Source organism: Streptomyces roseochromogenus subsp. oscitans DS 12.976 (assembly GCF_000497445.1).
GTDB classification, from domain to species: Bacteria; Actinomycetota; Actinomycetes; order Streptomycetales; family Streptomycetaceae; genus Streptomyces; species Streptomyces oscitans.
This window is the reverse complement of the sequence record NZ_CM002285.1, coordinates 6,628,719-6,744,061: the sequence shown is the minus strand read 5'-3', so window position 1 is coordinate 6,744,061 and position 115,343 is coordinate 6,628,719. Positions and strand designations below refer to the sequence as shown.

Annotated in this window: 86 protein-coding genes, 4 tRNA genes and 2 pseudogenes (1 of these 92 only partly in view); 51 read left to right on the top strand and 41 right to left on the bottom strand. The window is 69.8% G+C overall.

Features of this window, described 5'->3' with window-relative positions:
• Positions 1-38 carry the 3' end of a molybdopterin-dependent oxidoreductase gene (locus M878_RS78855; RefSeq protein WP_031226184.1) on the top strand. Its footprint begins 1,732 nt before the window's first position, so only the last 38 of its 1,770 coding nucleotides appear in the window; its start codon lies off the left edge, out of view; it ends in the stop codon at positions 36-38.
• Positions 39-118: 80 nt separating this feature from the next.
• Positions 119-541 (top strand): helix-turn-helix domain-containing protein, encoded by a 423-nt coding sequence (locus M878_RS000000100315; RefSeq protein WP_245238242.1) that lies wholly within the window; start codon positions 119-121, stop codon positions 539-541.
• A gap of 428 nt (positions 542-969) precedes the next feature.
• Here the strand turns inward: M878_RS000000100315 and M878_RS000000101130 are convergent, their stop codons facing one another.
• Positions 970-1,284, bottom strand: coding sequence for a hypothetical protein (locus tag M878_RS000000101130; protein WP_280923669.1), 315 nt, complete (start codon positions 1,282-1,284; stop codon positions 970-972).
• A 1,070-nt stretch (positions 1,285-2,354) separates the two neighbouring features.
• Between M878_RS000000101130 and M878_RS000000101125 the strand changes: the two genes are divergently transcribed.
• Positions 2,355-4,085 carry an IPT/TIG domain-containing protein gene (locus M878_RS000000101125; protein ID WP_023551009.1) on the top strand — a complete coding sequence of 577 codons (1,731 nt, stop codon included), beginning with the start codon at positions 2,355-2,357 and terminating at the stop codon, positions 4,083-4,085.
• Between the two features lie 335 nt (positions 4,086-4,420).
• Here M878_RS000000101125 and M878_RS97810 read toward each other — a convergent pair whose 3' ends face one another.
• Positions 4,421-4,573, bottom strand: coding sequence for a hypothetical protein (locus tag M878_RS97810; protein ID WP_158692805.1), 153 nt, complete (start codon positions 4,571-4,573; stop codon positions 4,421-4,423).
• 25 nt (positions 4,574-4,598) lie between these two features.
• On the opposite strand from M878_RS97810, the pseudogene M878_RS78840 reads away from it, so the two are divergent.
• Positions 4,599-4,985, top strand: a pseudogene (locus M878_RS78840) (PfkB family carbohydrate kinase); the annotation flags it as partial.
• Between the two features lie 549 nt (positions 4,986-5,534).
• Here the strand turns inward: M878_RS78840 and M878_RS97805 are convergent.
• From M878_RS97805 to M878_RS000000101120, 5 genes are all read right to left on the bottom strand, one after another.
• Positions 5,535-5,663, bottom strand: a tRNA-Met gene (locus M878_RS97805).
• A 393-nt stretch (positions 5,664-6,056) separates the two neighbouring features.
• Complete coding sequence (locus M878_RS78835; RefSeq protein WP_158692804.1) at positions 6,057-6,350, bottom strand: hypothetical protein; 294 nt, start codon at positions 6,348-6,350, stop codon at positions 6,057-6,059.
• A gap of 530 nt (positions 6,351-6,880) precedes the next feature.
• Positions 6,881-7,459 (bottom strand): SMI1/KNR4 family protein, encoded by a 579-nt coding sequence (locus M878_RS78830; RefSeq protein WP_023551005.1) that lies wholly within the window; start codon positions 7,457-7,459, stop codon positions 6,881-6,883.
• A gap of 240 nt (positions 7,460-7,699) precedes the next feature.
• Positions 7,700-8,263 (bottom strand): SMI1/KNR4 family protein, encoded by a 564-nt coding sequence (locus tag M878_RS78825; RefSeq protein ID WP_023551004.1) that lies wholly within the window; start codon positions 8,261-8,263, stop codon positions 7,700-7,702.
• A gap of 33 nt (positions 8,264-8,296) precedes the next feature.
• Positions 8,297-18,325 (bottom strand): LamG-like jellyroll fold domain-containing protein, encoded by a 10,029-nt coding sequence (locus M878_RS000000101120; RefSeq protein ID WP_023551003.1) that lies wholly within the window; start codon positions 18,323-18,325, stop codon positions 8,297-8,299.
• 327 nt (positions 18,326-18,652) lie between these two features.
• Between M878_RS000000101120 and mycP the strand changes: the two genes are divergently transcribed.
• From mycP to M878_RS78810, 3 genes are all read left to right on the top strand, one after another.
• The gene (mycP, locus tag M878_RS78815; protein WP_023551002.1) at positions 18,653-19,912 is read left to right on the top strand and encodes a type VII secretion-associated serine protease mycosin; all 1,260 of its coding nucleotides are present in this window, start codon (positions 18,653-18,655) and stop codon (positions 19,910-19,912) included.
• A 66-nt stretch (positions 19,913-19,978) separates the two neighbouring features.
• Positions 19,979-20,509 (top strand): type 1 periplasmic-binding domain-containing protein, encoded by a 531-nt coding sequence (locus M878_RS97800; protein WP_158692803.1) that lies wholly within the window; start codon positions 19,979-19,981, stop codon positions 20,507-20,509.
• 202 nt (positions 20,510-20,711) lie between these two features.
• Positions 20,712-23,486 (top strand): N-acetylmuramoyl-L-alanine amidase, encoded by a 2,775-nt coding sequence (locus tag M878_RS78810; RefSeq protein WP_023551001.1) that lies wholly within the window; start codon positions 20,712-20,714, stop codon positions 23,484-23,486.
• A 100-nt stretch (positions 23,487-23,586) separates the two neighbouring features.
• Here the strand turns inward: M878_RS78810 and M878_RS78805 are convergent, their stop codons facing one another.
• The 3 genes from M878_RS78805 to M878_RS000000101115 form a co-directional block, all read right to left on the bottom strand.
• A complete protein-coding gene (locus M878_RS78805; RefSeq protein ID WP_023551000.1) occupies positions 23,587-23,934 on the bottom strand; it encodes a hypothetical protein in 348 nt (115 codons plus the stop codon).
• A 567-nt stretch (positions 23,935-24,501) separates the two neighbouring features.
• Positions 24,502-24,882, bottom strand: a complete 381-nt coding sequence (locus M878_RS78800; RefSeq protein ID WP_158692802.1) for a hypothetical protein — start codon at positions 24,880-24,882, stop codon at positions 24,502-24,504.
• Entirely contained in the window at positions 24,879-29,807 is a 4,929-nt protein-coding gene (locus M878_RS000000101115; protein ID WP_158692801.1) for an RICIN domain-containing protein, read from the bottom strand. The genes M878_RS78800 and M878_RS000000101115 overlap by 4 nt, the downstream gene beginning before the upstream one ends.
• A 333-nt stretch (positions 29,808-30,140) precedes the next feature.
• Here M878_RS000000101115 and M878_RS49245 point away from each other — a divergent pair, with 333 nt between their 5' ends.
• Positions 30,141-31,790 carry a tyrosine-type recombinase/integrase gene (locus tag M878_RS49245; RefSeq protein WP_023550996.1) on the top strand — a complete coding sequence of 550 codons (1,650 nt, stop codon included), beginning with the start codon at positions 30,141-30,143 and terminating at the stop codon, positions 31,788-31,790.
• Between the two features lie 129 nt (positions 31,791-31,919).
• Here M878_RS49245 and M878_RS78790 read toward each other — a convergent pair.
• The 3 genes from M878_RS78790 to M878_RS78780 form a co-directional block, all read right to left on the bottom strand.
• Positions 31,920-31,996, bottom strand: a tRNA-Ile gene (locus M878_RS78790).
• A 176-nt stretch (positions 31,997-32,172) separates the two neighbouring features.
• Positions 32,173-32,245: transfer RNA gene (locus M878_RS78785), tRNA-Asn, on the bottom strand.
• Positions 32,246-32,251: 6 nt separating this feature from the next.
• Positions 32,252-32,324: transfer RNA gene (locus tag M878_RS78780), tRNA-Asn, on the bottom strand.
• A 158-nt stretch (positions 32,325-32,482) separates the two neighbouring features.
• On the opposite strand from M878_RS78780, the gene M878_RS78775 reads away from it, so the two are divergent.
• The 4 genes from M878_RS78775 (at position 32,483) to M878_RS78760 (ending at position 38,193) form a co-directional block, all read left to right on the top strand.
• Positions 32,483-32,788, top strand: a complete 306-nt coding sequence (locus M878_RS78775; protein WP_023550995.1) for a hypothetical protein — start codon at positions 32,483-32,485, stop codon at positions 32,786-32,788.
• A 143-nt stretch (positions 32,789-32,931) separates the two neighbouring features.
• Complete coding sequence (locus tag M878_RS78770) at positions 32,932-34,383, top strand: xylulokinase (RefSeq protein WP_023550994.1); 1,452 nt, start codon at positions 32,932-32,934, stop codon at positions 34,381-34,383.
• A gap of 148 nt (positions 34,384-34,531) precedes the next feature.
• Complete coding sequence (locus M878_RS78765) at positions 34,532-36,265, top strand: ABC transporter ATP-binding protein (RefSeq protein WP_031226164.1); 1,734 nt, start codon at positions 34,532-34,534, stop codon at positions 36,263-36,265.
• Entirely contained in the window at positions 36,265-38,193 is a 1,929-nt protein-coding gene (locus M878_RS78760) for an ABC transporter ATP-binding protein (RefSeq protein ID WP_023550992.1), read from the top strand. The genes M878_RS78765 and M878_RS78760 overlap by 1 nt, the downstream gene beginning before the upstream one ends.
• A gap of 51 nt (positions 38,194-38,244) precedes the next feature.
• Here the strand turns inward: M878_RS78760 and M878_RS78755 are convergent, their stop codons facing one another.
• Positions 38,245-39,498, bottom strand: coding sequence for an RNA polymerase sigma factor (locus M878_RS78755; protein ID WP_425347916.1), 1,254 nt, complete (start codon positions 39,496-39,498; stop codon positions 38,245-38,247).
• 191 nt (positions 39,499-39,689) lie between these two features.
• Between M878_RS78755 and M878_RS49240 the strand changes: the two genes are divergently transcribed.
• A complete protein-coding gene (locus M878_RS49240) occupies positions 39,690-40,049 on the top strand; it encodes a hypothetical protein (protein WP_023550990.1) in 360 nt (119 codons plus the stop codon).
• A 16-nt stretch (positions 40,050-40,065) separates the two neighbouring features.
• Here the strand turns inward: M878_RS49240 and dnaG are convergent, their stop codons facing one another.
• From dnaG to M878_RS78735, 4 genes are all read right to left on the bottom strand, one after another.
• Positions 40,066-41,973 carry a DNA primase gene (gene dnaG / locus M878_RS78750; protein ID WP_023550989.1) on the bottom strand — a complete coding sequence of 636 codons (1,908 nt, stop codon included), beginning with the start codon at positions 41,971-41,973 and terminating at the stop codon, positions 40,066-40,068.
• A gap of 38 nt (positions 41,974-42,011) precedes the next feature.
• Positions 42,012-43,274 carry an NAD(P)/FAD-dependent oxidoreductase gene (locus M878_RS78745; RefSeq protein ID WP_023550988.1) on the bottom strand — a complete coding sequence of 421 codons (1,263 nt, stop codon included), beginning with the start codon at positions 43,272-43,274 and terminating at the stop codon, positions 42,012-42,014.
• 114 nt (positions 43,275-43,388) lie between these two features.
• Entirely contained in the window at positions 43,389-44,657 is a 1,269-nt protein-coding gene (locus tag M878_RS78740) for a deoxyguanosinetriphosphate triphosphohydrolase (protein WP_023550987.1), read from the bottom strand.
• Positions 44,658-44,809: 152 nt separating this feature from the next.
• The gene (locus M878_RS78735) at positions 44,810-45,664 is read right to left on the bottom strand and encodes a sirohydrochlorin chelatase (protein WP_023550986.1); all 855 of its coding nucleotides are present in this window, start codon (positions 45,662-45,664) and stop codon (positions 44,810-44,812) included.
• A gap of 168 nt (positions 45,665-45,832) precedes the next feature.
• Between M878_RS78735 and M878_RS78730 the strand changes: the two genes are divergently transcribed.
• The 3 genes from M878_RS78730 to M878_RS78720 all read left to right on the top strand — a co-directional run bounded on the left by M878_RS78730 (position 45,833) and on the right by M878_RS78720 (position 49,617).
• Positions 45,833-46,510, top strand: a complete 678-nt coding sequence (locus M878_RS78730; RefSeq protein ID WP_023550985.1) for a SanA/YdcF family protein — start codon at positions 45,833-45,835, stop codon at positions 46,508-46,510.
• A gap of 117 nt (positions 46,511-46,627) precedes the next feature.
• Entirely contained in the window at positions 46,628-48,721 is a 2,094-nt protein-coding gene (locus M878_RS78725; RefSeq protein WP_023550984.1) for a molybdopterin oxidoreductase family protein, read from the top strand.
• A gap of 56 nt (positions 48,722-48,777) precedes the next feature.
• Positions 48,778-49,617, top strand: coding sequence for an arylamine N-acetyltransferase family protein (locus tag M878_RS78720; protein WP_023550983.1), 840 nt, complete (start codon positions 48,778-48,780; stop codon positions 49,615-49,617).
• 1 nt (position 49,618) lies between these two features.
• On the opposite strand, the gene M878_RS78715 is transcribed toward M878_RS78720, so the two are convergent.
• The 5 genes from M878_RS78715 to M878_RS92495 form a co-directional block, all read right to left on the bottom strand.
• A complete protein-coding gene (locus M878_RS78715; protein ID WP_023550982.1) occupies positions 49,619-50,065 on the bottom strand; it encodes a gamma-glutamylcyclotransferase family protein in 447 nt (148 codons plus the stop codon).
• Between the two features lie 36 nt (positions 50,066-50,101).
• The gene (locus tag M878_RS99020) at positions 50,102-51,379 is read right to left on the bottom strand and encodes a hemopexin repeat-containing protein (protein ID WP_023550981.1); all 1,278 of its coding nucleotides are present in this window, start codon (positions 51,377-51,379) and stop codon (positions 50,102-50,104) included.
• Between the two features lie 27 nt (positions 51,380-51,406).
• On the bottom strand, positions 51,407-51,736 hold the full coding sequence (locus M878_RS78705; protein WP_023550980.1) for a hypothetical protein: 330 nt from the start codon (positions 51,734-51,736) through the stop codon (positions 51,407-51,409).
• A gap of 83 nt (positions 51,737-51,819) precedes the next feature.
• Positions 51,820-52,023, bottom strand: a complete 204-nt coding sequence (locus M878_RS78700) for a hypothetical protein (protein WP_023550979.1) — start codon at positions 52,021-52,023, stop codon at positions 51,820-51,822.
• 270 nt (positions 52,024-52,293) lie between these two features.
• A complete protein-coding gene (locus M878_RS92495; RefSeq protein WP_023550978.1) occupies positions 52,294-54,897 on the bottom strand; it encodes a cyanobactin maturation protease PatG family protein in 2,604 nt (867 codons plus the stop codon).
• 582 nt (positions 54,898-55,479) lie between these two features.
• Here M878_RS92495 and M878_RS97795 point away from each other — a divergent pair.
• From M878_RS97795 to M878_RS78665, 6 genes are all read left to right on the top strand, one after another.
• Positions 55,480-55,908 carry an AfsR/SARP family transcriptional regulator gene (locus tag M878_RS97795; RefSeq protein WP_158692800.1) on the top strand — a complete coding sequence of 143 codons (429 nt, stop codon included), beginning with the start codon at positions 55,480-55,482 and terminating at the stop codon, positions 55,906-55,908.
• 268 nt (positions 55,909-56,176) lie between these two features.
• Entirely contained in the window at positions 56,177-57,829 is a 1,653-nt protein-coding gene (locus M878_RS78685; RefSeq protein WP_023550976.1) for a M4 family metallopeptidase, read from the top strand.
• A 164-nt stretch (positions 57,830-57,993) separates the two neighbouring features.
• Complete coding sequence (locus tag M878_RS96750; RefSeq protein WP_023550975.1) at positions 57,994-58,686, top strand: hypothetical protein; 693 nt, start codon at positions 57,994-57,996, stop codon at positions 58,684-58,686.
• A complete protein-coding gene (locus tag M878_RS78675) occupies positions 58,683-60,080 on the top strand; it encodes a sensor histidine kinase (protein ID WP_023550974.1) in 1,398 nt (465 codons plus the stop codon). The genes M878_RS96750 and M878_RS78675 overlap by 4 nt, the downstream gene beginning before the upstream one ends.
• Before the next feature lie 243 nt (positions 60,081-60,323).
• Complete coding sequence (locus tag M878_RS78670) at positions 60,324-60,833, top strand: hypothetical protein (RefSeq protein WP_023550973.1); 510 nt, start codon at positions 60,324-60,326, stop codon at positions 60,831-60,833.
• Between the two features lie 253 nt (positions 60,834-61,086).
• Positions 61,087-61,734 carry a class F sortase gene (locus M878_RS78665; protein WP_023550972.1) on the top strand — a complete coding sequence of 216 codons (648 nt, stop codon included), beginning with the start codon at positions 61,087-61,089 and terminating at the stop codon, positions 61,732-61,734.
• 6 nt (positions 61,735-61,740) lie between these two features.
• Here M878_RS78665 and M878_RS78660 read toward each other — a convergent pair whose 3' ends face one another.
• On the bottom strand, positions 61,741-62,523 hold the full coding sequence (locus tag M878_RS78660) for a sulfite exporter TauE/SafE family protein (RefSeq protein ID WP_023550971.1): 783 nt from the start codon (positions 62,521-62,523) through the stop codon (positions 61,741-61,743).
• A gap of 142 nt (positions 62,524-62,665) precedes the next feature.
• Here M878_RS78660 and M878_RS78655 point away from each other — a divergent pair, with 142 nt between their 5' ends.
• The 4 genes and pseudogenes from M878_RS78655 to M878_RS000000100275 all read left to right on the top strand — a co-directional run.
• Positions 62,666-63,883, top strand: coding sequence for an NAD(P)/FAD-dependent oxidoreductase (locus tag M878_RS78655; RefSeq protein ID WP_031226149.1), 1,218 nt, complete (start codon positions 62,666-62,668; stop codon positions 63,881-63,883).
• A complete protein-coding gene (nirB, locus tag M878_RS78650; protein WP_023550969.1) occupies positions 63,883-66,501 on the top strand; it encodes a nitrite reductase large subunit NirB in 2,619 nt (872 codons plus the stop codon). The genes M878_RS78655 and nirB overlap by 1 nt, the downstream gene beginning before the upstream one ends.
• A complete protein-coding gene (gene nirD, locus M878_RS78645) occupies positions 66,498-66,848 on the top strand; it encodes a nitrite reductase small subunit NirD (RefSeq protein WP_023550968.1) in 351 nt (116 codons plus the stop codon). Before nirB ends, nirD begins: the two co-directional genes overlap by 4 nt.
• A gap of 145 nt (positions 66,849-66,993) precedes the next feature.
• Positions 66,994-67,208 (top strand): annotated as a pseudogene (locus tag M878_RS000000100275) (SDR family oxidoreductase); the annotation flags it as partial.
• 22 nt (positions 67,209-67,230) lie between these two features.
• Here the strand turns inward: M878_RS000000100275 and M878_RS78640 are convergent.
• Genes M878_RS78640 through M878_RS78630 form a run of 3 tightly spaced genes read right to left on the bottom strand, consistent with a single transcriptional unit; the run spans position 67,231 to position 70,218 of the window.
• A complete protein-coding gene (locus M878_RS78640; protein ID WP_023550967.1) occupies positions 67,231-68,064 on the bottom strand; it encodes a carbohydrate ABC transporter permease in 834 nt (277 codons plus the stop codon).
• On the bottom strand, positions 68,057-68,959 hold the full coding sequence (locus M878_RS78635; protein WP_023550966.1) for a carbohydrate ABC transporter permease: 903 nt from the start codon (positions 68,957-68,959) through the stop codon (positions 68,057-68,059). The genes M878_RS78640 and M878_RS78635 overlap by 8 nt, the downstream gene beginning before the upstream one ends.
• Positions 68,956-70,218, bottom strand: a complete 1,263-nt coding sequence (locus M878_RS78630; protein WP_031226147.1) for an ABC transporter substrate-binding protein — start codon at positions 70,216-70,218, stop codon at positions 68,956-68,958. The genes M878_RS78635 and M878_RS78630 overlap by 4 nt, the downstream gene beginning before the upstream one ends.
• A 253-nt stretch (positions 70,219-70,471) precedes the next feature.
• On the opposite strand from M878_RS78630, the gene M878_RS95005 reads away from it, so the two are divergent.
• Positions 70,472-71,044 carry a DUF4232 domain-containing protein gene (locus M878_RS95005; RefSeq protein WP_158692799.1) on the top strand — a complete coding sequence of 191 codons (573 nt, stop codon included), beginning with the start codon at positions 70,472-70,474 and terminating at the stop codon, positions 71,042-71,044.
• Between the two features lie 151 nt (positions 71,045-71,195).
• Here the strand turns inward: M878_RS95005 and M878_RS49225 are convergent, their stop codons facing one another.
• Positions 71,196-71,468, bottom strand: coding sequence for a hypothetical protein (locus tag M878_RS49225; RefSeq protein WP_023550963.1), 273 nt, complete (start codon positions 71,466-71,468; stop codon positions 71,196-71,198).
• Entirely contained in the window at positions 71,465-72,952 is a 1,488-nt protein-coding gene (locus M878_RS78620) for an MFS transporter (protein WP_051430123.1), read from the bottom strand. The genes M878_RS49225 and M878_RS78620 overlap by 4 nt, the downstream gene beginning before the upstream one ends.
• A 66-nt stretch (positions 72,953-73,018) precedes the next feature.
• On the opposite strand from M878_RS78620, the gene M878_RS78615 reads away from it, so the two are divergent.
• The 4 genes from M878_RS78615 to M878_RS99015 all read left to right on the top strand — a co-directional run bounded on the left by M878_RS78615 (position 73,019) and on the right by M878_RS99015 (position 76,038).
• Positions 73,019-73,534, top strand: coding sequence for a TetR/AcrR family transcriptional regulator (locus M878_RS78615; RefSeq protein ID WP_245238240.1), 516 nt, complete (start codon positions 73,019-73,021; stop codon positions 73,532-73,534).
• Between the two features lie 313 nt (positions 73,535-73,847).
• Entirely contained in the window at positions 73,848-74,264 is a 417-nt protein-coding gene (locus M878_RS78610) for a TIGR03668 family PPOX class F420-dependent oxidoreductase (protein ID WP_023550960.1), read from the top strand.
• Positions 74,265-74,298: 34 nt separating this feature from the next.
• Positions 74,299-75,069 carry a GntR family transcriptional regulator gene (locus tag M878_RS78605; RefSeq protein WP_031226141.1) on the top strand — a complete coding sequence of 257 codons (771 nt, stop codon included), beginning with the start codon at positions 74,299-74,301 and terminating at the stop codon, positions 75,067-75,069.
• A gap of 471 nt (positions 75,070-75,540) precedes the next feature.
• Positions 75,541-76,038, top strand: a complete 498-nt coding sequence (locus M878_RS99015) for a hypothetical protein (RefSeq protein WP_209445567.1) — start codon at positions 75,541-75,543, stop codon at positions 76,036-76,038.
• Between the two features lie 125 nt (positions 76,039-76,163).
• Here the strand turns inward: M878_RS99015 and ppdK are convergent, their stop codons facing one another.
• Together ppdK and M878_RS78595 are read right to left on the bottom strand one after the other, a co-directional pair.
• Positions 76,164-78,884 carry a pyruvate, phosphate dikinase gene (ppdK, locus tag M878_RS78600; protein WP_023550958.1) on the bottom strand — a complete coding sequence of 907 codons (2,721 nt, stop codon included), beginning with the start codon at positions 78,882-78,884 and terminating at the stop codon, positions 76,164-76,166.
• 450 nt (positions 78,885-79,334) lie between these two features.
• A complete protein-coding gene (locus M878_RS78595; RefSeq protein WP_023550957.1) occupies positions 79,335-80,555 on the bottom strand; it encodes an ROK family protein in 1,221 nt (406 codons plus the stop codon).
• Between the two features lie 133 nt (positions 80,556-80,688).
• Between M878_RS78595 and M878_RS78590 the strand changes: the two genes are divergently transcribed.
• From M878_RS78590 to M878_RS78580, 3 genes are all read left to right on the top strand, one after another.
• On the top strand, positions 80,689-82,341 hold the full coding sequence (locus M878_RS78590) for an MGH1-like glycoside hydrolase domain-containing protein (RefSeq protein ID WP_023550956.1): 1,653 nt from the start codon (positions 80,689-80,691) through the stop codon (positions 82,339-82,341).
• The gene (locus M878_RS78585) at positions 82,338-84,275 is read left to right on the top strand and encodes an amylo-alpha-1,6-glucosidase (protein ID WP_023550955.1); all 1,938 of its coding nucleotides are present in this window, start codon (positions 82,338-82,340) and stop codon (positions 84,273-84,275) included. Before M878_RS78590 ends, M878_RS78585 begins: the two co-directional genes overlap by 4 nt.
• Before the next feature lie 362 nt (positions 84,276-84,637).
• On the top strand, positions 84,638-86,206 hold the full coding sequence (locus M878_RS78580; protein WP_051430311.1) for an alkaline phosphatase family protein: 1,569 nt from the start codon (positions 84,638-84,640) through the stop codon (positions 86,204-86,206).
• On the opposite strand, the gene dusB is transcribed toward M878_RS78580, so the two are convergent.
• Positions 86,207-87,340, bottom strand: coding sequence for a tRNA dihydrouridine synthase DusB (gene dusB / locus M878_RS78575; protein WP_023550953.1), 1,134 nt, complete (start codon positions 87,338-87,340; stop codon positions 86,207-86,209). It lies immediately after the preceding gene.
• A 50-nt stretch (positions 87,341-87,390) separates the two neighbouring features.
• On the bottom strand, positions 87,391-88,296 hold the full coding sequence (locus M878_RS78570) for a helix-turn-helix transcriptional regulator (protein WP_023550952.1): 906 nt from the start codon (positions 88,294-88,296) through the stop codon (positions 87,391-87,393).
• 54 nt (positions 88,297-88,350) lie between these two features.
• Between M878_RS78570 and M878_RS78565 the strand changes: the two genes are divergently transcribed.
• Together M878_RS78565 and M878_RS78560 are read left to right on the top strand one after the other, a co-directional pair.
• Positions 88,351-89,820, top strand: coding sequence for an MFS transporter (locus M878_RS78565; RefSeq protein ID WP_023550951.1), 1,470 nt, complete (start codon positions 88,351-88,353; stop codon positions 89,818-89,820).
• A 47-nt stretch (positions 89,821-89,867) separates the two neighbouring features.
• Positions 89,868-91,319 (top strand): MFS transporter, encoded by a 1,452-nt coding sequence (locus M878_RS78560; RefSeq protein WP_031226132.1) that lies wholly within the window; start codon positions 89,868-89,870, stop codon positions 91,317-91,319.
• A 44-nt stretch (positions 91,320-91,363) separates the two neighbouring features.
• On the opposite strand, the gene M878_RS78555 is transcribed toward M878_RS78560, so the two are convergent.
• Positions 91,364-92,242, bottom strand: a complete 879-nt coding sequence (locus tag M878_RS78555) for a helix-turn-helix transcriptional regulator (RefSeq protein ID WP_023550949.1) — start codon at positions 92,240-92,242, stop codon at positions 91,364-91,366.
• A gap of 101 nt (positions 92,243-92,343) precedes the next feature.
• Here M878_RS78555 and M878_RS78550 point away from each other — a divergent pair, with 101 nt between their 5' ends.
• From M878_RS78550 to M878_RS78540, 3 genes are all read left to right on the top strand, one after another.
• Positions 92,344-93,774, top strand: a complete 1,431-nt coding sequence (locus M878_RS78550) for an MFS transporter (protein WP_023550948.1) — start codon at positions 92,344-92,346, stop codon at positions 93,772-93,774.
• A gap of 112 nt (positions 93,775-93,886) precedes the next feature.
• The gene (locus M878_RS78545; RefSeq protein WP_023550947.1) at positions 93,887-94,111 is read left to right on the top strand and encodes a hypothetical protein; all 225 of its coding nucleotides are present in this window, start codon (positions 93,887-93,889) and stop codon (positions 94,109-94,111) included.
• Positions 94,112-94,244: 133 nt separating this feature from the next.
• Positions 94,245-94,673 (top strand): hypothetical protein, encoded by a 429-nt coding sequence (locus M878_RS78540; protein WP_023550946.1) that lies wholly within the window; start codon positions 94,245-94,247, stop codon positions 94,671-94,673.
• Here M878_RS78540 and M878_RS78535 read toward each other — a convergent pair.
• Both M878_RS78535 and M878_RS78530 read right to left on the bottom strand, forming a co-directional pair.
• Entirely contained in the window at positions 94,654-95,250 is a 597-nt protein-coding gene (locus M878_RS78535; protein ID WP_023550945.1) for a TetR family transcriptional regulator, read from the bottom strand. The two genes, M878_RS78540 and M878_RS78535, sit on opposite strands and share 20 nt — an antisense overlap.
• A 26-nt stretch (positions 95,251-95,276) precedes the next feature.
• The gene (locus M878_RS78530; protein ID WP_023550944.1) at positions 95,277-96,287 is read right to left on the bottom strand and encodes an aldo/keto reductase; all 1,011 of its coding nucleotides are present in this window, start codon (positions 96,285-96,287) and stop codon (positions 95,277-95,279) included.
• A gap of 188 nt (positions 96,288-96,475) precedes the next feature.
• Between M878_RS78530 and M878_RS78525 the strand changes: the two genes are divergently transcribed.
• Both M878_RS78525 and M878_RS78520 read left to right on the top strand, forming a co-directional pair.
• On the top strand, positions 96,476-97,519 hold the full coding sequence (locus M878_RS78525; RefSeq protein ID WP_023550943.1) for a chitinase: 1,044 nt from the start codon (positions 96,476-96,478) through the stop codon (positions 97,517-97,519).
• Between the two features lie 60 nt (positions 97,520-97,579).
• A complete protein-coding gene (locus M878_RS78520; RefSeq protein WP_023550942.1) occupies positions 97,580-98,713 on the top strand; it encodes a hypothetical protein in 1,134 nt (377 codons plus the stop codon).
• Positions 98,714-98,790: 77 nt separating this feature from the next.
• Here the strand turns inward: M878_RS78520 and M878_RS78515 are convergent, their stop codons facing one another.
• Positions 98,791-100,173, bottom strand: a complete 1,383-nt coding sequence (locus M878_RS78515) for a glycine--tRNA ligase (RefSeq protein WP_023550941.1) — start codon at positions 100,171-100,173, stop codon at positions 98,791-98,793.
• 162 nt (positions 100,174-100,335) lie between these two features.
• Between M878_RS78515 and M878_RS78510 the strand changes: the two genes are divergently transcribed.
• From M878_RS78510 to M878_RS78495, 4 genes are all read left to right on the top strand, one after another.
• Entirely contained in the window at positions 100,336-101,295 is a 960-nt protein-coding gene (locus tag M878_RS78510; protein WP_023550940.1) for a metal ABC transporter substrate-binding protein, read from the top strand.
• Between the two features lie 20 nt (positions 101,296-101,315).
• Positions 101,316-102,083 (top strand): metal ABC transporter ATP-binding protein, encoded by a 768-nt coding sequence (locus M878_RS78505; protein WP_023550939.1) that lies wholly within the window; start codon positions 101,316-101,318, stop codon positions 102,081-102,083.
• A complete protein-coding gene (locus M878_RS78500) occupies positions 102,083-102,985 on the top strand; it encodes a metal ABC transporter permease (protein WP_023550938.1) in 903 nt (300 codons plus the stop codon). Before M878_RS78505 ends, M878_RS78500 begins: the two co-directional genes overlap by 1 nt.
• A gap of 189 nt (positions 102,986-103,174) precedes the next feature.
• Entirely contained in the window at positions 103,175-103,591 is a 417-nt protein-coding gene (locus M878_RS78495; RefSeq protein WP_031226129.1) for a Fur family transcriptional regulator, read from the top strand.
• Positions 103,592-103,824: 233 nt separating this feature from the next.
• On the opposite strand, the gene M878_RS78490 is transcribed toward M878_RS78495, so the two are convergent.
• The 3 genes from M878_RS78490 to M878_RS78480 form a co-directional block, all read right to left on the bottom strand.
• The gene (locus tag M878_RS78490; RefSeq protein ID WP_023550936.1) at positions 103,825-104,673 is read right to left on the bottom strand and encodes an isoprenyl transferase; all 849 of its coding nucleotides are present in this window, start codon (positions 104,671-104,673) and stop codon (positions 103,825-103,827) included.
• Positions 104,674-104,690: 17 nt separating this feature from the next.
• Complete coding sequence (gene recO, locus M878_RS78485; protein ID WP_023550935.1) at positions 104,691-105,440, bottom strand: DNA repair protein RecO; 750 nt, start codon at positions 105,438-105,440, stop codon at positions 104,691-104,693.
• Positions 105,441-105,599: 159 nt separating this feature from the next.
• Entirely contained in the window at positions 105,600-105,827 is a 228-nt protein-coding gene (locus M878_RS78480; protein WP_106962764.1) for a hypothetical protein, read from the bottom strand.
• A gap of 200 nt (positions 105,828-106,027) precedes the next feature.
• Here M878_RS78480 and M878_RS78475 point away from each other — a divergent pair, with 200 nt between their 5' ends.
• The 6 genes from M878_RS78475 (at position 106,028) to M878_RS78450 (ending at position 114,185) form a co-directional block, all read left to right on the top strand.
• Positions 106,028-107,479, top strand: a complete 1,452-nt coding sequence (locus M878_RS78475) for a (2,3-dihydroxybenzoyl)adenylate synthase (protein ID WP_023550932.1) — start codon at positions 106,028-106,030, stop codon at positions 107,477-107,479.
• A gap of 225 nt (positions 107,480-107,704) precedes the next feature.
• Entirely contained in the window at positions 107,705-109,333 is a 1,629-nt protein-coding gene (locus tag M878_RS78470; protein WP_023550931.1) for an ABC transporter substrate-binding protein, read from the top strand.
• Between the two features lie 4 nt (positions 109,334-109,337).
• Entirely contained in the window at positions 109,338-110,294 is a 957-nt protein-coding gene (locus tag M878_RS78465) for an ABC transporter permease (RefSeq protein WP_023550930.1), read from the top strand.
• Positions 110,294-112,258 (top strand): dipeptide/oligopeptide/nickel ABC transporter permease/ATP-binding protein, encoded by a 1,965-nt coding sequence (locus tag M878_RS78460; protein WP_023550929.1) that lies wholly within the window; start codon positions 110,294-110,296, stop codon positions 112,256-112,258. The genes M878_RS78465 and M878_RS78460 overlap by 1 nt, the downstream gene beginning before the upstream one ends.
• A complete protein-coding gene (locus tag M878_RS78455; protein WP_023550928.1) occupies positions 112,255-113,259 on the top strand; it encodes an oligopeptide/dipeptide ABC transporter ATP-binding protein in 1,005 nt (334 codons plus the stop codon). Before M878_RS78460 ends, M878_RS78455 begins: the two co-directional genes overlap by 4 nt.
• The gene (locus M878_RS78450) at positions 113,259-114,185 is read left to right on the top strand and encodes a dihydrodipicolinate synthase family protein (RefSeq protein ID WP_023550927.1); all 927 of its coding nucleotides are present in this window, start codon (positions 113,259-113,261) and stop codon (positions 114,183-114,185) included. The genes M878_RS78455 and M878_RS78450 overlap by 1 nt, the downstream gene beginning before the upstream one ends.
• 45 nt (positions 114,186-114,230) lie before the next feature.
• Here M878_RS78450 and M878_RS78445 read toward each other — a convergent pair.
• A partial coding sequence (locus M878_RS78445; RefSeq protein ID WP_023550926.1) for a sialidase family protein occupies positions 114,231-115,343 on the bottom strand: 1,113 nt, incomplete at its 5' end.

Here is a 115,343-nt window from a genome sequence, read left to right as displayed (position 1 = left end):
AGGACCACGAGTTCTTTGGTTACCGGCAGTCCCTCTGACGCTGATTTCCGACAGTCTGCCGGGTGCCGTGACAGACTGCGATCGGTAAGATCCACTCCTGCTGATCGGCCTGCCTGCCTTGTCCATTGCCGTTGCCTGCCCGATATCGCCGACGGCCTCGCAGGGGCACCGGCTGAAGAAGATGGCCTATGGCCACAAGACTCCCTCCCCAGCCCGGATGCGCGTGCACGTCGTGCTCCACGCCGCCAGAGACCGCTCCAACGCAGGCGTCGCACGCGAGACGGGACTGCACCTGGACACCGTGGGGACGTGGCGGCGCCGGTTTGCCGAGCAGGGCATGCCCGGGCCGGCCGACCGCAAGCGCTCCGGGCGCCCGCCCTCGTTCACCGCGCTGCAGACCGCCCAGGTCAAAGCGCTGGCCTGCCAACTGCCCGCCGAGACCGGCACTCCGCTATCCCGCTGGTCGTGTCCAGAACCGGCCCGTGAGGCCATGGAACGGGGCATCGCCCCGGCCGTGTCCGCGTCCCCCGTGCGCCGCTGACTGGCCCAGGACGCGCTCAAGCCCTGGCAGCACCGCTCCTGCATCTTCATCCGCAACCCCGATAGCGCCGACGAGAAGACCTTCATCCAGGCCCGATGCCGATGCCGCCCCACCCTGCCACCGGGCCGGGCCCGGGCGATGCGGGTGTTCTGGATCGTGGACAACGGCTCCTCCCACCGCGGGCAGAAGGCCGCCGACCGGCTGACCAGCGTTTTCCCGAACGCGGTCATGCTCCATACCCCGGTGCACGCCTCCTGGTTGAACCAGATGCAGATCTACTTCTCCGTCGTCCGGCAGAAAGTCGTGTCACCCAACGACTTCACCGACCTTGCCCAGGTCAGGGACCTGGACCTTGCTGCGGCATCGCTGCACTCCTCGTCTCGTCCGGCCCACTCGCGTGCCTCTGACGTAGCGGAGTTGAACAGCCCTCAGCGGGCAAGCCTGTTGCGCCCGAGGCGTTCATGGGCGCTGGCGAAATATCCGGAAACGGCTGCGGAGACCGTCGAGAAGTCGAGGGCGAGTGCAAAACCGGCGATTATTTCGGCCAGGCGGGCCGCGCTTCCCTTTCCTGTGCAGCCCATCATCTCCAGAAGTTCGCGCTGCGCGGCAAGGTGGGTGCCGCCGCCGACGGGGCCCGCTGTCCCACCGTCGGCCTCCAGATAGCTACCAGAACCCGGCCCATGGCCTCGGATAACCCTGGCGGGTCGCCCTAGCTTTAACCGACCGGGAACCGGCCAGGGCACCGAAGCAGTTGGTTACCCTGTTGCGCACAGCCCCCTATCGGGGGCTGATTAACTGAGCTAGGGGAACTGCTCGATCCCCCACATCGGGATCGAATTGACCACCCGCGGAATCCTGTTGAGGATTCGCTGTGCGGGTGTATTGCGGGCACTATCCTGCGTCCCCGCAACCAACACCAGGGGGTGAGGAACCAGAGCAAAGGGCACGCCACCCGGGCGCGGGGCACGCCACCCGCGCGCCGCATGGGACGCGCGCCCCGACCTTTCCGCCGTGAGGCCAGTGCCGAGCCGCTGAGACTGAACTGGAGACAGCGGCTGGATCGATCACGGATCGAGGGTCAGCCCGGTCTCGGCGAGGCAGCCGTTGAGCAGGTACGGGCGGTGCTGCCCCGACAGGCGTCCCGTTGCGCCTCGCTCAACCCCCTTGACCAGCACGCTTACGCCATAACACAGCGGCGCTGATGGAGGCATACGTGCACGACTTTCGCGCAGTGCCGGAGCGACCGAACCAGGAGATCAAACGCAGGGCCGACGTCGTGCACCGCGAGCGCGCAAGAAGTGACCGGCCGCAATGGGACTTTGGGGCGTCGTGGGTTGTGAAGTGCAGCCCGCTCTTCGCCGCCACCATCATCCGGATCCGCGCGCGATCGCATGCCCGGGGGCGCGATATGTCCCCCACGCGCCCGCACTGTACCTCCGAATGACCGTTTTCAGTCACCTGCGCCCTGTAACAGCCCCTTAACAGGAAAGGCAGAAAAGCGCACGATATCCCCGGCGAGCAAGACCGGCCCACCGGAATCTTCTTGGCGGACGTTCGTGCCCTCGCCGGCCCTCAACCATGGCCACAACTCACAACGGGATGCATTCGATGCATCCCGCACACTCTATTGCCGGCAGGCCGGGAGGCAAGGCTGCCAGAGGCCGGCTTGCCGGCCAACCAGGTCTTTCACGGGGCGACTTCGTGTGCGGACCGGTAGGCGACGGCACGCCGCAGGCAAGGGCGTCACCGTCTCGATCGGGATGCCGACCCAAGCCGGGGCGTCGGGTCGCCGTGTCACAGAGAGGTGGAATCGATGTCCCTGGTCTATGTTGCTGATTTACGGGGGAATACGGTCTCGGTCATTGACCCGTCGACCGACACGGTCGTCGCGACCATCCCGGTCGGCCGGTTTCCCGAGGGGGTCGCGGTCTCCCCGGACGGCGCCCACGCCTACGTCACCAACGATGCGGACAGCACCGTGTCGGTGATCGACACCGCCACGAACACCGTCACCGCCCTCATCCCGGTCGGCCGGTTCCCGAACCCGGTGGCGTTCGCCCCCGACGGCGCCCACGCCTACGTCGGCCGCTTCTTCAGCCCGGGTATCGGCGGCGTCGACGTCATCGACACGAGCACGAACACGGTGACCGCCACCGTCCAGGTCGGTAACCAGCCGTTCGGTATCGCGGTGACCCCTAACGGCGCCCGCGTCTACGTGGCGTGCTTCGTCGGCAGCGTGGTGTCGGTGATCGACACCGCCACGAACACCGTCATCGCCACCATCAGCAGTCCCAGCGCGAGGACCCCGGCCGGCGTCGCGATCACCCCGGACGGGGCGCACGCCTACGCGGCCAACTTCAACAGCAACAACGTGTCCGTCATCGACACCGCGACGAACACGATCACCACGCTCGTCCCCGTGGGAAACGGCCCGGAGGGCATCGCGATCAGCCCGGACGGCACCCGCGCCTATGTGGCGGACGCCAACGCGAACAGTGTCGCGGTGATCGACACCGCGACCAACACCGTCATCGCCACCATCGCGGTCGGCGCCTCACCAGTCGCCGTCCTGGTCGCCCCAGACGGCGCAACCGTCTACGTCAGCAACGCCGGCGCCAACACCGTCTCCGTGATCGACACGGCAACGAACACCGTCACCGCCACCGTCGCCGTCGGAAACACCCCGTTCGGCCTCGCCGAGGCCACCGCCCTGCCGACCGTCACCGCACTCAACCCCACCCACGGCCCGGAAGCAGGCGGCGCAACGATCACGATCACCGGCACCCACCTGTCCGGCGCCCGAGCCGTCACGTTCGGCACGACCCCCGCGACCGACGTCACCGTCGTCAACGACTTCACGGTCACGGCGACGATCCCGGCGCACGCCGACGGCACTGTCGACGTCACGGTGACCACGCCCGCCGGGACCAGCGCCACCGGGCCTGCCGACCAGTACACCTACGACGAGCCCGCCCCGACCGTCACCGCCCTGAACCCGACCCACGGATTCGCCTCCGGCGGCACCAGCGTCACCATCACCGGCACCGACTTCCTCGGCGCCACTGCCGTCGCCTTCGGCACCGCCCCGGCCACCTCATTCGCCGTCACCGACGACACCTCGATCACCGCGACAGCCCCGGCCGGCACCGGCACCGTGGACGTCACCGTCACCACCCCCGCCGGCACCAGCCCCACCAACCCCGCCGACCTCTACACCTACGACCCCGACACCACCAACCTCACCGCCCACCCGATCGTGGCCTCCGTCACCCCGCCCGGCCCGCCGGACATCTTCCTCGACCTCTCCGCCACACTCACCGACACCGTCACCGGACAACCCGCCCCGGGCCAGACGATCACCTTCACCGTCGGCACCCACACCGTGTGCACCGCGGTCACCGACAGCACCGGCACCGCAACCTGCCACGGCCGGGTCGCCTTCGTGGAAGCAGTACGCCACAGGCAGTACACCGCCACCTTCGCCGGCACCCCCGCCCTCGCCCCCGCCACCGACACCGCACCCCTCGTCGTGATCCACCACTGAGACCGAACCAACCGAACCTCACCGTCCCCGCCTGCCCCACCGCGCCGGGACGACACAACACGCCAACGAGACCTCCTGGTGGCTCCGCCGATTCGCATCGCCCAGCTACCAGGAGGTCCTGCTTTCATGCACCGGCTCCGGCACGATCACCGATCCAGTACCCTGTTCGACCAGCAACTCCATTGCCGGGTGAGCGGATGGCTTCTCAGGGCCGCAACGGGCCGATCGGAAGCGCCGGTCCTGCCTCCGGACTACCAGCGGATCATGTCGGTGCTGGAGTCGGGTGCGGGCCGGGAGGGCATGCGGTGCCAGCAACTGGCTGAGGCCCTGGGCTTTCAGGCGGTCCCGGCGAAGGTCGAGGGGCTGCGGTCGAAGGCGAGACGCCTGGTGGAGCGGGGGGTGCTCCAGGTGCGGCCGGGGGTGTTCACCCCGCTCGGGACGTCGACCGGCTGAAGGCGCCGGGGGCGTCCGGTCAGGCTGCTGCTCATGAGCATGATCATCGGCCACAGCGTCGAGGACGACCTGGGACTGCTCTAGCCGGGCATCCCACCCGAGCAGGCGTGCGGCACCTGGCACGCTGCCGGGGTACAGCTCGTGGTGATCACCCTCGGCGCCGAGGCTGCCCTGGCCTCACTCGACGCAGAACGGGTGCGCGTGCCCGCGGTGACCACACTGGTCGTCGACAACGTCGGCGCGGGAGACTCCTTCACTGCCCGACTGCTCCAACGCCTCAGCGCACGCGGGCTCCTCGGCGGACACCTGGTCGGTCTCGGAGTCGATGACGTCGCGGAAGCCTGCCGATTCGCCACCCGAGTCGCAGCCCTTACCTGCTCGATCGCCGGCCCCACTTCTCCGTGGCAGAGACAGCCAGCACACCTCGCGACCACCGACGACGCCTGACGGGGCGGCCGAGCCACAACCGGACCAACCCGGCCGAAGGCTCTCCGGCTACACCAAATCGCTTACGACGTCGGCATCGACGACGATGGCTCGACCCGTCCGGTTTGTACTCCGCGACGATGCCGCCGGGCAGGGAAACCGACCTTGATCGCAGACCCGGTGGGCCGTATCAGTACGGGCCCCTAACCCGCACAACAGCCAGTCACGGCGAACAACCCTGCGCTCCAGAGGTACGCAGCACCCGGTCTGCCGCCATCAACGCCTTCCGCTGTCTCCCACTGGCCAGCGTCGACAGGATGGGCCCGAGGCAGCCACTTCCGATTCCCTGCGTCCCATCAAGCGTCCCGAATACCGCCCTCGCCCGCCGATCAGACCGTCCACTCCAGCCCGCGAGAGCAACCGCACGAGGCATAACCGCAGGTCAACGAAGCGCCCAACTGCGGATCGCCGCATCGCGGTTGAACTCACGAGCAGCGGATTCAGTCCGTTGAGCCAAAGTCCTGAATCCGCACGCCCGCAGAGACGTTTTTGCAGATCAGAGACCTGCACTGGTGGGGCGGGTGGGACTCGAACCCACGGCCGACGGATTATGAGTCCTTTTCGGATCTTCCGATCATCGCATGATCTTGCCTTGATCTTCCTGTTTTCGCAGGTCAGAGAGCTACCCGCTATCGCCCCTTGTTGAAGGCTTCCCGATCATTCCTGATCCTTCCGTCCACTGCGTGTCCACTACGGGTCCACGCGTGCGCTTCATTAAGGCTCCAGGGGATCTCGTCAAGGACGTCGGTCCAGGCCGCGGCGCCGAGTGCAGAAGGATTTGAACCCGCGAGCAGCGGAGTGCCTTACCGGCGCAGCGGGCGCTCAGTCACCGTTACCAAGGGCGACGGTTTGATGTCACCTCGTGACTGGCGGGCCAACCGCAGAGAGACCCGTCATCTCAAGGCCGCACCAGTATTCGTGTGACCCCGGCGACCAGCGTCGTGGCTCGCGTCCAACCACTGCTGATCAGCGCATAGGCCAGCACCTGACTGGACCCGCTCGGATTCCACGCGCCCGATTGACCAAGGCTCACTACCGGCACCAAAGGTCGAGCGTGTAGGCGACCGCGTTGAAATGCGGGTTGCCCGTGCCCAGCGGTGCAGGGTGGTGGGACGCGAAGTAGACCGATCCGGCGGCAAGCAGGCCCAACAACCACAGCCCGGCCAGCCACGGCCGATACCCGTACCCGACCGTTGCGTCCTGGAGAAGGCCCCATGCTTTCGCCGAGACGCCCGCCGCCTCACGGCGCCGACGCTGCTGAGCCAGCAGCGCCCTCCGCGACTCGCCGTCACGCCCCACTGCGCGGTAGCGCGGCCAACTGCTCATAAGGGTGAGGCTGAACCGCGTCACGGACCAGCCACGGCAAAGAGGTTCAGTGACCACGCCGAAAGAGCTCAGTCAACGAGTTCTAGGGGGTATGGCCGCGAAGGCCACTCCGGCATCCAGTCGGTCTCGATCGCTCCCGAGACTGCTCCATTCGACGCCCCATTCGCTCAGCATAGGAGCGGATCTTCCGGGCACCGCAAAGAAAGATGTAGTCGCAGATGACTGTGTCCCCGTACGCCCCGGCAGCTTCAACGAAGGCCGGTGGAAACTGCACACCCCACTCTGCTGCCACCTCTCTCAGCTGTTTCTCTTCGCCGTGGCGAACAGGACCGCCAAGAAGAGGCAGGAGAGCGTCGACAATTTTTGTAGAAATCATCACCAAATCCCGTGACTGCAGTAGCTACCTGATGCCGTTGCGTTGTTCTGGACAACGCATTCCTCTTGGGTGGCACCGAGAACAGCCGCAGTCGCAGACGCCTGCCGTGCGCCCGCTTCTTGGGCAAGAGGCTGCGCCTGGTTGCGGGTGAGGTTCAAGCGTCCGGCCAAGGGTTGATGCCGAGCCCACGCAGACGGGCCTCTTCCCTGCGATGCACGAATCTGGGACGGGTGACACCGCCCAGGAATCCCTCGTTGAAGGGATACGGCTGTTCTTCACTGAAGATCCGAAGCAGCAACTCCGCCATGCCGCAGTCGAACTCGATGAATGCCTCGCCGTCGAGACCGCCGGAGTCCCAGACAACGACCGGCCACTTGTCCGGATCACTGCCGCGGGTGGACCAGCACAGGACGTTCTGGTTCGAATCCTCCCCCCAGCAGATCAGACTTCCCGCTGCCGGCCATGCCGGATACGGCGCCGAAACGTCCTCCAGCCAGTCCGGGGACGGGACGAACCAGGCGCCATAGGGCCCGTCACCCGGGGCGCCCTCGTTCTGGCGAGAGATGGCGAGGCGGTCCTCGATCACGCCTGATCCGTAGACGGACATGAAGTCCCGGAAATCGGAAGGGAAATCGCAGCCCCACACTTCGCGCGCCTGGCGCCAGTCGATGACGTCACCCGCACCAACGTGCGGAGGCATCAAGGTCATGAGCTTGCGCATGTTCTGGTTCACTTCTCCTCCTCGGTGCCGCGCAGGCTCGCCCTGCACGGCACCCGGCCGGGCGGGTCGGGCACGTCCTACGACTAGGGTGCGTCCCCGGCTCACCGGCCGCGCAAGCATCGCTGAGGGCCTCCGGCACCACGCCGGCAACCCCGCCAGGCCCCTGGCCCCCTTGGACATCAGGTGATTAAGCACCCCGCGAGAACGACGCAGCCCCGGGCTGCCGAGAAGGATGCCAGCAGCAACTGGCTTTCAGAAACCTCTCATGGCTCGCCAACCGAGAAATTCGTGCGGCCCTTGGGCAAGACTGCGGTCACTGAAAGGCTGGAGGTTCCCGCCAAGGACAGCCAGCAGGAACTCCACCATCCCGCCACTGAAAACCGTCCAGGGAACGGTTCCGTAGGGTGACTGGCGTCTAAAGGCGGCGACACTCCATTTGTCGGGATCAGTGTCAGTGCACAGCCAGAAGACTGCGTCACCGCTCGCAGTGCCACCGAAGGCCAAAACCTCCGGCGTTGCACTGCCAGCAAAGTGACCTGCCAAGAACTCCAGATCTGCTGGACGGAGCGATGGGTTCAACCCATCCAGCAGATCGCCATAGGCTGACTCCGTAACCGGCGGGGTGCTCACCGAAAGGTACTCATCGATTTCCCCCCCGCCATAGACCTCGACAAAGGCACGGTAGTCCTCGGGCAACCGCAGACCCGACTCCTCGAACAGCACATCCCAGTCGACGCGGTCACCACCGGTCGGAGGCGCTTCGAGTACCTGACCAAGGCGCAGGATCGCGGGGTGACTCATAGCCGGGTGGCCCATGTACGAGTCCTCTCTCGTGGAACATCCACGGCGCTACTGACCGGCGACGGGGGCATCGGCGCCGGTTCGGCTGTCGACCGCTGTGCCAAGGTTCTTCCATCCGCTACCCGCAGTGTATATGAGGTTGGAAACGGTGTCTGATGCGGCCCCGTTGAGTCTTCCGGAGCGGTCCCAGGAAACGTAGGACATTTGCATCTCGTACGGCACGGTTCGACTACCGGAATATACCGGCGTCACCCGATAGAGAACGATATTGCCGTCATCCACTGCCTGCCGCACCTTGTCTTCGAAATGCAGCATGCTATCCATCGGCTTGATCGGCTTATTGGGCTTCCCGACGTACGAGTTTCCATCCGTTCCGCAGGTTGCAAGATTTTCGAGATTGGTGCCGGAGCCGCTCAATTGTGCCCCCAGGAGGTGGCAGGCGTTCACGCCACTCGGCTTGCCGCCCAAATAACCGACGTACTTTCGCGCCCAGTCATAGCCTGGCGGAACGATCCCCTCGCCCTTGTTGGTCTCGGTCGAGGTGCCCGGATGTGACTCCAAGTAGCTGCTGTCCAGGCACGCCGTCACTCCAGTCGCGCGTCCGCCATGGCCGATGTCGACTGGTCCATAGTCGGTCCATCCAGCACCGTCGACTTGGCACCCCGGGTCCGACTGATCGTCTTGGGGCGTGCACGCCCCAGTCAGGGTGCAGAACGCCGCGGTAGCCCCCGCCGCGGTGAGCGAGGCCAGTGCGTTGCCGGCAGCCGAGGAAGTTCCGCCGTTGGCGAGCGGCTGGTGGCCTGCCTGGGCTGCGGCAGCGGCGGCCACAGTGGCGACCACCTTGAACTTGGACGGGTCGATCTTGGGGCTGGCACCGTCAGCTTGGCCGCTGGGGCGGGCGCCGGGGTTTTCACGCAGGCCCATCTGCGCGGTCGGCGGCGGGGGCGGCGGCGGTGCCGGGTGGCTGATTGCGACGTCGCAGCTCGAGTACCCGAAGTCGAAGGCGGCTGCGAGGCCTGCGCCTATCGCTGCCAGTCCGCCGACGACTGCGTCTACCGGGGCGGTGACCACCGCGGCTACAACAGCTACGCCGATCAGGATGCCCAGACCCACCACCTCGAGGGTGTTCCAGATGTCGTCGCCCTGAGTCGCGTCGTACGTGCTGGTGACATCGTGCGGCGCGGTGTAACCGCCGCCGCCTCCGCCACCGCCGCCTGTGTCTCCTCCACCACCGTCGCCTGCCGGCTGCCAGTTGGTGCTCGGTTCCGGAGCAGGGGTATAGGGCGTGCTGTAGCAGGAGCTGTTGCCGGAGGGATCGGCGTTGGTGAGGGGGTTGTCGTTGCCGTAGGCGTAGGCGTTTGCGTTGACGGAAGGGGCAGGGGGCTGGGCGGTGGCGTCGTGGCTGGTGAAGTTGCCGGTTGCCGGGTCGTACCAGCGGCTGGCGGTGGCGGTCCGGCTGGTGGTGGGGTCGGTCCAGCCGCCTTGGTAGCCGAGGTCGTGCCTGGTGCCGCTGTTGGCGATGACCTGCCCGTAGGGGTCATAGGCCGTGGACCCAGCTAGGGCTGTGCCAGTTGCGGTGAAGGTGGCGCTGAGGTCGCCGTGCTGGTCGGTGTAGGCGAGGGATGCGCCCGCACTGTTGCTGATGCCGATCAGCTGGTTCCCGAGGCCACGGCTGTAGGTGTCGGTGCCGTCGGAGACGATGGTGTTGTCGGTGCCGTTGTAGGTGAAGGTTGCCGATCCCGCGGTGGCAAGGCGACCGAGGGCGTCGTGGGTGTAATTGGTGGCGCCATCGGTGACGAGTTGGTCGAAGGCGTCGTAGGTGAGGTTCTCGGTGCTGGTGCCAGTGACCGTCGCCAGGGTGCCTCGGGCGGTGTAGCTGTAGTTGGTGGTCGCTGAGCCTGCGGTGGTGGACGTCAGCTGGTTGCGGGCGTTGTAGGTGGCAGTGGAGGTGGTTGAGCCGGTGGCGGTGCTGGTGCGGTTGCTGGCGTTGTCGTAGCCGTAGGAGGTGCTGGTGGTTCCGTTGTTCCAGCTGCTCAGTCGGTTTGCCTGGTCGTAGGTGTAGGTGTTGCTGGCGGCTGCGGCAGTGCCGGTGGTGGCCTGCGAGGTGATGTTTCCTGCGGTGTCGTAGCCGTAGCTGGTGGCTGCTTCGGTGGCACCACCGGGGGTGGTGAGGGTTTGGCTGGTCAGCCGGTGCTGGGCGTCGTAGTGGAGGGTTTGGCTGGCGGCACCGCTGCCGTAGGAGATGCCGGTGACCTGGCCGAGGGTGTTTCGGGTGTAGGTCAGCGTGGTGCCGTTCAGCGGGTCGGCGGCGGTCGCAAGGTTTCCGGCGTTGTCGTAGGTGAAGGCGGTCGTGCCGGCCTTGTCGGTCCGGGAGGTCAGTTGACCGTTGGAGTTGTAGGCGTAGCTGGCGGTGCCGGACGGTCCACTGGCTGCGGTGATCTCGCCGCGGTCGTTGTAGGTGTAGGTGTTGGTGCCGTTGGGGGCGCTGACGGAGGTGACGCGGCTGGCAGCGTCGTAGCCGAAGGTGCGGGTGGTGGTGGTTGCCTCGGCTCCGCTGCCTGACTGGCTGGTCAGCTGTCCGTCGGCGTTGTAGGCGCTGGTCTCGATGACGCCCCCGGGTCGGGTGACGGTGACGGGGTGGCCGTCGGCGTCGTAGGCGGTGGTGGTGGTGCGGTCGGAGACGTTCGGGAAGGAGGGGGTGCTCGGCTCGATGGTTGATTCGGCCAGGCCGAGGGTGTTGTAGGTGGTGATGGTGGCGTTGCCGTTGCCGTCGGTGTAGCGGGTGTGCTTGCCGGCGGAGTCGTAGCCGAAGCTGGTGGTGATGGACGAGGTGGAGGTGACCGGTTCGGTCTGCTGTGTGAGGACGTTGGTGGCGTCGTAGGTGTAGCGGGTGGTGTGGCCGTTGGCGTCGGTGACCGCTGTGGGGTTGCCGGCCGGATCGTAGCTGGTAGAGGTGGAGGCCAGGGTGGTGCCGGACGCGTCCAGCTTTGCCGATCCGGTCTGACGTCCGGCCAGGTCGTAGGTGTGGGTGATGGCCGTGCCGTCAGGCAGTGTGGTCTGGGTCAGCCGGTTGTCGAGGTCATACGTGGAGTGGGTGCTGTTGCCCAGCGGGTCGGTGGCGGTGATTCGGTTACCGGCCGTGTCGTAGGTAGCCGTGGAGGTCTGGCCGCCCGGCAGGGTCGTGGAGTTGGGGTTGCCTGCCGCGTCGTAGCCGTAGGTAGTTGTGTCGGTGGTGGTGGTTGGTTGCCGGACCACCTGGCTGACGGTCAGGGTGCGGCCGAGGTCGTCGTAGGTCGACGTGGTGACCGCGCCGGTCGGGTCGGTGATGGACAGCTTCTCGCCGTCGGTGTCGTACGTGGTGTGGGTGGTCGGTGCGCTGCCGCCTACGGCGGGCTGAACAGCTTGGGCCAGGTTGCCGAACTGGTCGTAGGTGTAGCTGCTGGTGTTGCCGTTGCCGTCGGTGGCGGCGGTGATGCTTCCGGCCGCGTTGTACTGGGCGGTGACGGTGGGGGTGATGGCGGTGGTGGACCCTGGCGGGGTGTAGGCAGCCCCCGAGGTGGCGACCCGTTCGCCGTCGGAGTCGTAGGTGTAGGTGGTGATGTTGCCGTCGGGGTCGTCGATGGACGTCTTATCGCCGAAGGTGTCGTAGCCGTACAGGGTGATGGGGTGCACCTGCTGCGGCGTGCCGCCGTTGGTCTCCGCGTTCACCGTCGGCGCAGCGACCTGGGTGAGCTGGCCCGCCTGGTCGGAGGTGAAGGCGGTGGTGTAGTTCGCGGGGGTGGCGCCGGAGACGTTGCCGCGCGGATCGGTGGTGGAGGTGAGCAGTCCGCGCTGGTCGTAGGTGTGGGTGGTGACGAGGTTGGTGGAGCCGTTGTGGACGGTCTCGGAGGTGGCGTCGCCGAGGGTGTTGTAGGCGTAGTCGGTCTGTTCGGTGGTGCTGCCCTTGGTGACGGATGCAGAAGTGAGGTTGCCGTCGGGGTCGTAGCTGTTGGAGGTGGTGGTCTTGTTCTGGCCGTAGGGGTCGAAGACGGATCCGGTGACCAGGCCCGCGGGGTCGACGGTGTAGTCGGTCTCGATCAGGGCGGCGGTGTTCTGCTGTTCCGTCAGATGGCCGGCAGCGTCGTAGGCATCCTGCTGGAGGACCTTTGTGGTGGTGGAGCCGTCCGGGTTGTGGAAGTTGGCCAGGTAGGCCTGGATGAGCTTGTGATTCCAGTTGTAGTAGTAGCTGGTGGTCCGCCCCATCGCGTCGGTGTCGGAGGCAAGCCAGCCTGCCGGGTCGTAGGCGCGTGAGTCCAGCACCAGGGACGTGGGCGAGGAGGGGCTGACCGGGTCTCCGGTGTAGTTGGTCAGCGTGGTGGTGAGCAGTTCACCGGTCGGTGAGTACGCGTAGGTGTAGGCGTTGCCGTTGGGGTCGGTCTCGGCGGTGCGGTTGCCGTAGGCGTCGTAACCGTAGGTGGTCTTGCGGCCCGCAGGGTCGGTGACTGAGTCGAGCCGGTCGTGAGAGTTGTACGTCCAGGCGCTGGTGCGGGTGGTGTCCCCACCGGTGGTGTCCGCGACCGCCTGCGAGGTGGTGTTGCCGTCGTCGTCGTAGGTGTAGGTGGTCTGGGAGGTGTGGGTGGTGCCCTTGACGGCGTCGGTGGTGGCCGGTCCGGTGGCGGTGACGATGCGGTCCTGGCCGTCGTAGGTGTAGTTGGTGGTCACGCCGGCCGGATAGGTGTCCGAGGTCTGGGTGCTGGTGAGGCGCCTGCCAAGGTTGTCGTAGGTATAGGTGGTCTTCAGCCCCGAGGGCGAGGTCACCTGGGCGAGGTCACCGGCACTGCTGTAGGCGTAGCCGGTGACATTGCCCTTCGCGTCCTTGACGGATGCCAGGAGCCCGGCCGGTTCGGTGCCGCCGCCGACCGCGGACTCGGTGCCCGCCGTGTACGTCTTGGTGACGGCGTGCTGGTCGGGGTCTGTGGAGGTGAGCAGGTTCCCGGCGGAGTCGTAGGTGTAGGTGGTGGCGTAGGTGGTGTCGGTGGCACTGGTGGAGCGCGGGTCGGCGGTGGAGGTGGGCTCGTCGTTGCGTGGGTCGGTGACGCCGTACGTGCCGGAGGCCGGGTAGCTGGAGTAGCTGGTGGTGGTGTCACCGTGCATGTCACTGGTCGTGCTTGACAGCACGTCCCCACGCGTGTTTTGCGTGGTGGTGGTGAAGTTGCCGTCCGGGTCGGTCACCGTGGCGAAAAAGCCTCCGGAGTCGTAGGAGTAGGAGGTGGTATGGCCGAGCGCGTCGGTGACCGAGATCAGGCGGTAGCTGTTGGCCGGGTCGTAGCGGTAGGTGAGGGTCTTGCCCGTGGGGTCGGTCACGGGCACGGTGGTGACCGGGGTGGCGCCATTGGAGGTGCCGCGGGCGGCGTACTGGGCCGCCACCGCCTGCGTGCTCAGGGCTTGGTTGAAGGTGGAGACCTCGGCGATGGAGCCGTTGAAGTAACCCTGGGGGTTGTTCGAGGGCAGGGAGGGCCAGGACCCCGACAGGTAGCCCGCGCCGATGGAGACGACATTCTCGCCGGTGAAGTCCAGTTGCTGGCCGGTGCGGGTGTCGGCCTGCTGGCCGTCCAGGTTGAGGGTCTGCTCACCGTTGGTGTTCACCGTGAGCACGGCCTGGTGCCACTGCCCGTCGTTCACGGGGTCCGGGGACTCCATGGGTGACAGCAGGTGGTCCCACCACTGCCCGTAGAGGTGGCCGTCGGCGCCGACGTACAGGGCGGGAGTGTAGTTGCCTGACAGGGTGGTGCCGATCGGGCCGCTCTGGTAGCTGAACAGGGTTTCGCCGGAGGCGCTGGTCTTGAACCACAGCTCGATGGAGAAGTTCGCCGAGACCTTGCCGCCGTAGATCGTGGTGGACGGCAGCGACACGTAGGAGCTGGTGCCGTTGAAGGACGCGGCGGTCTCCGGGCTGCCGGTGAACAGTCCCGGCGCACCGAGGGTGACGTTGTTGTAGGTGGCAGGGCCGGAGGACCACCAGTTGGAGGCCGTGGTCCCGGCGACTTCGTTGGCAGCTTGGTTGCCGGAGGTGTCCTGGAAGCGCCAGTAGTTGGGGGCGGCCTGGGAGATGACCGCGTCGCGGTAGTAGGCGCCGGAGCCGGTGGTGGTGGGCTGGCCGAGCTTCCAGGTGCCGCCGTCGGCGTCGGTGATCTGGGTGGCCTGGTCGCGGGAGGCGTCGTAGGAGGCGGCCAGTGCGGTCTTGCCCGAGGGCAGGGTGGTGCCGGTCAGCTCGCTGGCGGCGTGGGTGCCCGCGGTGTACTGCTGCTGGACGGCCGGGAGGCCGAGCGCGTGGGTGTAGAAGGCGGCTTCGGCGACGGAGCCGTTGAAGAAGGTGCGGTAGCCGGTGTTGCTGGTGGTGCTGTAGTGCGGCTCGTCGGGCCAGTGGCCGCCGATGAATCCGGTGCCGATGGCGTCCACCGGCTGGCCGGTTACCGACACCTGCCCCGAGAGGGTGCCGACAAGGTTGCCGTCCAGGTACAGCGACTGCGTGTTGCCCGCGGCGGACAGCACCGCGTAGTGCCAGGCACCGTCGGCGACCGAGGACGAGGTGGAGATCGGGGAGACGCTGCCCGCCCAGAACTCGCCGTACAGCTTCCCGGAGGTGCCGATGTACAGCGCCGGTGTGTAGTTGCCGGGCGTGGAGCTGTTGGTCAGCGCGTCCTTCTGGTAGGAGAACAGCACGCCGGAGGAGGTGGTCTTGAACCACATCCCGGCGGAGACGTAACTCGCCGAGGTCAGAAGGCTGTTCGGCAGGGAGACGTAGCCGGTGGAGCCGTTGAGCGTGGCGGCGGTGGTCGGTGAGCCGGGCAGCGGTCCGGCCGCGCCGAGGGTGTAACCGCCGGTGTAAGTGCCGTTGTCGTTGCCCTCGTTGACCGCGACCTCGCTGGCCGCCGAGGTGCCGGTGGACTCGCCGAGGCGCCAGTAGGAGGAGGGGTTGGCGTCCAGTACGGACGTGCGGTAGTGCGAGCCGGAGGACGACCCGGAGGTGTAGGAGTAGGCGGTGCACGCCGTGGAGGAGGTGGGCGGGCACACCCCGGTCAGGTTGCCGCTGGTGTAGGAGTACGTCCAGGTTTCGGCTGTGCCGCCGGAGGTGGCCGGGTCGGTGGCCACCTGGGTGACGTGGCCGCCGCTCCAGGTGAAGTGCAGCGTGCGGCTGCTGGTCGTGTTGGTGGCCGTGGCCAGGGTGCCGTCGGCGTTGTACGAGAGGGTCTCGCTCCGCCCGGACGCGTCCTTGATTGTCTTCAGCTTCCAGGCCGAGCCGACCTGCTGACCGAACGTGTACGTGGTGCCCGACTTGTCGGTCAGGGTGTAGCCGCCGCCGGTGACGGTCTGGAACGTGGAGTAGGTGCCCTGCGGCGGCGTGAACGTCGTGCCGTCCGCGTTCAGGCCGAATCGCGTCGCTTGGCCGTTCGCCAGCGTGACCACGACCGCGCCGGAGCCGTCGTTGTCGGGCAGCGCGGACATGTCGTACAGCGTCGACCAGCCCGCACCGAAGAGGTTGCCGGTTCGCGGGTCGAGCGAGTTGTAGGAGCGCCTCACCGACAACGCCGGGCCCGCCACGGACACCTCCGCGTCCGTCGCGGCGGTGGTGTAGTTCCCGACCCTGGGGGCGAAGGTCCGGCCGGCCGGGCCCTGTGCCGCCTCACCGAGATGCGAGGTGATCAGCGGCTGAGGAACGGTCGTGGAGAAGTACGAGGGATACGACCACGCGCTCTGCGCGTCGCCGTCGCTGTCCGACACGATCCAGTAGTACGACTGGTTCCAGGCGAGTTTGCCGGCCGGAACGGTCCACTGGGTCTTGCTGACCGAGCCGGAGTCCACCACCAGGGACGGCTTTCCGGACGCCGGGTTGGTGTAGACCTGGAAGTCGTAGGTCAGCCCGTTGCCCGGGTAATTGTCCGGGTCGCTGCCGCCGGCGAACAGCTGCGGCGTGAGGGAGCCGGCCACGACGTTGGAGGGCGGCGAGGTCGAGTCGATCTGCGGCGGGGTGTCCGCGGAGGTGAACTCGGCACACGTCTGAGGCACGTTGTAGGTGGTGTAGAACGAGGTGCCGCTGGTCAGCATGTCCCAGCACACGTAGTACTGGCCGGGTGGCTCGGCCGGGAGCGTCCCGGTCATCGTCAGTGAGGAGTTGGGGCTGACCGAACTCGTCACGTACGTCTTGGTGGCGTTGGTGCTCAGCTTCGTCCAGGACGTGTTGTAGATGTCGGTGGCGAGCTGGGTGCTCGACGTCGACCAGGAGGCGGTGCCCCGGTTGGTCAGCGCCACCTTCATCGAGCCGGTGGTGCTCGCGGTGGGCTGGGTGTACGTCTGCTTGGGAATCGAGTAGTCGGCACCGTAGGAGCTGTAGGTGACCGACAGGTAGGGCGGGTAAGAGGAGTTGACGCTGGCGAACTGCTTCCACGCCGCGACGACGGAGTTGTCCGCGGTCAGCGCCAGACCGTTGTTGTAGACGGTGCCGTGGGCCCAGCCCTCCAGCAGCTTCACACCGGCCGCGCTGGGGTTGTCACCGATGTCGATCCCGTGCCAGGAGGACCCGCCGCAGCTCGCCCCGGCCTCGAAGCTGGAGGAGCCGATCGTCGACCCGTACGACAGGCCCGGGTAGTCGGCGATCGTGCCGACGTTCCAGGAACTGGTGATGCCGTGGACATAGACGGGTTCCGCGGTGCAGCCACCGGACCACACGTCATCCAGGTACAGCGACGCCTGCTCGATGTAGTCGTTCTGGAACGTCGAGCCGAACGACCAGTTCAGAACGTAGCTGTTGGCCTTGTGGCTGCCACCGTCGTACGAGCCGACCTTCAGCACCGAGTCGGTGGAGAAGTTGATGTCGTACGGCGTCTCCACATAGGTGCTGGAGGACGCGTTCAGGTTCGTCGGGTCGACCTTGACCGGGAACACGCGGGCCTTGTCGTGCAGCCAGGACGCATCCAGCGACACCCGCAGCGCCGGAGCGCCGTCCACGGTGGTCAGGCTGTAGGTCACCCCGGTGGACGTCGCGCCCTCGCCGGACACCTTGCCGATGTTCGAGTCCTCCATGTAGCCGTGCGGGATCGTCACCCGCACCGCACCGGAGGAGTTCTTGAACACCACGCTGCCGTCCGAGGTGAGGGACGGTGTCAGGCCGGTCAGCTGGAGCGGGAACACCCAGCTCGTCGGGGCCGAGGCGTCATGCAGGACGAGGGTCTCCTTCACGCCCCCCGAGGTGACCGAGTACTTCAAGTCCGAGGAAGTGGCGATCTGGGGATAGGAGATCGCGTTGCCCGACACCTGCCCCGTCACCGCAGCCGCGCCCTGGAGGGAGTAGCCGACCTGCTCGCTCGCCGACGGCCCGTACGAGACCAGCAGCGGATCGTTTCCGCTCGCGGCGAAGCCGGCCGGCGCGGAGTCAGCACGTTCCGCCCACCGGCCGTCCGAACCCTGAACCAGAGTGCTGTCGATGTCGGCCCATGCGCCCTTTGCCGTGCGGTAGTGCACCGGGCGGCTGTAGACCCGCGCGGTGAGGGTGCCGTCCGCGTTCCGGAACACCGACGTGTTCCCGGTGCGGTCCTTGACCACCTCCGCGCCGCTGGCATTCGGGCCTGGTATGTGCGGGTCGCCCTCTTGCGCCGACGAGCCGGCGCCGGCCGCCTTGGCCGCCTTCCGTTGAGCCTCCTTCAGCAGAGCCGCCCGTATCCGGGCCGGGGGCGAGACGCGCTTCGCAGCCAGCTGCCCCTGCGGACGGAACGAACCCCGCTCCTTCGCCTTCGGCACGTGCGTCTTGGACGGCGGAAGCGCGCCCCGCACCGCCTTGGCCTTCGGGCTGGAGGCACTTCCCTTCGTGCGCAGCGCCGCCGACTTCACCTGGTGCGGCAGCCCAGCAGCGGAACCCGTCCGCTGGTGGGGCAGCACTGCGGAGCCCGATGCCAGGGCGTGCTCGTCGATGACCGCCTCGGCGGGCTGTGTCGCGACCGCCACGAGCAGCACACCGCTGACCGCGAGCGCGATCCTCCGCAGCCAGCGCCGCTGCACGCCGCCGGTGAGCAAGGCGATGAGGGACGCCAATCCCTTACCCACGCCAGACGACACGCGGAACCGATGGCGACTCATCGCACAACCCCCACAGGCAGGACACGACAACGCCTCACCCATGGAGGCGCAAGCGGAAGTTGTAGCTCCTGTTCGACGGTTGATCAACGAGTCATCGACAAATACCCATGCCGACTTGGTCTGATCGCAGACACTTGCGTCCGATTCATCCCTGCGGCCTTGATCAAAGCTTGGCTCCCTGATGGTCGGCCTTGACTCGGGATTCAGCCACGGGCCGCCCATCACAGGCGATGTGGTAGAACCTGGCTGGCTCCGTGCGCTCCCCGTGCGCGCTGTACGGGAAGCCCACACCGATTGGAGCTGTTCGTGCCCTTTCCGCGAAGACGATCCAGCAGACGCTGCACGCCGATCGCGCTGCCGGTCCTGCGCCGATTCCTTGTCGGCTCCACTCTTGCGGGACTCTGCGCTTTCGCGGCCGACACCCCCGCCGAAGCGGTGGTCATCCGCACGTCCGAGTGGCCGCTCACGCAGTTCCAGGCGGACGAGATTTGGCACATATCGCAGGGCCAAGGCATCACCGTTGCCGTCATCGACAGCGGAGTCGACGCCGGCCATCCCGACCTCAATGGCCAGGTCCTCCAAGGCGCGGGATTCATCGGAGACCCCCGGGACAACGGCCAGACCGACATCTCCGGTGACTCGCACGGAACAGCGATTGCCGGCATCATCGCAGGCACAGGGAAAGCGAGCGGTGGCTACGGAATGACCGGACTCGCACCGAAGGCTAAGGTGCTTCCCGTCCGAGTGTCCACCAACACGACCGTAGATCCCACCGCTATCGCGCAGGGCATCAAATACGCCGCCGATCACCACGCGCAGGTCATCAACGTATCCTCCGGAACGGCCACGCCAGACCCCCTGCTACGCGAAGCCGTCAACTACGCACTCGGCAAAGACGCGGTCGTCGTCGCCTCCGCCGGAAACGACGGCGAGAACGGCAACCCGGCCATGTACCCGGCTTCCTTCCCTGGCGTCATCGATGTCACCGGAACCGATTCCGGCCGTCATTTCTGGCCGGTGAGCGAATCCGGACCCCGATCGACGCTCGCCGCGCCGGCCACCGACATCTACTCCGCCAACGACCGGGGTCAATATGTAAGGGCGGACGGCACAAGCTACGCCGCCGGTTATGTCTCCGCAGCGGCCGCTCTGGTCCGCTCCGCGTTCCCTCACCTGAGTGCGGGCCAGACCATCCGCCGGCTGATCAGCACCGCTTCCCGGCCCGGCGGAAGCGGCCATGACGACCAGTACGGCTACGGTCTGATCGACCCGCTGGCGGCCCTGCGCGCACCCACGGTCATCAACGGCGCTACCACCAACCCGCTCCTATCCGCCGACCCACTCGGCAAGCCCACGAACACCAGTGACGGACGGGTCACCCTCATCGCTCTGGGCGGAGCAGCAGTGGCTCTGATCTCCGCGTCGGTGTGGATCGTCGTCCGGCGCCGCAAGAACCGTTCCGCCATGCGGAACGACCCGACTCCGACGCCGCCACGCGGCACATCGCGTAACGCCGGAAAGTCAGGAAAGAAGAAGCAGAAAAGCCGAACCTGAAGGTGCGCCACATCCCCACCGGTCAGGTAACAGGCCATTAGCAGAATCGATTTTGGAGCGCGCCAGGTGAACCTTTCCTTCCGCCTTAACCACCGCCCCCGAAGGGTACGGCTCATTGCTGCCGCAGGCGCACTGGTCGGCACCGGATTGCTGGCATGGCTTGCCGTCGCTCTGTTGACCGGCCCCCGGACCGCGAAGATCGTCGCCAACAACATCTCAAGGAATTTCCGCGCCTGCCTGGTCAATGATCAACAGGATGCGGCCATGGCCCAGCCCGTCTGGTCATCCCTGCAGAACGCCGCTTCAGGCGCTGCCATAAACGCGCAGCACATCCAGGTACCGAAAGGCAGCACTACGGCGTCCCTGCCGTATGTCAACAGCCTGGTGCAGCGCAAGTGCGGGTTGATCATCTCGGTGGGTCCAGGTCTCCATGAGGCCGTGACCACAGCCGCCCAGCACAATCCCCATCAGCGATTCATCACCATGGGCCCTTCGGTCAAGCTGCCCAACGTTCGCAGTTATTCGCCCACCGACCGGTCCGCCGTCATCAGCGCGGTGCGACAGGCGGCCCGCCCCCGGTCATCTCACCGAACCTGAGACCAGCCCTGCGCAGGTCGCAGCACGGTCACTCACCTTCTTCTCACCCTGCTCTTCCGATCCGACTCCTACGATTCGCCGGTGCCCGTCCCCCACCGGGTGATCACGGATGACTTCAGCAGAGGGAATGCGAGCGTTGAGTCAAAGACGAAGCAGACACCGCAGATCGAGCGTCCGACTGTCGCTGGGAATCGCGGGCGTGATGGCGGTCGCGGTGGGGGCCGGAGTCACGGCGCTGGCACAGGCCAAGCAGCCCGCTGGACCGCAGCCATACGCATTGCAGCACGAATTCACCGCGGCGGCCCAGGAGTTCCACGTGCCGCAGAGCGTGCTGATGGCGGTGGCGTATCAGGAAAGCCGGTGGGACACCCACAACGGCATGCCGAGCACCACTGGCAACTACAACGTGATGGGTCTGACCCAGGTCAGCCCGCAGACGCTGAAGCGGCCTTCGGGCAAGGACCGGACGGCCGAACTCGACATGCGCGGTGACGACCACCGGGGCAGATTTCGCCCGGACGCGCGGGTTCTTGCGGACGTGGGCGCGGTGCGGACGTCCGCTCCGGCGCTGCACACCCTCGACCAGGCCGCGAAACTGATCGGCCAGCCGGACAGCACGCTGCGCGCAGACATGGGCAAGAGCGTACGCGGTGGCGCCGCGTTGCTCGCGCGCTACGAGAAGGCGGCCACCGGCACTCTTCCGGCGGACCCGGCACAGTGGTACCCCGCGGTGGAGCGGTTCAGCCAGTCTCCGGACGCCGCGGGCGCGGTGCAGTTCGCGCGGCGGGTCTACGCCCACATCCGTACCGGGCTGAGCCGCACCACGACCGACGGACAACAGGTCACCATGTCCGCTCAGCCGGCACTGCGGCCGCACATCACGAGCGCTGGCTACCAGCCGGCCGACTACTGGACCGAAGGCGGAACCAACACCGGGTACGCCCCGGCCGGGTACGCCGTTCCGGCGGACGGGACCACCACGCCGACACCCGAGTGCCCGTCCGGCCTGGTCTGCAACTTCGTCCCGGCCGCGTACACGCAGAACGATCCCAACGACAAGAGCAACTACGGCAACTACGACATCGCCAACCGCCCGACGGACGGCAATTCGATCCGGAACATCGTCATCCACGACACGGAGTCCGACTACGCGACGACCGTCAACCAGTTCCAGGATCCGACCGCCTACGCCAGCGCCAACTACGTGATCCGCTCCTCCGACGGACTGGTCACACAGATGGTGCCCAACGAGGACATCGCCTGGCACTCGGGCAACAAGTACGTCAACATGCACTCCATCGGGATCGAGCACGAGGGCTACGCGATCTCCGGCGCGTCCTGGTACACCGAGTCGGAGTACGAGTCCTCGGCGGCGCTGGTGAAGTACCTGACCGCCCAGTACAACATCCCGCTCGACCGCGAACACATCTTCGGTCACGACAACGTCCCCGGCCCGCTGGACGCCTACGTCGCGGGCATGCATTGGGACCCGGGCCCCTTCTGGGACTGGACCCACTACATGCAGCTCCTGGGCGCGCCCATTGGCGCCAACCCGGTAGGCGACCCGCTGCAGGCCGGTGAACTGGTCACCATCGCCCCGCCGTTTACCACGGCCAACGAACCCCCGGTCGACAACGCCTCACCACAGCCGGCCAATTTCGTCTACCTGCGCACCGGCCCCTCCACCAGCGACCCGCTGATCGCCGACCCCTACCTGCACTCCACGGGAACCGGCACCACGACCGCCTACGACTGGGGAGACAAGGCCGTCACCGGGCAACGGTTCGTCGTCGCCGCCCAGCAGGGCGAGTGGACGGCCATCTGGTACAGCGGGCAGGAAGCCTGGTTCGACAACCCCAGCGGCCAGTGGACCATCCCGTCCGACGACACCAGCCAGACCCTCATCACCGCCAAGGACGGCGCCACCTCGATCCCCGTCTACGGCCGCGCCTACCCCGAGGCCGGCGCCTACCCCACCGGCGTCACCGCACAGCCGGTCACTCCCCTGTCGAAATACAGCATCGCGGCCGGTCAGCTCTACCTCGCCCAGCCCGCCGTGAAGGGCGACTTCTACAACTCCGTCAACATCGACGGCAGCGCCCCCGACGACCGCACCCTCATCACCGGAACAAGCACCTACTACCCGATCCAGTACAACGGCCGCCTCGCCTACGTCGACACCGCCGACGTCAAAACCCTCACGCCCATCGCGCCGACGGCCACCGGCACCACAATGCAGCCGGGCCAGTTCCTCACCCCCGGACACAGCCTGTCCAGCGCCGGCATGACGCTGACCATGCAGAACGACGGCAACCTCGTCGCCTACCTCAAGACCGGCGGCACAGGCAACGGCCCGGCGGTATGGAGCAGCGGCACCAACGGCCACACCGGTGCCTACGCCTACATGCAGAGCGACGGCAACCTCGTGGTCTACAAGAGCGGCGGCGGCCCGAACACTGGCGGCACACTGTGGTCCACAGGCACCTCGGGCCACGCCGGCGCCTACGCCACCCTGCAAAATGACGGCAACTTCGTCGTCTATGCCAGCGGCGGCGGCCCGAGCACCGGCGGCGCACTGTGGTCGACCCACACCTACAAGCGCGGGCAGACCATCGCCTCCGGCCAGAAACTCTGGGCCGGCTGGTGGGCCCAGGCCCAGTACACCCGGCTGGTCATGCAGCTCGACGGCAACCTGGTGATCTACCGCAACAGCGACGGCAAGGCCATCTGGTCCAGCGCCACCTCGGGCCACTCCAGCGCCTACGCCTACATGCAGACCGACGGCAACCTCGTGGTCTACAAGAGCGGCGGCGGCCCAAGCACCGGAGGCGCCCTCTGGTCCACGGGCACCTGGGGCCACTCCGGCGCCTACGCCACCCTCCAGAACGACGGCAACTTCGTCGTCTACAAGAGCGGCGGCGGCCCAAGCACCGGAGGCGCCCTGTGGTCCACCGGCACCTACAAGAACGTGCCCTGACACAACTGACAGCACACGATTGAGACCCTGACCGACTGCTCTGCCCGGCCTCCACCGGGCAGAGCAGCGGGGTTCTCTCTCCGCGCATCGGCGAGAAGCCCTACGCCTCGGCTTCGGTGGTCGCGGCGCGGTCAGGATTCTCCCGCATACACGGGGAACTCGTGGCCAACAGCGCGCGGGCACCGCCGATGGCGCAGGCACTCATGCACAGCCTTTCCGTCACCACCCGTTGCAGGGCCATCAGATGACGACGGCCGCGGTGCAGTTCGCTGACGAACGCGCCGGCCTCGGTGAAGCCCGACTGCGCACCGGCCGGCAAGGCCCGGCGATCCAGCTGGACCCGGTCGAACAAGGTGAGGCAGTGGTCCAGCGGGCTGCCCATGCGTGGCGGCAGGCGCCACACCCTGACGCCCGGCTGGGTGGACGTCGCGTCGGTGAGCGGAACCACATGTGTGGCGGACAGAACCTCTGAGTAGCGGATTCTCTCACCGGCGCTGCGGGGGCACGCCCTCTTGGCCCGAGGGTGGAGTTCCGCACGTCTTCGCAGGTCAGGTGCGCCCGTGCCAGATTACATGCCAGATGCGGAGCCATTCGTTGGCCGTTCGGCTAGAAAGGCATGTCGCTTCGTGTGCGACACCAGAAGGTCGCATCGTACGTCCCTCTGCGATACGGGACTTCGAGAACCTGTTCCGACCACTCACCCCAAAAGTCGGCGTGGGGCGGATGCCGAACCCGTGCAGGACAGCACCGGTTGGCCGCGAGTGCGGATATGAGTCATACCGGCTCACTTGGAACCAGTAGGGCTCCAGCTGTTCAGCTTTAAAGAACGTCTCGAGATCAGCAACGGCCTCTTTCCCTTGAGTCAGATCGCCCTGGTTCTCACGCACGAGGTTGATCACCTGTTCGGATACTTGCAGACCGCTCGTCAACCGAAGTCCTTCGCCCTGCTCATCCAATAGCCCGGCCCCGCCGAAGCCGGAAGCGTCGGCGGGGCCTGAAGGACCGATGGATCCGATTACTCGGCTGTGGCAGCCTGGCTTACTGTCACCATCAGGCCGCTCACCAGGGCGAAAAGGTTCTCGCGGTAAAACCCGAGCTGCTCGTGGAAGGCCTCCTCCGAAGCGAACATGCAGTACACGGACGTCAGCACGGCGTGCAGAGTATGCAGTTCCCCGGCTGAGAGAACCACATACTCACGATCACCGGCACTCTGGATCCTGCCGTGGAGTTCTTCCAGTTGCTGTTTACCACACCCGGCCCACACCTGGAGTACTGATTCGCCCTCCCGCCTGTAGGCGAGCCAGAGCAGTGCCTCGCCGACGAGGTCACGCTGTGCTCCGACGAACCGCACGGCGAACCCGTTCCTCTCTCGCCGGACGAACGGTTTACCTCTCACGGTGTTCCTCCTCCGGGATTCAGCGGCACGTACCGGCCCTCGTGCACGCCCTTCTCCCACTGATCAGCGGTGTACTGGTAGGCATGGATATTGCGTGGTGTCTTCACCACGAGCACTCCCTTGCCTGTGTCGTAGACCACCTGTGAACCCTGCCTCACGTCACGGTAGGTGAACTTATTGCGCCAGCCGGCCAGGTAGTCGGCGAGCAACTTCAGGTTGTGCCCAATGCCTGGAATCTCGTGGTCGAGGGATTGCGCAGTGCCGTCGTGCATCCGCATCGCGTTGTATTCCACACCGTCAGCGATGTCCGTGCCGTAGCGCGCATCGATCTCGTCGTACAGGGCGTCGCTGAGTTCACCCTCGCAGTTGTGAACGAGGACCGGCTTTGCACCAGCCAGCACGTAGAAGGTGTGGAGGTCATCGACCGTCAGGTCCCAGACCGTCTGCGGTGCTGTCAGCGTCCGCAGGTCGGCCACGACGTCCGTCTTACCGTCCGGGGTCCTGAGCCGGTCGCCGGCGGCCAGCTCCGACACGATTGTCCAGCCATGGCCCGTCACGTACATCCGGTGGCCTGGCGTCGTGAGGACACGTCCGCCGTCGGCGAAGGTGATCGCGACCAACTGGTCCGCGCGGTGCGAGAAGGTGTCGGTGACCGGCTCCGGGCGAGTTTCCCCGGTCTGAGAGTCGGTGGCCAGAAGCCGATCGTCCGTGGTGATCGTATCAATCGCCTTACGGGAACCGTCTGCCATCAGGACCTGTGTACCTGCCGGGAAGCTGTTCTTCCGGCAGGCTGCGGCGATCTTGTCGGCTTCCTTCTTGCCGATGCCAGCGACGACGTCGTCGTCGAGTCCAGACTCTTTGAGAGACTTCCAGGCATCCGCGATACCGTCCTCGGACTTAACCGCGCGGTTAAGGTCCAAGACGTTCTTGACGATCTCGCTGAGTGCGCTGTCTGCTCCGCCGTAGTTGGCATACGCCCAGGCGCAGCCGGCGGCGCTGCCGTGGAGGCACTTGAGCATGTCCTTGGCGAAGAACTCGAACAGGACGTTCCCCGGTACTTCGCCGAAGAGGGTCTGCCATCCGGCGCGGACGACGTCCTCACCGGAGAAGTGGTGCTGCCAGTTGGTGATCTTGACGTCCGGCAGCAGCTTCCGCTCCAGGAGACGCCAGGCCGTCGGCGGACAGCCCTCGGCCGTGGCCGGTGCCTGATCGTCGGTGCACAAGTAGAAGTCGGCAACGTATTTGACGTGGATTTCGCTGTACGTGGCGTCGCAGCCGACGATCGCTGCCTGCGGCATCCCTGGAACGCAGTTGCCTTGCTGTGTGCCGCTGAGGATCTGGAAGGTGCCGTCTTCCGGGACGACGAACACGCCGGGGACACCCGTCATGGAGCCCTTGCCGAGTTCCTGGTTGGCTTGTTTCTTCGCCGTGTCGGTGGCTATGTCCTGGGCTTCTTTGGCGTACTTGTCGGCGTCCTTGGCGTAGTTTTCGGCCTCGGTCGCGGCCTGGTCGGCGCGGTTGGCGGCAGCCCTCGCGTCCTTGGCGTCCTGTGCGGCCTGGTCGGCTGCCTTGTGGGCGGCGTCTGCGTCGAGGGCGGCCTCGTCGGCTGAGGCGCGGGCGTCCTTCGCGTAGCCTTCGGCGCTGGTCGCTGCGGTGTCGGCTGCGGCGGCGTCTTCGCCGGCCTGCCGGTCGTACTCCTTCGTCCGGTTCAGCGAGTCCACAGCAGCCGCCGCCGATTTCGCGGCGTCGGCCGAATAGTCCAAGGCCTGGTTGGCGTAGCCGCGGGCGTCCGCTGCTGATCGTGCGGCGTTGGCCGCTGACTGCAACGCTGCCTTGGTGTCGTCTTTCGCCTGGTCCGCGATGTTCTTCGCGGCATCAGCCTCCGCCTGCGCGTTCTTCGCATGCGTGTCAGCAACAGCCTTCTGCTGCTCGGCGAGAGTCTTCGACGCCTGCCCGGTCAGGACCACCAGCTCGGCTGTGGAGTCGTTGTCAATGTAGGGGGAGCCGAGTTCGATGGCGTCGTTGGCGGGTTTGACGACCTGCTTCGCCGACTTCCCCGCATCCACGGCCGCCTGGGCGGTGACGTGCGCGTACCCGGCGGACTTGGCCGCTGCGACGAGGGCGTCCTTCAGGTCCTTCTTCGCCGAGTCCGCTTGGGCCTTGGCGTTGTTCGCATCGGTCTCGGCCTCATCCGCGAGCTTGACGGCTGTCCGTGCTTCGCCGGCGGCGTGCTGGGAGGCTGCGATGGCGTCAGCGGCCGTGGCGGTGGCGGTGCGTACGGCTGCGTCGGCGTCTGCCTTCGCCGCTTGCGCTTCATTGGCGTCCGCGCGTGCCCGCTTCGCCGCCGCCTCAGCCCTGGTCGCTGCCGCATCGGCGTCCTCGGCAGACTGTGTGGCGGCGTCGGCTTCGTCCTGGGCCTTCTTGGCGGCCGTCTCGGAGTCGGTCGCGTGCTTGTCGGCGTCGTTCGCGGCCTGGCGTGCCTTGTCGGCGTCGTCCCCGGCGTCGAGGGAGTCGGCGTAAGCCTTCTTTGCGTCGGCCTTGGTGCGGTCGACGTTGGCTTTCTGCTGGGCGTCCCAGGCGTCATTCCGCATGTCGCGGGCGTGGTTGGCCTTGGCCTTGGCGTCGTCCCGCTTGTCCGATGCGGTCTTCTCGGAGGCTTCGGCCTTGTCCTTCGCGTCCTTCGCCTTGCCCGCCAGGTCCTCGGCGTTCTTCCGATGCTGGTTCGCTTCGGTCTGGGCGGCGGCGGCGTTGGCCTTCTCCTGCTTCGCCGTGGCCTCCTGGGCTTCGGCGTCCAGGCGGCGGGCGTGGGCGGTGGCGGCCGCCGTCTTCGCCTTGTCCTCCGCCGCGAGCGTTTCGCCAAGCTTCTGCTTGGCGGTGTCAGCATCCTGCTTGGCGTTGTCCCGGTGGACCTTCGCCGCATCCGCTGCTGCCTTGGCCTGCAACTCTGCGGTGTGGGCGGCCTGGTGGCGGAACTCCGTCTTGACCTGCGCGGCCTGAGCTATCGCGCGCTGGGCGATCGTGTCGCTGTCCGAGCCACTCGCGCGGGTGGCAGCCTCCGCCGTTTCGCCGGCCTTCTCCATGGCGTCCACAGCGGCGGTGATGCCCTGGGTGACCTGGTTCTTCTGCTGACCCACCAACAGCCCGCGCCCACGCGGGGCGCCCTGCTGGTCGGCAACCTGGTAGGAGGCAGTTTCGGCGTCGTCGGACTTCTTCGCCGCCGCCGCTGCGGTCTTCTGCAACGCCTTCAGGTCTTCCAGGAGGCTCTTGGCCTTGGTGCGTGCGTTGGTGATGCCGGTGGTGGCCTTGGTGAACTGCGCCTTGTCCGGGTAGCTGCTGTCGTCGGTGCCGTTGTGACCGAGGGGCTTGACCCGGAACTTCTGCGCCGCACTGTTGTTGCAGCCGTACAGCCAGGCGTCCTGCCCGTTGTTGAACGTGTGCAGGTCCAGACACTTCCCGGTGCCGACACTCTTGATGGGGGTGTCGGACTGCATGTTCAGCGCCCACCGCTGGGCGGGGCTGTCATTGCACTGCCAGATCCGGATCGGCGTCTTGTTGTCGTCGTTGTTCCCGGCGACATCCAGGCACTTCTGCGAGGCGACGTTGACGAGCTGGGCGGCATCCTCGCTGCCGTGGATCTTCCACCGTTGTGCCGCACTGTTGTTGCAGGTGTACACCTGCACCGGCGTGCCATTCGCGGTACCGGAGCCCTGGACGTCGAGGCATTTACCGGCGGCGTTGACGACCTGGACGATGTTGTCGGCATCCCCGACCCAGCCGAGCCCACCCGGCTGCCAGTAGTCCTGCCAGCGCGCGAGATGGTCAGCCGTCCAGGACTGGCCCAGCAGGTCACCGAGGATCTTGGCGGCCTTGGTGAGGCTGGTGACGGCGTCCTCGTTGGCGTCCAGGATGGTGTTCCGCATCCCCGCCTGGCTGCTGATCTCCTGCTGCCACTCCTTCGCGGCTGTGCTGGTGACGTCGCCGAGAACCTTGTCCGGGTCGATCGGGTCCCGCCAGGAGCAGGCCGCGAACCGGGTCTTCACGTCCTCCACGGCGACCCGGTACTCCGGGGAGTCCGGATCCGGTGCGGTGTGGGGGAAACCGCCCGAGGTCAGGAACAGCCGCAGGTCATCGGCGAAGTACTGGTCCCTGAACTTCAGGAACTCGTAGGCGGACTGCTCCGCGTAACGGCGGTCCCGGGCCTCGGGGGGCAGGCTGGGGTCGGGGTCCCCGGTGTAGAGGGGGTCGCCGATCGTCTTGAACGCCTGGACCGTCTTGTCGTCGGCCTTGGCGGTGGGGTCGGTGTAGAAGTCGGCGTCGTCTTTCCAGAACCGGTCGGATATCCACTTCGACAGGCCGGTCTGCGTGTAGAAGTCCTGCTTGCCGTCACCGGGCGATCCCGGAGGCCAGTGGAAGTCCGCATCGGTGAACCCGGCCGGCGTCGACAGGCCAGCGAGCGGCTTCTGCCAGGCGTTGCGCAGGTTGTGAAGGTCGTCGAGCTGCTTGTCGTAGGCGTCCCGGTCCTTCTGGTAGGCGCCCGCGAGCGGAGTCTTGTCCCAGTGGTCCCGGTTGGCCAGGACGTGCAGCTTGTCCGCGGGCTGGTTCAGCCCGTCCTGCGCGGTCGTGGCCATGGTGGGCCCGCCCAGGCGCAGAACCTCTGACATGAGGCACTGGTCCTGCCGCAACTGCTCGGCCGCCGTCTGGGTGTACCAGGGGTAGGAGTCAGCTGCCGGCTTCACGCCGCTCGGATCGTGGGTGACGAGTTCGGGGTGGACGGCAAGGGTGGCGAGCAGGCCGAGTGAGGCGATGGAGACGACCGGAGTCGCCAGTCTTCTCGCCCATCTGCGTCTGCTCGATGGTGGTCTGGGTGGTCTGCGCAACACGCGCAATCCCTCTCTATGAAGGTGTGGCCCCGTATTCCGGGTCACGCTCTGAGAGGGAAGCGGCCAGCCCCCTCGGGAGTTGGGGAGGCTGGCGTGTACGTGGCGCTTCCCCCCAGGACGCGCCGGCCCTTCTCCCAGAAACGGACTGGTCTGATCCGTTCCGGGAGAGGATCATCACCATATGCACGCGTCATGCACACGAAGCAAGACCAAAATCGGCAGGGGAAGTTACCGACAGTCATCGCGGTGACGACCCTCAGAGCGGTGAACACCTGTGCGCAACCTGTGAATGATCGGCTCTTTACTGAAAACTGACACGCTCTTCGTTCCGCGCACACACTGTCACCATGAGATCAACATCACACGACAGGAGTTGGCTTGCCGCTCAAGCCCCTATGCGTTCGCCTTCGCGACCCTTGTAAGAAGTGCGGCGACTTCTTCCTCCGGTGGATCAAGGCAAAGAAGTCACTGGCCCGCACGACCCGCCATGGCTACGAAGAGCACATTCACAACTACCTCATCCCTCACCTGGGGCACATCAAGCGGTGCAACCTCAAGGTCCGGCACCTCGACCTCATGTACGACGCCATCGAGAAGGAGAACGCCGAGAGAGTTCTCCACCGCCTCCGCGTCGATCAGCTCCAGAAGGACCGCGACGCCGCGCACCAGGCCTGGGTGAGGGCAGCCGGGAAGAAGGAGGAGCGCCGCGCCGCCCGACGAACGTTCCTCGACGCGAACGCGGCACTTCGCGAAGGGAAGAGAGGGCTGCGGAAGGTCACTTCCGCAGCCACCATGCACCGCATCAACGACACGCTGTCCTCCGCCTTGAGTTGGGGTATCAAGCGCGAAAGCGCGTTCGCCAAGAACTGGGCACAGCTGGTCGAGCTGCCGCCGGTCACCCGCCCGAAGCCGCTCGTCTGGACCCCTGAGCGAATCGAGCACTGGAAGCGCACCGGGGAGAAGCCCGGCCCGGTCATGGTCTGGACGCCGCAACTGACCGGCGAGTTCCTGGACTTTGTCAAAGACGACTGGCTCTACGAACTATGGCACTCGTTCATCTTCCTGCGCCCCCGCCGTGGAGAAATGGCTGCGCTGCCCTGGACGGAGGTCAGCACCGATGCGCTCTGGCTGCGGATCTCCCAACAGATCGTGGAAGTCGTCTACAAGCTGTACGGCGAGACGCCGAAGGCCGACAGCGTTCGCACCCTGCCACTGAGCCTGGAGTCCGGCGACAACCTGGTCAACTTCCGTACGAAGCAAGAACAGAAGCGCCAGGAGTGGAAGGACGCCTACGACGAGACCGGCCGCGTGTGGACGCACGAGAACGGTGAGGCGCTCCATCCCGACTGGATATCACGACGCTTCTCCCGTCTCGTGGAGCTGTCCGGCCTTCCGCCAGTCCGCCTCCACGACCTGCGCCACCTCGCTGCCACCCTGTCCCTGCTCGCCGGGACCGACATCAAGGTGGTCCAGGAGAAGCTGGGGCACTCCTCACGCCAGATCACCTCCGACACCTACACCAGCGTGCTGCCCGAGATGATGCGGGCCGAAGCCGAGTCCGTGATGGCCGTCGTCCCCCGCGAAATCCCCTTCAAGGTACGCACCCCCATGGAGATCCCCGCGGAAGCCTGGCAAGGCGACGTGGCCGTCTTCTTCGCCCACGGCGCGCGGCAGTCGGCCGATACCTGGGCCGTCGGAGCGCAGCCTCATCCGGACGCCGATCTCCTCGGCATGATCACGATGGCCGGCCGCGGCCAGGACGATGCCGCCAACGCGGCTGTGAAATGGATACGCGACCACTGCGCCGCGAACGATCTGGAGCTGGTCCGGGTCGAGAACTTCAACGACCGTTACCCGGAGGAGCAGCGGTCCGCGTTCTCGCTCACCCGCTTCACGATCGCCCGCTCCAAGTCTCCAGCCCTGGACGCCTGGTCGCTACCGACCGGCTTGCCTTCCGCAGCGATCCGGACCGCCCGCCGGGGGCCAAGCAGGCGACGAAAGGCGCGTGAGAGTACTTCGGTCCACTGAACCGTCCCCGCGTCCACTACGCGTCCACTGGATCTTGATCTGAACGAGTGAAGGAGGGCCACCACGCTCGGCGCGGCGGCCCTCCTTCTACGTTTTCGCAGGTAGAAACGCTTCTGCACCTGCGGTGCCTGGTGGGGCGGGTGGGACTCGAACCCACGGCCGACGGATTATGAGTCCGCTGCTCTAACCGGCTGAGCTACCGCCCCATAGCGGCGTGTCGCGTACATGTGTGCGCGCCGTCTGCCGCAGCATAGCCGCTCATACGATCTCCTGCTTCGGATGGTCGGCATCCGTGCTGCTCATGACCTTGAGGACTACGGCGCGGGCACGGCGGTTCCCGCGGGCATGAAAAAGGACCCCCAAGGGGTCCTCGTTCACTGCGCTCCCCCGACTGGACTCGAACCAGTAACCTGCCGGTTAACAGCCGGCTGCTCTGCCAATTGAGCTACGGAGGACCGAAGCTCCCCCGACTGGACTCGAACCAGTAACCTGCCGGTTAACAGCCGGCTGCTCTGCCAATTGAGCTACGGAGGATCGCCTCGATTGCATCGAACGTACCTACCTGGGTATTCGCCAGGGGGCGGGCGCTCGCTGCGACACATACATTAGCGCAAGCAGGGGGGTGCTCCGCCAATCGGTACCCTCGGCGCCCACGTCGCACCGCAGACCAAGGCAAGGGAAGGGTGGCAGCCATGCGCTACCGGCTCACGTTCGTCGCCGGACTGGCCCTCGGTTACGTACTCGGCACGAGGGCCGGACGCGAGCGCTACGAGCAGCTGAAGAAGGCCGTCCAGCGGATCGCGCAGAACCCTGCCGTCCGCAACACGGCCGAGAGCGCCGCCCAGCAGGGCCGCCAGTACGCAGGCAAGGCCTTCCACACGGTCAGCGACAGGGTCGGAGACCGGGTCCCCGAGACCGTGGCCCAGCGGGTGCGATCCCTGCGGGAGCGGAACCTCAACGGCACCCCCGAGGACGACTGGGGCACCAGCGACACGTAAGCGGGTTGAGCACCGGTTCCCCAGGGGCGCGGGAACCGAGCGACCAGCCACAACGGACCCGCACCCGCCGACACTGAGACACTCCCACCCCATTGGGCGCCCATCGGCCGAAGCCGGCGCGGCGATGCGGCAAAATTCTCCGTATGGGGATAGTCGCCGGGCTGGACAGCTCACCGGACTTCACACGCATCGTGGTCTGCGACGCAGACACCGGTGCCGTACTACGGCAGGGATACGCACCGCATCCGGTCGAGACGCCGGACGGCGCTCGCCCGAGCGACATAGACCCCCAGGCCTGGCTGCTCTCCCTCGGCGAAGCCGCGGGCGGTGGCCTGCTGGAGGGCGTACAGGCCATCGGTGTGTCGGCCCAGCAGAACGCGCTGATCCCCCTGGACGCCCAGGGCAACACCGTCCGCCCGGCGCTGGTCGGCGGCGACAAGCGGGCGCAGGTCGCGGCCGCCGATCTCATCGACGCCCTCGGCGGGCGCGAGGCCTGGGCGCAGGCCGTGGGGTGCGTGCCATCGGCCGCACAGCCGGCCACCAAGCTGCGCTGGCTCGCGAAGAACGAGCCCGAGAACGCCCGCCGGACGGCCGTACTGCTGCAGGCGCACGACTGGCTGGTCTGGCAGCTGCTCGGGCGGCCGGTGCGCCGGACCACTGATCGCGGGGGTGCCTCCGGAACCGGGTACTGGTCGGCCGCCACCGGTGCCTACCGGCCCGACCTGGTCGAGCTGGCACTCGGCCATCAGGCGATGCTGCCGGAGGTGATCGGCCCGTCGGACGCGGCCGGTACGACCCCGGAGGGGCTGCTCATCTCCGCGGGGACCGGGGAGACCATGGCGGCCGCGTTCGGGCTCGGGATCGGGCTGGGGGACGCCGTCGTATCGCTCGGGGCCTCCGGGTCCGTGATGGCCGTCCATCCCGAGGCGCTCGCCGACCAGTCCGGGATGATCACCTCCCTCGCCGACGCCACCGGCATGCACCTGCCGGTCGTCACCACCCTGAACGCCGTGCGCACCCTGCGCGGCACCGCCGAACTGCTCGGGCTGCCGGATCTGGAGAGCCTGTCCGAGCTGGCGATGAAGTCCACGCCGGGCTCCCATGGACTCGTCCTGCTCCCCTATCTGGAGGGTGAGCGGACCCCGAGTCTGCCGCACACCGCCGGGACGCTCGCCGGGCTCCGGCGGGAGTCGATGAAACCGGAGCATCTGGCGCGAGCCGCGTTCGAGGGCATGCTGTGCGGGCTCGCCGACGCGCTCGACGTGCTGCGCGGGCGGGGCGTGGACGTGCGGCGGATCTTCCTGCTGGGCCCGGCCGCCGAGCTGCCGGCCGTGCAGGCCGCGGCGCCCTCGCTGTTCGGTGCGCAGGTCGTCGTACCGCAGCCCGCGGACTACGCGGCGATCGGCGCGGCCCGGCAGGCGGCCTGGGCGCTGGGTGTGTCACAGGGCACGCTCGATCCGCGTACCCCGCCGGCCTGGCAGGGGGCCGCGGCACAGGTGCTGGAGCCGGGCGACGAACTGGCCGTGGGCCAGGCGGTGCGGCAGCAGTTCGTGGCGGTGCGGGAGCAGACCCACCCGGGAGCGTTCCGCGTGTGACCCACAGCCCCTGGCCGTAAGCGCTGGGCCGTCGGGTTGATGCTGGGCTGTCGGGTTAATTCGGTTGAGGTAACGCGGGTGGAGTGTCCGACGATGGGGGCCAAGGGCACACCGACCAGCCCCTGTCGCCGAACCCGAGAGACGTAGCGTGCTCATACGACTTCTGCGGACCTATCTCCGTCCCTACAAGAAACCCATAGCCTTGCTGGTGCTGCTGCAGTTCCTGCAGACCTGCGCCACCCTCTACCTGCCCACCCTGAACGCGCACATCATCGACAACGGTGTGGTGAAGGGTGACACGGGTTACATCCTGTCCTTCGGCGCCCTGATGATCGGCATCTCGCTGGCGCAGGTCGTGTGCAACATCGGCGCCGTGTACTACGGCGCGCGGACCGCCTCCGCGCTCGGCCGGGACGTACGCGGTGCCGTCTTCGACCGGGTGCAGTCCTTCTCCTCGCGTGAGGTGGGTCACTTCGGGGCGCCCTCGCTCATCACCCGTACGACGAACGACGTACAGCAGGTCCAGATGCTGGCCCTGATGACGTTCACGCTGATGGTGTCGGCGCCCATCATGTGCGTGGGCGGCATCGTGATGGCGCTCGGCTTGGACGTGCCGCTGTCCGGTGTGCTGGTCGCGGTCGTGCCGGTGCTCGGTATCTCCGTGACGCTGATCGTGCGCCGGCTGCGGCCGCTGTTCCGGTCGATGCAGGTGCGCCTCGACACCGTGAACCGGGTGCTGCGCGAGCAGATCAGCGGCAACCGGGTGATCCGCGCCTTCGTCCGCGATGAGTACGAGCAGGGCCGGTTCGGGAAGGCCAACGCCGATCTGACCGAGATGCAGCTGGCCACCGGCCGGATGCTCGCGCTGATGTTCCCGATCGTCATGACGGTGGTGAACCTGTCGTCGATCGCGGTGGTGTGGTTCGGCGCGCACCGCATCGACAGCGGCGGGATGGCGATCGGCGACCTGACCGCGTTCCTCGCCTATCTGATGCAGATCGTCATGTCCGTGATGATGGCCACCTTCATGTTCATGATGGTGCCGCGCGCGGAGGTGTGTGCCGAGCGCATCGAGGAGGTCCTCGGGACCGATTCCAGCGTGGTGCCGCCGGCGGCGCCGGTCGTCGAGCTGCGCCGGCACGGTCATCTGGAGATCCGGGCCGCCGGCTTCCGCTATCCGGGTGCCGAGGAGCCGGTGCTGAAGGCCGTCGACCTGGTGGCCCGGCCGGGTGAGACGACCGCCGTGATCGGCTCCACCGGCAGCGGCAAGTCGACGCTGCTCGGGCTGGTCCCGCGGCTGTTCGACGCCACCGAGGGCGAGGTCCTGGTCGACGGCGTGGACGTCCAGGAAGTCGACCCGAAGCTGCTGGCGAAGACGGTCGGACTGGTGCCGCAGAAGCCGTATCTCTTCGCGGGCACCGTCGCCACCAACCTGCGCTACGGCAACCCGGACGCCACCGACGAGGAGCTGTGGCACGCGCTGGAGGTGGCGCAGGCCAAGGACTTCGTGAGCAAGCTGGAGGGCGGCCTGGACGCGCCGATCGCGCAGGGCGGTACGAACGTCTCGGGCGGCCAGCGCCAGCGGCTGGCCATCGCCCGCACCCTGGTGCAGCGCCCGGAGATTTACCTCTTCGACGACTCCTTCTCCGCGCTCGACTACGCCACCGACGCGGCGCTGCGCGCGGCACTCGGCCGGGAGACCTCCGAGGCGACCGTCGTCATCGTCGCCCAGCGCGTGGCGACCATCCGGGACGCCGACCGGATCATCGTGCTGGACGAGGGCCGGGTCGTCGGCTCCGGCCGGCACCGGGAGCTGATGGCGGGCAACGAGACCTACCGGGAGATCGTGCTCTCCCAGCTGACGGAAGCGGAGGCTGCCTGATGGCCGGGCCCATGGGACGCCTGATGGCCGGGGGCGGCCCCGACCAGCGCTCGATGGACTTCAAGGGGTCGGGCAAACGGCTCGTCTCCCTCTTCAAACCGGAACGGCTCACGATCTACGGCCTGCTGCTGTGCGTGGTCGTCAGCGTGACCCTGAACGTGATCGGCCCGAAGATCCTCGGCAAGGCGACCGACCTGGTCTTCGCCGGCATCATCGGCCGGCAGATGCCGGCCGGGGTCACCAAGCAGCAGGTCCTCGACCAGATGCGGGCCCATGGCAGGGGCTCCGTCGCGGACATGCTGCAGAGCACCGACTTCACGCCCGGCAAGGGCATCGACTTCGGTGCCGTCGGGAACGTCCTGTTGCTCGCGCTCTGTACGTTCCTGGTCGCCGGCCTGCTGATGGCGGTGGCGACCAGGCTGGTCAACCGGTCCGTGAACCGCACGATGTTCCGGATGCGCGGGTCCGTGCAGGCGAAGCTGTCGCGGCTGCCGCTGTCGTACTTCGACAAGCGCCAGCGCGGCGAGGTGCTCTCCCGCGCGACCAACGACATCGACAACATCGGGCAGACCCTCCAGCAGTCGATGGGCCAGCTGATCAACTCGCTGCTGACCATCATCGGCGTGCTCGCGATGATGTTCTACGTCTCCTGGATCCTGGCGCTGGTCGCGCTGGTCACCGTGCCGCTGTCGTACGTCGTGGCCACGCGGGTCGGCAAGCGGTCGCAGCCGCACTTCGTGCAGCAGTGGCGCTCCACCGGCAAGCTGAACGCGCACGTCGAGGAGATGTACACCGGGCACACCCTGGTGAAGGTGTTCGGCCGGCAGGAGGAGTCGGCGAAGCAGTTCGCCGAGCAGAACGAGGCGCTCTACGAGGCCGGGTTCAAGGCGCAGTTCAACAGCGGTGTCATGCAGCCGCTGATGATGTTCGTGTCGAACCTCAACTACGTGCTGGTCGCGGTCGTCGGCGGTCTGCGCGTCGCCTCCGGTTCGCTCTCCATCGGTGACGTGCAGGCCTTCATCCAGTACTCGCGGCAGTTCTCGATGCCGCTGACGCAGGTCGCGTCGATGGCGAACCTGGTGCAGTCCGGTGTCGCCTCGGCCGAGCGGATCTTCGAACTCCTGGACGCGGAGGAGCAGGAGGCGGATCCGGTGCCGGGCGAGCGGCCGGCCGAACTGCGCGGGCGGGTGCGCCTGGAGCATGTGTCCTTCCGGTACGACCCCGAGAAGCCGCTGATCGAGGACCTCTCGCTCGCGGTGGAGCCCGGTCACACGGTGGCGATCGTCGGCCCGACCGGCGCGGGCAAGACCACGCTGGTCAACCTGCTGATGCGGTTCTACGACGTGTCGGGCGGCCGGATCACCCTGGACGGCGTGGACATCCGCAGGATGTCCCGGGACGAACTCCGGGCCGGGATCGGCATGGTGCTGCAGGACACCTGGCTGTTCGGCGGCACGATCGCGGAGAACATCGCGTACGGGGCGTCCAGGGAGGTCACCCGTGGGGAGATCGAGGAGGCAGCGCGGGCCGCGCACGCCGACCGGTTCATCCGCACGCTTCCCGACGGGTACGACACCGTGATCGACGACGAGGGCACGGGGGTCAGCGCGGGTGAGAAGCAGCTCATCACCATCGCGCGGGCGTTCCTGTCCAACCCTACGATCCTGGTGCTGGACGAGGCGACGAGTTCGGTCGACACCCGGACCGAGGTGCTGATCCAGAAGGCGATGGCCAAGCTGGCGGCGGGGCGGACGTCGTTCGTGATCGCGCACCGGCTGTCGACGATCCGGGACGCGGACACGATTCTCGTGATGGAGAACGGGTCGATCGTGGAACAGGGCGCGCACGCCGAGCTGTTGGCCGCGGAGGGTGCGTACGCGCGGCTCTACAAGGCCCAGTTCGCGCAGGCTGTGGCCGAGGTGGACTAGGCGGACGGGGGCCACCGACGGGCGGCCCCCATCGTCTCCTCGGTCCGGGTCTCAGTCCAGATAGCCCCTCAGCTGGTCTGCGAAGGCGTGGTCGCGAAGCTTGTTGAGGGTCTTCGACTCGATCTGGCGTATCCGTTCCCGGGTCACGCCGAAGAGGCGGCCTATCTCCTCCAGGGTGCGGGGGCGGCCGTCGATGAGGCCGTACCGGAGTTGGACGACTTTCCGCTCCCGTTCCCCCAGCGTGGACAGGACGGCCTCCAGATGCTCCCTGAGCAGGAGGAACGCGGCGGACTCGACGGGGCTCGCCGCGTCGCCGTCCTCGATCAGGTCACCGAGGGCCACGTCATCCTCCTCGCCGACCGGGGCGTGCAGCGAGACGGGTTCCTGGGCCAGCCGCAGCACCTCGGAGACCCGCTCGGGCGCCAGGTCGAGGTGGTCGGCGACCTCGTCGGGCGTCGGCTCGTACCCCCGTTCCTGGAGCATGCGCCGCTGCACCCGCACGACCCGGTTGATCAGCTCGACCACATGGACCGGGACGCGGATGGTGCGGGCCTGGTCGGCCAGGGCCCGGGACATGGCCTGGCGGATCCACCAGGTGGCGTACGTCGAGAACTTGTAGCCGCGGGCGTAGTCGAACTTCTCGACCGCCCGGATCAGCCCGAGGTTGCCTTCCTGGACCAGGTCGAGCATGGTCAGGCCGCGGCCGACGTACCGTTTGGCGACGGACACGACGAGCCGCAGATTGGCCTCGATGAGCCGCCGCTTGGCCATCCGCCCCATGACGACGAGCCGGTCCAGATCGAGCGCCAACTGGCCTTCCAGGTCAGGGGTGTTGCTCAGCTTCTCCTCGGCGAACAGGCCGGCCTCGACCCGGCGGGCGAGTTCGACCTCCTCGGCGGCCGTGAGCAGCGGGATGCGGCCGATCTCGCGCAGGTACTGGCGGAACAGGTCGGCGGAGGGGCCGCCGGTGTCGACCCGGGCCACAATCGGTGTCTCGACGAGCCCGGCGGCCTCCAGTGGTTCGCCGGCTTGCTCGGGCTCGTCCGTGAACGCTTCCGCGGGCGGTTCCGCCGGCTCGGCGGGCACCGTCTCCGGGTGCCGGGCTGCGGGGCCCTGCGGGGGCACGGCCACGAGGACTTCCGGCTCCGCGTCCGGCTCGTCCGCGGTGGCGCCGGTGGCACTGTCGGTCTGGGTGAGGGTCTGGGTCTGCACGGGGGCGACCTCCAGGATGATCACTGCTGAAGGTGTGCGGCAGCGGTTTCGGGAGTGGAGAGTCGACGGCCTGCGCTCCGCGGACTCGGGCACCGCCCCCAGTGTGGAGTACGACACATCCCCGCCACGAGGGGCTTGCGGTGACTTTTTGCATCCGATCCGTGACCGGTAGGTGATCCGGAGGTGGCGCCCAGTCCGTGACCGGTCGGTTACTCAGCTCGTTGGACCATCCGACTGGCATATGCGGGCATTGGCCCGCACCGACTTGGGGCAGGATGGAAGGCATGAGCGAGATGGAAGAGCTGCGGCGGCGCCTGGAGGCGCTGGAGGCGCGGGTGGACGAGGTCGTGGAACAGCAGGCCGCCACCAGGCATCTCGCTGTGAACTCCGACCGGGACGTGGCCGCGCTTCAGGAGCAGCGCAGGGCGGACATGCAGCTGCTCCAGGCTCTGCGGACTACACAGATCGAGCACGGCAAGACGCTCAGGGAGCTCGGCACGACTGCGGGAGTCCTCCTCACCGGCCAGATCGAACTGGCGCGGGTGCAGGACAAGCACACCGAGAAGCTGGACAGCCTGACGATGTCGGTCGACGCGATCCTGCGTCACCTTGGCATCACGGACTCGCAGTATCCGGAGGACTGACACCGCGGAGGCGCCTCTACAGCGCCTTCGCGCCCCGCTCCCGCAACGCCTGGTCGTACTGCTGGAGGATCCACATCTCGTTCTGAACGGCGGACAGTTGGGCGGGGTCGCCGCCCGTGGCGAGGCGGGTCAGCTGGGACTGGATGTCGTGGATACGGCGTTCCACGGCGCGACGGCGGATCTGGACCAGGACCGTGCCGGCGTAGACCTCGTCCACCGTGCGCCGCAGGATCGGCTCCACGGCCAGTTCGGTGACCATCGCGCGGACGGTGTCGTCGGGCGCGGCCTCGCGGACCCGGACCAGATACTCCTGCGGGTCCTGGACGCCGTACTCGGCGCCGCCCGCCTCGGCGACCGTCTGGCGGACGGCGGCATAGGGAGGAGCGGTGAACTCGTCCAGGCCGTAGGCGTCGAAGGCCGGGGAGACCAACTCAGGGCGTTGCAGGGCGAGTTTGAGCAGTTCGCGTTCGGCGGCGTAGACGGGGTTGCGCAGGGTGAGGGCCGGGCCGGAGGAGGCTGGGCGGGCGGTCGGCGCCGGCCACTGCTGCTCCGCGCCGCGCGGGCGGTCCTGCGGGGCCTTTCCGCCGCGGTCCCTCGCCCAGCGGGCCAGCTGGGCCACGCGGCGGACCACGAACTGGGTGTCGAGGATGCCGAGCATGCCGGCCAGTTCGACGGCGACCTCGTGCTGGGCGCCGCTGTTCTTGATGCGGGCGACGATGGGCGCCGCCTCGTCCAGGGCGCCCGCCCGGCCCGCGGGCGTGTCCAGGTCGTAGCGGCTCACGATCTGGCGGAGTGCGAACTCGAAGAGGGGTGTGCGGGGTTCGGCCAGGTCCGCCACCGCCTCGTCGCCCTTCGCGAGGCGCAGTTCGCACGGGTCCATGCCGTCCGGCGCGATCGCGATATAGGTCTCGGCGGCGAACTTCTGGTCGTCCTCGAAGGCGCGCAGGGCGGCCTTCTGCCCGGCCGCGTCGCCGTCGAAGGTGAAGATCACGCGGGCCGAGCCGTTGTCCATCAGCAGGCGGCGCAGGATCTTGATGTGGTCGCCGCCGAAAGCCGTACCGCAGGTCGCGATGGCCGTCGTCACCCCGGCCAGATGGCAGGCCATGACGTCCGTGTAGCCCTCGACCACCACCGCCCGGCTGGCCTTGGCGATGTCCTTCTTCGCCAGGTCGATGCCGTACAGGACCTGCGACTTCCTGTAGATCTGGGTCTCGGGTGTGTTCAGGTACTTCGGGCCGTTGTCCGCCTCGTACAGCTTGCGGGCGCCGAAGCCGACGACCTCGCCGCCGATGTCCCGGATCGGCCACATCAGGCGGCCACGGAAGCGGTCGATGGGGCCGCGGCGGCCCTCCTGGGAGATGCCGGAGAGGAGCAGTTCCTTGTCGGTGAAGCCCTTGCCGCGCAGATAGCGGGTGAGGTGGTCCCAGCCCTGCGGGCTGTAGCCGACGCCGAAGTGGACGGCGGCGGCCTGGTCGAAGCCGCGCTCGGCGAGGAAGAGCCGGCCGGTCTCGGCCTCGGGGCTGGTGGCGAGCTGCTCGGCGTACCACTGCGCGGCGATCTTGTGCGCCTCGACCAGGCGGATGCGCTCGCCGCGCTGGTGCGCCGGGTTGTACCCGCCCTCCTCGTAGCGCAGCGTGATGCCGGCCTGGGCGGCGAGGCGCTCGACCGCCTCCGAGAAGGAGAGGTGGTCCACCTTCATCACGAAGGTGATGGTGTCGCCGCCCTCCTGGCAGCCGAAGCAGTGGAAGAGTCCCTTGCTCGGGCTGACCTGGAAGGACGGCGATTTCTCGTCGTGGAAGGGGCAGAGGCCCTTGAGATTGCCGCCGCCCGCGCTGCGCAGCTGGAGGTACTCGGAGACCACGGCGTCGATCGGGACCGCGTCCCGTACCGCCTTCACGTCCTCGTCGTTGATCCGTCCTGCCACGAGGTGATTCTACGGGGCGGCACCGACACACCTGGCTCTCAGGAGGCCAGACCGTCCAGCGGGACGTGCGGGTCGGCCAGGGCCTCCGTGTTCACCTGGGCCTGGGAACGGATCAGCTGCTGGATCCGGTCTGTGACATCCCACACGTTGACGTTCATCCCGGCCAGCACGCGTCCCTCCGCCACCCAGAACGCGATGAACTCCCGCTTGCCGGCGTCGCCGCGGATCACCACCTGGTCGTACGACCCCGGCGGCGCCCAGCCGCTGTACTCCATCCCCAGGTCGTACTGGTCGGTGAAGAAGTAGGGCACGCGGTCGTAGGCGATCTCCTGGCCGAGCATCGACCGTGCGGCGGCCGGGCCGCCGTTGAGGGCGTTGGCCCAGTGTTCGACGCGGATCCGGGTGCCGAAGAGCGGCAGCGGGAACGCGGCGACGTCACCGGCCGCGTAGATGTCGGGGTCGGAGGTGCGCAGCTGCTCGTCCACCACGACGCCGCCCCCGTCCGCCCGGTCGACGACCGCCAGCCCCGCCGCCTCGGCCAGGGCCGTGCGGGGCGCCGCGCCGATCGCCGCGAGGACGTCGTGCGCCGGGTGCTCCTCGCCGTCGTCGGTGCGGACCGCGAGGACCATGCCGTCCTGCCCGACGATCTCGGTGAGCCGCCGCCCGAACTGGAAGCGGACGCCGTGCTCGCGGTGCAGCTCGGCGAAGACGCCGCCCAGCTCGGGGCCGAGCACATGGTGCAGCGGGGTCGGCGACGGCTCGATCACCGTGACCTCCGCGCCGTACTCGCGGGCCGCCGCCGCGACCTCCAGGCCGATCCAGCCGGCGCCCGCGATCACCAGATGCCCGTTGTCCCGGCCGAGGGAGGCCAGCACGCCCTTGAGCCGCTCGGCGTGCGCGAGCCGGCGCAGATGGTGGACGCCCGCCAGGCCGGTGCCGGGGATGTCGAGACGACGGGGTTCGGCGCCGGTGGCGAGGAGCAGCTTGTCGTAGCGGATGACGGTGCCGTCACCGAGGCGGACGGTCTTGTCGGCGCGGTTGATCGCGACGGCGGGCTGGCCGAGGTGCAGTTCGATGTCGTTCTGCGCGTACCAGGCGGGCTCGTGCACGAAGACGCTGTCGCGCTCCTCCTTGCCGAGCAGGTAGCCCTTGGACAGCGGCGGGCGCTCATAGGGGTGGTCGCGCTCGTCACTGATCAGTATCACCCGGCCGGTGAAGCCCTCCGCGCGGAGCGTCTCGGCCGCCTTCGCACCAGCGAGACCGCCCCCGACGATGACGAATGTCTGATCCGCGTCGACCACTTGATGCCTCCTCGTAAGGGTGCCGCCATATGCCGCCCTGTGCGAGCGTCCCGCACGCGACGTGCTGCGGGAAGAGGGAGTGACCCGATCAGGCCACCGCCGGTCACGTTCCTCTCACATATGCCCCGTAAGTCTCGCGTGGAGCGAGCGAGCGGAGGCGTCGGTGAGGGAGGCGATCTGGTCGACGATCACCCGCTTGCGCGTGTGGTCGTCGCCTGCCCCGTAGAACAGTGCCCGAAACTGCGGGTCGAGGCCGTCCGGCGCGCGAGCGGTCAGCGCCTCGGCCAGCTCCGCCACGATCACCCGCTGGTCCGCGCGCAGCCGTTCCTGCTCGGCGCGCTGCATCACATACCGGTCCGCGACCGCCTTCAGCACGGCACACTCCATACGGGCCTCGCGGGGTACGACGAGTTCGGCGCCGTAGCGGGTGAGCCGGCCGCTGCCGTACGCGGCGCGTGTGGCGCCCTCGGCGGCCAGGCAGAACCGGCCGATGAGCTGACTGGTGGCGTCCTTCAGGCGGGCCTGGGCGACCGCCGTGCCGTCGTAGCCGTGCGGCCACCACTCCTCGTCCTGGAGCCGGTCGAGGGCGGCGGAGAGTTCGGCCGGGTCGGTGCCGGCGGGGACGTACCGGCCGATGGCGACCCGGAACACCTCCTGCCGCTCGGGCTCGGCGTGCAGGCAGTTGGGGTCGATGTGCCCGGCGTGCAGGCCGTCCTCGACGTCGTGCACCGAGTACGCCACGTCGTCCGACCAGTCCATCACCTGGGCCTCGAAGCAGGTGCGGGTGCCGGGGGCGTGCGCTCTGACCCAGTCGAACACCGGGCGGTCGTCCTCGTAGACGCCGAACTTGCGCGAAGCCGGGTCGGTGGGGTGGGCGCCGCGCGGCCAGGGGTACTTGGTGGCGGCGTCGAGGGCGGCGCGGGTGAGGTTGAGGCCGACGGAGCCCTCCGGGGTGAACCGTTTGGGCTCGATGCGGGTGAGGAGTCTGAGGGACTGGGCGTTGCCCTCGAAGCCGCCGCAGTCGTCCGCGAAGGCGTTCAGGGCCTGTTCGCCGTTGTGGCCGAAAGGGGGGTGTCCGAGGTCGTGGGCCAGGCAGGCGGCTTCGACGAGGTCGGGGTCACAGCCGAGGGCCGCGCCCAGCTCCCGGCCGACTTGGGCGCACTCCAGGGAGTGGGTGAGCCTTGTCCTGGGGCTGGCGTCCCAGACCTGGCTGCGGGTTCCCGGGGTGACCACCTGTGTTTTGCCCGCGAGGCGGCGTAGGGCGGCGGAGTGGAGGATGCGGGCGCGGTCGCGTTGGAAGGCGGTGCGGCCGGGGCGTTTGTCCGGCTCGGGGGCGTAACGTTCCAGTGCGGCTGGGTCGTAGCTGAGTGCGATGCCTTCCATTCCTCGACAGTATGCCCAGTCGTCTGCCGAGTTCCGTTTTCGGGCGGCTGCGGGTGCGTTGTGGCTTGTCGCTCCCCCAAGTTCTCGGCTTCGCTCAAACCCGGGGGGACCCCCATCGCGGCGGAGCCGCAGACCGATACAGCCCCGCGCCCCTAGGCAGCCTCCCTCGCCCGTGTTGCAAGGCTCTCCTCGTAGCGGTTGATGATCAAGCGCGCCATCGCCGGGTGGGCGCCCAGGGGATCCGCGGCGATCCATGGCGCCGCCTCCGCGCACTGGGTCGCGAAACGGCCCGGGGCCGTGAAGTACGAGGCGATCGCCACCCGGTGCCGGCCGCGTGCCGCCAGCGCCCGTACGGCCGCCGGGACGTTCGGGCTCGCCGCCGAGGCGTAGGCGGGGATCACCGGGACGCCGAGGCGGGCTGCGAGGAGGCGGGCCATGGCACGGGTGTCCGTTGCCGAGTCGGGGTCGCGGGAGCCGGCCGCGGCCAGGACGATCGCGCTCGACCGCCGTGCGCGGTCGTCCATGCGGCTCGGCCAGCCGGCCTCCAGCAGGCGGTCGTACAGGGCCTCCGCCAGGAGGGGGTGCGGGCCGAGTGGGGGTGCCGTGCGTGCGCGTGCCTGTGCCGTGGCGGCCATCGCGGGGATGTCCTGCTTGACGTGGTAGCCGCGGGAGAGGAGCAGCGGGACCAGGACGGCGGGGGTGTCGCCCAGGGCGGCGAGGGTGTCCGGGAGCAGGGGCGCGTTCAGTTCGATGTGGCCGAGGTGGACGGGGAGGCCGGGGCGCAGCTCGCCTATGCGGTCCCGCAGGGTTCGTACGGTCTGCAGCGCGCGGGGGTCGCGGCTGCCGTGGGCGACCAGGACGAGGGCGGGCCGGGCCGGGCGGCGGCCGCCGAGCGGGGAGACGAGCCGCAGCTGTCCGGCCAGCTCGTTGCCGATGCTGTTCATGAGGTGCGCCGTACTGTCGAGGGGGACGAGGGACTCGGGGCGGGGAGGATGCGACGCCGTCATGGAACGATCCTGCCGGGGTCACGTTGCATGGCCGTTGCCGGGCCGTCACGAGCGTTTTCCACGGGTTCACGTCGTACACATGGACGATGTGAGCGAACCGGAGCGGCGTCGAGGACGTCCTTGAGGGTCGACAGCCGATTCCGGGGGACCGTATTGCGGGGGGACCGTATGAAGATCCGTCGACCGCGGCCGCCGCGCACCCGTCAGGGGCAGCGGCGGCTGGTACAGGCCGTGATGGCCGGGTGTGTGCTGGCGCTGCTGCCGGTGACCTGGCTGTTCGTGTCCACGGCGGACCGGCTGCGGACGACGGCGGACGCGCCGCGCGCTCAGGTCGCCGTGGTGTTCGGGGCCGGGCTGTGGAACGGGGAGCCGTCGCCGTATCTCGCGAACCGGCTGGACGCGGCGGCGAAGCTGTACCGGGCGGGGCGGGTCGAGGTCGTCCTGGTCACCGGGGACAACAGCCGCAAGGACTACGACGAGCCCGATGCCATGCGCGCTTACCTGACGAAGCACGGGGTGCCGGAGCGGCGGATCGTCAGCGACTACGCCGGGTTCGACACCTGGGACTCCTGTGTGCGGGCCAGGAAGATCTTCGGCGTGGACCGGGCCGTGCTGGTCAGCCAGGGTTTCCACATCCGGCGGGCGGTGGCGCTGTGCCGGGCGGCGGGGGTGGACTCGTACGGGGTCGGGGTCGACGCGAAACATGACGTGACCTGGTACTACGGCGGGACGCGCGAGGTGTTCGCGGCGGGCAAGGCGGTACTGGACGCGGTGTTCCGTCCGGATCCGGCGTTCCTCGGGCCGAAGGAGCCGGGGGTGGCGCGGGCGCTGGCCGCCGGGCGGTGACCGTCGCCACCCGGCACGTCCCCTCACCGCGGGCGGGGCGGCGCGGGGAGGTCGCCGTGTCGGGCGTGTAACCGGGAGCGGTCGAGGGTCGTAACACGGTCGACGCACGCTGGCGGTATGGACACGATCGCCTCGACGCCCACCCACTGCCCGTACTGCGCCCTGCAGTGCGGAATGAACCTCACGCCCCTGGCGGCGGGGGGCGTCGAGGTCGCCGAGCGGCCGGACTTCCCGGTGAACCGGGGTGCGCTGTGCGGCAAGGGCCGGACGGCGGCCGCGGTGCTGTCACCGGCGGTGCGGCTGACCTCGCCGCTGGTGCGGTCCGGTGGCCGGCTGGTCGAGACGAGCTGGGCGGCGGCGCTGGACCTGCTCGCCGAGCGGCTCGGGAGTACGCGGGAGGCGTACGGCGCCGACGCGCTGGGCGTGTTCGGCGGGGGCGGGCTCACCAACGAGAAGGCGTACGCGCTCGGCAAGTTCGCGCGGGTGGCGCTGGGCACCTCGCAGATCGACTACAACGGCCGTTTCTGCATGTCGTCGGCCGCGGCGGCCGGGACGCGGGCGTTCGGTCTGGACCGGGGGCTGCCGTTCCCGCTGGAGGACATCCCGCGGACGGGGTGTGTGATCCTCGTGGGCTCCAATCTCGCCGAGACCATGCCGCCGTCTCTGCGGTTCTTCAGCGAACTGCGGGAGAACGGCGGCACGTTGATCGTCGTCGACCCGCGCCGGACGAGGACGGCCGAGCAGGCGGACCTGCATCTGGCGCCGCGCCCCGGCACCGATCTCGCGCTCGCCCTGGGTCTGTTGCACCTGGTGGTGGCCGAGGGGCGGACGGACGAGGAGTACATACGGGAGCGGACGACGGGCTGGGAGGAGGCCCGGGCGGCGGCGATGGCGCTCTGGCCGGAGCAGGTGGAGCGGATCACGGGGGTGTCCGTTCCCCAGCTCCGGGAGGCGGTACGGCTGTTCTGTGCGCCCGAGTCGGCGATGGTGCTCACCGCGCGCGGCCCGGAGCAGCAGTCCAAGGGCACGGACACGGTGGGCGCGTGGATCAACCTGTGCCTGGCGACCGGCCGCGCGGGCCGGCCGCTGTCCGGGTACGGCTGTCTGACCGGGCAGGGCAACGGGCAGGGCGGCCGCGAACACGGCCAGAAGGCCGACCAGTTGCCCGGCTACCGCAAGCTGGACGACCCGGAGGCGCGGGCGCACGTGGCCGGGGTGTGGGGCGTGGACCCGGATGCGCTCCCCGGGCCCGGCCGCAGCGCGTACGAGCTCCTCGACGCCCTCGGCACGGACATCCGGGCGCTGCTGCTGATGGGCTCCAACCCGGTGGTGTCGGCGCCCCGCGCGGCGCATGTCGAGGAGCGGCTGCGCTCGCTGGACTTCCTGGCGGTGGCCGACGTCGTCCTCTCGGAGACGGCGGAGCTGGCGGACGTCGTGCTGCCGGTCACCCAGTGGGCGGAGGAGACCGGCACGACGACCAGCCTGGAGGGCAGGGTCCTGCTGCGCCGGCCGGCGGTCGCTCCGCCGCCCGGGGTCCGCGGTGACCTGTACGTCCTGCACGAGCTGTCCGCCCGCCTCGGCGTCGAGAAGGGCTTCCCGACCGACCCCGAGGAGGTCTTCGAGGAGCTGCGCCGGGCCAGCGCGGGCGGCCCCGCGGACTACTCCGGGATCACCTACCGCCGGCTGGCGGAGGAGACCGGGGTGTTCTGGCCGTGCCCGGAGAGCACGGACGAGGTGGCCCACCCGGGCACGCCCCGCCTCTTCCTGGACCGCTTCGCGACGCCCGACGGCCGGGCCCGCTTCGCCGCCGTGGCCCATCGGGCGACGGCGGAGGAGCCGGACGCCGACTATCCGCTGCTGCTGACCACCGGCCGGGTCGTGGCGCAGTACCAGTCGGGGGCGCAGACGCGCCGGGTCGCCGAACTGAACGCGGCCGCGCCCGGCCCGTTCGTGGAGCTGCACCCGCGCCTCGCGGCCCGTATCGGCGCGGCCGAGGGCGACCCGGTGACCGTGACATCCCGCCGGGGCCGGGCCACCGCGCCCGCCCGGATCAGCTCCGCCATCCGCCCGGACACGGTCTTCATGCCGTTCCACTGGCCGGGCGAGGGCCGCGCCAACACCCTCACCAACCCGGCCCTCGACCCGACGTCCCGCATGCCGGAGTTCAAGTCGTGCGCGGTGCGGGTGGAGGTCGTAGGGCCACCGGAGTAGCGCGGACCGGTCCGGGGGCCGCGGCGGTGCGCGGGGTGGGCGCGTAGGTTCGGAGCATGTCTGATTCTGAGCAGTCTGAGCAGTTCGACCTCGACGCCTATCTGGACCGCATCGGTTGGCGGGGCGGCCGGCGTGCGGGCCTGGAGACGCTGCGGGGTGTCCATCTGGCGCACGCGCTGTCCGTGCCCTTCGAGAACCTGGACGCCCTGTCCGGGCGGGCTCCCTCGCTCGCCCCGGCGGATCTGCTGGCCAAGATGGTCCACGGCAGGCGCGGCGGTTACTGCTACGAGCACAACACACTGCTCCGGCTGGCTCTGGAGGCGCTGGGGTTCCCGGTGACGCCGCTGGCCGGGCGGGTGGTGCTGGGCGCGGCAACCCCGGAGAGCCGGCCGCGGACCCATGCGATGCTGCGGGTCACGGTGCCGGGCGAGCCGGAACCGTATCTCGCGGACGTCGGCTTCGGTTCGATCGGGGCGCTGCTGGCGCCGGTGCCGCTGGTGACCGGCGTCGAGCCCGAGGGCGGCGGACGCCGGCACCGGCTGATGCCGCTGCCGCACCAGGGCCCGCTGGAGCTGTGGGAATTGCAGGCGTACGACCGGCGGGAGCGGGAGTGGGCCGGGCAGTACGCCTTCACACTGGAGCCGTTCACCGCGCGGGACTTCGAGGTGTTCAACTGGTACGTCAGCACCAACCCGCGCTCTCCGTTCACCCAGCGCGCCTTTCTGCAGCGCACCACCGCCGGGCGTCATCTGTCCCTGGACGGCAGCCTGTTGACCGAGACCCGCGCCGACGGCACGGTGGCCGAGCGCAAACTGACGAACGAGGCGGAGGCTCGGCGCGTCGCGGCGGAGGAGTTCGGGATCGCCGTACCCGAGGGGCTGCCACTGCTGAGCTGACTCAGCGCCGGGCCGCCCAGTCGCCGCTCTCGATGCGCGTGCCACGGGCGCGTAGGCGGTCGGCCATGCGTGGGGCGGCCAGGTAGACCCAGGCCCGGACGGGGGTGCCGTCGGCGGTGCGTACGACGTCCCGGGCGACACGCTCGTAGAGGTTGCGTGGGTCGCCGGGCACGTACTCCTCCAGCTGGTCCAGCTCGGCGAGCAACTGGTCATGAGCCTCGGGCAGCGCGGTGACCAGTTCCCCGCTGACGACCGCTCGACCGGGCTCCTCGACGGCGTACGGAAAGCCGGGGCCGTCGTAGAGCGCCGCGCCGGGCAGGCGGGCCCCTTCCTCCGCCGCGGTGCGGCCTCGCAGGAACAGGTCGTGGTTCGCCTCGCCGGGGCGGAGCGTGCCGTAGACGAAGAAGGGCAGCGGGCCCTCGGGCCCCCTCGGCTCTCGCGGGTTCACGCTCCGATTGTGCGGGACCCCGGACCTCCCTCGTGATCAGGCTCTCGTCTTGCCGACCTGCATATGGATGTGGTTCTGGTGCGCCTGCCGCAGCGCGGGGTCGCCGCCGTAGTCGGGGTAGATGACGAAGCCGCTGTCGCCGAGCGGGGGCATGGGCCACTTGTTTCCGGTGCCGATGCCGTTGGCCTCGCACTCGTGGACGGCGAAGCGGTAGGCCGTGGAGAACAGCTGGTAGGCCAGGGCGTCGACGGACGGGGCGATGCGTACGGCGCTGCCGGGCCGGGGCGGCAGGTTGCCCCAGTCCTGGAGGATCGACTTGGTGAAGGGGGTGCCGTCCAAGGTGCCGGCGATGCCCGAGAGATCCAGAGCGCGGCCCTGGTTGTGGCAGTCGTTGGGCGGGCCGTTGCCGTGGCCGATGCCGAGATGGCGCAGCTCGGTCACGTCCGGGGCCGAGGCGTCGATCCAGCGGGTCAGGCGGTACAGGGCGATGAGCATCCGCTGGTCGACGTTGTCGAAGAAGCCGGCCGCGGGATTGAGGGCGTTGGTGTAGCGGACCGGGCCGAGGGTGGGCGGCTGGACCGCGACCCGTTGGCCCACAGCCGGTGTCCCTCCGCCCTGGAGGGTCAGGACGCCGCGGGCGATCAGGTCGGTCGTCAGCCGGCCCGCCTGCTCCGGGGTCAGCAGCCGGGCCGGCTGTACGCCGCCGCCGGGGGCCGGGTCGAGGTGCAGGGTCGCCAGGGTGCCGCTGTCGTCCACGGTGTCCGCATCGACGTCGTACCGCTGGTAGTCGTCGCCGCGGAAGAAGTACGCGTGCCGGCCGCCGGAGTACACGGCGGCGGTGAGGTCCTGAGGGAAGAGGCCGGGCCAGTTGCCGGAGATCGGGAGGGGGTAGCCGTCGTCGGCACGGTCGGCGGTGATGTCGTAGCGCAGGTAGGAGTCGCCCTTGAAGAAGTACAGCTTGCCCGTGCCCCAGTTCACCGCCGTGTCGAAACCCGGCTGCCAGGCGGCGGGCAGCCCGGGCCAGTTCCCGGCCACCGTGAAGGGCGGGTTGGGGGGCAGGTAGTCGGGGTCGGCCCGGTCGCCGGGCTCGTCGTAGCGGACGTAGGTGCCGCCGGTGAACGCGTAGGCCTTGCCCGCGCCCCACCACACGAACGCGCCGGGTGACCGGGGGAGACCGGTCCACTGCGCGGGGACGCTCAGCCCGCCCTGTTCGAGGGAGCCGGTGACCGTGTCGTAGCGGGTGTAGGTGTCGTCGTCGAAAAAGAGGTACGTCTTGTCGTTGGGCCAGGCGATGGCCGTGCGCAGGGCGGGCATGGTGTCCCCTCTCGGGCGGCGGCCGGGTCAGCGGCGGGACGGGGGACAGCCGCCGCGGGTGGAGCGGCACAGGGGGGCGGGGTCGCCGGGGTCGTGGCCGAAGAGACCGCCGGGCTGGACCTCGAGCACGAACGCGTTACTGTCGCGAGCCGGGCCGCCGGGCGGCAGCAGGCTGTCCCGTGGGGTGACGGTGCGCACCGCCCCCGGAGCCCGGGACGAGTTGCCGGACGAGCCGCCAGGCGAATTGTCGGAGGAGTCGCCGGACGAGTCGTCCGTGAGGACGTAGCTGAGCAGATAAGGGTGGTAGCGGTCCCGCTTCCGGTCGATCGCCGCCTGGGGTGGGAGGTTGAGGCGCATGGCACGGCCTTTCGTCCGTTACGGATAAGGGGGCGCGCAGGCGGACGTGATGGGCAGCCGCGCCCGCCTGCGCGGTGGCGGTGTCAGAACGGCAGGACGTTGCCGACGACGTTGTCCGCCTGCTGGCCGAGCCAGCTCAGGAGTCCGTTCGGCTGGACGCCGTCGCCCCTGTCGTGGGCGTAGGCGGCAGCCCCGGCGGCGGTCCGGTCGACCGGGGGCGCCTGCTGCGGCATGCGCAGCGCGGCGGCCCTGAGCCCGTCCGCCTCTCGCGAGATGCGGTCCCTCATGGCCTTGCTCCTCTCTGTCTTCTTTCCTACCCGGATCGTTCAGACCCGGATGCCGTAGCGCGCGGAGTAACACATCTGCCGCGCTGTGCCGGACAGGTGCCCGCAGCGGTCACCCGCTGCCCGGGCCCCGCCGTCCGCTCCGGGGCCGGCGTGCCCCGGGAGTTCCATGGGCCCGTCCCTGAACACGGGCGGTGCGGGGATGGGCGGTCTGATCCGCGGTGGTCGGTGCGTACTGGACACTGTCGTCGCCTCCTAGGGGCGGGTAGGGCCTCACATGGCGCCCAGGAACTGGTGGACCGGTGCCACGCTGACCGGGGTCTCGATGCTGACGTCGATCGTCTGCAGGAAGGACAGCCGTGAACGCAGCTCGTTCTCCGGGTCGAAGAAGGTCGTCACGACGTCGTAGCAGACCGAACTCTCCCGGCAGTACGTGCTCTTGCTGACCGTGATGGTGTCCAGGGAGTAGAAGCGGTCCTCGTCGCCGGGGACGTACTTCGCACCCAGCAACCCGTCGGCGAAGGAGCTGGTGAGCAGGAACGCGTTGGTGCCGGCGTAGTTCAGGGCCCGGTCCGCGTCGGTCTGCCCGAGGTTGCGGAACTGGTAGTAGAGCTTGTCCAGCAGGGCGCGTACGGTCTTGCGGAGCGTGTCCTCGCTCAGGTCGACGTTGCGCCGCGCGTTGTCGGCCATCACGGTGGCGATGACGTCCTCGACCAGGGCCGCCTCATTCCAGGTGTAGAGTCCGCGGCTCTTCACCTCGACCACAGGCACGACCTGTCCGCTGAACAGGCGTGTGGTGCGGTCGGTCAGCACACCGGGGATGGACACGAGGGAGACGAAGTTCTTGTCCTCCGGCTTCAGCGCCTCGCCGACGATGGCGTCCCGGAACGTCCGGTAGACCGTGGAGACGGGCGGGCGCGCGAGTTCGACCAGCAGGTCCGCCAGGCCGGAGGGGTCCGAGGCCGCGCCGCGTACCCGCTCCTCGTCGAAGGTCTCGCCGTACTCCATGCCGATGGCCGGTTCGGCCTCCAGCGCGTAGACCGGTGCGCCGTCGACCATCAGGGTCCAGGCGAGGTTGTTCGCCGCCCAGGGGGCCGTGATCAGGTAGTCGCGCAGCTGGGCGGGGTCGTAGACGTCCGGCTGCTTGGTGCGCGGGCGTCCCTGGTCGTCCTGCCCGTCGTCGACGAAGGGCATCGCCTGACGGAAGCTGTCCCGACGGGCTTCGGTCGTGTAGTCGAATCCGACGGTGCCGATCGCGTAGACCAGCGCTGTGCCGGATGTACCGGTCGCGCAGGCGCACGCTGGGCGCACGCCGGGTGCGGGGTGGGGGCTCGCGGGCCCGGGCAGTTCGGGGGACGGCGGCTGGAGGGCTCCGCCCTCGGGCCCGCCCGGAAGGCCCGAGGGCTGGAGCCGGGCTTCGGGCTCGGACCGAAGATGAGCGGGCGGGACCGCACCGGCTGGTGCGGTGTCCGCCGGTACGACGCCGGGGGCCGGGGTCCGCGGTGTGTGTGCTGGGGGCTGTGCGGCGGCGGGTCCCACGCCGCCGTCTGCTTCCGAACAGCCCGGCCCCCCTCCGCATCCGCAGGCGCACGAGGCGAGAACGCCGGGGTCCCCGACGGGCCGGGGCGGAATGGCGGGCGGGGGCGGGGCGGCGGGAGAGGGCTGGGGCGGGGCGGCGGGAGAGGGCGGGGTCGTGCCGCCGTCGGGCGGCGGAAGGGTGTTCCCTGCCGCCTGCATCCCTCCGTCGGGCGGGGGAAGCGTGCTCGCTGCCGCCCGTATCCCTCCGTCGGCCGGCCAAGGCGTGCCCGCTGCCGCGTGCAGCCCTTCTCCCGGTACGGCACGGCTCATGCTCGCGGCACCGTGTGCTGCGTCCCAGTACTGGCGGTCACTGTCCATCTCGCTCGCTCCTTCTCCATCGGATCCATCGAACGCGCCCCCCTCATATGGCTGCGGTGCCACGGCAGCGGCGGCGGGCCGTGCCGTGGCGGGTTGCGGCTGTGCGGCCGCGATGAGCCGGAAGGCCCGTGGGGCGGACACCGTTCCGGCGAGGAAACGTCGGCAGTGCGGGGCGTCGTCGGGCCGGCACGCGGTGGCGGTGGCCGTGGCGAGGATCGCCTGGCCGGCCGCCCTGGGGTCCGGTGGCAGCCCCTGTCGCAGTTGGTCCGCGACCAGCAGCGCGGCGAGGCCGGACACGAGGGGCGTGGCGAAGCTGCTCCCGGTCAGGGCGCGGACGCCGCCGCCCGGGGCGGCGCCCCGGATGCCCTCGCCCGGCGCCAGCACCCCATTGACGCGATAGGCCGGCCCCCAGTTGTTGATCTCCAGGGGTGCGCCGTCGGCGCCCAACCCGCCCACTGCGAGGACCGATGCGGTGGCGGCGGGGGCCTGGAGGCAGTCGCAGCCGTCGTTGCCCACGGCGGCGACGACGAGGACGCGGTGGTCGTCGCACAGCTTCAGCGCCCGTTCCAGCATCGGGTCGGGCAGGCCGTCGGGGGTGCGTTCGCCTCCGCTGATGTTGATGATGTGCGCCCCGGCCTGGACCGCCTGCTCGATCGCGCGAGCGAGGTCCAGTTGGCGTACCCGGGTCCGGGTGTCGTCGGGGAACACCGGCAGCAGCAGACCGCGGCACCGGGGTACGACGCCCGTCACCGGGCCGGAGGGCTGCCCGAACAGCAGGCTCGTGACGTGGGTTCCGTGCAACGCCATCGGACCCGAGCCTGCCGGGTCCCGCACCAGGGTGGGCAGGACACGGACGTCGGCACCGGCGAAGCAGGGGTGGCCGAGGTCCACCGGACCGTCGAGCACCGCCACGCACACACGCGGATCACCCAGGAGGCCGCCGACGACGGCGGGGTCCCCGAGGATCGAACGCGCTTCCATCCCATAGCCCTTCGAACCGGGCCACCGCTCTGCTGCGGCGGCTGCTGGACCCAGCCTCGGAGGGGCATGTGGCGCAGGTGTCCCCGGAGCGCCGCGGCCCTGCTCCGCGGGCGTTGCCGATGCGTTCGCGGTGCGTTCTTTGCGCACGTCAGGGGCGTGCGGGGCGGGGTGAAACGATGGTGGCGCCAGCCGCGGCCGGATGCGGCCGGTCGACCCCATGAGCGGATGTGCAGATGCACGACGCATATGCCCGTTGCAAAGTGGTGAATGTGTCTTCTGGGAACAGTGGTGAATGTGTCTTCTGGGACTGGTCCAAACCTGCAACTACTTCAAGCTTTCGAGTTCGCCTGCGGCGAAGGACCGCGCCCGATTCCGCTCGGAACACAGCGCCTGCTGGCCCTACTTGCACTGAACCGCGAGGGGGTGTACCGAGCTGCGGCCGCCGGGGTGCTGTGGCCGGACTCGACCCCGTGCCGAGCGGCTGCGAATCTCCGCTCCGCCCTGTGCCAGGCACGGCGAGCGTCCTTCGTACCGGCGGTCGAGTGCATCGGGCAACGGTTGCGGCTGTCCGAGGCGGTCCTGGTGGACCTGCGCGCCGCGTGGGCGGCGGCTCGGCAGATCATCTCGGGTCTGAGCGAACTCCCCGATGACTTCGAGCCGTTGATCGAGGAACTGTCCAGGGAGCTGCTGCCCGGCTGGCCTGATGAATGGCTGACGACGGAGCGCGACCGCTGGAACCAGCTGCGCCAGCACGCCCTCGAAAGTCTGGCCCAGCAATTCCGCTCAGCGGGGCACTACTTACCCGCGCTCCAGACCGCGCTGGCAGCCATCGAGATCGACCCGATCCGCGAAACCGGCCACCGCATCGTGATCGACGTGCACGCCGCCGAAGGCAACCTCGCCTGCGCGGTCAAGCGCTACGAGGACTACCGGGCGCTGCTCCGCAGGGAACTGGGGGTCGCCCCGTCCGCACAGATGACGCAGCTCATCAGGGATCTCGTGTCGACCTAGCCGGCCCGCTCGCCCCCTCACCGCGCACCCCCCGGCCGCGGCGGCCCTGGCGCCCACCCCTCCTCAGAATTGTCATGAACACTACATTCACGTGAAGTGCGTCCGGTGCAGCGCCTCCCCCGCCCCCTCACACATCTCCATGAAGGGTCTATGGACATCAAATGTCATGACCTCTTAAATCTCTGCAGGCATCAGCCCCATTCCCCCTTCCCCACCCCCGTTCGGCGCCGCCCCCACGCCCCCGTTCGGCGCCACCCCGAGGAGACAGATGAGCCGGATACGGCCGCAGGTCCGAATATCCCGTCGTCTCAGCACCACCGCCGGCGTCGCCGTCACCACCGCGACCCTGCTGACCGCAGCCCTCTCCCCCGCCGCCCACGCGGACACGAGACCGTCCCGGGCCACCGCGATCGAGAACGCGGCGGCGGCACTCCTGGCCCATGCCGCGAGCCTGGGCCTGACCTCGGCCGAGAACACCAGCGTCCGCGACGTGATCGTGGACAAGGACGGCACCCAGCACGTCCGCTACGACCGCACCTACCACCAACTGCCAGTGCTGGGCGGTGACTTCGTGGTCCATCTGGCCCCGGACGGCGCCTACCGCAGCGCGGACCGGTCCACCCGGGCCCCGATATCCCTCGCCTCGATCGTCCCGAAGATCGCGAGCCCCGAGGCCGCCGGCCTCGCCGTGAACGCCCTGCGCGCCGCGAACCTCGGCACCGTGCTGAAGCAGGTCAAGGCCAAGCCCGAGCTGATCGTCGACGCCCTGCACGGCACCCCCAGGCTCGCCTGGCGCACCAATGCGGTCGGCCTGGACTCGCTCGGCAACCCGGTCGCCCGGACCGTGCTGACCGACGCCCGCACCGGCGCCCAGATCGACGCCTGGGACAGCATCGAGACCGCCGCCGGCGACGGCAAGTCGCTCTACAGCGGGACGGTGCCGCTTCAGACGACCCCGTCGGGATCGTCGTACCAGCTCAAAGACCCGACGCGCGGCAACACCTACACCGGGGACGCACAGGGCCAGACCGACGCGTGCATCCTGAGCATCTGCATCAGCCGGGCCCCCGCGGTGCTGTTCACGGACGCCGACAACCACTGGGGCAGCGGCACCACCGCCGACCGCGCCTCGGCCGCCGTCGACGCCCAGTACGGCACCGACGAGACCTGGGACTACTACAAGAACGTCCAGGGCCGCAACGGCATCGGCGGCGACGGCAAGGGCTCGTACAACCGCGTCCACTACGGCAGCAACTACAACAACGCCTTCTGGGACGACAGTTGCTTCTGCATGACGTACGGCGACGGTGACGGGACCACCTTCGGGCCGCTGGTCGCCCTCGACGTCGCCGGCCACGAGATGACCCACGGGGTGACGTCGAAGACCGCCGCGCTGACCTACTCCGGGGAGTCCGGCGGGCTCAACGAGGCGACCTCGGACGTCCTCGGCACGCTGGTCGAGTGGTACGCGAACAACCCCTCCGACCCCGGTGACTACCTGATCGGCGAGAAGATCGTGAAGCCCGGGTTCGGCCACACCGCCCTGCGCTACATGGACAAGCCGTCCAAGGACGGCAGCTCCGCGGACTACTGGAGTTCGTCGGTCGGGAATCTCGACGTCCACTACTCCTCCGGCGTCGCCAACCACTTCGCCTATCTGCTGGCGGAGGGCAGCGGCCCGAAGACGATCAACGGGGTCAGTTACGACTCCCCCACGTACAACGGCTCCACGATCACCGGCATCGGCCGGGACAAGCTCGGCAAGATCTGGTACCGGGCGCTGACGGTCTACATGACCTCCTCGACCAACTACAAGGGGGCCCGTACGGCGACCCTGAACGCCGCCAAGGACCTGTACGGCGCGGGCAGCACGGAGTACGACACGGTGGCGGCGGCCTGGAGCGCCGTCAATGTGAACTGAGGCCGCCTCCCTCTCCATCTCCATCTCCATGGCCGGTGCCGGTCCGGGCACCGGCCTGTTGGTCCCGGGACTTTGGTCCCGAAACACCCGGATCACCCGCCTTAACTGATCCTTGTTACACAATCTCCGGATTTCCGTGATGAAGCGGTGCAACGGTCGGAGGCATGAAGCCGTCCCTCCGCCTGCTGCTCCCCGGCTGCGCCGCGCTCGTCGCCGCCGGGGTCGCCACCGGGTGTGCCGCCACGAACGGGCTGGCCGCCGGGGAACCGGCACCCTCCGTGTCCGCGCAGCCACGCCCCGACGCGGTATGGCCGGCCTGGTCCGGTACGTCCGCCTCGGCGCCCGGCGCACAGGCCTCCACACATCAGCCGCCGCCCGAGCCTCTGAACGGGCTGCCCCGGATCGGCACGGACGGGCTGAAGGACCTGCGGGATCTGGACGTGCGGGCGGTGCTGCGCGCCGACCCGCGCACCCGGCCGTATGCCGACCGGCCGAGCACCGACAAGCCGGGCCCGGCCGGACTGCGCCCGCCGCGCTACGCCGACCTGTCCGGGGACGGGCAGCCCGAGCTGCTCGTCGCCGTGGACACCGAGAACGGCCGCAGCCTGCTCGCCGTGTTCGCCGCCCGCGCCGGCCGGGTGTACGAGGTGCTGCTCAGCGGGGGCCGGCAGATGACCGTGGAGACGGTGGGCCGGGACCTGGTGCTGCGCGGCCTGTGCGCGGACGGCGCCCAGCAGGCCGTGCGCTTCCACTGGAACGGTGTCCGTCTGGTGACGGTCAGCGACGAGAAGAAGTACGGGTCCGCCGGCGCGGAGCCGACGCCGTCCCCCGCACAGAGCAAGGGCGGCGCACGGTGACGGCGCTCGGCCAGGGTGTGCGCCGCCATGGCGGCCCGGGCCGTAGCGGGCCCCGCCGCCCCGGGCTGCCCCGGCTCACGCCGCGCCGACCCGGCCTCCCTCGGCTTCAACTCCGTCGGCTTCGGCTCCGTCGGCTCGGCCTGGACCCGATCGGGCTGCGCCGGCTCGGGCTGCGCGGCAAGATCGCCGTGCTCCTCGCCGTCGGCTGTGCGCTGGTCGCCGTCGCCATCGGGCTGCTCGTGCACCAGGCGCGGCTGGAGCAGGTCGCCGACGGGGCACGGGCACAGGCGCTGGCCCAGCTGGTCCGGGTCCGGCAGGTGTACGAACTCACCGGCCACGTCGACGAGGACGACGCCGAGGGCGCCCTCGACTCCTCCGCCGTACCGGAGCCGCTGCGGCATGCCGCGCTCGACGGGCGGCGCACGACCTACCTCGACCTGTCCTCGGACCACCCCGCGGTGTGGGCGGCGCGGCCGATCGGCGGTCATGTGCTGTCCGTGCGCAAGCCACTGGACGAAGAGGCCCGGGAGATGGCCGATTTCGACCGGCAGTTGATGGTGTCCGGTGCCGGAGTGGTGGCGCTCGCCGCGCTCGGCGGGGCCCTGCTGGCCGGCCGGCTCAGCCGTGAGCTGCGGACGGCGGCGGCGACCGCACGCCGGATCAGCAAGGGCGAGCTGGACGCCCGGATCGGCGGGCCGGGCACGGCCGGCGGCCGGGACGAGGTGGCCGAACTCGGCGCCGCCGTCGACACGATGGCGGCGACCCTGCAGAGCCGGCTGGAGGCCGAGCAGCGGTTCACCGCCGACGTCGCCCATGAACTGCGCACCCCGCTGACCGGCCTGCACACGGCGGCCGAACTGCTGCCGCCGGGTCGGCCGAGCGAGCTGGTCCGGGACCGGGTGCGGGCGCTGCGGACGCTCACCGAGGACCTGCTGGAGGTGGCCCGGCTGGACGCCGAGGCGGAGCGGCCGGACCTTCAGGTGCGCCCGCTGGGTCCCATGGTCGCCGGGATCGTGCGGCGGGCCGGCGAGGACGTGGGGCTCACCGGCGCCGGCGAGGAGACCCCCGTACGGACGGACGCGCGCCGGCTGGAGCGGGTGCTGGCCAACCTGATCAGCAACGCCCGGCGGCACGGCGGCGGCCGGGTCGAGGTGTCCGTGTCCGGGTGCGCCGTGACCGTACGGGACCACGGGGAGGGCTTCCCGGAGCGGCTGTTGCGGGAGGGGCCGCGGCGGTTCCTGACCGGGGCGGCCGAGCGCGGCCAGGGCACCGGGCTGGGACTGACCATCGCCCTCGGGCAGGCGCAGGTGATCGGGGCGCGGGTGCGGCTGCGGAACGCGCCGGACGGCGGAGCCGAGGCGGAGGTGCGGCTGCCGGCGGCGGCCGGGGACTGACGTACCCTCACCCGTTCAACGGCGGGCGTCGCTCCATTCGTGTGCTCTTCACACGGTCATCTCATCGTCCCTTTCCATACGTCTGTGACCTGCCGGAACTCGGCGGCGGCTACGCCGTGTGGGGCTGGTCTCGACACCCGTTCACCGCATTCCTGACGGGCCCTCAGGAAGCGGACCGGGGCGAAAGCCATTTACCTCGGAAGGGCAGAGGAGACACGAGTCGGACAAGCTCTGGGGAGCACCATGCGACGCACCGCCCGGCTGCTGACCGGTACCGCGCTCGTCGTGGCGGCCGCGGCACCCGCCTACGCCGGCAGCAGCACGAGCCTGGAGGTGTACCCCTCCAGTGTGGTGCCCGGAACCGAGGTCACGGTGAACACCGCCGCATGCGGCGACAAGGGCTCGGCGACCGGGGACGCGGGCGCGGTCGGCGCGGGTACGTTCACGCTGGCGCCCAGCGCGCACGAGGGCGAGGCGGTCGGCCAGTTCCAGGTGCCGGAGAGCGCGCAGCCGGGGACGTACGAGATCGTCGCCAAGTGCGCCGAGGGCAACCGGCAGGTGACGGGCGACCTGGTGGTGGCGTTGAGCCCGGCGCACGGGCAAACGCAGCCGCGGGGAAGCCTGAAGACGGGGGTCGGCGGCGCGCTCGGTCCCGACCCCGTGCAGACCGTGGTGGGTGTGGCGGCGCTGGCCGTCGCCGCCGCGGGCGGTACCTGGCTCCTGCATCGCCGGGCGAGAGGCGACAGGATCTGACGGACACCCTCCGCTGTCCGTCCGCCGGTACCGCAATCCCGCCCCCTCCGGGTCCGATGCCCCTCGCGGCCCGGAGGGGGAGGGGGTCCCAGGAGGCCCGCCTCCGGGACATCCGGGGGCAGCCCCCGGGACATTCGGGAGCCGCCTCCGGGACATTCCGGGGTTCATCCCCCGGAGCATCCGGGTCTGCCCCCGGAGGATTCGGGGTTGGCCTCCGGAAGATCGGGGGTCCGCCTCCGGGAGAGAGGTTCGCATGCGCAGGAGCGCGAGACGCGGCAGGAGCGCCAGACTCGGCGACACCGCGATAGCCGCGGTCACCGTCGTGGCCCTCGGTTCCGGGGTGTGGCTGCTCGACGGCGGTGCCGGGACGCACGAGCCGCCGCAGCCGGCCGCCGCCGAGGGCCGCCCCGATCCGGATGGCGCGCGCTTCACGGCCCCCGCCCTCGCCCCCTCCCCGCCCATCCGTATCCGCATCCCCGCGATCCGGGTGAACGCACCCCTGATGGGCCTGGCCCTCACCTCCTCCGGCAGCCTGGACGTGCCGCCCGCCCGGAACAAGAACCTGGCCGGCTGGTACGAGTCCGGCACCCTGCCCGGCGAGACGGGCACCGCGATCGTCGCCGGCCATGTCGACAACGTGGAGGGGCCGGCCGTCTTCTACAACCTCGGCGCGCTCAGGCGGGACGCCCGGATCGAGGTGGACCGCAGGGACGGCAGCGTGGCCGTGTTCACCGTGGACGCGGTGGAGGTGTACGCGGCGCGCGACTTCCCCGACGAGAAGGTGTACGGCGCCGCTTCCCGCCCCGAGCTGCGCGTCATCACCTGCGGCGGCGGCTACTCGAAGGCCACCGGCTACCAGGGCAACGTGGTGGTGTTCGCACATCTGACGGGCAGCCGCTGACGGCGGCTAGGCCACCCACTGCTGGTACGCCAGGTTCGTCACCAGCGCGAAGACGACCGTCAGCAGGACCACCCGGACGAAGCCGCTGCCCTGCTTGAGCGCGGTGCGGGCGCCGAGGGTGCCGCCGGCGAGGTTGAAGACGGCCAGCAGGGCCGCCAGTTTCCACAGGACCGTGCCCTGCCAGGCGAACATCGCGAGGGCGCCCGCGTTGGTACAGCAGTTGACGATCTTCGCGGTGGCGGAGGCGGTGACCAGGTCGAGGCGGAGCAGTGCGGTGAGCGCGAGGACCAGGAAGGTCCCGGTGCCGGGGCCGATCAGGCCGTCGTAGCAGCCGATGCCCAGCCCGGCCAGGCCGATCGCGGCGAGCCGCCGGCGGCGGGTGGCCGGGCCGGCCGCCGGGGCCGTGCCGAAGCCCGGGCGAAGGATCACGAAGGCGGCGACCCCGACCAGCACCACCATGATCACCGGCTTGAGGACGTCCGTGCTCATCCCGGCCGCGAAGAAGGCACCGGCAAAGGACCCGGCGAGCGCGGCGAGCCCGATGCGCACGGCCGTGCCGACGTCCACCGGCGCCTTGCGGACATAGGTGACGGCGGCGCCGCTGGTGCCGACGATGGCGACGGCCTTGTTGGTGCCGAGCGCCCACGCCGCCGGGGTGACCGACGGCAGTCCGAGCAGCAGGGCCGGCAGAAGCAGCAGCCCGCCCCCGCCGACCACCGCGTCGATCCACCCCGCCGCGAGGGAGGCCAGGCACAACAGGGCTACGACGGTCACGGGTATGTCGGGCATGATCGCGACCCTAACCTCACAGCCCTCCCGGGCGCGCCCACGGGACCCTCACACCCCCGGCCCGCCCCCGCTGAGGGCAGCGTTCCTCACGGGAAACAGACGTGATGCGACCGGGTAACGTCCACGACGCACGCTCAGGGGCATGACCTCGAATACGCGTGTGGTGGTGATCGGCGCCGGCCTCGCGGGCGTACGGCTCGCCCGGCGGCTCGGCGAGCTGGGCACGCCCGCGCTGCTCGTCGGCGAGGAGGAGCACCCGCCGTACAACCGGGTGCTGCTCGCCGAGGTGCTGGCCGGGCGGTACGCCCCGGAGGTGATCACCCTCCCGGAGCCGGGCGGCCTGCTGCGCACCCGGGTCACCGGAATCGACCGGGCCGCCCGCACCGTCGAGTGCGCCGACGGCACCTCGATCGCATACGACACGCTGGTCCTGGCCACCGGCTCCAACCCGGTGCTGCCGCCCCTGCGCGGGTTGTTCAATCCTGACCACCAACTCCCCGAGGGCGTCCACGCGTTCCGCACCATGGACGACTGCCTGGGCCTCGCCAAGGCGGTCCGGCCGGGGGTGCGCGCGGTCGTCGTCGGGGGCGGGCTGCTCGGTGTGTCCGCCGCCCGCGCGCTCGCCGTGCGCGGCGCGCAGGTGGTCCTCGCCCAGCAGGCCGAGCGGCTCATGGAACGCCAGCTCGACCCGGACGCCTCCCGGCTGGTGCTGCGGCACCTCACCGACCTGGGCGTCGAGGTGCACACCGAGTGCCGGGTGCGGGACGTGCGCTGTGTCGCGGGCGCGGTCCGCTCGGTGGAACTGGCCGACGGATACGCCCTGGACGCCGACCTCGTCGTACTCGCCTGCGGGGTACGCCCGCGCACCGGACTCGCCGAACAGGCCGGTCTCGCCGTCCACCACGGCATCCTCGTCGACGACGCACTGCGCACCTCCGACCCGCGCATCCACGCCGTCGGCGACTGCGTCCAGCACGACGGCACGGTCTACGGCCTGGCGGCACCCGCCCTCGAACAGGCCGAGGCACTGGCCGAGTTGCTGGCCGGAGACACCGAGGCGCGCTATCGCGGCACCCGTTCCCTGACCCGGCTGACCCTCACCGGCCCGGGCTCCCCCTTCGACCTGGCCGCCTTCGGCGAGACCGAGGCGCGCCCCGGCGACGACGTCGTACGGCTCGCCGACGCCACCCGCGGCACCTACCGCAAGGTCGTCGTCCGCGAGGACCGCCTGGTCGGCGGGGTGCTCGTCGGCGAACTCGGCACCGTCGGCGCGCTCGCCCGCGCCTGGGAGGGAGCAGAGCCGCTGCCCTCCGACGGCGGCCCGCTGCTCCACCTGCTCACTCACGATGGAGGCTCCTGATGACCACCGCCCCGGGGGCCACCCCCACGATCGTGCTCGTCGGCCATGGCATGGTCGGCCAGCGCTTCCTCGAAGCGCTCGCCGAGCGCGGCCTGACCGCCACGCACCGCGTGGTCGTCCTCTGCGAGGAGCCGCGTCCGGCGTACGACCGCGTCGCCCTCACCTCGTACTTCTCGGGCCGGACGCCCGAGGAACTCTCCCTGACGGACGGCGAGTTCATCGCCCTGCACGGCATCGAGCTGTATGTCGGCGACCCGGCGGTGACGATCGACCGCGAGGCGAGGAAGGTCACGGCCAGGTCGGGCCAGGTCTTCGAGTACGACGTCCTCGTCCTCGCCACCGGCTCGTACCCGTTCGTACCGCCGGTCCCGGGCAAGGACGCGGTCGGCTGCTTCGTGTACCGGACCATCGAGGACCTCCTCGCGATCGAGGAATACGCGAAGGCGAAGGCTTCCACCGGTGCCGTGGTCGGCGGCGGTCTGCTCGGCCTGGAGGCGGCCGGTGCGCTGAAGGGCCTCGGACTCACCTCCCACATCGTGGAGTTCGCGCCCCGGCTGATGCCCGTCCAGGTCGACGAGGGCGGTGGCGCGGCGCTCCTGCGCACCATCGAGGACATGGGCCTGACCGTCCACACGGGCGTCGGCACCCAGGAGATCGTCACCGACGACTCAGGCGCCGTCACCGGGATGAAGCTGTCCGACGGCTCCGAACTCGCCACGGACCTGGTGGTGTTCAGCGCCGGCGTCCGCCCCCGTGACCAGCTGGCCCGCGACTGCGGTCTGACGGTCGGCGAACGCGGTGGCATCACCGTGGACGAGCAGTGCCGTACCGTGTCCGACCCGCATGTCTTCGCTGTCGGCGAGTGCGCGCTGGCCTCCGACGGCCGGGTGTACGGCCTGGTGGCGCCCGGTTACGAGCAGGCGGAGACGGCGGCCGCGGCCATCGCCGCGGACGAGACCGACCAGTTGACGTTCACCGGTGCCGACCTGTCCACCAAGCTGAAGCTGCTCGGCGTCGACGTCGCCTCCTTCGGCGACGCGCACGGCACCACCGAGGACTGCCTGGACGTCGTCTACTCCGACTCCCGCGCCGGCCTGTACAAGAAGCTGGTCATCGGCCGTGACGGGACGCTGCTCGGCGGCATCCTGGTCGGCGACGCGGAGGCGTACGGCACCCTGCGCGCGCTGACCGGTTCGGTGCCCCCGGTCTCCCCCGAGTCCCTCGTCCTGCCCGCCGGAGCGGACTCGGGGGCCCAGCTCGGCCCGACGGCCCTCCCCGACGAGGCGGTCATCTGCTCCTGCCACAACGTCAGCAAGGGCACGATCCGCGGCGCGGTCACGGAGCACTCCTGCACGACCGTGCCCGAGGTGAAGAAGTGCACCAAGGCCGGTACGGGCTGCGGCAGTTGCGTCAAGGTGCTCGGCCAGCTCGTCAACGCCGAGCTGGAGGCGTCCGGCGTCGAGGTCGACAAGGGCCTGTGCGGCTGCTTCTCGCAGACCCGCGAGGAGCTGTACGAGATCGTCCTCGCCCTGCGCATCACCAGCCACCGGGACCTGCTCGACCGCTACGGCCGCGAGGACGCCCGGGGCGGCGAGGGCTGCGAGATCTGCAAGCCGGCCGTCGCCTCGATCATCGCCTCCCTCGCCCCGACGATCGGCGCGAGCGGCTATGTCCTGGACGGCGAGCAGGCGGCCCTGCAGGACACCAACGACCACTTCCTGGCCAACCTGCAGAAGAACGGATCGTACTCGGTCGTGCCGCGCATCCCGGGCGGCGAGATCGCGCCCGAGAAGCTGATCGTGATCGGCGAGATCGCCCGTGACTTCGGTCTCTACACGAAGATCACCGGCGGTCAGCGGATCGACATGTTCGGCGCGCGGGTCGAGCAACTGCCGCTGATCTGGGCCCGGTTGGTGGACGCCGGCTTCGAGTCGGGCCACGCGTACGGCAAGGCACTGCGCACGGTGAAGTCCTGTGTCGGCCAGACCTGGTGCCGCTACGGCGTCCAGGACTCCGTCCGCATGGCGATCGACCTGGAGCTGCGCTACCGGGGCCTGCGCTCCCCGCACAAGCTGAAGTCGGCGGTCTCCGGCTGCCAGCGCGAGTGCGCCGAGGCCCAGTCGAAGGACTTCGGCGTGATCGCCACCGCCAACGGCTGGAACCTGTACGTCGGCGGCAACGGCGGCGCCACCCCGCGTCACGCGGACCTGCTGGCCCAGGACCTGTCGGACGCCGAGCTGGTCCGCCTGATCGACCGTTTCCTGATGTTCTACATCCGCACGGCCGACCGCCTGGAGCGCACGAGCGTGTGGCTGGAGCGGATCCCGGGCGGCCTGGACCATGTACGGGACGTGGTGGTGCACGACTCGCTCGGCATCTGCGACGAGCTGGAGCAGCTGATGCGGGCGCATGTCGCCCACTATCGCGACGAGTGGGCGGAGACCGTCAACGACCCCGAGAAGCTGGCCCGGTTCGTGTCCTTCGTGAATGCCCCGGACACCCCGGACCCGGTCGTCGCCTTCGTCCCCGAGCGCGACCAGATCAAGCCCGACCTGCCGCTGCTGTCCATCGGCCTGCGGCCCGCCGACGACGTCCTGGAAGGAAGCGCCCAGCGATGACCCTGGCTCCCGAGACCACCGACCTGAAGGTCCAGCTCCGGCTTGCGGAGGGCTGGTTCACGGCCTGCGACCTGAGCGCGCTCACCCCCGGGCGCGGGGCGGCCGCCCTGCTGCCGGACGGCCGCCAGGTGGCCCTCTTCCGCGACCGCGCCGACCGCCTGTACGCCGTCGACAACCGCGACCCTTTCACGGGCGCGGCCGTCCTCTCCCGCGGCCTGACCGGCACCCACCAGGACCGCCCGTTCGTCGCCTCACCCCTGCTGAAGCAGCGCTTCGACCTGATCAGCGGCGAGTGCCTGGACGACGGGGCGGTACGGGTGGCCGCGTACGAGGTGCGGACGGCCTAGGTGTGCTGTTCGGCGGATCAGGTCGCGGGAAATCGACAACGCCACTGGGGGTGCCGCCACGCCCTCAAGGCAGTGGGGGAGGGCGTGCCGGCCCCCGCGTCCTCGACAGGATCCGCCGGGCAGGCCCTGGCGATCGGCCTCCGGTCTCTCCTCCACCTTCGGCCTGCACACCGCCCCCGGAGCTGCCGGCTGCTCCGCGGCCAGGGCCGCAGTGACCGCGCTCAGCCGCGGCGCCGCGCTGGGCCACATCCGGGACGGCGTCCGGATCAACGCGGTCAGCCCTGGCGTGCCGCCGCCGTCCTCTGCCTGGCCTCCGGCGGCGCGGCCTCGGTCGTCGGCACCGACCTGGTCGTGGACAGCGACGGCTCCCTGGGAACGGCACCTAGTCGATCCCCGACCGCTCCACCCCCGCCACGATCCACCGCTGGAAGCACAGGAACACCAGCAGCAGCGGCAGGATCGACACGACGGCGGCGACGAACAGTTCGTGCAGCCGGATCACCTGGGACGTCGTGAACGACGACAGCGCCACCTGCACCGTCCAGGCGCTCTGGTCCTGCCCGATCACCAGCGGCCACAGGAAGGAGTTCCACGCGCCGAGGAAGACGATCGTGCCGACCGCCGCGAACACCGGCCGCGCGTTCGGCACGACCACCAGCCAGTACGTGCGCCAGTAGCCGAGCCCGTCGACCTGCGCCGCGTCCTCCAGCTCGCGCGGGAAACCCAGGAAGTACTGCCGGAAGACGAAGCACGCGAACGCCGAGAACAGCGTCGGGATGATCAGTCCCCGGAGCGTGGAGATCCAGCCGAGCGACGACACCAGCACGAAGCTGGGTACGAAGGTGACGGCGGCCGGGACGAGCAGGGTGCCGAGGACGCCGTAGAAGACCTTGTTCGCGTGCCGGTAGGGGATGCGGGCGAGGCCGTAGCCGGCGAGGGAGGCGATCAGCAGGGTGCCGAGCGTCGTGGCGACGGCTATCAGCGCGGAGTTGAGCAGAGAGCGGGCGAAGGGGACGGACGGATCGTCGAACAGCTCCCGGACGTTCCCCCACCTCAACTCGGCGGGAAAGAAGGTCCATTGGGGCGAGGTGATGTCCCGCTCGCTGGACAGTCCGTTGCGCACGAGCAGATAGAAGGGGATCAGGAAGAGCAGGGCGAGCGTGATCAGCACCACGAGTCGGAGCGCCCGTCCGGCCCGTACCAGGGCGTCATCCATCGGCGTCCGTCCTTCCCAGTTTCAGCCACCGCGCCTGCCCCACCGTCACGACGGCGATGACCAGCGCAAGGATCACCGCGCCCGCGCTGCCCGACCCGAGGTTCTGCCCCTGCCCGAGGGCGGTGTAGTAGAGGTAGACCAGCGGAGGCCGGGCATACGGCGGGTAACCCCTGGCATCAGACAGCAGGTTGTAGAACTCGTCGAAGGCCTGGAAGGCGTTGATGACGAGCAGCAGCACCACCGCGACCGAGGTGGCCCGCAGCTGGGGCAGTGTGATGTGCCGCAGCACCGTCCAGCCGGGCCGGGCACCGTCCACGGCGGCCGCCTCGTACAGCACCGGGTCGATCCGCTGCAGCCCGGCGAGGAAAAGGATCATGTAGAACCCGGCCTGCAGCCACAGCCGTACGGTGACGATGACCAGCCAGTACCAGGGCGGATCGGTGGTGGACAGCCAGGCGACGGGAGCGCCGCCGAACCAGCCGAGGACGGTGTTGGCGAGCCCGAACCGCACCCCGTTGAAGAGCGACATCTTCCACACCAGGGCGGCGACGACGTAACTGCACGCGGCCGGCAGGAAGAAGACCGAGCGGAAGAACGCGCGGGCGTATGTCAGGCGGTTGACCATCAGGGCGAGCGAGAGCGAGAAGACGTATGTGGCCGGCACGATGAAGGCGGTGAAGACGAGGAAGGTCCTCAGACTGCCGACGAACGCGTCGTCCCGCAGCATCGCCGTGTAGTTGTCCAGGCCGATGAAGTGCGTGGGCGTGACGGTGTTGTGCGCGTCGAAGAAGCTGAGGCCCACGCTCCACAGCAGCGGAACATAGGTGAACAGCGCGAGCCCGGCGGCGAACGGCCCCACGAACACCCAGAACCAGAGGGTCCCGCGGCGTCTCACGACGTCTTCTTCGCGTTCTTCACACGGTTGAGTTCACCGGCCACCTTCCTTACGACGGCCCGCAGTTCGTTCTCCGGATTCGCCCCGCTCCTGATGATCCGGCTGAGCGCGTCCTGGTAGGCGGTCTGGGCGGCCGGCGTCCACAGCAGGGGCTGGGCGTAGCCGTGGTCGGTGGTGAAGCGGACGGCGTCGGCGGCGGGACCGTTCTGGAGTCGGGTGGCTTTCCTGGCGAGGGAGATCCGGGCCGGGATGTGAAAGCCGTAGGACAGCGCGAAGTCCTCCTGATAGTCGGTCCGTTCGACCCACAGCCACTTCACGAACTCCTTGGCGGCGTCCTTGTGTCTGCTGCGCGCACTGACGGCGGCCCCGTACGCCCCGACGGGCACGGCGGGCTTCCCCTGGCCACCGTCCCCGGGAAACGGCAGCACCCCGAAGTCGTCGCCGAGTTCCTTCCGTACCTGCGGCAGCGCCCACAGCCCGGACCACTGCATCGCCGTGAGCTCCTGCAGGAGGGCGGACGGGTCGGACCAGTCGGCGGGCGCGCCGAGGAGGAGGGACTGGTCGGCGTACAACTGGTGCAGCTTGCCGAGGGTGCGGGCGGCGGCGGGGTCGTCGAAGCCGACCTTGCCGTCCTCGGTGACCAGCTGCAGCCCGGCGGCGTACAGGGGTGTACCGCCGAGCACCCCGGCTCCTCCGTCGTTGCCCAGGAAGAGTCCCTTGACCTTGCTGTCGGTGAGCTTCCTGGCGGCGTCCACGAGGGCGTCGAGCGTGGCCGGCGGCTCGACCCCGGCATCCTTCAGCAGGCTCTTGCGGTAGTAGAGCAGCTGCATGTCGATGACCTGCGGGATGCCCCAGATCCGTCCGTCGTACGTCTTCGGTGCGAGCACCGCCGGATTGAAGTCGTCCTTGACGTCTTTGAGGAGATCGGAGAGGTCGACGACCTGACCGCCCTGGATCTGGTCGATCGTGGGCCCGTTGACCTCGAAGACGTCCGGTCCGGAGTCGGTGAGCAGGGCGGCGGCGGTCTGCTGGTCGTAGTTCCCGGGCCGCCACTGCACCTTGACGCCCGCCTTCTTGTAGGCGGCGGCGTACCGCTCGACGGCTTGCTCGGTGCCGGGCTCGCCGTACTGGTGGTACCACTGGGCCAGCGTCACCCCCGAACCCCCGTCCCCGCGCCCGGTGTTGGATCCGCACCCGGCGAGCAGCCCCGCTCCGGTCCCGGCTGCCGCGGCCAGCAGTGCTCTACGGCTCATGGTCATCGTCTGTGCCCCCTGACGTCCGTCGTCGATGCACGGCCCAACGATCAACCATGCACACCGATTACGAAAGAGGTGTTGCGTCCGTGTGTCACCGGTGAATGAGGTCCTTCAGGCCGGGCCACCCCTTCGGCGTGTGGAGGTCGCGCTGCCGGTCCTCCGGCGGGCCACAGCGATGCGCAACTTTTCCGGGCCGGGGTGCATCCAACACAGTGACCCTTCATCCACCCATTCGCCCGTTGGAGGCGGATGCGCCATGTTTCAGTATCGGAACCCTCTGAGTTCCTTCCGGGCACTGCCCAGGTGGGGCGCAGCCGCGGCGCTGACCGCAGGCGTCGTGGGCCTGACGGCCGCGGGCGCGGCGTGGAGCGCGACCCCGACGGCGGCACGCACCTCGTCGACGGCGGCGCACACCTCGTCGTCTCTCCGGACCTGCACCGTGAGCGACCTGTATGTCTCCACGGGCCGCAAGGAGGGTGCGGCGGGGTCGCTGTACTGGCCGGTCCGGTTCACCAACACCGGCACGACCAGCTGTGCCCTGCGCGGCTATCCGGGCGTCAGTGTCCTGGACACCGCACACCACCAGATCGGCCCGGCAGCCACGCACAGCGGCAGGTCCTACGACACGGTCACCCTCACCCCGTCCCACTCCGCCTCGGCGGTCGTACGCACCACCAACGGCCCGGTCGGCGGCCCCTGCCTGCGCGCGGGAACGTACCTGCGGATCTACCCACCGGCGTCCCGCGCCGCGGCCCTGCTCCCAGCGCCCTGGAAGATCTGCTCCGGCGTCTTCCAGGTGGGCCCGGTGAACGTGCAGGGCGTCTTCTGAGAGTCCGAGAGGAGAGGGGACAGAGGCGAAGACGAAGGGGCGGCAGCCCACACCGATGGTGTGCCGCCCCTCGCGCCTCTCAGCGGCGCGAATCAGCCGCCGAGACCGAATTCAGCGGCCGAGACCGGCTCAGCCGCCGAGACCGGATCGGTCATCGAGGCCGGTGTGCTTCTCCTGACGTGAGCCGCTGCGCCTCGGAAGTACGGGCGCACACCGCCGGGCACAGGCAGCACACGGCCTCCTCGCCCCCGGGATGCGCCTCCGAGCGGTCGGCGTGCACATCGGCGCCGGTCTCCAGAGGGAAGGCCGCGACCTGCCCGGAGCCGAGGTCGCCTTCCGTCATCCGCCGGGCGCCGGGCAGGGCGCCGCCGTCGGATCGGAAGTCCAGGATCGAGGGGAACAGATCGACGGCCGTAAGGGTCATGAGGATTTTCCTCCCGTCCGTTGCTTCGCGTGTTTCGCACGCTTCGCGTGAACCACGGGAGTCGCGGACTGCGGGGCCGAGGATCCGGCGCCGCTCCGGCGTCGTCGGGGCAGCACACAGATCGCCACGACCGCCGAGAGCAGGAGGAGCGCGGCCGAAACGGCCAGGCCGAGGGCATAGCCGCCGTTGAGCGCGCCGGGGTCGGTGGCCGTGCCGGTGTGGTGGGCGGCGATGGTGGCCAGCGTGGCGACGCCGATGCAACCACCCAGCTGACGTGCGCTGTTGAACAGGCCCGAGGCCATACCGGCCTCGTCGGCCCGGACGCCGGTCGTCGCCGCTGCGGCCGCCGGCGCGAAGACCAGCCCGATGCCGACGCTGGTGAGCAGCGAGGGCCCGAGCACGTCGGTGAGAAAGCCGCCATGCGGGCTGATCCGCGCGAACCAGGCCAGGCCCACGGCGGCGAGCAGCGCGCCGGGCACGAGGGCCACGCGGGGCGAGCGGTTCGCGGTGATGCGGGTGGCGACGACGGTGCCGGCCACCGAACCGACACTGAACGGCAGGAACGCGGCGCCGGTCGCGGCCGCGCCGAGGCCCAGGACCTGCTGGAGGTAGAGGGAGATGAAGTAGAACGCGGTGAACTGTCCGGCTGCGGCGAGGAACACCAGCAGGTTGGCGCCGGCGACCCAGCGGCTGCGCAGCAGCCCTAGCCGCAACAACGGGGCGGGCACCCGGGATTCGACGAGACCGAACGCGACCAGCAGGAGAGCAGCGCCCCCGAGAGTCATCAACGTCTCCGTGGACGCCCACCCCTGGACATCGGTCCGTACGACACCGAACACGAGCAGCCCGGTTCCGCCGGTCGCCAGCACGGCTCCGAGCGCATCGGGCCGCTCCCGCCGGGTGGCCTGCCTCGGCTCGGCGGGTACGGCCGCATGGACCAGCACGAGTGCCGTGGCCACGATGGGCAGGTTGATCAGCATCACCCAGCGCCAGCCCGCGTACTGGGTGAGCACCCCGCCCACCAGCACGCCCAGCGCGCCGCCCACGGCGTTCATTCCGCTCCACACACCGAGGGCTCGGACACGCCGGGGGCCGTCGGTGAAGGTGGTGGTCAGCAGCGCCAGCGCGGCCGGCGCGGTGGCGGCCGCGCCGAGACCCTGTCCCGCACGGGCGGCGACCAACTGCCAGGGTTCCTGGGCCAGTCCACCGGCAAGCGAGCAGATCCCGAAGACGACCAGTCCCGCGACGAAGAGCCGCCGGCGCCCGTACATGTCGCAGGCCCGGCCGCCGAGCAGCAGAAACCCGCCGAAGGTGAGCGCGTACACATGCACGACCCAGGACAGCCCGAGCGCATCGAACCCGAGCGCGGTACGGACCGCCGGAAGCGCGACATTGACCACGGCCATGTCCAGAGCGACGACGAACTGGGCTACGGCGGCGGCCGCGAGCACAGTCGTGGGATTTCCCCGTAAGTTTCTATACATGTAAGAAAACTAACCCGCACCGACCGCCGTTGTCGACTCCTGGAGTCTGGGAAGGGGAGGTGAAGCATGACGGGAGGGCCGATGCGGGGCCGGGGTGAGGACGAGGGTGTGGACCGGCTGACGGTGCGCCGGCCGGCCTCCGGGGTCGGCAGCACGCCCGTGGCGCTCTGCCACCACGCCCGCGACAAGGAGGCACGCTCCTCCTCCCGCTGGACGGCTACGCCGCCCAGCACCTGCGCCGGCCGCCCGCTCCCCCACCGCCCCGCGCGCACGCGTCATCGCCGCCGCAACCGCGATCCACGAGGTGCTGGCCGCTGTCCCTGGTTGGATTCTGCCGTGCACGGATACCGGGCGATCTGGTACCACACCGCCGACGAGATCGCGATCCGCACGACAGCGACCCACCGCCGCACGACCGGCGACCGCCCGACGCACCGCGACCGCGACTTCACCGGCCCCGACCCGACCGAACTCCCCCGCCTGGCCGAGGTGGCGGAACGCTGGGCACCACTGACCCCGCAGGCCACGTACGCGCACGGCCTGACGGCCTTGGTGGAAGGCCTGTTGACCACGCGTAACTGAATGAGGGGCGGCGCCCACACCGGGTGCCGCCCCTCCAGATCACGCGCTCTGCTCGACAGCCTCGAAGATGTCGGCGTCGGTTTCCCGCTGCCACTCGGGGAGATGTGCCCAGGCTGCGACATAGCCCGGCTTCGGATCTTCGAAGTGCGCTTGGCAGCGCCACAATCTACTCGTGCAGCTCCGAGATTCGGGCATCGGCAGGCAGCCCGGCAAAGCGGATCCGAGATCCGTGACGACGGCACCACGCCAACCAGGCTGAATCCTTGACGGTCCAAGGCGGCCAGGGCTCCAAGCCTTCACTACCGTGGGACGCATGAAGCTCTCGCCGTTCGTCGCCCGGGAACGTTTTGTCGCGTCATCCGTCGCCCGGCTGGCGACCGCCGACGCCAACAGGGTGCCGCATGCGGTACCCGTCACCTTCGCCGTCCAGGACGACGTCCTGTACTTCGCAGTCGACCACAAGCCCAAGAGCACCTGGAATCTGCGCCGCTTGCGCAACATCCGGGAGAACCCGGCAGTGACAGCACTGGTCGACCACTACGACGACGACTGGTCAGAGCTGTGGTGGGCACGCGCCGACGGCCGTGGCGAAGTCCTGGAGGAAGGTGAAGAGCGCCAGCACGCGGTGAGGCTGCTGTGCGACAAGTACGCCCAGTACGGGGAGTCTCCACCCCAGGGCCCTGCGGTCGCCGTCCGGGTCGAGCAGTGGAGCGGCTGGGCCTTCACATAGCCTTACCGGGACAGCCGAACCCGAGGTGACGTTCATGCCCGACCGCGATCTTCCCCCATACCGTCAGATCGCCGACGATCTGCGCGCCGCGATCGCGAAAGGGAAGCTGGCTCCGGGTGAGAAGCTGAAATCAGAGAACGAACTCAAGGACCAGTACGGCACGACACGGGTCACTGTCCGCAAAGCCCTGTCCCTGCTCAAGGCTGACGGGCTGCTGATCAGCGAACAAGGCCGGGGCGTTTTCGTGCGCCCGCAGCCCCGAGTGCTCATGCAAACGACCGGAGCGAACTTCCGCGAGCGGCGTTCCACCGGCGTCAGCAACTTCACCGCCGAGGCGGCAGCACAGGGCCTGCGGGCCGAACAGCGAATCCTGTCGGTGGAGAGGGTCCCGGCTCCGGCCGAAATCGCGGAACGACTCGGGACTCCGGCGAGCACACCGGTGATCGTGCGTAGACGCGTCTTCCTCATCGACGACGAACCCATGCAGCTGGCCGATGGGTACTACCCGGCAGAGCTGTTCGCTGGCAGCCCAGTGGAGGAACCCCGACGCATCGCCGGCGGCGTAAGCGCCTTGATCGAGGATCGGGCTGGTCCGGTGAAACAGCGCATCATGCGCTTCGTGGAGGATCTGGACATCCGGATGCCCACGCCTTCAGAGGTCGACACATTGCATATCCCGCCCGGCGTTCCCCTGGCACGCGTGCTGCGCAGTACCTGGGTCCAGGACGGGCGAGTGGTCGAGGTACTGGACTCACGCGTGCCGTGCGACCGCCATCGGTTCCAGTACGTCATTGACGTGCCCTGACCATCGGTTACCCCTTCCCCTCGGGCCGCCCTTCACGTGACTGCTTGTATATCCAAGCATCCACCAATAAGCTCTCCCCAACTTGGATATCCAAGTTGCCGATTCGTCGCGCTTCCCAAAACCCGGCGCCGCGCTACGGCCCGGGACACGGCCGACTGCGAAGGAGTTGACTGTGCATATCGCGTTACGGGCCCTCGCATACGTGAGAGCGTTCGTGCTCCGGTGGGTTAGTCCTGGCGTACACGACCGCGCCACCCCGGCCTCGGCCCCGGAGGCGTACGGGCATGAAGGCTTTCCGTCATCAGGAGAGTTGACGCGCGCCCTCCAGTGGGCCAGGCACCGCAGAGCTCCTCATCTGTGGCCACCCGCGCCGCCGGTGCTCGCCACGGACATGGGACAAGGTTCACCAGCCCGCTACTACGTGGCGTCGTCCGTGGAACGGCGGCTGGCGCTGTCCGGGGAGGCACTGCCATGACAGATACACCGGGCATCGGCACCATCGTGAAGGACACCGATACCGGCAAAATCGGCAGAATCATGGGGTTCGTCGGTTCGTACGTGCAGCTGAGGCCACTCGGCGGTGGCAGGGAATGGGACGCGAAGCCGGAGCACCTGGAGTTGGTGCGCCCGCCGGGGACTCTGAACGCGCAGGTAGCAGAGGCCAATGCCCGGTCCAGGCGAATGGCAGCGGTGGTGGCGAACACGCTTCTCCCGGACGGCGCTGGAAACCCGGGCAACGACGCGGAGAGTCCGTCTCCATCTGCGGAGTGCGCACTGGCCAGGCGGCCCGGCTACGAGGAGTTGCACCACGCGTGCATCCAGACGCAGGACATACCCCTTCCGGGAGCCATTGGCATACTGCTGACGCCCCGTTGCGACTGCCCCTGCCACACCGGTTCCGTGCGGGGCCACGACGGTCAAACCCGGCGGACGGCCGCTGAAGAGGATGCACGGCTTCCGCGAAGGTGAGCCCTGAGGGACACACGGAGAGGCGGCACCCCCGCACAGGATGCCGCCTCTCCTTTCGTGGTCCGGAGCCGTCGCCCATCGGTTGAGGGTCGGGGACAGGCGGCGGCTCCGGCGTTCGGGGTGGGTCAGCGGTGGTCGCTGCCCTCCGAGTTCGTCGCCGCGCGGCCCGCTTCGAGGCGGGCGACCGGGATGCGGAACGGGGAGCAGGAGACGTAGTCCAGACCCACCTCGTGGAAGAAGTGGACCGACTCCGGGTCACCGCCGTGCTCGCCGCAGACGCCGAGCTTGAGGTCGGGGCGGGTGCGTCGGCCCGCTTCCGCCGCCAGCTTCACCAGGGAGCCCACGCCGTCCCTGTCGATCGTCTCGAAGGGGGATACGCCGAAGATTCCCTTCTCCAGGTACGCCGTGAAGAAGGACGCCTCCACGTCGTCGCGGCTGAAGCCCCATACCGTCTGCGTCAGGTCGTTCGTGCCGAAGGAGAAGAACTCCGCCGCCTCCGCGATCTGGCCCGCCGTGAGGGCCGCTCGCGGCAGCTCGATCATCGTGCCGATCGCCAGCTTCAGCTCGGTGCCCGTCGCCGCCTCGACCTCCGCGATGACCTGGTCGGCCTCCTCGCGGACGATCTCCAGCTCCTGGACCGTGCCGACCAGCGGGATCATGATCTCGGCGCGCGGGTCGCCCTTGGCGTTCTTGCGTTCGGCCGCCGCTTCGGCGATCGCGCGGACCTGCATGGTGAACAGGCCGGGGATGACCAGGCCGAGGCGTACGCCGCGCAGGCCGAGCATCGGGTTCTGCTCGTGCAGGCGGTGGACCGCCTGGAGCAGGCGCAGCTCGTTCTCGTGGGGCTCCTGGCGGGACTCGGCGAGGGCCACCCGGACCGACAGCTCCGTGATGTCCGGCAGGAACTCGTGCAGCGGGGGGTCCAGCAGCCGGACGGTCACGGGCAGGCCGTCCATCGCCGAGAACAGCTCCACGAAGTCCTGCTTCTGCAGCGGGAGCAGTGCCTTCAGGCTCTCCTGGCGCTCGTCCTCCGTGTCGGCCAGGATGAGGCGCTCGACCAGCTCACGGCGGTCGCCGAGGAACATGTGCTCCGTGCGGCACAGGCCGATGCCCTGGGCGCCGAAGCGGCGGGCCCGCAGGGCGTCCTCGGCGTTGTCCGCGTTGGCGCGCACGCGCAGCCGGCGCTTGCGGTCGGCGAAGGCCATGATGCGGTGCACGGCCTCGACCAACTCGTCGGCGTCGTGGGCGCCCGCGTGCATCCGGCCCTCGAAGTACTCCACGACCGGGGACGGGACCACCGGGACCTCGCCCAGGTAGACCTTTCCGGAGGAGCCGTCGATGGAGATCAGGTCGCCCTCTTCCACGACGTGGCCGCCCGGGACCGTCATGCGGCGGCGCTTGGTGTCGACCTCCAGCTCCTCCGCGCCACAGACACAGGTCTTGCCCATGCCCCGGGCGACCACGGCCGCATGCGACGTCTTGCCGCCGCGCGACGTGAGGATGCCTTCCGCCGCGATCATGCCGTCCAGGTCGTCGGGGTTCGTCTCGCGGCGGACCAGGATGACCTTCTCACCCGAGCGGGACCACTTCACGGCCGTGTACGAGTCGAAGACCGCCTTGCCCACCGCCGCGCCCGGGGACGCGGCGATACCGCGCGCCACCTGGGCCACCTTCGCCTGCTCGTCGAAGCGCGGGAACATCAGCTGGGCCAGCTGGGCGCCGGTGACCCGCTGGAGGGCTTCCGTCTCGTCGATCAGGCCCTGGTCGACCAGCTGCGTGGCGATACGGAAAGCCGCGCCCGCCGTGCGCTTGCCGACCCGGGTCTGGAGCATCCACAGCTGACCGCGCTCGATCGTGAACTCGATGTCGCAGAGGTCCTTGTAGTGGTTCTCCAGCGTCTCCATGATCTGCATCAGCTGGTCGTACGACTTCTTGTCGATCGACTCCAGCTCCGCGAGCGGGACGGTGTTGCGGATGCCCGCCACCACGTCCTCGCCCTGGGCGTTCTGCAGGTAGTCGCCGTAGACGCCCTGGTGACCCGAGGCGGGGTCGCGGGTGAACGCCACGCCCGTGCCGGAGTCCGGGCCCAGGTTGCCGAAGACCATCGAGCAGATGTTGACGGCCGTACCGAGGTCGCCGGGGATGCGCTCCTGGCGGCGGTACAGCTTCGCCCGGTCGCCGTTCCACGAGTCGAAGACCGCCTTGATGGCGAGGTCCATCTGCTCGCGCGGGTCCTGCGGGAAGTCCCGGCCGGCCTCCTTCTTGACGATCTTCTTGAAGGTGGTGACCAGCTTCTTCAGGTCGGCGGCCTCCAGGTCGGTGTCGACCGTGACCTTCTTGGCCCCCTTGGCCGCCTCCAGGGCCTCCTCGAAGAGGTCGCCGTCGACGCCGAGGACGGTCTTGCCGAACATCTGGATCAGGCGGCGGTAGGAGTCCCAGGCGAAGCGGTCGTCGCCGGCCTGCTTGGCCAGGCCCTGTACCGACTTGTCCGACAATCCGATGTTCAGGACCGTGTCCATCATGCCGGGCATGGAGAACTTGGCGCCGGAGCGGACGGAGACCAGCAGCGGGTTGTCGGGCTGGCCGAGCTTCTTGCCCATGCGGGACTCCAGGGCGTCGAGGTGCGCACTCACCTCGTCACGCAGTGCCGCGGGCTCCTCGCCGCTCTCCAGGTAGACCTTGCAGGCCTCCGTGGTGATGGTGAAGCCGGGAGGGACCGGCAGACCGAGGTTGGTCATCTCGGCGAGGTTGGCGCCCTTGCCGCCGAGGAGGTCCTTGAGGTCCTTGTTTCCCTCGGTGAAGTCGTAAACGAACTTCACTCCGTGGGGTTCTTTGTTTTCCGACACGGGTCTCGACTCCTTGAGGCCACGGTGGCTGCCCTGACGGCGAGGAACATACCCAGATCGAAGGAACATGGGTACGTCTACTTGCGCGTCATGCGCCTGTAACCAGTCGTCCGCCAGCGGATCGAAAGTCAAGGCTTGGCAAGCCGACAGGGCTCGATGTCTTCACTTCTTGAACGCACACACCCCGAGATGCGAGGTTTTCCGCTCAGATGAGCGGGGATCCTGCACGTCTGATTTCGATCGATGAACGATCAAGGGGTGGCACCCAGTGCCACCCCTTGGAGAAGTGCAGTCGCCCATGATTCGCTCATCTGAGCGCAACCCTTATCAAGGGTGGCGAGAATCACGCTGCCACAGCCCGCCGGATTTCACCATGCGGACCGCCTTCCGATACCGGAAACACCCTCGTCACACGCCCGGCGGCACCGAACGCACCCGCCGGCGGCGATGTCACACACCCAGCGCCCGCAGCCGCTCCTCGGCCCGTTCCGGCGCGTAGAGGTGTTCCACGACCAGCGCACCCGCTCCGATGAGCGCGGCCCGCTCCCCCAGCCGCGAGGTGACGATGTCCAGGTGGGCCGTGGAGCGCGGCAGCGCCCGCTGGTAGAGCAGCTCGCGCACCCCGGTGAGGAAGGGCGTACCCGCGAGGTCGCCCGCGATCATCAGCACGCCCGGGTTGAGCAGGGTCACGACCGTCGCCAGCACCACACCGACCTGACGCCCGGCCTCGCGGGCCAGCGCCGTGGCCTCGGGGTGCCCGGCGGCCAGCAGGTCCCGTACGTCCGCGCCGGAAGCGGCCGGCACCCCGCTCTCCGCCAGCCGCCGGGCCACGGCGCCGCCGCTCGCGACGGCGGCGAGACAGCCGTGCGAACCACAGCGGCACAGCGCGTCCGCGCCGATGCGGATGTGCCCGATGTCGCCCGCGCCACCGTCGACGCCCCGGTAGATCGCGCCGTCCACGACCACCCCGGCGCCTATGCCCGTGGACACCTTGACCAGTACGAATGCCGCGCAGTCGGGATGTCCGGCGCGCTGTTCGCCGTAGGCCATGAGGTTGGCGTCGTTGTCCACCAGGACCGGGACCGCACCCGCGCCGGTGTGCTCGGTGAAGGCGCGGGAGAGACGGCCCCTTATGTCGTAACCGTCCCAGCCGGGCATCATCGGGGGCTGCACCACCCGGCCGGTCCCGGTGTCCACCGGGCCGGGCACGGCGAGCCCGATGCCGCAGACGTCCGCCGCCGGACGCCCGGTCTTCTCCAGCAACCGGTCGAACCAGTGGCCGAGTTCGCCGAGCACCGCCTCCGGACCGTCCTCGACGACCAATCTCCCCGAGTGCTCAGCGAGGATCTCGCCGGTCAGGCCGAGGACGGCCGCGCGGGCGTGCCGGGTGTCCAGGTCGGCGGCGAGCACCACGGCGTGGCGGTCGTCGAACTCCAGGGTGATCGAGGGGCGGCCGCCGAGCGGTGAGCCGACCGGTCCGCCGGCGCCCTCGCGCAGCCAGCCGGCCCGGAACAGCCGGTCCAGGCGCTGGCCGACGGTCGCCCGGGACAGCCCGGTGACCTGCTGGAGCGCACCGCGCGTCACGGCCCGGCCGCTGCGCACCAGTTCCAGCAGCTCGCCGGCGCCGGCCTGTCCGCCCCGTCTGACGGGCCTCTCCTGACGGTTGGTCATGCTCACCCCCTTGTGCTTCCCAACCATGCATTACATAGTGAGTTTTGCGTGTTAAATAGACGTAACTCTACGGCCGTAGCAACCGAACCTGGCCGGCCCAGCCGGGTGCCTTTTCGTCTTCGGGGAGCCCCGAGTGGATCGCAGCACGCAGCTCACCGCCCGCCCGATGGAGTGCAAGATCGCGTACGACCCTCCGGCCTCCGACGCGTCTCTGCACATCAGAGCCGCCAAGGTGCTCGACGCGAACTGGACGGGCAGCTCGACGGTCCCCTCCCGGAACCTGTATCCGCACCAGTGGTCCTGGGACTCGGCGTTCATCGCGATCGGCCTGCGGCACATCTCCCCGCAGCGGGCCCAGACCGAGCTGGAGACGCTGCTGGCCGCCCAATGGGCCGACGGACGCGTCCCGCACATCGTCTTCAACCCCTCCGTACCGCTCGACGCCTACTTTCCGAGCCCCGACTTCTGGCGCTCCACCACCGCCGGCCGCCCCGCGGGCGCCCCGCGCACCGTACAGACCTCGGGCATCGTCCAGCCACCGGTGCACGCGCTCGCGGCCTGGCTGGTGCACCGCGCCGACCCCGGTCTGTCCCGGGCGCGCGGCTTTCTGGCCCGGGTCTACCCGAGGCTGGCCGCCTGGCACCGCTATCTGCTGCACCGCCGGGACCTGGGCGGTGCGGGGCTGGTGTCGATCGTCCACCCCTGGGAGCAGGGCATGGACAACAGCCCCTGCTGGGACGCCCCGCTCGCCCGGATCACCCCGGCCCCGGCCCGCTCCTTCCGCCGCGCCGACCTCGCCCACGGCGCACCCGAGGACCGGCCGACTGATCTGGACTACGGGCGTTACGTACGGCTGGCCGCCGACTACCGGGACGCCGGGTACAGGGATGGGGCGGGCGGGAAAGGCGGGGATGGGGCGGGCGGGCGAAGCAGGGACGGGGCGGGCGGGAGAAACAGGGACGGGACGGGCGGGCGAAGCAGGGTCGGCGACGGGGAGTTCGCCGTAGAGGACCCCTCCTTCAACGCCCTGCTCATCGCCTCCGAGCACGCGCTGGCCCGGATCGCCGGGGAACTGGGCGCGGCGGGCACAGCCCGGCACGCGCGTGCCGAACGCCTGACGGCGGCCCTGGTGGACCGGCTGTGGGACCCGGCCGCCGGGATGTTCCTGTGCCGGGATCTTCGGGGCGGGGGGTCTATGCCTGAGTGGGGAGTGTCCGGAGCGGTCGGCGAGCGGGGCGTCCGCGGGCCGGTCTGCGAGCATGCGGGGTCCGGCCTGATCCGTGAACGTGGGGTCACCGGGCTGATGCCGCTCATTCTGCCCGGGCTGCCGCGTGACGTGGCCGGCGCGCTCGTCCGTACGGTGTGCGGGCCGCACTTCGGGCTCGGTGGTCGTACCCGGCTCGTGCCCAGTTACGACCTGCTCGGCGAGGCCTTCGACCCGCACCGGTACTGGCGCGGCCCGGCCTGGTTCAACACCGGCTGGCTGCTGGAGCGGGGACTGCGCCTGCACGGCGAGCGGGAGCGGGCCGACGCGCTGCGCGCGGCCGTGCTCCACCTCGCCGACGCCACCGATTTCGCGGAGTACGTCGACCCGTACACCGGAGAGGCCTGCGGCGCGACCGGCTTCGGCTGGACCGCCGCGCTCGCCCTCGATCTGCACCATGAGCTGCGTCGAGAGCGAAACCAAGAGCTGCACAAAGACCTTCCCAAGCGCCCCGGCGAGGGCGTGTCCAAGGCGGCTACCGGCACGTTCGACAGCAGTGACGAAGGAGGAGACCGGGGATGAGCGACCGGCATCATCTGCTTGTGCACGGGGCGACGTTCGCCGCCGTGGGCGACCGGGGCGACATCAGCGGCGTCCGGGGCAACGGTTCCCCGGACGGGTTGTTCGTACGAGACGCCCGGCATCTCAGCCGCTGGCAGCTCACCGTGGACGGCGCCGTGCCCGAGGTGCTCACCCCGGTCACCGACAGTGACGCGGCCCGCTGTGTGCTGGTCCCGCGGGGCGGCCGGCAGGAGCCTCCGGCGCACACCCTGTTCCGCCGTCAGGCCGTCGGCGACAGCTCGTTCGTGGAGTCGCTGCGGGTGACCAGCAACCGCCCGGAGCCGACCACGGTCCGGCTCGCCATCACCGCCGACGCCGACTTCACCGACCAGTTCGAACTCCGCTCCGACCACCGCACCTACGCCAAGCCCGGCGCCGTACGCTCCCGCGAAGTCCTCGACGACGGCATCGAGTTCACCTACCGGCGCGCCGAATGGCGATCGCGTACGACCATCACGGCCGACCCCGCCCCCGACGCCGTGGAGGAGACCGGCACCGGCGCCCGGCGCCTGGTGTGGACCCTCGGCCTGGACCCGCACGGCACGACCGAGCTGCTGCTCCGCGTGATCGCCCGCCCGCACGGCGAGAAACGCGCCCTGCGCGTGCCCCGCGACCCCGTGGCCCAGGACGAGCAACTCCTGGCTGCGGAGGGGGAGTTCATGGAGGGCGTGGCCTTCCCGACCAGCTGGCCGGAACTGGCGGCCGCCTGTGCGCGGGGCCTCGCCGACCTGGCCGCGCTCCAGGTGCCGGCCACCGGACCGGACGGCGAGGAACTGCGCGTCCCGGCCGGCGGAGCCCCCTGGTTCCTCACCCTCCTCGCCCGCGACGCCCTGCTCACCTCCCTGTTCGCCCTGCCGTACCGCCCGGAGCTGGCCGCCGCCACGCTCCCCGCGCTCGCCGCGACCCAGGCGGCCGGCACCGGCCTGTCCCCGGTCGCCCAGCCCGGCAAGATCGTGCACGAGGTACGCCACGGCGAACTGGCGCACTTCGGGCAGGTGCCGTTCGGGCGGTACTACGGCTCGGTCGACGCGACCCCGCTGTTCCTGATCCTGCTCGGCGCGTACGTCGAACGGACCGGGGACCAGGTCCCGGCCCGGCGCCTGGAGCCGCACGCGCGTGCCGCCGTCGGCTGGATGCTGGACCACGGCGGCCTGACCTCGCGCGGCTACCTCGTCTACCGCGCCGACGAGGGCGGTCTCGCCAACCAGAACTGGAAGGACTCCCCCGGCGCGATCTGCTGCGCCGACGGCACCCGGCCCACCGGCGCGGTCATGGCGGCGGGCGCGCAGGGCTACGCGTACGACGCACTGCGCCGCACGGCGTGGCTGGGGCGCACGGTGTGGGGCGACGAGACGTACGCGGCGCTGCTGGAGCAGGTGGCAGCCGATCTGCGGGACCGGTTCCAGCGGGACTTCTGGATGCGGGAGCACTCCTTCCCGGCGCTCGCGCTGGACGGCCAGGGCCGCCAGATCGACGCGCTGGCCTCCGACGCCGGGCATCTTCTGTGGTCGGGGCTGCTGGACAAGGAGTACGGCGAGGTGGTGGGCCGACGGCTGCTGGAGCCGGACTTCTTCTCCGGCTGGGGTGTGCGGACGCTGGCCGCAGGGCAGGCGGCGTACCACCCGCTCTCGTATCACCGGGGTTCTGTGTGGCCGCATGACAACGCGCTGATCACGCTGGGTCTTGCGCGGTACGGGCTGCATGACGAGGCCCGTACGGTGGCGCGTTCGCTGATCGACGCGGCGACGGTGGCTGGACATCGTCTGCCGGAAGTCCTGGCCGGGTACGGGAGGGACACTCATCCGGAGCCGGTTCCCTATCCGCATGCGTGTGTGCGGGAGTCTCGGTCGGCTGCGGTGCCGCTTGCTCTGCTGACGGGAGTGGGTGGGGTCTAGCGCCATTGGGGTGCCCCTAAAAGCCCGATATTTGCCCGGTGTTTGCAAAGTGCTGTGAACAGGGGTTGTGGGGTGGCCGTACGGAGAGACGTCACGGGTGTCGTACGGAAGGACCTCGGGTGTCTCAGGACACGAGCACGCGCCAGCTGGAAACCGGAGCACCGGACGACGACGCCCCCGTCGAAACGCCCGCGCTCATTCCCCGCCCCTCCTGGCGGCTGTGGGCCGCCTGGCTCCGGCGTCTCTGGGTCGCCTGGCGGACGGGTACGCGGCGCTGGCGGGAGGGGCATCCCGAGGTCGTGCGGGTGCTGTCCGGCACGGTCAGCGTGCTCGCCGCCGTCCTGGTCGTCGCCGCGCTGGTGATGCCGAACTCCGTGGCGCAGCTGGAGCCTTCGCAGTTTCTGCGGATACCGGCGGAGGCCGTGATCGGGGCGGCCGTGATGATCGCTCTGCCGCGCCGGCCGCGGGTGGTGCTGGCTGCCGTGTCCGGGGTAGCGCTGGCAGCGATGACCGTGCTGAACGCGCTCGACATGGGCTTCCAGCAGTACCTCGGCCGAGGTTTCAACGTCGTTCTCGACTGGAGCCTGTTCGGCGACGCGGAGTCCTATCTGGAGGACTCGCTCGGCCGTACGAAGACCCTGGTCGCCGTCGCCGGTCTGATCCTCCTCGTGCTGCTGCTCTTCGTGCTGCTGGCACTGTCCATGATCCGGCTGAGTAATCTGCTCGCCCGGCACACCGGCATCGCGACCCGGGGCACGCTGGTGGCCGGGGTCGTCTGGATCACCTGCTCCTCGCTCGGCCTCCAGATGTCCGGCGTACCGCTCGCCTCCGACAACACCGCCACCGCGCTGAAGGCCCAGGCTCACCTGATCTCGGCCACGCTCAAGGACCAGGCGGAGTTCGAGAAGGTGGCCAGGGTGGACGCCTTCGGGAACACCCCGGGCAGCCAGCTGGTGCCGGATCTGCGCGGCAAGGACATGATCTTCACGTTCATCGAGAGTTACGGGCGTAGCGCGGTCGAGGATCCGATCATGGCGCCCGGCGTCGACCGCACCCTCGACGCGCGCACCAAGGCGCTGGCCAAGGCCGGTTTCCACGCCAAGAGCGGCTGGCTGACCTCGGCGACGTACGGCGGCAGCAGCTGGCTCGGGCACTCCACCACCATGTCGGGCCTGTGGATCAGCGACCAGCAGCGCTACCGCACGGTCATGGCCAGCGACCACATGAGTCTGACCGACGCGTTCAAGAAGACCGGCGCCTTCGACACCGTCGGTGTCATGCCGGGCGTGCAGAAGGGGTGGCCGGAGCAGAAGTGGTACGGCCTGGACAAGGTCTACAACGCCTTCGAACTCGGCTACAGGGGACCGAAGTTCAGCTGGTCGACGATGCCGGACCAGTACACGCTCCAGCAGTACCAGGACCGTGTGCACAGCAAGAAGCCGGCCGACGGCAAGTCACGGATGTCCCTCCTCATCCTGACCTCCAGCCACACCCCCTGGGCGCCGATCCCCAGGATGGTCCCCTGGAACCAGCTGGGCGACGGCTCGGTCTTCGACTCCATCGAGAAGGCGGGTCACCCATCCACCTACACCCTCACCGACGACACGCACACCAAGGAGGAGTACGGCAAGTCCGTCCAGTACACGGTGACGGCGCTGACCGAGTGGCTGGAGCGCTACGGCAACGACAACACCGTGCTGGTCTTCCTCGGCGACCACCAGCCGAACGCCCACGCCAGCGGCAACCACGCCAGCCGTGACGTGCCGGTCTCGATCGTCGCCAAGGACCCGAAGCTCCTCGACAAGATCGACAGCTGGGGCTGGACCGACGGCCTGCGTCCCGCGCACAACGCGCCGGTCTGGAAGATGAGCGCGTTCCGGGACCGCTTCCTGACGGCGTACGGCTCGACCCCGCACCCGAAGAAGGGCTGATCAGCCTCCGGAGGTGTCCAGCTCCGCGTCCTCGCTGACGCCCGCGCAGTCGTACGGGTCCTTCAGCCAGCCGTCCGGCAGCACCACCCGGTTGTTGCCGGACGTACGGCCGCGCGGGCCGTCGGCGCCGAGCGGCCAGGCCTGGTCGAGGTCCAGCTCGTCCAGGCCGGCCCGCAGCTCCTGAAGGGAGGATGTGATCGCGAGCCGCTTGCGCATCTCGGAGCCGACCGCGAAGCCCTTCAGATACCAGGCGACGTGCTTGCGGAAGTCGATCACGCCCTTGGACTCGTCCCCGAGCCACTCGCCGAGCAGACGGGCGTGGCGGACCATGACGCCGGCGACCTCGCGCAGCGACGGGCGGGCCAGGTCCTCCAGCCGTCCCTCGAAGGCGGCGACCAGGTCCGCGAACAGCCACGGCCGCCCCAGGCAGCCGCGTCCCACGACCACTCCGTCGCAGCCGGTCTCCCGGACCATCCGCAGCGCGTCCTCGGCCGACCAGATGTCGCCGTTGCCGAGCACGGGGATCTCCGGCACGTGCTCCTTCAGGCGTGCGATGGCGTCCCAGTCGGCGGTGCCGCCGTAGTGCTGGGCGGCCGTACGGCCATGGAGCGCGATCGCCGTGACGCCCTCCTCGACGGCGATACGGCCGGCGTCGAGGTAGGTGATGTGATCGTCGTCGATGCCCTTGCGCATCTTCATCGTCACCGGCAGATCACCGGCGCCGGTCACCGCCTCGCGCAGGATCGCGCGCAGCAGGTTCCGCTTGTAGGGGAGGGCCGAGCCGCCGCCCTTCCTGGTCACCTTGGGGACCGGGCAGCCGAAGTTCAGGTCGATGTGGTCGGCCAGGTCCTCCTCCGCGATCATGCGGACGGCCTTGCCGACGGTCGCCGGGTCGACGCCGTACAGCTGGATCGAACGCGGCCGCTCGCTCGCGTCGAACCTGATCAGCTGCATGGTCTTCTCGTTGCGCTCGACCAGCGCCCGGGTCGTGATCATCTCGCTGACGAACAGCCCCTTGCCCCCGCTGAACTCACGGCACAGCGTGCGGAAGGGCGCGTTGGTGATGCCCGCCATGGGTGCGAGCACGACGGGCGGCGTCACGGCGTGCGGGCCGATGGAGAGCGGGTGGGTCATCAGACGACTCCGGGGCGGATGTACAGCACGGGGCAAGCACCCATTGTCCCTCACTCGGCCGACAGCTCGGCCAACCGCTCCAGCCGCTCCTCGCTCTCCTCGTCGGCGGGGATGTACGCGACCACGCGGTGGGCCGGTGACTGTGGTGCCAGCCACATGTTGCGGTGCTCCAGGCGGATCAGGCCGACCACCGGGTGCCGGTACCGCTTGACGTGCGGGGACATCGGCGCGACCTCGTGCCGTCCCCACAGCTCGCGGAACTCCCCGGAGACCGCCTGCAGCCGGTCCAGCTGCTCCTTCCACGCGGGCTCGGCCACGTGCTCGGCCATGGCCGCCCGGTACTTGGCGATCAGGTCCCGCAGCATCTCGTCCCGGTCGAGGAAGTCCCGCTTCCAGCGCTCGCTGGTGGCCAGCAGCCACAGACAGTTCCGCTCGGCCGGCGGCAGCTCGGCGGGGTCGCCGAAGACCTGGGCGAAGGGGCGGTTGGCGTGGAGGATGTCGTACCGGGCGTTCTGCAGGGCGGCCGGGTAGGGCGCGAGCCGTTCGACGACCTTCCGCGCGGACGTGGAGACCACCGGGCACTCGGGGTCGGTGCGCGGGTCGGCGGTCCCGGCGAGGGCGAAGAGGTGGGCGCGCTCGGTGGGATCCATGAGCAGGGCCCGGGCGACGGCGTCCAGCACCTGCGCGGAGACATGGGTGGCGCGGGCCTGCTCGATCCACGTGTACCAGGTGACGCCGACCGCGGAGAGCTGGGCGACCTCCTCCCGTCGCAGTCCCGGTGTACGGCGGCGCGGGCCGCGCGGCAGGCCGACCTGCTCCGGGGTGATGCGCTCGCGGCGGCTGCGCAGGAAGGCGGCCAGTTCCCGGCGCCGGACGTGCTGCGCCTTCGGCTGCTCCGTGCGGATGTGCTGCGCTGGCGGCTGCTCCGTGCGGTGTTCCGGCGCTGCGATGCTCATGCACCAAGGGTGCCGTCCCGCCGTAACCCGGTTCCAGTTGGTGCCGGTACCTGGATGAGCACCGCCTGGTACCCGGCTGGGCGCCGGCGCAGAGTCGGTGACGTGACCACGACGACCCCTCTCACGACGGCAGCCGGCCCCCGCGCGCTCAGCCCCCTGGGCCTGTTCACCCTCCTCCTCGGCACCGCCCTGCCGATGATCGACTTCTTCATCGTCAATGTCGCCCTGCCGACGATCGAGCGCGATCTGCACGCGCCGCCGGCCACGCTGGAGATGGTGGTGGCCGGCTACGCGGTGGCGTACGCGGTGCTGCTCGTCCTCGGCGGCCGGCTCGGCGACGGCCACGGCCGGCGGCGGCTGTTCCTGTGGGGGGTGGCCGGTTTCGGGCTGACCTCGCTGGTGTGCGGGCTGGCGCCGACCGCCGGGTGGCTGGTGGCGGCGCGGATCGCGCAGGGTGCCGCGTCGGCGGCTCTGCTGCCGCAGGTGCTGGCCACCATCCACGCGACGACGTCCGGGGAGCGGCGGGCCCGCGCGGTCGCCCTGTACGGCTCGGTCGGCGGGGTGTCCGTCGTACTCGGCCAGGTGCTGGGCGGGGTGCTGGTGGCCGCCGATCTCGCGGGCACCGGCTGGCGCGCGGTGTTCCTGGTCAACGTGCCGGTGGCCGTCGCCGCCCTGGTCTGTGCGCTGCGGGCGGTGCCGGAAAGCAGGGCCCAGCGGGCCGCGCGGGGTGACCTCGCCGGTACGGCGCTGCTGGCGGCGACGCTGACCGCGCTGCTGCTGCCGCTGACCGAGGGCCGGGCGGCGGGCTGGCCGCTGTGGTCGGTGCTGCTGCTGTGCGCGGCGCCGCTGTGCGGGGCGGGGTTCTACGGGGTGGAGCGGCGGGCCGAGCGGGCCGGCGGCAGCCCCCTGCTGCCCCCGTCTCTGCTGACCGCGCCGGAGGTCCGCCGGGGCCTGCTGCTGGGCCTGCCGGTGTTCATCGGCTTCGCGGGCTGGATGTTCGTGAGCGCGGTGACGCTGCAACAGGGCCTCGGATACGGGGCGTTGGGGGCCGGGCTGACGCTGGTGCCGATGGGGGTGGCGCAGTTCGCGGCGTCGATGCTGGCGCCGCGTGCCGTACGACGGTTCGGCGGGCGGGCGGTGACGCTGGCGGCGGTGGTGCACATCGCGGGGCTGGCGACGGTGACGGCGACCGCGCTGCTGGGTCCCTGGCCCCGGCTCAGCCCGCTGCTCCTCGCCCCCGGTCTGGCGCTGTGCGGCGTGGGCCAGGGTCTCCAACTCCCCCTCTACTACCGGATCCTGCTCGCGGCGATCCCGGCCCGGCTGGCGGGCGCGGGCAGCGGGCTGGCGGCCACGCTCCAGCAGTCGTGCCTGGCGGTCGGGGTCGCGACACTCGGCTCGCTGTTCCTGTCGCTGACTCCCGGTCTCGGCATGCGGGAGGCGCTGGCGGTGGTGCTGGCGGCGCAGGCGGCGGGACTGGTGGGGCTGGGATGGCTCGGTCTGCGGCTGCCCGCGAAGATCATGTAACGGTCATTAGTTAGACGCACTACAGAAATCGGAGTACATTGAATCCCATGCCCGAGTTGAGCTCTCGCCGTCGCCTGCTCGTGCTCGCGATCTGCTGCATGAGCCTGCTGATCGTGAGCCTGGACAACACCGTGCTGAACGTGGCGCTGCCGTCCATGCAGCGCGATCTGCACGCCGCCACCTCCGGCCTGCAGTGGACGATCGACGCCTACACGCTGGTGCTCGCCTCGCTGCTGATGCTCGCGGGCTCGACGGCCGACCGCGTCGGCCGCAAGAAGGTCTTCATGACCGGCCTGATCGTGTTCACGGTCGGCTCCGTACTCTGCTCCGTGGCGCCGAACCTCAGCCTGCTGGTGGTGTTCCGCATGGTGCAGGCGATCGGCGGCTCGATGCTCAACCCGGTCGCGATGTCGATCATCACCAACACCTTCACCGACGCCCGGGAGCGAGCCCGCGCGATCGGTGTGTGGGGCGCGGTGGTCGGCATTTCCATGGCGGTGGGCCCGCTGGTGGGCGGTCTCCTCGTCCAGTCGGTGAGCTGGCGCTCGATCTTCTGGGTCAACCTCCCGGTAGGCCTCGCCCCCCTCCTCCTCACCCTCCGCTTCGTCCCCGAGTCCCGCGCGCCGAAGGCCCGCCGCCCCGACCCGATCGGACAGCTCCTGGTCATCGCCCTGTTCGGCTCGCTGACGTACGCGATCATCGAGGCGCCGGACGCGGGCGCTGCGACGGTGACTCCCTTCGCGGCGATCGCCCTGGGGGCTCTCCTGGCTCTCCTCTGGTACGAACCCCGCCGCGCCGAACCTCTCATCGACCTGCGCTTCTTCCGCTCGGCGCCGTTCAGCGGGGCCACGGTGATCGCGATCGGCGCATTCGCGGCGCTGGGCGGCTTCCTGTTCCTGTCGACGCTGTATCTGCAGAATGTCCGGGGTCTCGACGCGCTGCACGCGGGCCTGTGGATGCTGCCGATGGCCGCGCCGGCCTTCCTGTGCGCGCCCCTGTCCGGCCGCCTGGTCGGCAGCCGCGGCCCGCGCCTCCCCCTCCTGGTGGCCGGTACGGCGATGACGGCGAGCGGCCTCCTCTTCGCGGCCTTCGAGGCGGAGACGTCGAACGCCACCCTCCTCATCGGCTACGTCCTCTTCGGTATCGGCTTCGGTTTCGTGAACGCGCCGATCACCAACACGGCCGTCTCCGGCATGCCCCGCGCCCAGGCCGGCGTCGCCGCCGCGGTCGCCTCGACGAGCAGACAGCTGGGCCAGACCCTGGGCGTCGCGGTGGTCGGCGCTGTCCTGGCCTCCGGCATCCACACCTCCGCCTACCGCGACACCTTTGTCTCCGCGGCCCGCCCCGGCTGGTGGATCCTCACCGCCTGTGGCCTGGCCGTCCTCGCCCTCGGCCTCCTGACCAGCGGCCGCTGGGCCCGCGGGACGGCCGAGCGCACGGCCGAGAGCCTGTCGTCACCGGGGGTCCGGGAGGCGGCGGGGGTGGTCGCGGGGACCTGAGTGCGGGGTCCACGACCGGATGAGCGGCCTCGTCCGCCGAGGACCTACCTCCGCGCCATCTCGTGCAGCTTCTCCAGTCGCTCGCGGGACTCCTCGTCCGCGGGGGTGTACGTCACCATGCGGGCGCCCGGGTCGGGACCCAGCCACAGGTCCGTGTGCTCCACTCTGAGGTGGCCCACCTGGGCGTTGCGGAACTCCTTGGTCTTGGAGCGGCTGCCGACCACCTCGTAACGCCGCCAGTTCTCGCGGAACTCGGGGGAGGCCGCGTCCAGCCGCTTCAGGAGCATCTTCCAGGCCGGCTCGCCGAGATGACCGGCGAGCGAGGCGCGCAGCCGGGCGGCCATCAGGCGCTGGGTCTCCTCCAGGTGGACGATCGACTCCTGCCACTCCTTGTTCGTGTAGACGAGCAGCATGCAGTTGAGGTCCTCGGCCGGCAGCGCGTCCAGGTCGCAGAAGAGACGGCCGTAGGTGCGGTTGTAGGCGAGGATGTCGTACCGGCTGTTCTGGATGCAGGCCGGGACCGGCTCCAGCCGGCGCAGCAGCTCGCGCAGGGCCGGGGTGACGCTCGGGCAACTCGCGGCGGGCGTCGGGTCGGTGGCTCCGGCCAGCTGGAAGAGGTGGGCGCGTTCGCTGGCGTCCAGCATCAGGGCGCGGGCGAGAGCGTCCAGGACCTGGACGGAGACCTGGATGTCCCGGGCCTGTTCCAGCCAGGTGTACCAGGTGACGCCGACCGAGGAGAGCTGCGCGACCTCCTCCCGGCGCAGTCCGGGCGTACGGCGCCGGGCGCCGCGCGGCAGGCCCGCCTGCTCGGGGCTGATGCGCTCACGGCGGCTGCGCAGGAAGGCGGCCAGCTCGTGCCGCCGGATCTCCGAGCCCCGGGCCGGCTGCGGGGCGGTCTCGTGGTCCGTGGCCATGGTGGTCATGGCTCCAGGGTGCCTGCCCTCTCATCCTGTTGCCAGGTAGTTCTTCTACCAGGATGAGGACACTCTGGTACCAGTCTGAACGACGGCGCAGGCTCTAGGGCATGAGTGAGACCGTCACCACCCGGGCCGTCCCTACGACGACGGCCGCACCGCCCGCACTCGGCGGGCTCGGACTGTTCACCGTTCTGCTCGCCGCGGCACTGCCGTTGGTCGACTTCTTCATCGTCAACGTCGCCCTGCCGGCCATCGGCGCCGACCTCCGTGCGGGCGAGGCCATGCTGGAGCTGGTCGTCGCCGGGTACGGCGTCGCCTACGCCGTACTGCTGGTGCTCGGCGGCCGGCTCGGGGACCTGTTCGGGCGGCGTCGGCTGTTCCTCGGCGGGATGGCCGCGTTCGGGCTGACCTCGCTGGCCTGCGGACTGGCGCCCGACGCCTGGAGCCTGGTCGCGGCGCGGGTCGCGCAGGGCGCGTCGGCCGCCGCGATGCTGCCGCAGGTGCTCGCCACCATCCAGGCCACGACGCGTGGCGCGCGCCGTGCGAAGGCCATGAGCCTGTACGGCGCCACGGCCGGACTGTCCATGGTGGCCGGGCAGATACTCGGCGGGGTGCTCGTCGCCGCCGATGTCGCCGGCACCGGCTGGCGGTCGGTGTTCCTCGTCAACGTCCCTGTCGTCGTGGTCGGGTTGATCCTCGCCGTGCGGGTCATGCCCGAGACCCGGTCGCAGCATCCGGAGCCCGTCGACGGCCTGGGCACCGTCCTGCTCGCGGGGTCCCTGCTGACGCTGCTCGCCCCGCTCACCGAGGGCCGGGCCGCGGGCTGGCCGCTGTGGACGTGGCTGTCGCTGGCCGCGTTCCCGTTCGCCGCCGGCGCGTTCTGGGCGGTGGAACGGCGGGCCGACCGGTCGGGGCGCACCCCGCTGGTGCCGCCGAGCCTGCTGGCGCTGGCCTCGCTGCGGCGCGGTCTGGCGCTGATGGTGCCGTTCTCGATCGGCTTCAGCGGGTTCATGTTCGTGATCGCGCTGGCGCTGCAACAGGGCGCCGGGCTCGGTCCGGTGCCGGCCGGGCTCGCGCTCGCGCCGATGGCCGTGGCGTTCCTGTTCGTCTCCCTCGCCGGGCCCCGGCTGATCGCCCGTTTCGGCACCCGGGTCGTCACCGCGGGCTCCGCGGTCCAGGGCGTGGGCATCCTGCTGATCGGGCTGGCCGCCTGGCGGGACTGGCCGCATCTGGACGTCGGCTCGCTGCTGCCGGGAGCGGCCGTCGCCGGTGCCGGACAGGCGCTCCAACTGCCCAACGTCCTGCGGCTCGTGATGTCGGAGGTGCCGCCCGCCCGGGCCGGTGTCGGCAGCGGCGTGATGGTCACCACCCAGCAGTCCTCGCTCGCTCTGGGCGTGGCCACGCTCGGCACCCTGTTCCTGACCCTCGTGCCCCGCATGGGCATGCGGGACGCGCTGGTCACCACGCTGCTGGTGCAGTTGGCCGGGATCGTGCTGACCGGCCTGCTCAGCCTGCGCCTGCCCCGCCGTGTTAGTTGAAGCAGGGCACGGCTTGGACAACTCCGGGTGAACCTCCCCCTGTTGATGTTCGTCCTGTTGCACACTCCTGTCCCGGTCGGGGTGTGCCCGACGCGAGGAGGCGTGAGGCGTCATGCCGCAGGGCAACAGCACGAGCAAGGTCAGCCGCTGGGACCAGCACGGCCGGGAGCATGTCGTACGCGTGCACCGCACGGGAGTGCAGCGCACCATCCGATGCGACACCTGCGGCTGGCGCAGGGGCGCCCAGTTCCTGCCGTGGCTGAAGGCCGAGGAGCATCTGGCCGAGGCCCATCAGGCGACGATCGACCCGGCGGCCGCCCGGCAGCCCTCCAGGTAAGAACACCGGCTCTCAACACCGCGCTTGACCTGTGCTCTTACCAACCGGGGACACGCTCCGTCACCTTTCGAGTGGCCGCTTTCCGCCCGCTGACTCAGCCTGGGAAAGGTCCATCGAGCGACAGGAGACACACATGACCTCGGTACTCCGCCATCGCTACGGCCGTGCGCTCGGCGCCGCCGCTCTCTCCGTGGCGCTGATCTCCGGCGGAACCGCCGGAGCCTACGCCGCCTCGCCCAAACCGACACCGACCCCCACGTCCACGACCCACATGACCGTCAAGGCCTCGATCACCCTGACGGTCAACAAGACCTCGGTGAAGGCCGGCCAAGCGGTGAAGCTCACCGGGCGCACCAAGGGCCTGAAGATCGGCAGCCCGCTGGTGCTCCAGCACCTGGTGTCCGGCAAGTGGACGAACCTGAAGGCGACCACGACGGTCAAGAAGGGCAGCTCGTACGCCATGATGGCCAAGCTCCCCAAGGGCACGCACCACCTTCGGGTCGCGTCCGTGAGCAAGAGCGGCAAGGTCGTCTCGCCCACCGTCACGGTGAAGGTGAGCTGAGCCCCCGTACCAGCAGGTCCACTACGGCCGTGAACTCCTCGTCGACGCCGGGAGCGGTCCACTCCCGGGCGTAACAGGGGTCGTGGAAGCGGCCGGTGGCCTGGAAGACGGCCCGGGCCGCAGCGGCCGGGTCGGGCACCGAGAAGGCGCCCGACCCGGCCCCTTGCGCGATGATCCGGGTCAGCTGCCCGGTCAGGTCGGCGACATGCTCGCCGACCGCCGTGCCGTTCTCGTCGGTCAGCACCATGTACGTGGCGAAGAGTTCCGGGTCGTCGCCCGCCTTGTGCCGCTTGGCCGCGAACAGGGCCGCGAGCCAGGCCCGCAGCCGCTGCTCGGGAGTGCCGGCCGCGCCGACGATTCCCGCGAGCTTCTCCGACGTCCGGTCCAGCCAGCGCTTGGTGACCGCCTCGCGCAGCGCCGCCTTGGTACGGAAGTGCCGGTAGACGCTGCCATGGCTGACGCCGAGCGCACGGGCGACGTCCACCACGGTGGCCTTGGCCGGGCCATGGCGGCGCAGCACCTCCTCGGTCGCTTCGAGGATGCGCTCGGCGGTCAGGGTCTCGGTGGGCGGTGCCATGCCTTAGACCGTACCCGGAGTCACGATCAGCGCTCGCTGTCGAGGTGTGCCAGCTGTGCGGACGGGTAGCGGTCGCCGGCCGCCGCGTCCGCCGGTACGGCCTCCTCGATCGCCGCCAGGTCGGCCGCGTCCAGGGTGACGTCCAGCGCGCCCAGCGACTCGCTCAGCCGCTCACGGGTCCGGGCGCCGACCAACGGCACGATGTCCTCACCCTGGGCGAGGACCCAGGCGATGGCGATCTGCGCGACCGACACGCCCTTCTGCTCGGCGATCTTACGCAGGGCCTCGACCAGATTCAGGTTGTGCTGGAGGTTCTCGCCCTGGAAGCGGGGCGAGTGGGCGCGGAAGTCGTTCGCGGCCAGCTGCCGGTCGCGGGAGAAGTGCCCGGAGATCAGCCCACGCGAGAGCACGCCGTACGCCGTGATGCCGATGCCCAGTTCGCGGGTGGTGGGCAGGATGTCCCGCTCGATGCCCCGGCTGATCAGCGAGTACTCGATCTGCAGATCGGCGATCGGGGCGGTGGCGGCGGCCCGCCGGATGGTCTCGGCGCCGACCTCGCTCAGGCCGACGTGCCGGACGTACCCCTTCTCGATCAGTTCGGCGATCGCGCCGACGGTCTCCTCGATGGGGACGTCCGGGTCGAGACGGGCGATCCGGTAGACGTCGATGTGGTCGACGCCGAGGCGCTGCAGGGAGTAGGCGGCGAAGTTCTTCACGGCGGCCGGGCGGCCGTCGTAACCCACCCAGTTGCCCTCCGGGTCGCGCAGGGCGCCGAACTTCACGCTGGTCAGGGCCTGCTCGCGGAGGGCCGCCGGGGCGGTGCGCAGGGCCTCGCCGATCAGCATCTCGTTGTGCCCCATGGCGTAGAAGTCGCCGGTGTCGAGGAGCGTGACGCCCGCTTCGAGGGCGGCGTGGATGGTCGCGATGGACTCCGCGCGGTCGGCGTCGCCGTAGAGCGCGGACATGCCCATGCAGCCGAGGCCGAGGGCGGAGACGGCAGGTCCGGTGGTTCCGAGGTTTCGGGTTCGCATCGTCATGCCTTCACGATGCCATGACACCTGACAGATTTCAATATCTGTCACTCCAACTTTGTCATTCAAGGCCTCGGAAGACCTGCAGAAGCCCTGAAGCCCACAGAATGGTCCAGACCTATTGACGAGAGGTCTGGACCAGAGCACTGTCATGCCTACGACACCTCGCCGTACCCCCCACCGGGAGGCCTCGCATGCTCCGACGCCTGCTCGCCACCGCGCTCACCGCGGCCGCCCTCGTCCCCCTCGCGATCGCCACCGCCCCCACCGCCTCCGCCGCCGACACCTGCGCCGTGAAGTCCCGGCCGGCCGGCAAGGTCCTCCAGGGCTACTGGGAGAACTGGGACGGCTCGGCCAACGGCGTCCACCCGCCCTTCGGCTGGACCCCGATCACCGACTCCCGTATCCCCGCGCACGGTTACAACGTCATCAACGCGGCCTTCCCGGTCATCCGCTCCGACGGCACAGCGCTGTGGGAGGACGGCATGGACACGGGCGTGAAGGTGGCGACGCCCGCCGAGATGTGCGCCGCCAAGGCGTCCGGCCAGACGATCCTGCTCTCGATCGGCGGCGCGACGGCCGGCATCGACCTCAACTCGGCCACCGTGGCCGACAAGTTCGTCTCGACGATCGTCCCCATCCTGAAGAAGTACAACTTCGACGGCGTCGACATAGACATCGAGACGGGCCTGACAGACAGCGGCAGCATCACCCGGCTGTCCCCGTCCCAGGCCAACCTGATCCGCATCATCGACGGCATCCTCGACCGGATGCCGTCCGGCTTCGGCCTGACGATGGCCCCCGAGACCGCGTACGTCACCGGCGGCAGCGTCACCTACGGCTCGATCTGGGGCGCGTATCTGCCGATCATCAAGAAGTACGCGGACAACGGCCGGCTGTGGTGGCTGAACATGCAGTACTACAACGGCAGCATGTACGGCTGCTCCGGCGACTCCTACGAGGCGGGCACGGTCGCGGGCTTCACCGCCCAGACCGACTGCCTGGACAAGGGCCTGGTGGTGCAGGGCACGACCATCAAGGTGCCGTACGACAAACAGGTCCCGGGTCTGCCCGCCCAGCCCGGCGCGGGCGGCGGCTACATGTCACCGTCCCTCGTCTCCCAGGCCTGGCAGCACTACGGCAGCGCGCTCAAGGGCCTGATGACCTGGTCGATCAACTGGGACGGCTCGAAGAACTGGACCTTCGGCGACAACGTCAAGGCGCTTCAGGGCCGCTGAGAACAAGAAAACCTTGCCCTCCCATGGACAACCCGCACCGCAATTCCGGCATCTCATCGTGTGACCGACAAGTGGGGGAACACGATGAACTGGTCCAAACCCCTGGGCGTCGCAGCGGCCGGTCTCGCGCTGTGCGGGTGCGTCCCCTCGGCGGGCAAGGCCGGGGCCGAGCCGAGTGCGGCCGTGCCCGCGCACCACACCGCGAGCACGGCGAGCACTCCGATCGCCCCCGTAGCCACGCCCGGCAAGCCCCTCCTGATCCTGAACGGCCAGCTCGACGCCCGCCCCGGGCAGCTGGTCTCCATCCTGCTCGACGGCGTCGGCCGGGCCGGGGGACACGACGCGGTGACCGCCGAGTCGCGTGCTTTCGGCACGACCGTACGGCTGCGCTGGGACAAGGGTGACCACGCCTACGAGGCGGTGGCACCGCTCGCCATGACGGACCGGCCCGGCTGGTACCCGCTGTCGGTCGCGGTCGCGGGCCGCACCGTGGCCACCGACCGGATCCAAGTCGTCCGCTCCGTACGCCCGTCGTTCACGGTCGGCGTGGACTGGCGCGCGACCCGGCCCGGCGAGCCGGTGGCGCTGCGCTTCGACGACCTGTACCCGGGCGAGCGCGGCACCGACTTCACCGTGCGGTCCCCGGCGCTGCCCCGGCCCGTGCGGCTCGTCCACGACAACGTGATCGACTACTACGACCCCCGGGCCTTCTCGGCCGTTCCGGAGCTCAAGCCCGGCCTGGCGGACGGCAGTTACGCCTTCGAGCTGTACGGCCCGCACGGCCACCGCATCGCCGAGAAGCATCTGAAGGTCCGGGCGGCCCGTCCCGGCGACCGCGACTACCTCGGCAAACCGCACGGCCCCGACTTCTACGACCCGGACAGGGGCTACCCCGGCCAGGGCCATCACGAGATCAGGGTCCGCGCCGGCGGGCGGGTCGGGGTCATCTGGCACGACGCGTACCCGGACCCGGGCGAGGAGACCCGCCTGACCGCCACGTCCCCGGCGTTCGTCCACGCCGTCCGCCTGGGCCGGGACACCAGCAAGGGCGCCGACGGTGACGACCCGCGCTACTTCACCATCGCCACCCTCCGTGCCGATCTGAAGCCGGGCCGCTATCCGGTCACGATCGTCTCCCACCACGGCCGCGTGAAGAGGACGGCCTATGTGATCGTGACGGCGGTCAGGAAATGAGCGTATGACAACGCCCGCCCACCAGCCGAGCGAGTCGGCGGGTGGGCGGGCGGAGAACGGCTGGTGCGCCGCGGGCCTCAGCAGCCCAGGAGACGCTGCGCCAGGTACCCCTCGATCTGGTCGAGGGACACGCGCTCCTGCTTCATCGAGTCACGCTCACGCACCGTAACGGCGTTGTCCTCAAGCGTGTCGAAGTCGACGGTCACGCAGTACGGCGTACCGATCTCGTCCTGGCGACGGTAGCGGCGGCCGATGGCACCGGCGTCGTCGAACTCGATGTTCCAGTTCTGCCGCAGCGCCTGGGCGAGACCCTTGGCCTTCGGGGACAGTTCGGGGTTCCTCGACAGGGGCAGCACCGCGACCTTCACCGGTGCCAGCCGGTGGTCGAGGCGCAGCACCGTACGCTTCTCCATCTTGCCCTTGGCGTTCGGCGCCTCGTCCTCGACGTACGCGTCGAGCAGGAAGGCCAGCATGGTGCGCCCGACACCGGCCGCGGGCTCGATGACGTACGGCGTCCAGCGCTCGCCGGCCTCCTGGTCGAAGTAGGAGAGGTCCTGGCCGGAGGCCTTCGAGTGCGCACCCAGGTCGTAGTCCGTACGGTTCGCGACACCCTCCAGCTCGCCCCACTCCGAGCCGCCGAACTGGAAGCGGTACTCGATGTCGGCGGTGCGCTTGGAGTAGTGGGAGAGCTTCTCCTTCGGGTGGTCGTACCAGCGCATGTTCTCAGTGCGCAGACCCAGGCCGGTGTACCAGTTCCAGCGCTGCTCCATCCAGTACTCGTGCCACTTCTCGTCCTCGCCCGGCTTGACGAAGAACTCCATCTCCATCTGCTCGAACTCACGGGTGCGGAAGATGAAGTTGCCTGGCGTGATCTCGTTGCGGAACGACTTGCCCATCTGGGCGATGCCGAACGGCGGCTTGCGGCGCGAGGTGGTCTGCACCTGGGCGAAGTTGGTGAAGATGCCCTGGGCGGTCTCGGGGCGCAGGTAGGCGACCGAGCCGGAGTCCTGCGTCGGGCCGAGGTGCGTCGACAGCAGACCCGAGAACTGCTTGGGCTCGGTGAACTGGCCCTTGTTGCCGCAGTTCGGGCAGTTGATGTCGGCGAGGCCGTTCGCCGGGGCGTGGCCCTTCTTCTCCTCGTACGCCTCTTCCAGGTGGTCGGCGCGGAACCGCTTGTGACACGCGGTGCACTCGGTCAGCGGGTCCGTGAAGGTGGCGACGTGGCCGGACGCGACCCAGACCTCGGAGGCCAGGATGACGGACGAGTCGATACCGACCACGTCCTCGCGCGACGTCACCATGTAGCGCCACCACTGACGCTTGATGTTCTCCTTGAGCTCGACACCCAGCGGTCCGTAGTCCCAGGCGGCACGCTGTCCGCCGTAGATCTCACTGCACGGGAAAACGAAGCCACGGCGCTTGCTCAGGCTGACGATGGTGTCGATCTTGTCGGCGGCCACGGTGCTCTCTTCATTACGACGACGGGCGTTGAAGCGAGATGCTTCCAGCGAATGATTCAGGTTACCGGCGCAGGCTCCCCCTCGGCCAAATCGGCCCCCTGCTCCAGGGCCCCTCACCAGGCTTGTTGACAACGGTTTCCATATTTGTTGAAAATGACTGTCATGAACGTACGACGACGCCTCATACCCGCCGCCGCGCTCACCGCGGTCACCGCCCTCGGGATCGGCACACTCTCCGCCTGCTCCAGTGACAACGCGGCAGCGGCCGGCACCGGCAAGTTCGACGTCGTCGCGTCCTTCTATCCCATGGCCTTCCTCGCCGAGCGGATCGGCGGGAGCCACGTCCACGTCACCAGCCTCACCTCCCCCGGCCAGGAGCCGCACGACCTGGAGATCAGCCCCCAGCAGATCGCCATGCTCCAGGACTCCGACGCGGTCCTGTACCTGAAGAACCTCCAGCCCTCCGTCGACGACGCGGTGGCCCAGTCCCCGGTCAAGACGAAGATCGACGCGGCCTCCCTGACCACGCTGGAGCAGCACGGCAACGAGGTCGGCGGCCACGCGGCCGCGCACGACACCCACCAGAACGAGGAGTCGGCGGGCAAGGACCCGCACATCTGGCTCGACCCGGTGCGTTACGCCCAGGTCGCCGAGGGTGTCGGCAAGGCCTTCGAGAAGGCCGACCCGAAGCACGCGGCCGACTACGAGAAGAACACCGCGGCCCTGGTCAAGCAGCTGAACGACCTGAACACACAGTTCACGGACGGCCTGGCGCACACGAAGACCAAGGTCTTCATCACCACCCACGCCGCCTTCGGCTACCTCGCCGAGCGCTACGGCCTCACCGAGGAGGCCATCAGCGGCCTCGACCCCGAGTCCGAGCCGAGCGCGGCCCGGGTCAAGGACCTGGAGACCATGGCCAAGGCCGACGGCGTCTCCACCGTCTTCTACGAGACGCTCGTCAGCGACAAGACCGCGAAGACCATCGCGAGCGACGCGGGCCTGAAGACCGACGTCCTCGACCCGATCGAGGGCATCACGGCCAAGTCCCGCGGCAAGGACTACTTCTCCGTCCAGGAGGCCAACCTCAAGGCACTCCAGCAGGCGCTGGGCGCCAAGTGACCGACAGGGAAGGCAGGATCATGGGAGAACCCGTCATAGCCCTGCGCGGCGTCACCGCCGAACTCGGCGCGCGTCCCGTGCTGCGCGGCATCGACCTGACCGTCGGCCGCGGCGAGGTCGTCGCGCTGCTCGGCGCCAACGGCTCCGGCAAGTCCACGGCCATCCGCACGATCATCGGCCAGGTCCCGGCGAGCGGCGGCACGGTCGAGCTGTTCGGCACCCCGCGCCGCGCCTTCCGCGACTGGGCGCGCGTGGGCTACGTACCGCAGCGGACGACGGCCGCGGGCGGAGTCCCCGCGACGGTGACCGAGATCGTGTCGTCCGGCCGGCTCTCCCGCACCCGCTTCGGCGTCTTCCGCAAGGCCGACCGGGAGGCCGTGCAGCGGGCCCTGGAGCTGGTCGGCATGGCCGACCGGGCCAAGGACTCGGTGAACGCCCTCTCCGGCGGCCAGCACCAGCGCGTCCTGATCGCCCGCGCCCTCGTCGCCGAGCCCGAACTGCTGATCATGGACGAGCCGATGGCGGGCGTCGACCTGGCCAGCCAGGAGATCCTCGCGCGGACGCTGCGCGAACAGGTCGAGCGGGGCACGACGGTCCTGCTCGTACTGCACGAACTGGGCCCCCTGGAGCCCCTGATCGACCGGGCGGTCGTCCTGCGCGACGGCTGTGTGCTGCACGACGGGCCGCCGCCGCGCGCCGTTGGCCAGCATGCCCTGCCCGGCCACGACCACGTACACCCGCACGCATCCGCGGGCTCCGAACCTCTGCGGACGGGACTGCTGAGCTGATGGACTTCCTGAACTACGCCTTCATGCAGCGGGCGCTGCTCGCCGCCGTCCTGGTCGGCATCACGGCGCCCGCGGTCGGCATCTATCTGGTCCAGCGCCGCCAGGCCCTGATGGGCGACGGCATCGGGCACGTGGCGATGACGGGCGTCGGCCTCGGCTTCCTCCTCTCCACCTCCCCGGTCTGGATGGCGACCGCCGTGTCGGTGCTCGGCGCGGTCCTGATGGAACTGATCCGCTGGTACGGCAAGACCCGCGGCGACATCGCCCTCGCCATGCTCTTCTACGGCGGTATGGCCGGCGGCGTGATGTTCATCAACCTGGCGCCGACGGGCTCCAACGCGAACCTGACGACGTACCTGTTCGGCTCGCTGTCGACGGTCTCGCAGTCGGACGTCGTCTCGATCTGTCTGCTGGCCGCGTTCGTGGTGCTGGTCACGCTCGGCCTGCGCCGCCAGCTGTTCGCGGTCAGCCAGGACGAGGAGTTCGCGCGGGTCACGGGCCTGCCGGTGCGCGCGCTCAACCTGTTGACGGCCGTGACGGCGGCGGTGACCGTGACCGTCGCCATGCGCGTGGTCGGTCTGCTGCTGGTGTCCGCGCTGATGGTGGTGCCGGTGGCGGCCGCGCAGCAGCTCAGCCGCAGCTTCACGGCGACCTTGGTGATCGCCGTCGCGATCGGGGTGACGGTGACCGTCAGCGGCACGATCACCTCGTACTACCAGGACGTTCCGCCCGGTGCGACGATCGTCCTGCTGACCATCGCCGCGTTCGTCGCGCTGACGGCGCTGGCCACGCCGCTGGCCCGTCGACGCGCCCGTGCGGCGGCCGCCGCACACCCGGCGGGGGACCCGGCCGAGTGCACGATTCCGGCCACGAGAGGGGCCGGGGACAAGATCGGTGTCTGACCGCTGACAGCCCGGGCTGGCACAATGGCCACCCGGGCAGAAGCGAGAGATGAGCCCGCGAGAGAGCCGAAGGGGCGCGCCGGTGTCGAGGGCGCGAGCGCGCGGAGGCCCGAAGGGCTGAGCACGGTCGCGCCCCCGACACCGGCTCAAGTCGCCCCGCAGGCGAACGAGCCATCGAAGGAGGCAACGGTGACGACCGCTGGACCGCCCGTGAAGGGCCGTGCGACCCGACAGCGGGCAGCAGTGGCGGCGGCCCTGGACGAGGTCGACGAGTTCCGCAGTGCGCAGGATCTGCACGACATGCTCAAGCACAAGGGCGACTCGGTCGGTCTGACCACGGTCTACCGCACCCTCCAGTCCCTCGCCGACGCCGGCGAGGTCGACGTCCTGCGCACGTCCGACGGCGAGTCCGTCTACCGCCGCTGCAGCACCGGCGAACACCACCACCACCTGGTCTGCCGCACCTGCGGGAAGGCGGTGGAGGTCGAGGGACCCGCGGTGGAGAAGTGGGCGGAGGCGATCGCGGCGGAGCACGGTTACGTCAACGTGGCCCACACGGTGGAGATCTTCGGCACGTGCGCGGACTGCGCGACGCGGAGCGACTGACGTTTCCGGACGCGGCATGGTGAAGGCGGTGGCGTTCTTGTCCGCGCTGAGGAGGACGAACACGCGCGGTGCCTCCCGATACCGCGGCTGCCCGATACCGCGGCTGCGCGGCGAACGGCAGCCACCGCCAGACCTACCCGAACCGGCTCACCCGCAGTCGCGCCCGCACCGTCGAGGTGGGGTCCGCTCCCGCCCCATGACCATGAGGCGGGATCGTACATAAGCCGATCACGCTACGAGGTGGATTCGCCCTTCATGGCGGCCTCCATGGCCAGCAGCTCCTCGTTCGGGACGGCGCCGCCGAACCGCCGGTCGCGGGAGGCAAATTCGACACAGGCCCGCCACAGGTCACGCCGGTCGAAGTCGGGCCACAGCACGTCCTGGAAGACCATCTCGGCGTACGCGCTCTGCCAGAGCAGGTAGTTGGAGGTGCGCTGCTCACCGCTCGGGCGCAGGAACAGGTCCACGTCCGGCATGTCGGGGTAGTACAGGTACTTCTGGATGGTCTTCTCGCTGACCTTGGCCGGGTCGAGCCGGCCGGCCTTCACGTCCTCGGCCAACGCCTTGGCCGCGTCGGCGAGTTCGGCGCGCCCGCCGTAGTTCATGCAGAAGTACAGGGTGAGCAGGTCGTTCCCCTTGGTCTGCTCCTGGGCGACCTGGAGCTCCTTGGCGACCGACTTCCACAGCCGGGGCATCCGGCCCACCCAGCGCACCCGGATGCCGAGTGCGTCGAGCTGGTCGCGGGTCTTGCGGATGAAGTCGCGGTTGAAGTTCATCAGGAAGCGGACCTCTTCGGGCGAGCGCTTCCAGTTCTCGGTGGAGAAGGCGTAGAGGGAGATGTTGCGGACGCCGATCTCGATGGAGCCCTGCAGCACGTCGAGCACCCGCTCGGCGCCGACCTTGTGCCCTTCGGTGCGGGGCAGACCGCGCTCCTTCGCCCACCGGCCGTTGCCGTCCATGACGATGGCCACGTGGTTCGGGACCAGCTCGCCGGGGAGCTTCGGCGCGCGGGCACCGGACGGGTGCGGCTCCGGCGCCCGGTACTCGCGCCGCTGGCGTCCCAGGATCCCGCGTACGACCATGTGCTTCTCGTCTCCCTCTACGTCTTTTCCACATACCTGAGCGAGCGCAGCCCCCGCTCCAGATGCCAGTGCAGGTAGGCGGACACCAGCCCGCTGCCCTCGCGGACGTACCGCGCCTCGCACGTGTCCGCCGTCTCCCAGTCTCCCGTAAGCAGCGCGCCGAGCAGTACCAGGGTCTGTGGCGAGGGTACGACGCTGCCGGGCACCCGGCAGTCGGCGCAGACGGAGCCGCCGGAGGCGACCGAGAAGAAGCGGTTCGGGCCGGGCATGCCGCACTTCGCGCAGGCGTCGAAGCTGGGCGCGTAGCCATTGACGGCGAGGGAGCGCAGCAGGAAGGCGTCGAGGACGAGGTGAGGGGCGTGCTCTCCCCGCGCCAGCGTCCGCAGGGCTCCGACCAGCAGCAGATACTGCTGCACGGCGGGCTCGCCCTCGTTGTCCGTGAACCGCTCGGCGGTCTCCAGCATCGCCGTACCGGCGGTGTAGCGCGCGTAATCGGTCACGATCCCGCCGCCGTACGGCGCGATGGTCTCACTCTGTGTGCACAGCGGGAGCCCGCGCCCGATCAGCTCGCTCCCGCGCGCGAAGAACTGCACGTCAACATGGGAGAAGGGCTCCAGCCGGGCCCCGAACTTCGACTTGGTGCGCCGCACCCCGCGCGCCACGGCCCGTACCCGGCCGTGACCGCGCGTGAGCAACGTGATGATCCGGTCCGCCTCACCCAGCTTCTGGGTGCGCAGCACGATGCCGTCATCCCGGAACAGACTCATCGCCGACCCCCGCCTTCACCCGGCCGGGGCTCCGGGGGGTGCCCCCCGGGCAAGCACAACATGATCCGGTCCGCCTCACCCAGCTTCTGGGTGCGCAGCACGATGCCGTCGTCGCGGAACAGACTCATGGCACCCATTCTCACCCATGCGGGGGAACGGTCAGAGCGCTTCTCCGCGGCTGCGGGCGTTGGCGTGCGCGGTCGCCGCCTTGAGCCGCTCGGCGGCGGTCGCGGTGCGCAGTGCTCCGGGTTCGGCGTCCCACTCCCGACCTCCGCCGTACGGTCTCAGCTGGACGTAGGGCCCCTCGTACCCCATGACGATGCCGAGCCTGCCGGTACGCGTGTCCACCACATGGCTGCCGACGGCAGGCCGCAATTCCCTCAACATGTCCTCCGGCTGTTCGGCACACAGCGCGCCGCGCGGATTGTGCGTCGCGCCTTGACCTGCTCCCCTTCCTTCCCGAGTTTCACGCTTCGCACATCCAGAGTGACGCTCCGCCTCTACAATCCGCCACCCCGCCCGAATTCCGAATCATGGAAAAGCCAAACCGCTTTACGGAATCACCGGGTCAACAATATGTTGCAGGGATGGCAGCGAACGGCTTCACCCCCTGGCCCGAGGAGACCGCCCTCGCCTATCGCCGCGCCGGCTACTGGCAGGGCCGTACCCTGCCCGAGCTGCTGCACGACTGGGCGGCCGCGTACGGCCCGCGCACCGCGCTCGCGCACGGCGCGACCCGTCTGACGTACTTCCAGCTGGACCGGCGGGTGAACCGGATGGCCGCGGGGCTGCGGCTGCGCGGCGTCGCACCCGGCAAGCGCGTCGTGGTGCAGCTGCCGAACACCCCGGAGTTCATCGTCGCGGTGTTCGCGCTGATGCGCGCCGGGGCGGTCCCCGTGCTCGCGCCGATCACCCATCGGGAGCGGGAGATCACCCATGTGGTCGCCGAGACCGAGGCCGTCGGCTACATCGGCCCGGCGGTGCACGGCGGCTTCGACCACACCGCGATGGCCGCCCGGGTCGCCACCGGGTCGACATCACTGCGGCGGATCTTCACCGTCGCCGTGCCCGGCGAGCAGGCGGGCGGCTTCTCGGTGCTGCCGGGCGGCTGTCTGGCCTTCCCGCTGCACACTGTGGACGAGGCACCCGTACCGGACCGCCGTCTGGACGCCTCCGACGTGGCGTTCTTCCTGCTGTCGGGCGGTACGACGGTGCTGCCCGGCGGTACGACGGCGCCGCCGGGGCTCATCGGCCGTACCCACGACGACTACGCCTACCAGCTGCGCGCCACCGCCGAGTTGCTCGGCCTCGGCCCCGAGGACGTCTATCTGGCGGCGCTGCCCGCGGAGTTCAACCTCACCCTCGGCAGTCCCGGCATCCTCGGCACCCTGGCCGCGGGCGGCACCGTGGTGCTGCTCGACGACCCGGCACCGGACACCGCCTTCGCCGCGATCGCGCGGGAACGGGTGACCGTCACCGCGGTGCTGCCCGGCCTCGCCGCCCGGTGGCTGGACGCCCTCGACGGCGCCGGGGCCGGCCTGGTGCCCCGGCAGGCAACGTTCACCCCGTCGCGACGCCCGGCACGCCCGCTCGCCGCACCGGACGCCGCTCCACTCCTTGACGGGCAGACGTCGCCTGCCGGGGCGCTGGCCTCGCTGCGCGTGCTGCAGATCGGCGGCGGCCGACTCGCCCCCGGCCTCGCCGCACGGATCGAGCCCGGCTTCGGCTGCCGACTGCAGCAGGTGTCCGGCAGGGCCGAGGGGCTGCTCACCATGACCCGCCTCGACGACCCGCGGGACGTCGTGCTCACGACCCAAGGACGCCCGGTCTCCCCGGCCGACGAGATCCGTATCGACGCCCCCGAGGGAGAGGCCGGCGAACTCCTCGTCCGCGGCCCGTACACCCCTCGCGGCTACTACCGGTCCCCCGAACACAACGCCCGGGCCTTCACCCCCGACGGCTTCCACCGCACCGGCGTCCTGGCCCGGCTGACCCCGGACGGCAACCTGGTCGTGGAGGAACGGGACGACCGGACCTGACCCGCCGCGTCCCCTGCGCGATCCCTGTGGACCCGATCGGCCCAACTCGCGCCCGTACCCGAGTATTTCAGGCCGCCATTGGCACGACCTCTGACGGCTAGGCCATTCGTGTGCGCTGTCTTGACCGCCCCCACAGCCCCTCTTATGGTCGCGCTACCGACCGGACGTAGGACGTAGGACGTCGTATCTCCCACCCCCTCCCCTCACCGACTTGCTGGAGGACCCGTGCGCGACGACGTGACCCCCGACGCACCGGCCCCGCGCCGCCGGTCGTTCCTGAAGTTCACCGGTGCGCTGGGCGCGGCCGCCGCGCTGCCGCCCGTGCTGGCCGGCTGCTCGGCCGGGCCCGAGTCCACGAACGACACCGGAGGCGGTGGCAAGGACCGGACGCTGACCGCCGTGATCGGCTACGGCAACGACGGCACCTGGGATCCGACGCAGACGGCGTCGGCGTTCTCGATGGCCGCCAACAACCATGTCTACGAGGGGCTGCTGGACACCGACCCGATCACCCGGGTGCCGTATCCGGCGCTCGGCACCGAGGTCCCCAAGGACCCCAACGCCACCACCTGGCGGTTCACACTGCGCTCCGGCGCGACCTTCCACGACGGCAAGCAGGTCACCGCCGACGACGTCGTGTTCGTCTTCGACCGGATCCTCGACCCGGGCACCCAGACGCTCGCCAAGGGCTTCTTCGTGAGCTGGCTGGACAGCGTGAAGAAGGTCGATACGAGGACCGTCGAGCTGGTACTCAAGTTCCCCTTCCCGGACGGGCTTTCCCGGCTCACCCTCGCCAAGATCATGCCGGAGCACGTCTTCTCCAGGCCCGGCGCCTGGGACGACGCCGTCAAGGGACTCGCCGTGGGCTCGGGACCGTACCGGCAGACCGCGCACCACCCGAAGTCCAACACCGCCTTCGAGGCGTTCGCCGCCTACAACGGCCCCCGCAAGCCCGCCTTCAAGCGCATGAACTGGCTGACCATCGTGGACGCCGCTCCGCGCGTCGCGAAGATCTCCGGGTCCGGCGCCGGGGCACAGATCGCGGACAACATCCCGTACGCCAATATCGCGAGACTGGAGCAGGGTGGCCTGACGGTCGCGGGCGGCGCCGGGATGAACAACCTGTTCCTGATGTTCAACACCCGGCACAAGCCGTTCGACGACGTACGGGTGCGGCAGGCGCTGCACTACGCCATCGACACCGAGAAGATGGTGCAGGTCGCCCTGAGAGGGCACGGGAAGCCCGCCTCCTCGTTCCTCAACGAGGGCAATCCCGGCTACCGGCGGGCCAGGACCGTGTACGACTACGACCCGCAGAAGGCGAAGGCGCTGCTGAAGGCGGCGGGCGTGACGAACCTCAAGGTCAACATCCTTGCCGTGAACGTCAGTTGGATCGTGGACTGTCTGCCGACCATCAAGTCGTCCTGGGACGCGGTCGGCGTGGAGACGACCCTGGCACCGCAGGAGACCACGGCCGTCTTCACCAAGATGGACCAGAAGCGGGACTACCAGGTGGTCGCCGCCGCCTCCAATCCCAATCAGTTCGGGCTCGACGCCGACCTGATCATGCACTACAACTACGGCCCCCAGAACCTGTGGATGGGGTACACCCGGTGGGCCGACGACTCCGTCGCCAAGCAGCTCTTCAAGGACATGGACCGGGCGACCCGGGAGCCGGACGCGGCGAAGAAGAAGGCGATGATCCAGGACTACATCGACATCGTCGCCGAGCAGGCCGTGCTGTACCCGGTGGTGCACAACGAGCTGATGACCGCCTGGGACCCGCGCAAACTCACCGGGATAAGAGCACAGCCGTACCCGGGGATCAACGTGCTCCAGGCCAAGTGGGTCTGACGGCATGACGGCCGTCGTACGGATCCTGCTCCGCCGTGTCGCCCTGCTCGTGCCGCTCATGCTCGGGATCGTGCTGTTCGTGTTCCTGGTGATGCGCTTCTCGGACGTCGACCCGGCGTCCGCGTTCTTCCAGGGCTCGAACCCGACCCCGCAGCAGCTGCACGACTTCCGGGAGCGGGGCGGGCTGCTGGATCCGCTGCCCGTACGGTACGTCCACTTCGTCGGCGGCCTCCTCCACGGCAACCTCGGCACCAGCGCACTGACCCGCGCCCCGGTCGTCGACCAGGTCACCACCGCGCTGCCGCTCACCCTCCAGCTGACCTTCCTCGGCCTCGGTGTCGCGGTGGTGCTGGCGCTGTCCGGCGGGGTCACGGCGGCCGTGTACCGGGACCGGATCCCGGACCAGGCCATCCGGGTCGTCTCGCTGATCGGGGTGGCCGCGCCCGGGTTCTGGCTGGCGCTGCTGATGATCCAGTACCTGGCGGTGGACCGGGGCTGGTTCCCGACCGGCGGCTATATCAACCCGGCCGACTCCGTCACCGGCTGGCTGAAGACCATGGCGCTGCCTGCCTTCGCCCTCTCCCTGCCGGTGGCCGCCCAGCTCACCCGGATCGTACGGACCTCGGTGGTGGAGGAGCTGGACAAGGACTACGTGCGCACCGCGATCGGGAGCGGGCTGCCGCCCCTGGTGGTCGTCGGGCGGAACGTCCTCAGGAACGCCCTGGTCAATCCGCTGACCGTGCTGGGACTGCGGGTCGGTTATCTCCTCGGCGGTGCCGTCGTCATCGAGACCATCTTCTCGCTGCCCGGCATGGGCAAGCTGATGATCGACGCCGTACAGAACGGCGATCCGGCCGTCGTCCAGGGGGTGGTGCTCACCACGGCCACCGGGTTCGTCGTCGTCAACCTCCTCATCGACATCCTGTATCTGCTGGTCAACCCACGTCTGAGGGCGGCCTGATGGTCACGCGCGCGAGTCTCGCCGAGCGGTTCTCCCGGCCCGGCGGAGTCCGGCTGCGGAGCTGGCGCCGGCTGCCGCTGCTGTCGAAGGCCGCCCTCTGCTTCCTGGCCGTGGTGGTGCTGGTCGCCGTGCTCGCCCCGGTGCTCGCCCCGGATGATCCGCTGGACCAGCAGGACCCGGTCGGCGGCAGCGGGCATCCGTCGGCCGCGCACTGGCTCGGGCAGGACAGCCTCGGCCGGGACATCCTGAGCCGGCTGATGTACGGCGCCCGGTGGTCGCTCGCGATCGGGCTGGGCGCGACCGCACTCGCCCTGGTCGTGGGCGCGGTCATCGGGGCGATCGCGGCCACCTCGCGCAAGGGCGTCGACGAGACGCTGATGCGCTGCCTGGACGTGGTGATGGCGTTCCCGGGGATCGCGCTGGCGGCCGTGCTGGTCGCCGTGTTCGGCGGCGGCATCGGGGTGCTGATCTGCGCGATCGCCTTCCTGTTCACGCCGCCGGTGGCGCGGGTCGTACGGGCCAACGTCCTCGACCAGTACGGCGAGGACTACGTCACGGCGGAACGGGTGATCGGCGCCCGCACCCCGCACATCGTGCTGCGGCACGTGGCCGTCAACTGTGCCGCCCCGGTGCTGGTGTTCTGCACGGTGCAGGTCGCCGAGGCGATCGTGTTCGAGGCGTCGCTGTCCTTCATCGGTGCCGGGGTGCGGCCGCCGGACCCGTCCTGGGGCAGTGTCATCGCCGACGGCAAGAACATGGTGCTGACCGGAGGCTGGTGGGCGACGGTCTTCCCCGGGCTGCTGATCTTGCTGACCGTGCTGTCGCTGAACATCCTCTCCGAGGGCGCGTCCGACGCGTGGGCGGCACCGGCGCCGAGGGAAGTGGAGGCGCCGAAGGACCGGCTGGAGGCGCCGGAGTCCGGCAGCGGCGAGGTGCTCCCGTTGCCCGGCCTGGCCGAGGCCGCCCGGCGGCTGCGTTCCCGGGCCCGGCCCCGCCCCGACTCTTCCGGGCAGCCGGTCCTCGCCGTGGAGAGCCTCACCATCGGCTTCCCGGACCGGCACCGGGGCGTGGACATCGTCGCCGGGGTCAGTTTCGAGGTGTACCCCGGTGAAGTGCTCGGGCTGGTCGGCGAGTCGGGCTGCGGGAAGTCGCTGACCGCGCTCACCGTGATGGGGCTCCAGCCGCCCGGCGCGCGCGTCGGCGGCCGGATCCGGTTCCGGCAGCGGGACCTGCTCACCGAGCCGATGCGGGCGCGGCGGAAGCTGCTCGGGCACGAGATGGCGATGGTCTACCAGGACGCCCTGTCCTCGCTGAACCCGGCGATGACCATCCGCGCCCAGCTGAAGCAGCTCGTCCGGCGCGGTGGCCGCCGTACCCCGCAGGAGCTGCTGTCGATGGTCGGGCTCGACCCGGAGCGCACCCTGCGCAGCTATCCGCACGAACTGTCCGGCGGCCAGCGCCAGCGCGTCCTCATCGCCATGGCCCTCTCCCGCGACCCACGGCTGATCATCGCCGACGAGCCGACGACCGCGCTGGACGTCACCGTGCAGGCCCAGGTGATGGAACTGCTGCTGCGGCTGCGTGCGGAGCTGGGCTTCGCGCTGATCCTGGTCTCGCACGATCTGGCGCTGGTCGCCGATGTCACCGACCGGGTGGTGGTGATGTACGGCGGGCAGATCGTGGAGAGCGGGGTGACCGCCGACCTGGTGGCGGCGCCGGCCCACCACTACACGCGCGGTCTGCTCGGCAGTGTGCTGTCGCTGGAGTCGGCCGAGCAACGGATGACGCAGATCAAGGGGGTCGTACCCGCCCCGGCCGACTTCCCGGCGGGCTGCCGCTTCGCCGACCGCTGCCCGCTGGCGACCCGGCTGTGCCACGACAGCGCGCCCGTCCTCACCGGTACGGCCGCCCACACGGCCGCCTGCCATCACCCAGCCGTACCCGTGCAGGAGGCTCTCCAGTGAACGCCGTCATCGAGGTCCGGGACGCGCATGTGGTGCACAAGGCCCGCAGTGGCGGACTGCTGAGGCGCGACCGGGTGTACGCGCTGACCGGCGCCGACCTCACCGTGGCCGCCGGGGAGACGGTGGGCGTGGTCGGTGAGTCGGGGTGCGGGAAGTCGACGCTGGCGCGGGTGCTGGTGGGCATCCAGCGGCCGACCTCCGGAACGGTGGCGTTCCGGGCCCGTGACCTGTGGACGATGCCGCCCGCGGAACGCCGGGCCACGCTCGGCAGGGGCGTCGGGATGGTCTTCCAGGATCCGTCGACCGCGCTCAACCGGCGGCTGACCGTACGCCGGATCCTGCGCGACCCGCTGGATGTCCACGACCGCGGCACCCGGGCCGAACGGGAGGAGAGAGTACGGGAGTTGATGGCCTTGGTGGGCCTGCCCCGGGCGCTGGCCGACGCGCTGCCCGGACAGCTCTCCGGCGGCCAGCGGCAGCGCGTCGCCATCGCCCGCGCGCTCGCCCTGGACCCCGCCCTGGTCGTCGCGGACGAGCCGACCAGCGCCCTGGACGTCTCGGTCCGCGCGCAGATCCTCAACCTGCTGCTGGACCTGCGGGAACGGCTCGGCCTTGCCCTGGTGTTCGTCTCGCACGACATCCAGACGGTACGGCGGATGAGCGACCGGGTGATCACCATGTACCTGGGCCGGATCGTGGAGGAGACCCCGGCCGACCGGGTCACCGACGCGGCCCGGCACCCGTACACCCGCGCCCTGTTCTCCGCCACGCCCGGCCTGCTGGACCCCATCGACCCGATCCCGCTGACCGGGCCGGTTCCCTCGGCGACCCGGCCGCCGAGCGGCTGCCCGTTCCGCACCCGCTGCTGGAAGGCGGATCACCTGTGTGCCGGGGCGATGCCGGACTTCTCGGCCGCGTCACGGCCCGGACACCGCTACCGCTGCCACCATCCTGTAGAGGAGGACCAGTCGACTCGCGACCTAGCACGCCAGGAGCCCTGATGTCGTTGCCCACCCCGCTCACCGGTGTCGTCCCGCCCGTCTGCACCCCCCTGACGCCGGAGCGCGAGGTGGACGTCCGCTCGCTGCTCAGGCTGGTCGACCATCTGGTGGAGGGCGGGGCGCACGGGCTGTTCGTGCTCGGGTCCACGTCCGAGGCGGCGTTCCTGACGGACCGGCAGCGCAGACAGGTCGTCGAGGCGGTGGTCGCTCACATCGGCGGGCAGCTGCCGGTCCTCGCCGGCGCCATCGACATGACCACCCCCCGCGTCCTCGACCACGTCGCGGCGGTGACGGCGGCCGGAGCGGAGGCGGTGGTCGTCACAGCCCCCTTCTACGCCCGCACCCACCGCGCCGAGATCGTCCACCACTACCGCAGGATCGCGGCCGCCGGCGAGGTGCCGGTCATCGCCTACGACATCCCCGTCGCCGTGCACACCAAGCTCCCCGCCGACCTGGTGCTGGGGCTGGCCGCCGACCAGGTGCTGGCCGGGATCAAGGACTCCAGCGGGGACCTGGGTGCCTTCCGCGAGATCGTCACCGGGGCCCGTACGCACCCCGGGTTCAGCGTGCTGACCGGCTCCGAGCTGCTCGTGGACGCCGCGCTGGCGCTGGGCGCCGACGGAGCCGTGCCGGGGCTGGCCAACGTCGACCCGCACGGATATGTGCGGCTGTACCGGATGTGCCGGGCGGGCGACTGGGAGGGCGCGCGGGCCGAACAGGAGCGGCTGTGCGCGCTGTTCGGGATGGTCGCGGTCGGCGATCCGGCGCGGATGGGCGGCAGTTCGTCGGCACTGGGCGCGTTCAAGGCCGCGCTGCATCTGCGCGGCATCATCGACTGCCCGGTGACGGCCGAGCCGCAGGTACCGCTGTCCGGCGAGGAGACCGAGAAGGTCTGCAAGTTCCTGGCGGCGGCGGGGCTGCTCTGAGCGCCGCAGACGGACGACGGCATATCGCGGCCGTTCCAGCGGAGCTCAGCGCGCGACCACGGGGCTGCTCCAGGGCAGGGTCAGGCGGCGGAACTCCAGTGTGTCGTAGGTGTGGGCGCCGGTCTCGTAGAGGATGCCGACCGTGTCGTGGCCGAGCGGGACGAGGTCGGAGTAGGCGGCCGGCCGGTCCGAGAGGGTGCGCAGCCGGGTGAAGGTGTGGCCGAAGTCCTCGCTGGACCAGATCGCCATGGCCCGGCGGGCGGTGGGCACGGAGGGGCCCGAGAACAGCAACGGCGCTCCTGTGCCGGGGAGTTGGAGGACGCTGCTCTGGACCGCGGGGACGTCGGCCAGGGTGGGCTGGGCGGCGTAGGGGCGGTTGAGGGTTGCGCCGCCGTCGGCGGAGTAGCCGTCGAGGCGGTTGCCGGGCGCGCTGCCACCCTGGTCGCGGGCGCTGAAGTAGACGCGGCCGTCCGGGAGTTGGGCGGCGCTCGTCTCGTTGACGTCGGTCACGCCGTCGTAGTGGTCGTTCGCGAAACCGAGGTGCCAGGTGCAGCCGCCGTCGTCGCTGTAGAGGGCGTGACCGCCGTAGTACTTCGCCTCCCGGCCGGTGTCGGAGGAACCGGCGGGCGGCATGCCGGAGTGGTTGGCCGGGACGAGCAGGCGGCCGGCGTGCGAGCCCCGGGTGAGGGCCAACGCGTGCCCGGGGCCGGTGGCGTACCAGCGCCAGCCGGGCCGCTTCACCTGGGCGGTGATGTCCACGGGGCTGCTGAAGTGGCGGCCGTCGTCCTGGCTGCGCTGTACGAACACCCGGCGGCCCCGGTCCGCCGGGACCTCGCCGCGCATGATCTGCCCCTCGGTCGCCGAGCCGCTGTTGCCGCAGGTCACGAGGACGACGGCACCGGTGCGCGGGTCCACGACCGGTGCCGGGTTGCCCCGGGTGTCCCCGTGCCCGGCGGCCACCACGGTCAGCGAGCCCCAGGTGCAGCCGCCGTCGGAGGAGCGGCGCAGCACGACATCGATGTCGCCCGTGTCGCTGATGCCGTCGCGCCGGCCCTCGGCGAAGGCCAGGACGGTGCCGTTCCGGGTCGTCACGACCGCCGGGATGCGGTAGGTGGCGTAGCCGTCCCGGCCGGAGACGTACGGCAGGGAGGAGGCGCA

Coding starts and splice junctions, on each gene's coding strand:
- M878_RS000000101125 (WP_023551009.1), top strand. CDS start 2,355: ATGTCCCTGGTCTATGTTGCTGATTTACGGGGGAATACGGTCTCGGTC.
- M878_RS97810 (WP_158692805.1), bottom strand. CDS start 4,573: ATGAGCAGCAGCCTGACCGGACGCCCCCGGCGCCTTCAGCCGGTCGAC.
- M878_RS78835 (WP_158692804.1), bottom strand. CDS start 6,350: ATGAGCAGTTGGCCGCGCTACCGCGCAGTGGGGCGTGACGGCGAGTCG.
- M878_RS78825 (WP_023551004.1), bottom strand. CDS start 8,263: ATGGGCCACCCGGCTATGAGTCACCCCGCGATCCTGCGCCTTGGTCAG.
- M878_RS78810 (WP_023551001.1), top strand. CDS start 20,712: ATGGCGGTCGCGGTGGGGGCCGGAGTCACGGCGCTGGCACAGGCCAAG.
- M878_RS78775 (WP_023550995.1), top strand. CDS start 32,483: ATGCGCTACCGGCTCACGTTCGTCGCCGGACTGGCCCTCGGTTACGTA.
- M878_RS78770 (WP_023550994.1), top strand. CDS start 32,932: ATGGGGATAGTCGCCGGGCTGGACAGCTCACCGGACTTCACACGCATC.
- M878_RS78760 (WP_023550992.1), top strand. CDS start 36,265: ATGGCCGGGCCCATGGGACGCCTGATGGCCGGGGGCGGCCCCGACCAG.
- M878_RS49240 (WP_023550990.1), top strand. CDS start 39,690: ATGAGCGAGATGGAAGAGCTGCGGCGGCGCCTGGAGGCGCTGGAGGCG.
- M878_RS78740 (WP_023550987.1), bottom strand. CDS start 44,657: ATGGAAGGCATCGCACTCAGCTACGACCCAGCCGCACTGGAACGTTAC.
- M878_RS78735 (WP_023550986.1), bottom strand. CDS start 45,664: ATGACGGCGTCGCATCCTCCCCGCCCCGAGTCCCTCGTCCCCCTCGAC.
- M878_RS78730 (WP_023550985.1), top strand. CDS start 45,833: ATGAAGATCCGTCGACCGCGGCCGCCGCGCACCCGTCAGGGGCAGCGG.
- M878_RS78725 (WP_023550984.1), top strand. CDS start 46,628: ATGGACACGATCGCCTCGACGCCCACCCACTGCCCGTACTGCGCCCTG.
- M878_RS78720 (WP_023550983.1), top strand. CDS start 48,778: ATGTCTGATTCTGAGCAGTCTGAGCAGTTCGACCTCGACGCCTATCTG.
- M878_RS99020 (WP_023550981.1), bottom strand. CDS start 51,379: ATGCCCGCCCTGCGCACGGCCATCGCCTGGCCCAACGACAAGACGTAC.
- M878_RS78705 (WP_023550980.1), bottom strand. CDS start 51,736: ATGCGCCTCAACCTCCCACCCCAGGCGGCGATCGACCGGAAGCGGGAC.
- M878_RS78700 (WP_023550979.1), bottom strand. CDS start 52,023: ATGAGGGACCGCATCTCGCGAGAGGCGGACGGGCTCAGGGCCGCCGCG.
- M878_RS92495 (WP_023550978.1), bottom strand. CDS start 54,897: ATGGAAGCGCGTTCGATCCTCGGGGACCCCGCCGTCGTCGGCGGCCTC.
- M878_RS78685 (WP_023550976.1), top strand. CDS start 56,177: ATGAGCCGGATACGGCCGCAGGTCCGAATATCCCGTCGTCTCAGCACC.
- M878_RS96750 (WP_023550975.1), top strand. CDS start 57,994: ATGAAGCCGTCCCTCCGCCTGCTGCTCCCCGGCTGCGCCGCGCTCGTC.
- M878_RS78670 (WP_023550973.1), top strand. CDS start 60,324: ATGCGACGCACCGCCCGGCTGCTGACCGGTACCGCGCTCGTCGTGGCG.
- M878_RS78665 (WP_023550972.1), top strand. CDS start 61,087: ATGCGCAGGAGCGCGAGACGCGGCAGGAGCGCCAGACTCGGCGACACC.
- M878_RS78660 (WP_023550971.1), bottom strand. CDS start 62,523: ATGCCCGACATACCCGTGACCGTCGTAGCCCTGTTGTGCCTGGCCTCC.
- M878_RS78655 (WP_031226149.1), top strand. CDS start 62,666: ATGACCTCGAATACGCGTGTGGTGGTGATCGGCGCCGGCCTCGCGGGC.
- nirB (WP_023550969.1), top strand. CDS start 63,883: ATGACCACCGCCCCGGGGGCCACCCCCACGATCGTGCTCGTCGGCCAT.
- nirD (WP_023550968.1), top strand. CDS start 66,498: ATGACCCTGGCTCCCGAGACCACCGACCTGAAGGTCCAGCTCCGGCTT.
- M878_RS78640 (WP_023550967.1), bottom strand. CDS start 68,064: ATGGATGACGCCCTGGTACGGGCCGGACGGGCGCTCCGACTCGTGGTG.
- M878_RS78630 (WP_031226147.1), bottom strand. CDS start 70,218: ATGACCATGAGCCGTAGAGCACTGCTGGCCGCGGCAGCCGGGACCGGA.
- M878_RS95005 (WP_158692799.1), top strand. CDS start 70,472: ATGTTTCAGTATCGGAACCCTCTGAGTTCCTTCCGGGCACTGCCCAGG.
- M878_RS49225 (WP_023550963.1), bottom strand. CDS start 71,468: ATGACCCTTACGGCCGTCGATCTGTTCCCCTCGATCCTGGACTTCCGA.
- M878_RS78620 (WP_051430123.1), bottom strand. CDS start 72,952: ATGTATAGAAACTTACGGGGAAATCCCACGACTGTGCTCGCGGCCGCC.
- M878_RS78615 (WP_245238240.1), top strand. CDS start 73,019: ATGACGGGAGGGCCGATGCGGGGCCGGGGTGAGGACGAGGGTGTGGAC.
- M878_RS78610 (WP_023550960.1), top strand. CDS start 73,848: ATGAAGCTCTCGCCGTTCGTCGCCCGGGAACGTTTTGTCGCGTCATCC.
- M878_RS78605 (WP_031226141.1), top strand. CDS start 74,299: ATGCCCGACCGCGATCTTCCCCCATACCGTCAGATCGCCGACGATCTG.
- M878_RS99015 (WP_209445567.1), top strand. CDS start 75,541: ATGACAGATACACCGGGCATCGGCACCATCGTGAAGGACACCGATACC.
- M878_RS78595 (WP_023550957.1), bottom strand. CDS start 80,555: ATGACCAACCGTCAGGAGAGGCCCGTCAGACGGGGCGGACAGGCCGGC.
- M878_RS78585 (WP_023550955.1), top strand. CDS start 82,338: ATGAGCGACCGGCATCATCTGCTTGTGCACGGGGCGACGTTCGCCGCC.
- M878_RS78580 (WP_051430311.1), top strand. CDS start 84,638: ATGCCGAACTCCGTGGCGCAGCTGGAGCCTTCGCAGTTTCTGCGGATA.
- dusB (WP_023550953.1), bottom strand. CDS start 87,340: ATGACCCACCCGCTCTCCATCGGCCCGCACGCCGTGACGCCGCCCGTC.
- M878_RS78570 (WP_023550952.1), bottom strand. CDS start 88,296: ATGAGCATCGCAGCGCCGGAACACCGCACGGAGCAGCCGCCAGCGCAG.
- M878_RS78565 (WP_023550951.1), top strand. CDS start 88,351: ATGAGCACCGCCTGGTACCCGGCTGGGCGCCGGCGCAGAGTCGGTGAC.
- M878_RS78560 (WP_031226132.1), top strand. CDS start 89,868: ATGCCCGAGTTGAGCTCTCGCCGTCGCCTGCTCGTGCTCGCGATCTGC.
- M878_RS78555 (WP_023550949.1), bottom strand. CDS start 92,242: ATGACCACCATGGCCACGGACCACGAGACCGCCCCGCAGCCGGCCCGG.
- M878_RS78550 (WP_023550948.1), top strand. CDS start 92,344: ATGAGTGAGACCGTCACCACCCGGGCCGTCCCTACGACGACGGCCGCA.
- M878_RS78545 (WP_023550947.1), top strand. CDS start 93,887: ATGCCGCAGGGCAACAGCACGAGCAAGGTCAGCCGCTGGGACCAGCAC.
- M878_RS78540 (WP_023550946.1), top strand. CDS start 94,245: ATGACCTCGGTACTCCGCCATCGCTACGGCCGTGCGCTCGGCGCCGCC.
- M878_RS78535 (WP_023550945.1), bottom strand. CDS start 95,250: ATGGCACCGCCCACCGAGACCCTGACCGCCGAGCGCATCCTCGAAGCG.
- M878_RS78530 (WP_023550944.1), bottom strand. CDS start 96,287: ATGACGATGCGAACCCGAAACCTCGGAACCACCGGACCTGCCGTCTCC.
- M878_RS78525 (WP_023550943.1), top strand. CDS start 96,476: ATGCTCCGACGCCTGCTCGCCACCGCGCTCACCGCGGCCGCCCTCGTC.
- M878_RS78510 (WP_023550940.1), top strand. CDS start 100,336: ATGAACGTACGACGACGCCTCATACCCGCCGCCGCGCTCACCGCGGTC.
- M878_RS78505 (WP_023550939.1), top strand. CDS start 101,316: ATGGGAGAACCCGTCATAGCCCTGCGCGGCGTCACCGCCGAACTCGGC.
- M878_RS78500 (WP_023550938.1), top strand. CDS start 102,083: ATGGACTTCCTGAACTACGCCTTCATGCAGCGGGCGCTGCTCGCCGCC.
- M878_RS78490 (WP_023550936.1), bottom strand. CDS start 104,673: ATGGTCGTACGCGGGATCCTGGGACGCCAGCGGCGCGAGTACCGGGCG.
- recO (WP_023550935.1), bottom strand. CDS start 105,440: ATGAGTCTGTTCCGGGATGACGGCATCGTGCTGCGCACCCAGAAGCTG.
- M878_RS78480 (WP_106962764.1), bottom strand. CDS start 105,827: ATGTTGAGGGAATTGCGGCCTGCCGTCGGCAGCCATGTGGTGGACACG.
- M878_RS78475 (WP_023550932.1), top strand. CDS start 106,028: ATGGCAGCGAACGGCTTCACCCCCTGGCCCGAGGAGACCGCCCTCGCC.
- M878_RS78465 (WP_023550930.1), top strand. CDS start 109,338: ATGACGGCCGTCGTACGGATCCTGCTCCGCCGTGTCGCCCTGCTCGTG.
- M878_RS78460 (WP_023550929.1), top strand. CDS start 110,294: ATGGTCACGCGCGCGAGTCTCGCCGAGCGGTTCTCCCGGCCCGGCGGA.
- M878_RS78450 (WP_023550927.1), top strand. CDS start 113,259: ATGTCGTTGCCCACCCCGCTCACCGGTGTCGTCCCGCCCGTCTGCACC.